We start from the raw sequence: 115,343 nt of genomic DNA, 5'->3' as shown, positions 1-115,343 counted from the left end.
TTTATCTTCAGATATCAATATAAAAAATAAAAAAGCTTCTTTTGAATATCACTTACTAGACAAGTACATAGCAGGAATTCGGCTATTGGGAACAGAAATAAAATCCATCCGCGAGGGCAAGGCAAATATTAACGATAGTTTCTGCAGTTTTTTTGAAGACGGACTCTATATTCGTAACATGCACATTGCCGAATACTCCATGGGTTCTTTCTATAATCATGAGGCAAAACGGGACCGTCAGCTGCTATTGACAAAAAGAGAATTAAAAAAATTGAAAGAGAAGGGGGAAGAACGTGGTTTTACCATTGTCCCTTTACGCATTTTTATCAGTCCGCGTGGTTTTGCTAAAGTCGAAATTGCGTTGGCACAAGGTAAAAAGGATTTTGACAAACGGGAAAACATTAAAGAAAGAGATGTCAAGCGTGAACTTGACCGTGTAATGAAATTTTAGGTTAACGCGCCAGGATATATGCACCTGGCGTAATGCCTACTCTGCTTTTAAAAAGCCGAACAAAGTAGTTAACATCATTAAACCCGGCACCATAGCAAGACTCCTTAACATTGCGGGTTTGCAAAAGCATCTTTTTCGCTACCTCAATACGCTGTTGGATCACATACTCCATAGGACTAAGTCCTAACTCACGGTTAAACATCCGCGTAAGGCTTGCCTTACTCATGTGAGCAGTCCGTTCGAGCAGTGCCATTGTGATTTTCTCCGTAATATGCTTCTGAATAAACTCTTGCAAATGTAGCAGAATCTTGTTGGGCGATTTACCAATTTTCAATGCAATCGATGACTGAGACTGCAATAACCGAATTGTAAGCTCTTTAAAAGCGAGATCGGCGAGCACATCTTTTAACGGATTTTCGCTGATAATGATCTGAAATAACTTGTTCACCAAGTCCGCGAGCTCCGTAGAATTATAGAGATGAAAAAGGTCGGGATCAATACGCCACTGATTGACCTGCTCTTTGGGATAAAATTCATTTAAATAGTCCAAAACTGCTGCTATCTTCTCTTTATGAATTGTCAAAGCAGTACACTGCGTAGGCTTTTCCAAAGTTGCTTCAGGAAAATCGATGTGCATGCCAACAAGGGCGGGCAATACCATCATCTGCCCCGGCAGATAATCAAAAGACTTTATATTATCCAAATGCATGATCTTCTTCCCTTGGATCATATTAATCATAACGAGATCATCGAAACACAAGGGTACATGTTGCGAAACACGATACGTTTCGTAGATATTAAGCTCCAGGCTATCTAACGTGAATGCACGTCGGTTTTCCACTAATGTACTCAACTCCCGAGCCTGAGAAAATGGCAATGTATGAATTAACGTCCTGTCTCCCATGATGTACCAATTAAGTAAAATGGCTTTATATCAAATATAACAAAAAAAATGGAACGTCGGTTTTCATCCATTTGAAACAATCGTGCTATGTTTTGGATCGATACTGCTACGGGATTGAATAATTGCTGGCTAACTTTGATAAGAAGGGAATAAAAATAATTAAAAATAAACCATATGAGCGCAATTAAAAGGCCATCGTTCAAAGAACGATATGACAACTACATTGGTGGTAAATTCGTCGCACCAGTACAAGGAAAATATTTTGATAACATCTCACCAGTAGACGGAAAGGTATTTACACAAGTTGCCCATTCCACAAAAGAAGATCTGGATCTAGCTGTTGATACTGCTGCTAAAGCCTTTGAAACTTGGGGAAAGACTTCAGCTACTGAACGGAGCATCATCCTAAATAAAATCGCCGACCGCATTGAAGCGAATCTAGAATATATCGCCGCCGTTGAAACCATAGACAACGGTAAGGCGGTACGCGAAACGCTAAATGCTGACATCCCATTAGCAATTGATCATTTTCGATATTTTGCGGGTGTAATCCGTGCTGAGGAAGGTTCCATAAGTGAACTGGACAGTAACACCGTATCCTTGATTGTACACGAGCCAATCGGGGTAGTTGCACAGATTATTCCATGGAATTTTCCGATTCTAATGGCGGTATGGAAACTAGCTCCAGCGCTTGCAGCAGGGAATACCGTTGTACTAAAACCCGCTGAAAGTACACCGGCATCTATTCTTATCCTGATGGAAATAATTGGTGATTTGATTCCCGCCGGAGTGGTTAATATCATCAATGGTTTCGGTGCGGAACTTGGTCGGTCCTTAGTCACCAATCCAAAAGTTTCCAAAGCAGCATTCACGGGATCCACAGCAACAGGCCGTTTGGTGATGCAGTATGCCACTGAAAATATCATTCCAGTAACACTCGAACTCGGCGGAAAATCGCCCAATATTTTCTTCAGTTCGGTGATGGATGCCGATGATGCATTTTTGGACAAAGCGATAGAGGGCGCGGTGCTATTTGCACTCAACCAAGGAGAGATTTGTACGTGTCCTTCACGTTTATTGGTACAGGAAGATATCTACGATAGATTTATAGCGAAAGTCGTTGATCGGGTCAATAAGATCAAAGTCGGAGACCCATTAGATCCATCAACCATGATGGGCGCTCAGGCATCAAAAATCCAAAAAGACAAGATCATGTCCTATATCAAACTAGGCAAAGAAGAAGGAGCAGAAGTCTTGACCGGTGGCGATGAAAACAATGTTGGCGAGGGCTTTGAAGACGGCTACTACATTAAGCCTACCCTATTCAAAGGCAATAATAAAATGCGGATTTTCCAGGAAGAAATCTTTGGACCAGTACTGGCGGTCACTACTTTCAAAGATGAGGAGGAAGCAATTGCCATCGCCAACGATACGATGTATGGACTAGGAGCTGGTGTATGGACCCGAGATGCGCATCAGCTTTATCAGGTTCCACGTGCTATTCAGGCGGGCCGTGTTTGGGTAAATCAGTATCATTCCTACCCTGCTGGAGCTCCATTCGGTGGATACAAACAGTCTGGTATCGGACGGGAAAATCATAAAATGATGCTCGCACACTATAGACAGGCTAAAAACATGCTGATTTCCTACAGCAAAGAAAAACTTGGTTTCTTCTAACAGAAGTTTAAGAGTAAGCTAACGCCGTACCAGGTGGTATCGTCAAACGCCATGCTGCCTGGTACGCTTTAAACACGCAATCGATCTTTCGCGCTAAATTTGATGGGGGCTAATTTTAAAAAAACATGATCCAATTTTATGATGATAAATAGACTAGACGTTACGGATAAAGCAAAAGATCTTATTCATGAACTTGAAGCAAAACATGGTAAATTAATGTTCTACCAAGCAGGAGGCTGCTGTGAGGGGACTCAACCGCAGTGCTTTGAAGAAGGAGGCTACTTCCCCCGTACAAATGACGCCATGATTGGACTAGCGGAAGGCTATGAATTCTGGGTTGATCGCGATCTCTTTGAATACTGGAAACATGCACATTTTACATTAGATGTACTGGATGGCTTTGGCCCGGGGGGCTTCTCGCTGGAAACGCCATTGGGTAAAACCTTCAAAGTTCACTACAGACTGTTTACATCAGAAGAGCTCAATAATTTAAGCCCCGTCAAGAGAAACGAATAGAAAAAAACGTAAATCCATAGAATCACAACCCTATCGGAGACGACGATCAAAATTCTTAGATCGATCTCTCCACAAAAAAAGGACCTTAATTACGGTCCTTTTTCCATGTTATAAATTTTCAGAATTTTCGTCTCGTACCCTAAAAAGAGACATCGAATTCTATTCAATATCCAAACCTTCAAGCACAGGAATCGGCTGCTTGCTTTCATCCAGAGCAACAAATGTAAAAACACCTTCTATTGCCAGCTCTCTGCCCTCCTTGTACATATGTTCCAAAAATATCTCGACCTTCACCTTTAAGCTGGTCCGGCCTACATGTTGAACTCTTGCGATAGCTTCTATAATACTTCCAGAGGGAATAGCTTTATTAAAGTCTATACGATCTGTTGATACAGTGACCAACGTTTTGCGACAAAATCGTGTTGCAGCCATAAACGACACTTCATCCATAATGGACATGGCCTTGCCGCCGAATAAAGTATCGTGATGATTTGTCAAAAACGGAAAAACAGTTGTACAAACATGTGTTTCAGACAAATCAATACGTTCTTGTAAAGTCATTTATTGTTTTATTTAGTGGATTTAAGAGGGGACAAATGTAAATTAATCTCATTTCAGTTGAGTCATTTCTATTCCATATTTTCATTGATATCCACACCGATACCCTTCAATAAGAGCGACGCATTGAATATCTTGCACTCGCCAATCTTCAGCTTATAATCAAACAGCATCTGACCTTCATCAACACGAATATCAAAATGATAATTTTTGATATCTCGAGGAAATTCCTCCTGTAAACTAGACAGCTGTAAGTCGTGTGTTGCCACCATACCTTTACCATTTAACCGCACCAATTTCTTTATGATCGCCCGCGAACCGAGGTATTTATCCACCGAATTTGTACCCCTTAACATCTCATCAATCAGAAAAAAGCTATCGCTGTGTAGAGACACCGTATCTAATATGAATTTCATCCGATTCAGTTCCGCCTTAAAGGTCGACGTACTTTCATTCAGATTATCTTTGATCCGCATATAGGATATCAGTTTGTAAATCGGCAGCTGAAAAGATGTTGCTGCAACAGCCGCCCCAGCATAGGCCAAAATGGCATTTATGCCCACAGTACGCAGAAAGGTACTTTTACCAGCCATGTTGGATCCAGTTACCAAAGCAATACGATGATCCATACTGTTATAATCATTGGCAACTACCTGATCGATCGGGATCAAGGGATGATATAATCCTTGCGCATTAATCTTATCTTGCAATGGGTTATCCAAAATTATCGGATCAATATAGGTCGGATGATTTCGCTTCCAAATAGCCAGACTCGTTACCGCCTCTACCTTTGCCAAAGTATCGAATGAATTTAAAATTTCATGCTCATATTTATTCTTCCAGTCAACAATTGCCAATACCTGCCTAAAATCCCAAAGAAGAAATAAATTTAAAAAAATACCAACAAAGACATTATTGCGGGCATCCAGATTGTTAATTAGACCTGCAAGCTTTTTAAATGCAAGGGAAATGGAATCAGCACCTTGATGCTGTTTAAGTTCCCCGGCGATCCCCAGCATGGAAGAGGACTTCCACTCCTTGCTTTCAATCGATTGAATCGCTTCGGCATAAGAGCCTAGGACAGCACCAATCTTGTCTATTCGAGAGGAAAACAGCCCCACACTTCCCGCTTTGGCTAATGCCCAAAGGATATGGAACAAGCCCAATAATGTTGCAATTCCAGCCAACTTTGGAACAAAAAAACTTCCGGCTAAAGCAAGTAAAAAGAGAATGGGACCTGCTTTGATATAGAAACGCATAAAACCGTTGCCGAATTGAAAATTACGATTCTGAAAGTAATTTGTCAGGAAAGCCTTGATGTCCAGCTTATGGTTCAGGTTCGCCAACAGTTTAGCCTGAAAATCCCAAATCCATTCCGATTCGTTTTCCAGTTCCTGAGTCGCTTCCTGATTATGCAGAATCTGATATTTTTGAAGCGGTTTATCAAGCCATGAAGCCAAAAGATCGATTCCCTGCTTTGTAGTTGCACGATTTATCTGGGCAAATAAAGCATAGGTTCCAAAGACATCCATATCAGCGCTATACGGATGAGCCCCATCCTCAAAATGCTGGCCATGATCATACATATTTAATTTTCCTTCTGCCATCGCCTGCTCATTTGCCAAAACCTTAAGATAAGCTTCAAAATAATTTTTCTGAAGCTCCAGCTTGCTCTGCTTCCGCACGAGATAAGCGAACAAAAATAACAATGAAAAAAAACAGAAAAAGACCAAAGGCAGACTTTCGAGCTGAAAGGTATAAAATAATAACGCTCCCCCTCCCAGGATTACAAATAGACGCGACAAACTCAATGTGTTGACTTGCTTATTTAACTTGAGCACGGTTGAAGCTATTTCTTGATGCTTCTGATCATATAATATTGATGTTGGAGTCATAACGTGAATATTTAGTCTTTCACTTCATTTTAATTTAATTGAGGATCTTATCAGTTTTTTTACAAAAGGAGGGGCCATAGGCGCTTGAGACCTTGGAGATGCACATCGAAGCCGCTTAAATGGCTTTACCAAGCTTGGTCTCCCACCAAAGGAACAAAACGAAAAGTATCCAGTTCGATACGGTCAAAATCATTTTCACCTACCCGGATAATGGTGACCATTTTTTGCGACTTTTCATCTCCGACAGGGATCACAAAAATTCCGCCCATTTTCAATTGCTTTAACATCACCTCTGGCACAAATGGTGCGCCCGCAGTCACGATAATCTTGTCATAAGGAGCGTGCTCTTCCATTCCCTTAGAGCCATCACCCAAAAAGAAATTAGGTTTATAGCCCATGTAGGGCAGTACCTGAATGGTGCGATGGTACAGATTTTCTTGGCGCTCGATGGTATACACTTCAGCACCAAGTTCCATTAGAATGCAGGTTTGGTATCCAGATCCGGTCCCGATTTCCAAGACTTTATCCCCTTTTTTTACGTGGAGTAATTCGGACTGATAAGCCACCGTATAAGGCTGTGAAATTGTCTGCCCATCACCAATTGGAAATGCAATATCCCGATAAGCCTGATTCCAGAAAGTTTCATCAAAGAAAAAATGACGTGGTACTTTTCCAATGGCATCTAAAACTTTTTGGTCTGCAATACCTCGGCTTTTTAGATGTTCCACCAATTTCTTACGGGCACCTTTCTCCCGATAATTATCAATAAACTTGTAGGCCATGATGATTCAAATTTACCTTTTAAAAGGCACATTCAGCAGAACTAATCACAATTAACTCAATACCAATACAGTACACATTTATAATTCAATTTACTTTATTTTGCAAATCACCAGACCTTATAGCCAGTGTACGTTGACCGTTCGAATTGGACATCAAACAAAACGATAGGCGCATGTGGTTTAACTTAGCCCATAACGCAAGTCTTTAAATCCTATAGGGGTAATAGCTGGCGCTAATAGGGATCCACATCGACCTGAACGCGCACGCCTGTATTGCTTTTATCTATTTCAAAATCCAGAAGAACCGAACGGATCAGTTCCTTAACCTTTGCAATACTGATATTTGTACGTTCTATCTTCAAGGTGATAGTCTGAATAAAATTATTGCGCACGCGGGAAACCAAAGGCGGCTCTGGCCCCAACACCCTTGCCCCCAGCTGTTGGCGCAATGCTACGGCAAAACGATTGGCCGAATCATAGCATTTCTGAAAATCAGCATGCTTAATATCAATTCGGATGAGGCGGTAAAAAGGGGGATAAAGGTAATTTTTTCGTTCTGTAATTTCAGTCATAAACATATCCTCATAATCGTTGTTGACTACCTGTTCAAGCACTCTGTGCTTGGTCGTATAACTTTGGATAATCACCCTTCCGCCAGCTTCACGACGACCAGCCCGGCCTGCAACTTGTGAAAACAGTGAAAAAGCACGTTCATAGGAACGAAAATCAGGAAAGTTGATAATGGTATCCGCGTTAATAACACCAATCAGACTTACCCTTCCAAAATCGAGCCCTTTAGCTACCATTTGCGTTCCAATAAGCACGTCGAATTCATGCTCATCAAATGCTGTGATAATTTTATCAAATCCATATTTGCCTTTTGTAGAATCCAAATCCAACCGGCCGATGCGAATTTCCGGCATCAGAAGCTCCAGCTCCTCCTCTACCCGTTCTGTACCGAATCCTTTACTTTCGATATGCGGCATCCCGCAGGCTGGACAAACCCGCAACGGAGGTTCGACATGACCGCAATAATGACAGTGCATCATATTGGAGCTCTTATGATAGGTTAAGCTCACATCGCAGTTGACACATTTTGCGACAAATCCACAGGTATTACATTGGATCATGGTCGTATGTCCACGTCTATTTTGAAACAAAATAACCTGCTCCTTATTTTTTACAGCTTCTTCAATGGCCTTTAGCAAGGTACCTGAAAAATAGGAAAACATATTTTCCTTTCTTCCCTCTTCGGCAATATTCACCAGCTCAATACTTGGCAACTGCGCATTCCCGTATCGTTCTAGCAGTTGTACAAAACCGTACTTCTTGGCTTTGGCATTATAATAACTTTCCAAAGAAGGTGTGGCTGATCCTAAAAGTACCTTAGTCTGATGGAGAAAGCCGAGATAAATGGCGGTATCCCGAGCATGGTAGCGGGGAGCCGGATCGAATTGCTTATAGGAATTTTCGTGTTCCTCATCAACAATGATAATGCCCAGGTCCTGAAAGGGCAAAAAGACGGATGAACGCGCGCCAATCACCACCTTGAACTCATTTTTCATTACTTTATGCCATACCTCGGCACGTTCATTATCATTAAATTTGGAGTGATAAACGCCAAGTTTATCTCCAAAATGCAACTTTAAGCGAGCGGTAATCTGCGCTGTAAGCGCAATCTCGGGCAATAGATACAAGGCTGATTTTCCGGCAGCTATCGCCTGTTCTATCAGCCGGATATAAAGCTGTGTTTTCCCTGAAGCGGTGACACCATGCAATAAAGTAACTTCCTTATCCTCAAAGGACTTCTTGATTTCATCATAGGCGCGTTGCTGATTTTCATTAAATTGGAAATTAGCATCCAATTCGATATCTTCTCGCTGAAACCGAGAGACAACCTTCTCTTTGATTTCAAAAACACCTTTGTCAATCAAAGCTGTAATAGCGCCGTTACCGCAGCCCGAGGCCTCGGTTAACATCGGCCGTGTAATCTCCTCCGTTTTTTTAACAAGTTGCATAAACGCCAATACGGCATCTTGCTGCTTTGGCGCTCGGTTTAAACTATCCAACAGCTCTCTTTTAGCATCTTCATTTTTAAAATCAGGAGCAAAACGTAAAAATGCTTTGGTCTTAGGTTTATAGCGCTCGGTAATCTCTTCAGAAATCAATACTATTCCCTTGTCAAATAATTGCTTTAAAATAGGGAAAACAGTTTTTTGCCCCAGCAACTTCACAATATCATTCACCTTAAGTTCGCCAGCCACCTCCAGTGCTTCAATGATAAGATACTCTTTATCGGAGAGTGTAGAACGATCAAACTCATCAGCAATCGAAGGAACCACTTTGGTCTCACTGGCCAGCTTCAATGCTGCGGGGAGCGCCGCCTGCATCACCTCACCCAAGCTACACATATAATAATCGGCAAGCCAATCCCAAAGTTTAAACTGCGCCAAATTGACGATCGGATTTTCATCGATAATGTCCAAAATATATTTTGCTTCATAGTGCTTTGGTGCTTCCCGGCTAATTGACTTAACAAGCGCTGAGTAGATCTTATTCCTTCCAAATTGCACAATGACCCGTACTCCTAGCTGCACACGATCGTTCCAGTCGGCCGGAATACGATAGGTATATGTTCTTGCTAACGCTAGTGGTAAGACCACATCAACAAACAGCGTATCTCTTTCACTAAAAATCGTAGATTGTGGATTGGACATAAATTCAAATTATGGTATAAAAGTACAAAAAAACCTTCACGAAAAGAGATCAAACGACTCTAGCGATTATCAAAACCTACATCTCTTGACACTGTTGTATAAGCGAAATCACAACCAAAAAACAATACATTCACCGTGTAACTATAACCTAAAAGAGCCTTCCTGAAATCTATCCGGGAAGGCTCCTATATTTTAGATACACGTATCGATCTGTATCGAGTGATGCAATTAGCAAATGAAATTACGACTTGTTCTTCAGTGCCGCAATAAATAACGCTACCCAACCGATGATAAACGAAAGACCGCCTAAAGGTGTAATAGGGCCCAAAATAGACGGATTACCAAAACCTGTTATTTCTCGTACGCTTAAAATATACAAGGATCCCGAAAAAAATAGAATACCAATGAGAAAAGCAATAAAGGATACTTTAATCGAATACGTCTTGGCTCGGGAAAAAGTAGATAAAAATAACAAAGCAAAGGTATGATAGAAATGATACTGATTGGCCGTTTTCCAAGTTTCAATATGATATGTACTTACCTTTCCTTCTAGACCATGAGCACCAAAGGCACCTAATATTACAGCTAATGCTCCCAACAAAGAAGCGGCTAAAATGATTTTCTTATTCATTATGTTGATTGAATGCTGAAAATGAGTTTCTAGCGATAAATGTATTAAAAACCGATCAAAATAAGGAATTTTTTGTTAAATTTATGTGATAAAGAGGTATTATTGGAACGATTTCTGTCTCTTCCCATATATTTTTATTAGGTTTGTTTCTACGTATGGGTCTTCATGAGCTTCATGCTGCTCACCGAGTTATTGAAAGACGTACAATGATTTTATCTCCATGAGAAACATTGGCTTCATGAATACTTCATCGCCATCAAAAATTCGAATTTAATGTACTCTCTTGTTTGCGAAAATAGAGTACTTCAAACATATTTGTTCTGATGAAATTTGCATTAATCGTATCAACGGGCAAGTTAGTAACGATATAAGTCAAATTTATCAGCCAATGAAAAAAATAAAAAGGATGAAAAAAACAATCATCATCACTGTGATATTATTCATCGCGGTCATCGCGGCCACGATCTACCTTTTCGGAGATTTTAATAAAAATAACAAACAAGATTCTAAAGCCTTACAATACCTTCCCGAAAATACATTAGCGATTGCTTCCTTTACAAATGATCAAACGGTGGATACGATCTTTAACGACTATGAACTCTTTAAAGCAATTATTGGCCAGCAAAATTTCAGCCACCTCAAGCGTCTGAAAGAAGATTTATTACAAAACGATCAGCTTGCACCACTAGTAGATGGACAGCAGATACTGCTCTCTTTTCACCAGGAAAAAGAGCAGATTACACCTTTGTATAGTGTCCAGGTGGGGCAAAGTCTAGATAACAAGGCCTTGGCAACATTACTTGGCAACGTCGGGAAAAATTATAAAATACAGTCCTTTGATACCTTAGGGCACCGATTTTATGGACTTAACCAAGGCACTAAAGACAGCACACTTTATTGCTCCTATTTTCACGAAATTATTTTTGCCAGCTATTCCAAAAAAGTACTCGCTCAGATCTTTGACAAAAATGTAAAGAAAATAAATACAAAACAGATTGAGTTCTTTGTCAACCACAACAATAAAAACACTCCCCTAAGTCTCTATTTTTTCAATGAACAGCTATCTCAGTTTGCCCGAATATTGATGAAATCCAAGTTCGGCAATTATCTAGGCCTAATAGATTCGCTGAAAGGACAAACCTCCTGGAACATGAATTTTAAAAAGGATGCATTTATCTTTAAAGGCGAAACTGCGCTTACGGACAGCAAAAACAGCTACCTACAGTTATTTGCTACGCAGACAGCTCAGGTGCAGGCCTTGGGTAATTATCTTCCTAAAAATGCAGCATCTTATATCGACTTTAGTATTTCAGATCCTCATAGTTTTCGTAGTGGTTTGAAAGCTTTGTTCGTACAACAGAAAGAAGATGGCCGATTGGCAAAGAGCATAAAAAACTTTGAAGAGGACAGTCAAGTATCCTTTGACAGTATCATCGCACCAATATTCAACGATGAATTTGCTCTTGCAGAGCTGGACAACCAGGATGCTATCGGTTTGATCAGCATTTCAGATTCGACAAAATTTGCAGATAACCTCAAAAAATTCAGTACTGCTGTTGGCGATTCGATCTATCAATTTAAATATTCGAATCTTTTATATGCACTCTTTGGCGAACCGTTCAAGAATTTTAACCGCCCCTATTTTACCGTTGTCGACAATATTATGGTGATAGCCAGCCGAACCGGGATCTTGAGCGACTATCGGGAATCTTTCCGGGAAAAGCAATTTCTGTCGGGAACGGCGATTTTCAAAAATCATGCAGCATTACAGAACAGTCGTAGTAATGTGACATTTTATTTAGAACCTAAAGCCAGTAAGAGCACTATTTTGAATAACTTAAAAGCGGAGTTTGCAAAGAATTTTAGAGATGAGGATGAATATGGCTTTCAGAATTTTTATTCGTGGTCCTATCAGCTCAGCGGCAATCAAGGCTCATTTTCCTCCAGTTTATACGCCCTCTATAAAAGCGATACGCGATTGGGGGGCAAACCTGAGTGGACGGTGCAGCTCGAAAGCCGGATTATTAATAAGCCTTGGATCTTCGACCAAGATGGAAAGAACAAGTTTATCCTGATTCAAGAACAAGATCATACCGTACACGCCTTCTCTCCGGATGGAAAAGAACTTTGGCAAAACCTCTTTCAAGGTGAAATTTTGGGCGAGCCTATACAGTTACAGGATCTCAGTATTATCGCCGTAACAAAAAACCGATTGTACCGCTTTATGCCCGACGGGAAAAATATGACCGGTTTTTCGGTTGAACTACCGTCGAAGGCAACCTACGGAGCGACACTCGCTAACTTCAATAAAGAACAACGTATTTACATTCCAGCGACAGATCGAATCTTGGCTTATACCTTAGCTGGCAAAAAAGTAGATGGCTTTGAAAATAATTCTGTGGATGGTCGAATTATATTTGATTTAAAAACCACCACCTTGGGGCAGACAAATTACATTATTGCAGGTACAAGCACAGCTTCGGTTTATTTCTTTGATCAGAACGGTAAAATTATCCATAAAAAGACATTGGATACGGATGGGGAAAGTGTTAAAAATCCAATTGGTTTAATGGCTGCATCTGACGAAAAAAATTCTTTCATTTATTTGGCAGACAATAAAGGCAGCATTTACAAAGTACCATTTGAGGGTGATGCAAAAAAAATTAAATTAGGCGATTGGAGCAGAGATGCTTTCTTTAATTTCGAAGATATTAGCGGTGGTGCTGACAGAGACTTTGTCATACTGTCCAAAAACAAACTGAATGCATATAGCGCAAGAGACTCTTCTTCCTACTTTGAATATAAATTTATCGAAGATGCCAGCAACAGACCCTTGTTTTTTAAACGAATAGGAAAATCTGATATCATAGGGGTTGGTACTGACAACCGCATGATTTATGTTTTTGGGTCCGATGGTCTGGTCCAGGAGGGATTCCCGGTAGAAGGCTTCTCGAAGTTCTATTATGGACCAATTAACTATGGCGACAATGCCAATTATTTAATCTGTATGAAGCGCGATTTCAAAGTCTATGTATATAAGTTTTAAAACGCTGGAAATCAATTTTTTAAAATAACCCTCAAATGCAATAAGGTGTGAAAAGATCTTTATAAAAAATTTGTCTAATCTAATTTTTTTATAGTAGGTTTGCAGACTTAATATGACTATGCTGAAATCAGAAGAATTAAAAGAATTATTGGCCAAACCAAAACGCATTGTAATTACAACGCACTACAAACCAGATGGAGACGCATTAGGCTCATCGTTAGGTTTATATTTTTGGTTGGTCGCAAAAGGACACCACGTAAATCTGATTGTGCCTTCAGACTTTCCTGCCTTTTTGGATTGGTTGCCAGGCTTAGAAAATGTACAAATTTATACGCAGAATATGGATCTGCACAATCAACAGATTGATGCGGCTGAATTCATTTTCTGCTTAGATTTTAATGGCCTTGCGCGGATTCACGACATGGCCGAACCCATTCGCCAAGCGAAAGGAATCAAATGCATGATTGATCATCATTTAGATCCGGAAGGATTTGAAGACTACGCCTTTTGGGATCCATCTGCAGCAGCGACAGCACAATTGATCTACCGCTTCTTAACGTATGAGATGCAAGATTCGGAACATATCAGTGCAGACATGGCGACCTGCCTTTATACGGGTATCATGACCGACACCGGTTCATTCCGCTTTCGTTCTACAACAGCCGAAATCCACCGTATTATAGCAACCCTCATCGATTGTGGTGCGCAAAACTGGGCGATCCACGAAGAGATTTACAATAGTTCCTCTGAAGGCCGTCTTAAATTCTTAGGGTTTTGCTTACTTAATCGATTGGAAGTCATTCATGAATATAATACGGCTATTATCCATGTGACAAAAGCGGATCTCACGCAGTTTGAAGTTATCACCGGTGATACGGAAGGATTGGTCAACTATGCACTCTCTATTAAAGGAATTCGATTGGCAGCGTTAATTATTGATAGAAATGAACAAATTAAACTATCTTTGCGTTCGATTGGAGAAGTTCCTTGCAATGAGATCTGTAAATTGTATTTCAATGGGGGTGGGCATCTTAATGCTTCAGGGGGCAATTCGAAAGAAAGCTTAGAAGCGGTAGTGTCCAAATTCAGATCGGTTTTACCAAATTATAAAGAAATATTAACAAAATAAGATATAGTAACATACATTAGAAAATGAAGAAAGCAATTCTATTTTTCGCGGCTGCCGGTCTTTTGATGACGTCATGCCAAAAATTCAAAAAGGCTGAAGGTGGTCTTGAGTATAAAATCGTGGATGATAATGCAAAAGAAAAAGCGGTATCTGGCGATTTATTAGCACTTGACATGGTTGTGAAAACGGACAGAGATTCTACAATGCAAAGTACGTATGACATGGGAGTCCCTCAGATCGTTCAATTATATCCAGATAGTATTATTGCAAAAAACCCAGGTGACCCTACAGGTTTATTCAAATACGTAGGTGAAGGCGATAGCTTGGTATTCAAAATCAATTTGGATTCTATGGCGGCTAAAACTCATCAACCAAAACCAGAATTCGCGGATAAATTCATCATTTACTCCATAAAGGTCAAAAAACATTTCAAAAAAGGAAAGTTGACTGATCAACAATTGGGTGAACAAGTTCAGAAATACTTTGAAGAAGAATTGAACAAGCATAAAGCTGCTGAACCTGCAAAATTGGAGAAATACATCAAGGATAAAAACTTGAAAACAACAAAAACAGCTTCAGGTCTTCAATATGTAATTACGAAACCCGGAACAGGACCAAATGCTAAAGTAGGTGATTCTGTCCACGTAAACTACGTAGGTTCATTGACCACTGGAAAAGTATTTGATACAAACCTTCCTGATGTAGCTAAAAAAGAGAAAATATTCAATGCACAACGTCCTTACGAAGCATTAAAATTCCAATTAGGTGTTGACGGCGTGATCCCAGGTTGGACTGAAGCTTTTCAATTGTTTAACAAAGGAACGAAAGCAACTTTAGTTATCCCTTCATCTTTGGCTTACGGCGATCGCCCTTCTGGTATAATTCCTCCATACGCTCCTTTAGTATTTGAAGTAGAAGTATTGGATATCAAACCTGGAAAAGTTCCAGCACCTACAGCGACAACTCCTGGTATGGTAGCACCTACAGGAACGACTGCTCCAGTGACAACAGCTCCAGCAACGAAAAAGTAATTTAACGGTATATTTTAGTAGAACAGAAAAGCGGTTTCATTAAGTTGAAACCGCTTTTTTGTTGTACCAGTATTTTTTATGATTTAATCGTCTTTTTAATCTTCCTTATTTTCATCCACAGGATAACTACAGCCAACGTAAAGCTAACGACCATAATGATGGTCAATGAAACAAGTGCTTTATTGGTGTGGTAATTTTCAGCATGCTGAATAAATAGCAACCTAAAAATCCGGAGATAATGCGTAGATGGAATAACATTGGCAATCGCCTGCACCCATTCTGGCATCAGGCTGGATGGCCAGGTAAATCCGCTCAGGATAAAAGCGGGTGTTGCAATCACCATAAGGACTTCTGTCGATTTTAGCTGCGAAGGCAGTAGTATACTAACCAGTACACCAATAAAACAGACAGCAAGCAAAAATACACATGTACACAGTACAAATCGGCCGAAATCAGCTTGCAAAGGCATACGGTAGTACTGACCAAAACCCCAATATAAAATCAAAATGCCTACAGACATCAAGATATAAGGTAAAATCTTTACAAGGATAAGTCCGATAGGATTACCGATTTTACGCACAAGATCCGGAAACGTGTTACCTTCAAACTCTGACGAAAAAGACAACGCCAAGCCAAGGAGCAATACCTGTTGCAAGACCGTAATTAAAACCCCCGGCAGCATAAAATAAAGGTAGTTGCCGCTTCGAATATTTTGCTTCACAAAGGTTGTTTTAAAAGGTTCATATTGTTGAGCAGCGATCTTCGCGGGAACACCTCGTTTCATCTGCGCCTGAATTTGGATTCCAGCTTTAAGTGTTGACGCACAAACATTCACCGCCATCATTGCAGTATTGGAGGTCAATGTATTGGCTCCATCAACAAAAACAGTCATTTCGGGCAACCTGCCTTGTTGTACTCCAGAAGCAAAGCCTTTGGGAATATGTACAATCGTTGTTGCTTCGTATTGCATGGCAATATCTTTGGAATCAAAAAGGGAAGGCAATACACGGGCAACGTCAATACTCTCATTATCTGAAAGCATATCTATGAAGGAACTGCTTAAGGGACTATTATCTTCATCGACAACAATGATCGGCATCTCCGTCACTTTGCCCTGTTGATAGACATGCCCCACCAAGATGCCGTACAAAACAGGCGCACCGAGAAAAAGCATTAGCAAGACTTTGTTATTGAAGAAAAGTTTAAACTCCCGTTGGATTAATTCGATAAATTTTTTCACATTCAAACCCTTTAATTCGCATGGAGAACCACAAGCGTTTTGGTTAATAAATCTTTAGCACCAGCACTATCCTCAGGAACAACCTTCAGCTCAAACACAGCCTGTTGCGGATCAAAATCGGGATAGGCAGAGGCTATGCTCGCATAAGAATTTAACGCCTTAATACTGATCACTTTCGCTTTAACTTTTTTGTGGTTCAAATAAGGAATGTCCACTTCTACAGCAGCACCTTTTTGAAATCTTCCAATTTGGTTTTCAGGCAATGTGAACCTAAAATAGGTTGATCGATCAAGAAAGCCATTAATAATCGGATAACCCGCCATCGCCAGTTCACCAACTTTCAGATTAATGGTCTCCACGCTCATATCTTGTGGGGCAATGATATATTTTTCCCCCGCAGCAACCTTCACTTCAGACACCGCTCCGAGCGCACGTTCCTTCTGTCCCAAAGCCATAAGCTGCTGTTCTTGTCTAGCTCCCCCTTTAGCTTCGGCTAATTCAGCCTGAGCAGCGAGATACTGATTTTTAGCCCCTTGATATTTTGCATAGGTTTCGTCATATTTTTGTTGTGGAATCAGGCTATCCTGCAAAAGTGCATCTAATCGACCTATCGACTTCCTTGCAAACTCATATTGTTCCCTCAAACCATCTACTTTTGCCTGAAGTTGTGTCAATTGCCCTTTTGTAGCCCCTTTGAGTGCCATGTTATATTGCGCATCGGCAGATTGCAGTGCACCTTTTGCCTGTTCCTCTTTCGCATCTACCTCGGGGATACTCAAAATGGCCAACGTATCCCCTGTATGGACAAAATCCCCCTCTTCAACCAGTAGCTTTGCAATTTTTCCTGGAGCCTTAGTCACAACTGTTACCTGCTCACGCTCCACTTTCCCTTCAATAGGCTTCGTTTTTTCTTGGTTTGCACAAGAAACTAGGATAAACAGCAATAATATTCCATATAAATTCTTCATCTTACTCATGTATGGTTTGTAATAATTTTCCTGATGTATGTAATAACTCCACCGCTGCAGTACGTTGCTGCAACACATTATTAAAATAGCCTAAATTGACCTTATACCAATCGTTTTCGGCAGCCAATAATGCTGTAACATCTATCAATCCAGCTTGATATTGCTTCACAGCCATAGAAAGGTTATTTTCAGCTACTTTTAATTGCTGTTCGCCAACCTTCAGCTTTTGATTACCCGTTGTGTAGTTGACGGTACTCTTACTCAATAATAAATTTAACTTTTCCTGTGTATCTTCCCGTTTGGTCGTATTGATATGTTGATCGAGTTTAACTTGTCTAATCTTATTCAGATGCTCGCCACCCGTGTAGAGATCCCATTTAACGCCCACTCCAACTATTAAGTTGGGACTACCCTTAATGGAATTGAGCGGCAAATTGACAGTACCCAATAGGGGCTGGTCTTTAACAGTTAGCTTGGAATTGAATACATTCAGATAGTTTGCAGAGCCAAAGGCAAAGACCGCCGGAAGCGCCCCCCCTTTTTCTTTTTTGTACAAGTACTCATAGGCTTTGGACGAAGCATCCAGTGCTTTGAGCTCAGATCGCTGCTCAACATCACCAGGGAGCTCCGACAAAAATATAGGTTTGAGTCCATAATGAATCGCACCAACTTTCTGAAAAGAGATCCCGGTTTCTTGTTCAAGCTTTTGACACAACAGGTCGCGGTTGCCCGAAAGCACCACTTTTTTTTCTTCCAGCTCCAGCAATGCCAATTTCAGCTTGTCGCGATCGTAAGGTATTGCAAGTCCATTTTGAATGGCTTTAGTCACCTTCTGTTGCTCTTTCTTTAATCGCTTTTCGGAATCCACGATCAATTTATCAACTTCATCCAACAACATCAGCTGATCGAAAGAAGCAATAATATCTTTTGAAAGTGTTTCCCGGCTCGCTGATTCCAGGTACTGCTGGGCAACAGCTTTCTCCTGCAATGCTTTTATTCCATTCGGAATCTGCAACCCCGAGAAAATAATCTGCTTGACAGACACGCCTGCATAAGCAGCTTGGCCATGTAGGCTAAATCCCGTTGCTCCTTCAAATAAGCCTAAGTTTAGTAATGGAATATTAACGGTCGGAATATCAACGCTCCCATTGCTATGAACATAACCGTATAATCCGAGTGCAGAGACATGGGGCAGCCGATTTGCTTTTACACCCTCGGCTTCCAAACGTGCTTTATCAACTTCGTAGGCCTTCAATTTCAATTCTTTATTGGTCTGAAAAGCTTTTTGAATAATATCTTTTACCGACGGATCAATCAATGATTGCGCATGTAGTTTGTTTAAAAACAGAACCGATGCCAAAGTCAATAAACCCAGGCTTAACTTCTTATTCATCATATGACTCATTAATTCTTATAAAAATAGGACAATAACCGCCTCGCTTATCTGTTTAACAGTAAATCTTACGGTATGTTTGACTGCTAACTCTTTTTATTCAACATTCTTTTCAACGCGAATAACATGCAACAATAGGACATTCATGCAGCAGTAACTGCCCATCAACAAATCGCTTTTTCGAAGAAGCAAAAAATGGAATCCAGTCCTTCAGCAGTAATCCGCTATTATTTTTCATTTTTGCTAATTAATAAGTTATCTTTGGAGATCGAATTGAAATTTTGGTAATTAAGCACACCACTTTATTCGATAATAATAAAAACAACTTTTTACCCTAACCGCTGCGTCCACGCAGAAAACTATGTTGCTTACAGATACACATACACACATTTATTACCATGCAGGAACGACAAAACTGCAAGAAAATCTTCAGCGTTGCTTTGATAATGATATCCAACGGCTTTTTTTGCCAAATGTAAATAGCGCTTCCATAAAACCCGTATTTGACACCGTAGCAGCTTATCCAGATCACTGTTTTCCCATGCTTGGATTACATCCCTGCGATGTCAAGGAAAACTATCTAGAAGAGTTAAAAATCATCCGAAAAAGCTTGGAAACTTACAAAGTCTATGCCATAGGTGAGATCGGACTGGATCTTTACTGGGATAAAAGCACGCTTGAAATTCAAAAAAATGCTTTTAGGACGCAGGTTCAATGGGCTAAGGAATTAAATCTGCCGATCGATATCCACTGCCGTGAAGCCTTTACAGAATTGTTCGAATTACTGGAAGAACTCCACGACGACAAATTGTTTGGCGTCCTGCACTGCTTTACAGGATCCCTTGAACAGGCCAATCGGGCCATCGAGTTAGGTTTCGCTCTGGGTATTGGCGGAGTCGTCACCTTTAAAAAAGCAGGCTTAGATCAGGTGGTCAAAGAAATCGATTTAAAACACCTTGTCTTAGAGACAGATGCGCCCTATTTGGCTCCCGTACCGTTCCGAGGTAAAGAAAATGAAAGCAGCTATTTGATCTACATTGCACAGAAAGTAGCTGACCTTCACCAGATTTCCATCGAAAAGGTAGCCGAAATCACAACAGAAAATTCAAAACGTATATTTGGTATATAATTTCAACACTCAATGCATAATATCTTTATTATCTACACAGGTGGGACCATTGGCATGGTTAAAGATGAGACAGGAACATTCGTTCCTTTCGACTTTGAATTGATCAAACGTAATCTCCCTGATTTAAGTCGCTTAGACTATAAACTCACCGTGCACTCTTTCGAACCCATTATCGATTCATCCAACATGAAGCCCGAAATATGGATTGAAATGGCACAAATTATTAAGGATAACTATGCAGATTACGATGGTTTTGTGATCTTACATGGTTCCGATACCATGGCGTTTACGGCATCGGTATTGAGCTTTATGCTGGAAGGACTCCAAAAACCGGTTATATTATCAGGCTCCCAGCTGCCTATTGGCGAAATTCGAACGGATGCCCGAGAAAATATGATGACCGCCCTTGAAATAGCATCGGCAAAACAAGATGGTGTGTCTATTATACAGGAAGTTTGTATTCTTTTCGACAATAAATTATTCCGCGGTAATCGTTCTTTTAAATATAACTCCGCCAAGTTTGAGGCTTTTAGATCCCCAAATTATCCCGTATTGGTAGAAGCTGGCATTCACCTCAAATACAATACAGATGCTTTATTGAACAATATTAATAAAGAATTTATCTTGCATACAAAATTGGATAATCGGGTGGCAGTATTGAAACTATTCCCCGGAATCTCTGCGCAAACAATCAAAGCGGTATTAAACTCCGATGTCCGTTCAATTGTGATGGAAACATTCGGTTCAGGAAATACCACCACTGACACGTGGTTTCTGGATTTACTAAAGGAAGCGATTGAGCAGGGTAAAAACATCCTCAATATTTCTCAATGTAAAGTTGGATCGGTCGAATTGGGGCGCTATGAAACCTCACAAGGTCTTAAATCCATCGGCGTGCTCAATGGCTATGACCTCACATTTGAGGCTGCAGTAACCAAATTAATGTATCTTCAGGGCGAACTAGAAGATCAAAGAGAAGTTGCTTATTGGATTGAAAAGGATATCCGCGGTGAATTGACTGTAAATGACTAAGTATAAATGACAATAGATCACAAAAGACTTATCAATAGATAAGTCTTTTGTGATCAATGTATTTCCAAGGCATAGATCTCGCTACAATGTCAATTCTTATTGTTCAGTGGACAGGCCAGCAAGCACTTCCGCAACAACAAAATTACTTCCACCAACAAAAATAAGATTGCCCTGCTGATAAGCATTTTTTGCTGCATCAAATGCGGCCGCGACACTCGGAAAGTCCAACCCTTTTAATCCAAATCCAAGAGCTTCTTTACGCAATTCACTGGCTAGCAGCGCACGCGGCATATCCGGAGCAGAGAAATAATAAATTGCGTCTTTGGGCAAATGGGGGAGCATATGTGTTAAGTCCTTATCGCGCATCGCCCCGATGACAAAGTGAAGCTGATCATAGTTTGTAGTCGCCAGGTTTTTCAACACTTCATGAATTCCGTCTTCGTTGTGTCCCGTATCACAGATAACAAAAGGTTCTTTAGACAACTGTTGCCAACGGCCTTGGATCCCTGTGGTCGTTTGTACTTTCATCAAGGCTTCATGAACGTGATGATCACTGATCTCAAAGCCCTGCTTACGCAATTCATCAACAGCACACAAGACACCAGCAAGATTCTTCACCTGGTAAGAACCTTTCAGATCCAGCTGATATGATGATGAATGGCCAGAAGAATCGATAGTTTGCACTGTCAGATAGTCTTGATCTACCCCCAACATTTTTGTCCGATATGTGTCGGAAGCAAATTGTATGGGAGCCTCCTCAAGTGCTGCTTTTTTCAAAAATACAGCAGCTGTCTCTTCGGCATACTCCGAAATGATCACGGGCGTATCTCTTTTGATAATACCTGCTTTTTCGCCTGCAATTTCCGCCAGCGTATTACCGAGGAGATTCATGTGATCAAACCCAATATTGGTAATCACCGACAATAACGGGTGAATAATATTGGTGCTATCCAAACGTCCGCCAAGGCCAACTTCAATAACGGCGATATCAACTTTCTTTTTCTCAAAATAATCGAAAGCCATCGCTACAGTAATTTCAAAAAAAGAAGGCGCTACTTGTTCGATCATCTTGCGATGCGCATGAACAAAATCAACAACAAATTCTTTGTCACATAACTGGCCATTGACGCGGATACGTTCACGAAAATCCAGTAAATGAGGAGAAGTATAGAGGCCCGTCTTATAACCTGCTTCTGCTAAGATAGCGGCTAGCATATGGGAGGTAGATCCCTTTCCATTTGTTCCGGCAATATGCAATGTTTTGAATTTTTGCTGTGGATTAGCTAACGCAGCGCAAAGTTTGATGGTATTGTCAAGGTCTTTTTTGAAGGCTGAGGCGCCATCCCTTGTAAACATAGGCAATCGAGTATACAGATACTCGATTGCCTCATTATAAGCATTCATGTGAATGATTTTTATCTTAATCTAAAATTGAATACAATCCGTCCTGTCTGCGAGTCTGGGGCATTCGGCAATTGATTCAACCGAGCACCTCTAACAGCACGCTCACATTTTTCCAATAGGGAAGGATCAGTAATTGTAGTTCCCTTCACACCAGCACGCGCATAGGTTATAATTCCCTGCTTGTTGACTCTGAACTCTACAGCGACCTTTCCCGCCTGCTGTCCATTGTCGTCGATACTTGGTCTTTGGGTGAAGCTGCGGTTTTCAATGGATAACATCATATTACCGTTTCCAGATCCCCCTTCGCCATAATTACTTGCCAAGGGATCTCCTAATTTGGAACCTTGATTACCCGGTGTTGTTCCTGTGCCGTCACCTGCTCCAGTACCGTTGTTTTTATTGCCTTTAAAAAGTGCTTTAGCATTCGCCTGTGGTGCTACCTCTTTGACTTCTTTGGTTGTTTCTGGTGCTTTTGACACCACTTTCTTCTCTGTCTTTGTAACCGCAGGAGCATCTTCCAGATCTTGAGTGACGACAGCCTTCTCAGCAACCTGTTGCGTTGGGGTCGGCGTCGGCGTTTCCACAGGATCGATACGGTCAGGACGCTCATTATTGGCATTCGGATCTACAGAAGGCTCTTCGACACTCATATAGTCATCCCCCATACCTTCTGGAGAAGTACCATAGTTGACAATAAGTCCTCCCATACCTATCATAGGAGGTTCTTCCGCCTTAAACACCACAAAAAAACCAATCAAGAGCAACGATGCCATGACCAGAGTCGATATCCCCAATGCCTTGGGGAAATTATTTTCTTCATGTTGAAGATGATATCTCATCGCATTAATCTCCTATATTAATAGCTGACCATTAAACTCAAAAAAAGTTTAATGGTGGTTACTTATCTTTTTTTGGCTCAGTTGCCAACACGACCTTCACTTTTAAGCGATTGGCTACATCCATCACTGAAATAACATTTTGGATAGGAACCGTATTATCGACGTAAAGCATAATTGTCAACTCCTCGCCGGCAGCCATTTGTGATTGAATTGCAGCTTCCAACCCTTCGATAGGAACTGGAGTTTTGTCAATAAAATAACCTAAATCTTTGGTAATCGAAACCGTAACGGTCTTTTTAGCAACAGATTGCTCTCCTGCGCTGGACTTTGGCAACAAGAGCTTAACGACCTGAGGATTAGACACTGCTGAGGCCAACAGGAAGAACAACATCAAGAAAAACATGATATCATTCAACGCTGAAGTATGAACCTCTGCAGATGGTTTATTTTTTCTACTTCGTAAATTCATTATCTTCCTGGTTCATCCAATAAATCAATAAATTCAACTGCATCAGTTTCCATACGCAAAATTAAACGCTCGACCATCATATTTAAAATATGGTAACCCAAGTAAGCTAAGATACCAACGGCAAGACCGGATGCAGATGACACCATTTTCACATATAAACCTCCTGACACAGAAGCGATATCAATACCACCTGCTAATTCAACCTCATGGAAAATCTTAATTACCCCAAAAATCGTACCCACGAAGCCCAGCATTGGAGCAATACCGGCAATGATACCCAGGATATTAATATTTTTCTCTAATTTGGCAACTTCCAGCTTACCTACATTTTCGATGGCACCTTCAATATCTTTGATAGGTCTACCTACACGCAATAAACCTTTTTGCAACATACGTCCCAATGCAGAGTTACTTGAGCGACACACCGCTAAGGCAGAATCCAGATTTCCCGACAGTACATTCGCTTTCACCTGCGACATTAAGCTATTATCGTATTTTGCGGCACGACGGATGGTTAGATAACGTTCAAAAAAGATTACCAATCCAATAAAAAACAACAATAGGATCGGAATCATAATCCATCCCCCTTTGATCATCATATCGATCAAACTCATGTTTTCTGTACTTGCAGCGGCAGGTAACGGTTGTTGCGCAGCTTGATTAAATGAATCCACAGCAGCTGTTGCTGTATCCTGTACTAATGACATAATTATTAATAGTTTTATATAGTTTCTATAATGTTTCTACCCAAGCCCCCTCAATCTTTTTCTCTACAGATTTCTTCGCGAGGTCTGCCTCGGATTTAGTCATGTAGGTATTTAAGATGATTTTCTTTCTATTTCTTTTAAATTTTCCCTCTACAGCGCGTGCTGTTTTGTAGCCCATTGCTCGCAGACGCTTGGCCTCCTGCTCCGCTTGCGCCATTGTCTTTGCGGAGCCTATAACCAATTGATATCTCGGCTGCGCCACGGGGATAGATTCTTTGATCACCGGGTTCGCGTCCAAAGCCGTCGGTTTGGCCGCTCCATTACTCGATGGTACAGTTGCTGTATTTTTAACAGAATCTTTCAAAGCGGTTGTAGCCAATGAATCGACTTTCTTTAAACTATCGGCTTGCAACGTATTGGACACTGTATCGGCAGGTATGATCGGTTTCGGTTGAATAAGCGTATCTGCCGTTTTTACAACAGGCTTGGTCGACCCGAATAACGAATCCTTCAACGCAGGATTGGTATAAACCACCGCAACAGCAACCATTGCCAGTACGATAATTCCAGTCATCCAATACCAAATCGCATTTGAATTACGTGGCTCCTCTTCATAGCTATTTGGTGCATATGTTGAGCTGGCATTAGCGGTCGCTATAGCACCGATTTCCTTGTTTGAATCTGTTTCTGCTTTTGGAGTAATAGATTGACTGTTATCAGCCACCATAGGTGCATCCACAAGTTCAGACTGCTGATCTTTGTCCTCCGTTACCGGAGATCCTTCAGTTTCGACATCGGTGCGATTGCTTGTTAATCCAGTCTCCTGCGCAGGCTCATCAACAACCGTACTCTTTACCGCTTCCAGTTCATCTGCCGCTTCAGCTTCCTCTTCGCTAACTTCTTCAACCACCACCGTTTCAGCTTCATCAGGCCTGTCTGGAATAGACTCCTCAACAAGCTCCTCTTGATGAGTGACTTCTACAATAGGCTCGTCTTCCAAAGCTGGTTCCGCAGGCTCGTCTTCACCTTCCAAAGGAGAAACAACTGTTTCAATCTCCGGTGCAACAAGGTTCGTTACCGGTTGGAAGTCGAACCCCGATAGATCCAACGGTTTGAATACTAAACTTGAACCGTAACTAATCAATAGGCCAAGATCATCCAGTTTAGCCTGTCCAAACTGACCCAAATCAGCTCGCAGACTATCAACAGCATCCGATAAAATCTGCTGCGCCTGACTTAGTCCCAAATTCTCCTGTTGCTGGATATAATGAACGATATTAAATCCATGCTGCGCAGAATAGTCAAGTTCGACATAGGAGATTGGCGGCAAAAATACATTATGCTGTTTATCGAACTGAGCCGGAGAATGAATTCGTTTGAACACACCTATTCCCGGCACGTATACTTCCGCATAACGTTTTAATAAACTATTGATGTTTTTGCCTAGATTCATTGCGCACTATTTTAAGATGCAAATTTATAATCTTAATTCGTTAAAACGAATAATTAAGACCACCAATTACATTAAAGCCCAATCGTGGGTAATACATATAACGTTCGTATTCTTTTCCAAAGATATTATTTGCTTTGACGAAAATACCAAATTGCTTTTTGACCCGATATTCTGCGCCTGCATTAAGATCAGCGAACGAAGCTATTGTTGCCTTATGACCACTGTCGGTAATCCGGCTGCCATCTGTATTATAATCATAGATATATGCATACGTGTTACCCTGAGTAGAAAGTTCAGCATCTACGAAAAGCTTATCAGAGATATTGAAACGCGCATTGGCCTGCATCCGGAATTTTGGCAATCCCCAAGCTTCCTCTTGATCGCTCAAATTATAATCGTCGATATACACCCTACCTCCTAGATTAACCAGTTGTGAAAGGCGCACATTAATTTCACCTTCAAATCCCATATGCTTCGCCTTATTGATCACGCCATCATAAACGACATCAAATGCCCAAGGAACATAACCATTTTGGGTATCACCAAATGCACTATTTTTAAATAAAGGCAGGCCCTCAATCTGTTTGTAGAATACCTTTACTTTATAACCAAAAGTTGCTCCGGCATTCCCTTTTAATCCCGCATAAATGTTCATTTTCTCGATCGAATTAATCATTTTAGCGTTCGGGGCCAAATAAGGATTTTCTTTCGCAAAGCTGCGGAAAGAAGCTTGCTTTACTCCCCCATTAATTCCGGCAAACAAAGAGATATATTCAGGTGCCAAAGCAAAATCAGCTTCTACTGAAGGAAAAATATTGAACCGTGAGCTATCACCAAATTCGGAAGTTAAATTTGCCCCCAAGGTAACGTTATAATTATCGCCTTTAAAACGAATATACGGATTGACTACGGCCAAATGATTCTTTACTTCAGCGCTATCTTTCACGTTGTTCATCGTCACGCTCACATTAGCACCGACATTAAATGCACTTAAACGCTTGTTCAGATAACCGGATAATGCAATTGAGTTTTCTTTGGCTTTGTAGGCATCTTTAAATAAATAGCCATCAACTTTCGCCGAGTAGCTGATCGCCTGTTCATTTTTGGGATCTACATTACTCGATAGTTCACCATTTAAATAGATATCAGTAAATGTCTGTTTATCTGGACTTGTATTTAACAATGTTGTTCCCGATTGATCAAAGGTCTGACCATAGAAATTTGTACCATAGCGATTGTAACCAAGCGTCCCCTTTACTGTTACCGCATCCAACACCCGGCGGCCAAAAATACCAATATCTTGTGTACTGAATTTCTGTACGTCAATATTACCCTTTTGGCTCAGATGCTTTGCAAATAAGCCGAATCGTGTATTTTCATACTGTTCAGAAGCTAAATAAGCCTCGCCCAATATACTGTTATAGTTACCGATACCCAACTTGACATAGTTGCTACTATGCTCAAAAGGTTGTGCAAAAGGAATCTCCTGCACATTTAACTGTTTCAACCCAGTATTGATATCCAATTTCTTATCCAAAATATTGTTGTAGGACAACTTGGGCTGGTATTCCCTTTTATTGGTCATATCCGGACTGCGGCGAATTTTCACAGCATCCGCAAGAATGGGTTTATAATCACGAACAACATCAAAAGAATCGATAGTGACCGGTTTTTCAGGATCATTCTTCTTGCCTGTTTCCTGTGCAAAAGAATTCAATCCCACGCCCATCAAAAGCGCTGCTAAAGTATATTTCTTCACGTTTCTATTTTGCAACTTCTTCATTATATCCTATTTCTTTTTGTTGTTCAATTTATTTAGACGTTCTTTTGCTGCAGGCAAAATATCGTCTTTCGCATCATAGTTATCCACAATTGATTCAAGCGTAGCTTTGGCCTGGAAGGTATCTCCTTTACCCGCATAAGCATCAGCCATCGTAATAAAGCTTTTCGCAACCCAATATTCGTACGAAGAGAAATTATCAGATAGATCCATTGCCGTTTTAATACAAGCATCATATTGTTTATTTTCCAATTGCAGCAGAGCAACATTGTATTTTGCTTCTGCCCCATAAACCGTACGGCTCTTCAATGCAGCTAAACTAAATTCTTTCATTGCTTCAGCTTTCTTATTTTGCTTCACGTAACATTTACCGGCATATAAGTAGGCATTTGCGATCTCCTCTTCCGAAGACTTTTCGTAATTTTTAACCGCATTGGTATAATTTAATGCTTCTTTATAATCTCCAATTTGATAATAAGAAACCATCAGGTTGTTGATTGCAAAACCATAGTTGGATTTGTATTCAGAAGTAAGCTCGAGCTTTTTCAATAACTGCGTAGCCTCATTATATTTCTTTTGTTTCAAATACAAATTAGACACAGAAATCAGCGTGCGCTCTGTATAAGGGGAAGTCCAGTCATTCAAAATAATATTGTAATCATGTAACGCATCCTCGGTATTTCCTATGGCCGCATTACTTTCGGCACGGATAAAACGCGCATATTTCTCTTGATTTGGTTTAGGGAATTTATCAAAGTACGCATTTACAGCTTCTACAGCGCCTTTGTAATTTCCTCTTGAAAATAAAGTTGTCGCGGTGGCGAATGAACGGGAATCTTGCTCTGATTTCGAAACATCACCAAGGTTGGTACCTGTTGCATATTTGATATAACCAGTCGCGTCGCCCTTGTCCAAATAGATATTTTCAATGGAGCGCATAGCCTGTCTGGCTTCGTCCGTCGAAGCATACTGATCGACCACACGTTGGAATGTTGCCAACGCAGCATCATTGTTATCTTGATTATACTGAACCAAACCAATCGTCACCAAAGCACGTGGTACATAACTGCTGCGCGGATATTTTTCCACCATAGTTTGGAGTCCGGCGATGGCCTGATCACTTTCTCCCATTAAGAAACGTGTATAAGGAATCTCAAAGGCAATATCGTCGGCATAATTAGAATTCGGAAATTGCGCAATAACAGCATTCAACGTAGCAATTTTACCGTTATTATCCCCTTGCAATCCTTGGATAATACCTCTTTGGAACAATGCGTAATCCTGACTAGGTGCTTTAGAAGAGATTAATTTATTATATTCTGTTAAAGCTCGGCCGTAATTTTTGGAAGAGAAGTACGAGTCACCCAAACGTGCGATGGCATCGTTACGTGTATTCATCTCTATACCCTTTGAGCCACCCGAGGCGAGAAAACGCTCGAAATAATTAGCGGCAGTATTATAATTACCATTACGGAAAGCAGCGTAGGCTAAAGCATAATTAGCATAACCATACACATCGGTTTTACTAGCTCCAGGCAAACGTAGAAATTTATTGAAATTGGTTACGGCTTCACCGTATTTACGAACTTCATACATCGCTTCTGCTTTCCAATACGTTGCTAAAGCATAAATTTCTTCATCATAACGAAACTGCTCAGAACGCATGAATAAGGAGATTGCATTTTCAAAAGCACGTTCGTTATAATATTCCAAACCCCTATAATAGGTTACTTTTTGATAGGCGGCGTTAGCCTCTTTCCCACGCTTAGGAATAGACTCCAAAATATCTACTGCCTCGCGGTAATTCTTTGTACTCAACAACACTTCAGCAAGGAGGGTTTTCGCTTCCTCCAAACGTTTCGATTTTGGATACGTTTTCAGATATTCCTGTGTCGAAGCCAATGCGACCTGGTGAAATTCTAATTCATATGAAAGCTTCGCATAGTTGAACAAGCCCTCTTCTTGCATCGCTGGATCAAAATCCAGTTTCGAAGCACGGAAAAATGCGTTACGCGCAGATTGCTTATTGCCTTTCTTCAAAAAGGCATCCCCCAGGGTAATCATCGCAGACTGATAATATGCATCTGGATCAGTCATCTTTTCCAATTCAGTGATCGCCTTATCATAATCTTTCAATTTATAAGCGATATAACCGATTTGGTAGCTATCCTGATTATTCTGTGTTTTACCTTGGTCTTGTGCCTGGAATTTATCGTAATACTCTTTGGACGTTTTTAAGTCGCCTTTGATAAAGTAGGTCGCCGCAACAATACGGAACATCTCTGTTTCATTTTCTTGCTTTGTACGCGACAAAATCGGCAATGCGTAATCCAGCACATCGTCGTAGCGTTTATCCAAGAAATATAAAGCAGTGATATAATAAGGGTAGCTATTTTCGAACTGCTTAGATCCATTGAGACGTTCAAATTCATTCAACGCCGTTTTATATTCGGCATCTAGGTAGGAAAGATAAGCGTAATAATAAATAGATGCCTCCTGAAATTCCGTTTTCTGATCTTTTAAACTTTCAAATAAAGGTTTTGCGGCCTTATAATCTTTCGTCATAAAGGAAGCATAACCATATTTAAAACGGTATTCTACATTCTCTTTACCCGCAAGATTTTTGCTGTCAATCTTGTTAAACCACTCTAGCGCTTTAACGTAGTCTTTTTTAGCATAGTAAGATTTACCGATCTGAAAGTAAGCTGCTTTGGCATTTGCACTCACAGGGAAATCTTTAATGTATTTCAAAAAACGATTTTCGGCATCAGACTCTCCCAATTCCAAGGCGCAAACAGCTTGATAATACCGGACATTTTCTTTCAATAAAGAAAGTTCTTCTGTCTCATCCAATTGCAAATTGGATTTTGTCCGCAAAGCTTCAACACGATCAAATTGCACTGAAGCGGCACTAAATTTTCCGCGTTCAAACAACTCCATCCCCGTTTTATACGCCTTGTTGATTTGTTGCCATTCTGTCTGTTGCGCTAATGCTGGCGTCGCCATAACGGTTAATGCAACTCCCACCTGGTAAATCTTCTTATACATAATATGTGAAACCTTAATATGTTATTTATCTGCAAATGTAAATGAATCTCCTCCCAAACCCTGATAAAATTGCCCTGAAACGCGAGTATAATGAACAATCCTTCCCTATTATAGGTTCCTAAGATCGCTTCAAATTTATCGAAATTCAATTCAAATCTCCACTGCTAAAGAGATAGTTTTATTCATTTTACTAAATTATACTTTAATTGAGCTATTTTACACAAAAGTTATTAACATCTGTGAATAATACTGTATTATAACGGAAATTTTGCACAAAAAATATGCCTGACAAAAAATAAAGTCAGGCATAATATTGTTAAAGCCGATTCCGACTATCCGCGTTGTCCTGCCAATAAGTACAACACAGCCATACGTACAGCAACACCATTTTCAACCTGATCCAAAATAATGGAATGTTCACTATCCGCAACGTCCGATGTGATTTCGACCCCACGGTTGATCGGTCCGGGGTGCATAATCGTGATAGGCTTGTCCAAAGAATCCAAAATCTCTTTATTCAGCCCATAAAGCATGGAGTATTCTCTTAATGAAGGGAAATAAGCGATATCTTGGCGTTCAAGCTGAATTCTTAACATATTTGCAACATCACACCAATTCAGCGCCTTCCTCAAGTCGTGCTCCACCTTTACACCCAGTGAAGCGATATGCTTCGGAATTAATGTCGTAGGTCCACAGACCATCACTTCCGCACCCTGCTTTTGAAGACATAAGATATTAGACAGCGCAACCCGTGAGTGGGTGATATCACCTACTATAGCAACTTTACGACCAGCCACATCGCCATAACGCTCGCGGATTGAAAAAGAGTCAAGTAGAGCTTGAGTAGGATGTTCATGAGCTCCGTCACCTGCATTGACAATCTGCGCATCAACATGCTTACTTAGAAATACCCCTGCTCCAGCATAAGGATGTCGCATCACAATCATATCAACCTTCATCGCAAGAATATTGTTGACGGTATCTATAAGCGTCTCTCCTTTACTTACTGAGGACGAAGATGCTGCAAAATTAACGATATCGGCAGAGAGTCTCTTTTCAGCAAGTTCAAAAGATAGGCGTGTTCGCGTAGAGTTTTCAAAAAAAACGTTGGCGATTGTAATATCCCGTAAGGAAGGAACCTTTTTAATCGGCCTGTTTAATACTTCTTTAAAATTACTTGCTGTATCCAGGATCAATTGGATGTCGTTTTCATTTAGATCTTTGATCCCCAATAAATGGCGGGTACTTAGTTGTTCTGCTGCAGATGACATTTTAGAGTATTCAAATATTTACTAATCATTTTCTATTGAAAGTGCTCGTTTCCGAAGGGCAAAAATAGCCCTTAGGACTTTGATACACTTCTATTAATCGCCAGCTGACGTCTTTTTTTCTGTAATCAGAATAATGCTATCCTGATCATCCGACTCTTTCCAGTTAACAATTACTTTTTGCGAATCAATTGAGTCGACCTGTATGCCGATATAATCAGGTTGAATAGGGATCTGTCTCGAGAATCTACGATCGACCAAAACAAGCAATTCTATTCTTTTTGCACGGCCAAAGGCCTGTACAGCATCCATTGCGGCACGAATAGTACGTCCTGTCCATAAGACGTCATCTATAAAAATGACCTCCTTACCTTCTACAATAAAATTGATATTTGTGCTATTTGCTAAGAGTGGACCAGCATTTCCTTTTGTGCGGAAGTCATCGCGGTAAAAGGTAATGTCCAAATCGCCAACTAAAATCTCTTTCCCGATCATTTGTTCGAGCTCTTTAACAATACGTCTCGCTAAGAAAGTTCCTCGGGGTTGAATACCTATGACGACAGCATTTGAAAAATCACCGTGATTCTCAATCAATTGACGACATAGTCTTTGAATTGTGATTTGAAATTTTGGTCCGTCTAATAAAATCGACTGTTTCATTATGGGAATGTTTGAGCAAAGCTACACTTTTTTTATAAAAATAACGCCATGAACGGCAATTAATTTCACTATTTGCATCCAACTGGGACACTACTAAAAAAGTGATTTAAACAAAGAATATCTTTCTTTCAGGAAAATATACAAGCCTATTACTCCAGCCTATCAACAGATTTTAGCGATCGAACATAACACTCACTAGCAACTATTTATGGAAAACCCCATAGCATAGACAGGTTATCTACGAAGATTATTCCTCTCGCTCGACAGGTTTATTGTTCCGTGCAAAAAAATACACAGGCAAACCGATCAATACAAGTATAAATCCAGGCCAGGTATATTGCGGTTTATAAATAATCAGTAACACACAAAAAACCGTACCTATCAAAAGATACAAGACTGGTGTAACCGGGAATAGGAAAGTCTTATAGGAGCGCTCTAAATCGGGTCTTCTAACACGCTGAATAATGACACCGAGTACCGTGATCATATAGAATATGACAATTACAAAGGATATCATATCCAGCAAATTCCCATACTGGCCACTTAAACAGAGTAATGAAGCCCAAATTCCCTGTAGCCACAATGATCTTGCCGGCACATCGTACTTGTTGTTGGGAATTGCCTGTTTCAAAAACAAACCATCTCTGGCCATGGTCTGAAAAACACGCGCTCCTGACAATGCAAGTCCGTTGACACAACCAAAGGTCGAGATCATAACTAAAATCGCCATCGCTATTGTACCACTATGGCCTAATATTTTCTCAGCGGCCGCAATCGCTACCCGATCATTAGCGGCAAAAGCGATCTCCTCTCTACTCAAAGCCGCCAGGTAGATGTAATTACAACTGATGTAGAGCAGCATGACCAAGCTTGTACCGATCACCAAGGCGCGTACGACATTACGCTGTGGGTTGACAATTTCGCCCGAAACAAAGGTTACATTTTCCCAGGCTACACTACTGAATACCGAACCGACCATCGCAGCAGCCAATGCTCCCATCAAAGCGCCGCCAGAGATCTGCGACCAGCCTGCGCCCTTTAAATTCTGGAAAGAATGCCAGCCGTAAGACATGTTTTCCGAAAAATGATTTTCTTTAATCAAAAACAAACCACCTAAAATCAACAAAATCAAAGCAATGATTTTTGCAGAAGTAAAAAAAGATTGAACAGTTTTTCCACTCTTAATTCCCCTCGTATTGATAAAGGTAAGCAGCATAATCACGCCCATTGCGAGAATCTGGATCCAGGTAATCCTAAATTCCCCACGCTGGAACAGTGGTGGAGCGTCATTCAACTGCGGGATAAGATAGGCTGTAAACTTACCAAAGGCCACAGCTACCGCTGCTATCGTCCCCGTCTGAATGACTGTAAATAAGCTCCAACCGTATAAAAAGCCGATAGGCTTCCCAAATATTGCTGTCAGATAGGTGTATTGCCCACCAGCCTTTGGATACATCGATGACAATTCGCCATAGCAGATTGCCGCTGCGACCGTTGCCAATGCCGTCAACAGCCACACGACCGCCAACCAATACCCAGATCCCAGCTGCCGCATCATATCGCTCGATACAATGAAAATACCACTCCCGATCATCGACCCCATGACCAGCATCACTGCATCCCACAATTTTAATTGACGTTTCATATACTATTTGTTAAGTATGATTTTCATTGGCAAAAGAACACCTTACATCCGGCATTCCGAATTACTTGCTTCATCATCGAGCACTCGACACCTTCTTAGATGACTACAAAGACAAGGCAATAGCTCCCAGGCTAGCCACATCTGTATGAGATGCTCTTCAAAGGGGGATATCCCCCTCATTCGGGCTGGTTTATGAGCCCTTAAGCTATGAAAAAATAATCAAAAAAAGCTGCCCTTTGCGACAATTTTCTATTTTGAATATCTGTAGCAAAGGGCAGCCCTTATCTTAAAATGGTATCGCTAACAATTACTCAACACCATATTGTTGTTTATATGATTTCTCCAAATCGGTCACCTGCTGTAGCAACTGTTTTTCCGATGTGGTAGCCAAAATGCTCTTATAGGCACCCAAGGCGCGTAAAGCTGTACCAATATTAGAATATTCCAGCTCAGGCTTTGTCTGCGCAATATCCTGATACCACCGCATATTTTGTGTCATAAATTTCAGGTTACGGTTTACGATCTCATTTGCACGTTTCGTTTCACCTGTTTCATACAACACATTGATAATTGGAATATACCCCAAAATATCACGCATCAGATAAACACGCTTCGGCATCTTTTCATAAGTTTCGACGGCAACTTTACGCGCCTCATCCTTATGTCCCTCCATCAATAACTGTGTTGCTGTACCCCCCATTACTGTATTTGTAATCATGGTAATCATACGGTAAGACTCTGGATCCAAGTAAGAAGCATGTGCCATATTACCCCATTGATATTTTGTGGTAATGTCTCTATAAGCAGACTGAGTATCGACCAATGTACCTTCTGCTCCTGCAGGAGTTGCAATCGGCATTAAGCGCAATGCAAAGCCCTCTTGCACCAAATACTTATCTAAACCAAGGTAATTATCATTTGGAACTGTCGCCGCAAAATAAATTGGACGTTTCCAATCGTTATTTAACAATACGTTTAAGATTGACAGCTCCGCTCTAGAAATATAATTTCTATTGTAAGTCCAGCTCATGGTATCCACAATCGATTCTTGCCATGCTTTAGGAACTACGTTATTTTTCAGAACGGATTCTTTGTTTACCGGAAGGCTAAAGTTTTTGGTCGGCAGGAAGTTTTCAAACTTACCACCTCTCAATTCCAATTTGTTCTTTTGATCGTCCGATAATAAAATTTGCATAATCAAATCCAGATCAACATGTCCCGGTACTTTCATATCCTGATAGTAAAGTACCTCACGCACGCCTTTTTTGAACTTTTCATCATCAATATTGATTGGCAAACCGTCGGCCTGATTCACTTTTTGCTTCATCTGACGCATGTACCAGTCCGAACTCAATAAACTTAAGTTCACCACGCGTACATCCGGACGATAATTTTCAACTTCCTGAACATACCACAACGGATAAGTATCGTTGTCACCATAGGTAAACAAGATTGCATTTGGCGCGCAAGAAGCCAGGTAGTTTTTCGCTAAATCGCGGGCAGTCGTCTTCTCCGAGCGGTCGTGATCATCCCAGTTCTGGAAGCCCAACAATACCGGAGCACCCAACAAACAAGCAACTGTAGCTGCACCAGCAGCAATTTTACCATCCATTTTTTTGCTTAAATAATCGGCAATAGCGAAAACCCCTAGCCCGATCCAGATGGCAAAAGCATAGAATGAACCTGCATAGGCATAGTCACGCTCACGAGGCTGAAGTGGGCTCTGATTTAAATACAATACAATGGCTAGCCCAGTAAAGAAAAACAATAAACCGACGATTCCCGCATCACGTTGCCGCTTCCCAAAATGCCAGAATGCGCCAATTAAACCAATAATCAAAGGCAAGAAGTAATATTTATTATTCGATGGATCAGTCTTTAATGAATCCGGAATAGCATTTTGTCCACCATTATGCATTTGATCAATCGGCTTGATACCCGCCTGCCAATTACCCTCTGTAAATGACCCTTGACCTTGTTGGTCATTTTGCCGGCCGGCAAAATTCCACAAGAAATAACGGCCATACATATGTCCGATCTGATAACTGAAAAAGAACTTGAGGTTATCGGCGAAAGTCGGAGACTGCCCATCTGGAATTTTCAAATAATCACGGTAATATTCGATATGTCCTTGATCGCGTGAGCTGTAGACACGTGGGAAAAACATGGTCTTATCGTATTTATAGTCCATACCGTTTTCCACCTTCGTATACTTGTCTTTATCTTTTCTGTAGGTATAGGTCGGCTCAGCATCAACGACCTGCGCATCAAATGTAGGTCCATTTAAAAGAGGTTCACTAGCATATTGCTCGCGTCCCAAATAGCTTACAAAAGAAAACGCATTATCTGGATCACTGTTATTTAAGGTAGGATTCGCCTTGGCACGCACCATGATCATGGCAAAGGAGCTATAACCAAAAATGATAAATGCAGTACTGATCAAGATCAGATTCAACATGGGTTTAACCTTCTTGATCGAATACCAAATACCATAGACAAATAAAGCGACAGCTAAAATCATGAACAGATTAAATCCAGTCCCAAAGCCCATGCCCAAGCTATTTACAAAAAATAGATCAAAATAGGCTGCAGCTTTGACCGTATATTGGATAATTCCCCATAAAATCAGGCCCAAAACAACCACACCTGTTAAAAATGCTTTTATTGCTCCCGAGGAGGTTATTGTTTTTGAACGCTTAAAATAAATCACCAAAGCAATTGCAGGAATTACCAATAAGTTGAGCAAATGTACCCCGATAGAAAGTCCCATCACATAAGCGATAAAGATCAACCAGCGGTCCGCACCAGCCTCATCGGCATGATTTTCCCATTTTAAAATCCCCCAAAATACTACTGCAGTACATAAAGAAGACATCGCATACACCTCAGACTCTACGGCCGAAAACCAAAATGTATCTGTAAAAGCATAGGCTAATGCACCTACTGCCCCCGAACCAAATATTTTAATTAAATCGGTCGACGTATACGATCCATCAACACCCTTTACAACGATTTTCTTTGCTAAGGCTGTAATTGTCCAAAACAAAAACAAAATGGTCAGACCACTACATACCGCCGATCCGACATTCATCCAGAACGCAATTCGTGTAACATCTCCACCAGCAAGGTTGGAGAATATATTCTGAATCATTAAGAATAAAGGTGCTCCCGGCTGGTGCACAATTTGGAGCTTGAAGGCTGAAGCGATAAACTCACCACAATCCCACCAACTCGTCGATCGTTCGGCAGTCATGACATATGCTACTGTTGCAATTAGCGCACATATCCATCCTAAAAGATTGTTGATTTTAGTATAGTTCATAAAATGATAACTGTAAAAAGTATTATTAATACGGCTCGAAAATAAGGATAAGTTAATAAGAAATGAACTTTATTCTGATTTTTTAACACATATTGATTGAAACAATTTCATTATGTGAACCAATATTGGCTGTAAAGAAAGGATATAAAACTGTACGCATATACTTTTATAGACCGACAGCACCACTGAAAAATGGTCGATGTAAAGATTTTTCGGCATCAAAGAAAAATTATTTATTTGAAAATCAGCCGAAATGCACTTTACAGGACATTTTTATTTGCAGAAATAAGAATAGTCCGTATATTTGCATCATCAAATGTGAACGACATCATCACGATCGAAAGCACTTTTGAATTGTTTGTCCGATAGTATAAGGGTAGTACGACAGTTTTTGGTTCTGTTTGTCTTGGTTCGAATCCAGGTCGGACAACAAACAATAGAAAAGGCTTGCATTTGCAAGCCTTTTCTGCGTTATATGCAAGGCTTATATTTATAAAAGGGTTCAGATTTTTTTAAATTGCATTTTGATTTTTAAAACAAATCTCTATCTTTGCGTCGTCAAAAAGAAAAAGACGGAAACGTTGACTTTTTAGAGACATTGTCCGATAGTATAAGGGTAGTACGACAGTTTTTGGTTCTGTTTGTCTTGGTTCGAATCCAGGTCGGACAACTTTTAAAGTTAAGCATATATGGATTGTGAAAACAATCCATTTTTTTTAATGTTTAACTTTAAAAAATAGTCAGGGAATAAAAATATTGAATAAACGACAATACAACAACCCAACATAAATATACAAAACCATGCCTTTGCAATTCAACACGGTTAAACTATTTGCAGGTTCTGGCACTACAGAACTAGCCGAAAAAATCGCACAATCTTACGGGAAACCACTAGGAGACAAAACATTATCACGTTTTAGCGACGGTGAGATTCAACCATTCTACAATGAATCTGTTCGCGGAAGCGATGTTTTCATTATCCAGTCAACCAACCAACCTACCGACAATCTTTTTGAATTATTATTGATGACAGATGCAGCGAAGAGAGCTTCAGCGCATTACATCACAGCGGTAGTCCCTTACTTTGGTTTCGCAAGACAAGATCGAAAAGACAAACCAAGAGTTGCTATCGGCGCTAAAATGATTGCTAATCTGTTGACAGCTGCTGGTATCCACCGCATCATGACGATGGATCTTCACGCAGCTCAAATCCAAGGGTTTTTCGATATCCCTGTTGATCATTTGGATGGCTCTATTATCTTTGTTCCTTATATCAAATCACTAAAACTTCCGAATTTAACGATTGCTTCTCCAGATATGGGCGGTTCGTACCGAGCACGTACTTTTGCTAAATTTTTCAATGCAGAAGTTATTATCTGTGATAAACGCCGTAAGCGTGCGAATGAAATCGAATCGATGTCGATCATCGGCGACGTTACAGGTCAAGATGTTGTTTTGATCGATGATATCTGTGATACGGCCGGTACACTTTCAAAAGCAGCGGCATTGATTATGGAAAACGGTGCAAAATCTGTCAGAGCAGTTTGTACGCATGCTGTGCTATCAGGAAAAGCTTATGAAACCATTGAAAATTCTGTATTGTCAGAAATGATCGTGACGGATACGATTCAATTGGATCCAGAAAAAGCAAAACAATCGACCAAAATCAAAGTGTTATCCACAGCTGATTTATTCGCGAAAGCCATAAAAAGCGTCAATCAACACTCTTCTATTTCTGACTTATTTGAAGTAGAATAAGCGTTGCGTTTTAGCTATTAAATATTGGACTCTGGTGCGTGAAGCCTTTAGCGAAACGACCAGAGTCTTTTTTTTGTATGGCACCATCCCCCCTTTTCTAAAAGCAACAACTATTTAAAAATACTATTTCGCGTGGTTCCTCTTTTTAGCCCTAGGCGAATAGCTTTCTAGTTCATACATAAGTGAACAATACTTGATTTATATCAATTCCTACATTACCGAGGGGACAACAGGGGTAAAACCCCTATTAACCCCCTGTTATTTCCCTACTAAAAGAGTCCTATTTCGGTTTTAATATAGGAAATGGTATCTATTTGTTCTTAAATTGAGCTAAGCAACAAATTTGAATAGGTATAATCATGAGAATGGAAAAGTTCATAATCTTGAATAAGTGCCTGTTTTCGAGGTAATATCAGTCGTATTTTTTGATAATACCAGAAATTAGATTATCTTTGCACCTCAAATTTATAAAAAATTAAAAGATGAAACCGAGATGTAAATAGCATTGTCAGAAAAACAATTGTTATTTACTCGAGCTCTCATCAACCATTAAAAAAAAATTAAAAGATGAAATCAATTGCTATTAGCGGTTCTGTAAGACAGAACGTAGGGAAAAGAGATGCAAAAGAATTGCGTTACCAAGGCTTAGTACCAGCAGTACTTTACGGTGGTACAGAGCAAACAGCTCTTTCTGTGTCCGCAGCTGATTTGAAACCAGTTCTTTACACTGCTGACGTAATCATTGTTGAATTAAACATTGAAGGTCAAACTAAAAGAGCTATCGTTCAAGACGCACAATTCCACCCATTAACTGATTTAGTTACTCACGTTGACTTTTTAGAGTTATTCGATGACAAAGAAGTATCATTGAATATCCCTATCAAATTGACAGGAACTTCTCCAGGTGTTAAAATGGGGGGTAAATTAGTTCAAAAATTACGTAATTTACGCGTAAAAGCTTTACCTGCAAACTTACCGCAAGAAATTGAAGTACCAATGGAATCTTTAGAGGTTGGTAAATCAGTTCGTGTGGGTCAAATTCAATTAGAAAACGCAAAAGTATTGAACAATGCTGATGATACAATCGTATCAGTAATCATGTCTCGTGCATTGCGTCAAGCTGAACAAGAAGCTGCTAAAGCAACTAAAGGTGGTAAAAAATAATCTGAACAAGATTTTAAGATACTGCAGAAAGCACCGGAATTCGGTGCTTTTTTTGTTTACTAAAATTTTTATTTTTGCATCATGAATTATCTTATCGTTGGATTAGGCAATATTGGCAGTGAATATGCCGACACAAGGCATAATATCGGTTTTATGGTTGCCGATGAGCTTGTTAAACAGGCCAGTGCTAGCTTCTCCTTGCTGAAATTAGCCTATTATAGTGAATTTAAGCAACGAGGGCATAATGTCACCGTCATTAAACCTACGACTTACATGAACTTAAGTGGAAAAGCTGTTAATTATTATATGCAACAATGTAAAGTCCCAATTGAGCATGTATTGGTAATTGTGGATGATTTGGCGATCCCTTTCGGCTCACTACGCATGAAGCCCAAAGGAAGTAGCGCTGGTCACAACGGACTAAAATCCATTGAACAGCTTTGCGGTGGACAAGCATATCCCCGTTTACGTTTCGGCATTGGAGACAACTACCCAAAAGGTAGACAGGTAGATTATGTACTTGGCCCTTTTGATAAAGATGAACAAGCAGAGTTACCGGCTCTGATAGACCATTCCGTTAAAATGATCCAGAGTTTTGTTAATATAGGCATCGAGCTAACCATGACTAATCTGAATACAAAATAAGTCACTTGTTGTTGTAATGCCCCAGTGCTTGGATCACAACGACAGCAGTCTCATCTTCAAAAATTTCATAAATAAGGCGATCTTTCTTATTGATCGCCCTACTCCAAATTTCGCCGTCAAAATATTTTAATTGTTCGGTCAATTCTTGTCCTATCAGATTTACGTCCAGATTTTTTTATCATTTGCAAATCTCTAATCGCTTTTTTTGAATATTGGATTAAATACTTTCCCATATATTCTTGCTATCCAATTGGACTAATTCACCTCTTTCTTTCTCAGCTCTAGCTTCTTTCACGCGGTCATTTAATTTCGACGATCTATCTTCAGACTCAACTTTTATTTTTGTCCCACCGAGTGCCTTTAGCACCGCTTTAATCTTTTCTACTTCAGAAGAATCTATTTGAAATGATAATATTGCCATAACCCTTTCGTTTTTACAAAAAAAAACAACTCCACAAACGGAAAAGCCAAATATATCGGCTTTTTCTTATCGAATGGATAATTGCCCCCTTTCTTTTTTAACCGCTTCTCCTTTTTCTTTCTCTAACTCAGTCTTAGTTACTTTGTTCCCTTTCCCAGAAAGACCGTCTTCTACATCAGAAGATGCTGCCTTAGGATGTTCCTCTGCATATGCCTTGGTGGTCACAATGATAACGCCATTCTCCGCCTGATCACCATATAGTGCCGTAGCAGGATTATTTTTCAAAACCGATATGTTATCGATTGTATTCGGGTCTAACCCACTTAACTGAGCGTCTTCGACAATTTTCCCGTCGACCACAAATAGAGGATTATCCTTAGCTCCATGAACTCCACGAAACTTAATACTGCTGACAGCAACTTTCCTCGATCCATCATTTGATAACCCAATGCTATTTCCAGAGATTCCCTCCGCTCGGCCTTTAAGCTCTGGTTCAGTCGTATTTACAGATTTATACCCCGCCACAACAACTTTCGTAGGATTTCCATTTACCTTAATCTTAGGATTACCTGCATTGTCCTTTTTATCATTAGTAAAAGTAAGGGTCTGATTCGTTACCATAGGTAAACCATTTTTCTTCAACGTAACAAGGACAACGCCGTTCTTGCCTTTTTCACCATATATTGCCTTACCATTATCCTTTATTACATTGATCGATTCGATTTCCGACGATGGAATAGCAGACATAATGGTTGAATAGAGCGGCTCCTTTTCAGACTTCATATTTGTCCGAAAATGAATCGTATCTCTAACACCTTTTGGCTTCAAGGTATCCTTTGTCATTTGCCTGGTAAGCAAATCTTCCGCTAAAGGCTTACTTACCTTGCTACTTATCGTTGCAGGCAAAGCAACATCAACTTGTAAGTCCTTGTCCAACTGAATAACAGCCGTCTTATTTACCTGCTCCACTACCCCTTCTATACTCCCCTCGGCTTTACTTACTGTAAATGCGGCTCCCGTCAATAAAAATACCGGTAAAAGAAAGGCATATTTACTCAGCTCTATTTTCGATGATCGCTTCTTGTTCATCATCATAATACGACGTTTTAAAAGTTTAAAATTAAATTGATTGCTCAATCCCACCGAGCCCCCCTTTTTGGACACGTTCAATAAGCTGTACTGGTAGGTTTGCTTGTCCACTCCTTTATCAAGGACCTGTTGATCAGTCAAGAACTCCAAATTTTGGCGAATGGCCCTGCGCATGAGCCAAACGAAAGGATTGTACCAACAACACACCAATATCATTTCAAACAATAAAATATCTAGACTGTGAAGGCCTTTCACATGAATATCCTCATGCTTAAAAATATCTTTCAGTTCAGCCTCCTGATGCTGCCCCTTATTGACATATATTTTATTCAAAAACGAAAATGGAACAACCGGAATAAGCACATTCCGGAATAAATACGTCCGCCATTGATCGGACTTCGAATTCAGATGAATCCGCAATAAACTCAATAACTGAAATACAAATTTCAATAACAATAAAACGGCACCGGTCACAAACAGGATTTCCACCAGCCTTCCTAAAGATAGCTGTTGTTGGACCTCCGGCTCCGTCATATATAGTGAAATCTGCTCGCCTACTCCCCCCAGATTCAGCCCGCGCTGTACGAACAAAGACTTTAAATCCAAAAATGGATACATAAAAGCAAAAAGTCCACCCACTAGGAAGTATACCCGATTTAGCACATAGAATGTCAGCCCTTTCAATAGTCCAATATATCCCAAATAGATAATACCCAACAACAGATTAACTTGTATAATATAGGTGAGTAAGGTTTCCATGCTATCAAGATTTATTATGCTTAATCATGTCCATAATTTCCTTTAATTCATCAGCTGTTAGTTTCTCTTCCTGCACAAAGAAAGATACCATCTCCTTATAGGAATTTTTAAAATAATCACCGACAAAGGAATTCATAAATTTCGCTTTATAATCTTCCTCACTCACCATCGGTTCATAGCGCTTAGCGTTGGCATAACGCACTGCTTTCACAAAATCTTTACGTTCCAGATTCTTTACTGTTGAAGCCAAGGTGGTATAAGGCATCTTTTCACCTTTGATATTATCTAAGATCTCCTTTATAAATCCTCCATTGAGACTCCAAATCGACTGCATTGCCTGTTCTTCCTGTGCTGTTAATTTTTCCATGCCTGTATCTACTTTATCTAATCTTTCACTAATCTACGAACAATTCGTAAATATAAAAAATCTTTTTATACTGAGTTATATAATCGACAGTAAATAGCATCAGTCCTATTAGATCAAAAAAGAAATCGCTCATTTTCTGCGTTTTTAAACTCAAATCCCACGAATATAAGTTAGCTGGCAGAAAATTTGTTATAGGATTATTTTAATTCTAAATTCACTATAAATCGTGTCCTGCATTGGAAAGAAAAAAAATCAATTGGATAAATTCACTGCAATCCGATCGATTGGAAGCATGAAAAGTAATAAGATGATTCAAGATAAATACAATTAAGATCAATGGCTAAAAATATTAAAGCGATCAAATGTCCGCATTGTGGGAGTATAAAAGTTACCACACTACGTCCGGATTATTATAAATGTGACAGCTGCGGAACAGAATTTTTTCTCGATAGCGACGATATCAATATCAATCACAACTATAACTATCCGCGCAACAATACAGATCAATATAAGGCCCTTCGGATTGTCCTATTCGCCGTTGTGGGATTTATCGCGGTCATGTTTATCATCGGGGCTATAAGTGCTATTTTTTCCAAGAAACCTGAGCCGAGTTATTCCACTTATAGTGGTTCCAACTCAGCGAACGAGAAAGAAGAAGTAGAACCGCTTGAATGGAACTATGCGAGTAATACGTTATTCATGGACAAAAATAATACGCCGCATGTTGTGGTCGTTGGTAATGTAGGAACTTTTAGGAAAAGAATGGATTCAACCAAAGACAACAAGGTATACATTGGGCTTTTTGACCCTAAAACAGGTAAAAAAGAATGGGTAAAAGCATTGATGGAGACTCCCGTTGAATTATCGAGCAGCGACGTTAAACTTCAGGTATTTGAAGATCAAAACCTTTACATCATCGTCAAGTCCAAATACATCTATCAACTTGACAAAAACACGCTCACGTATAAGAGTGTTTTGGAAAATTATGTTAAAGATGCTCCATCTTTAAGTACTGGCATAGCCAAAGTTGAATTTAAGTATGAAGACTATGGTTCCGCTTATCAAATTATCAACAATGAAGGTCAAAATCTGGCCTATTACCCGTTAATAAATAAGGCGATACCGGATAAAGTGCTTTACGAGGAAAGAAGAAAAAAACTTCCCAATCCGACGACAAAAACGGAGTTTACTTTTTCAAGTAAGTCCAGCTATTATCCAGAGGAAAAAATTCAGTTAATCCAGTATACTTACCATTATCAATATGGATATCCTAAAGATACCCCACGGTTTTCTTGGGATAAGGATTATGGTGGATCGGGTATTTTTACCGACCGAGATCCCTATAAAAAAGTATTGATCAATCCGTGGCAATTTAAAGGAGCGCGTTTGATTAACTTTAAAGACTTTACACCAGGCAGACTTTACTTTCAGCCTATAGTCATCGCCCAGAATGACAAAACGCTCCTTATCGCCTATAAGCCAACACCAGCTGAAGACGATCCTTTCCAGATCCAACTGCTGGATATCACAACTGGGGCTATACAAAAAACCTTTACTACTGACCTCAAGTCCATCTATGGAAATGGGAGCCTGTTAAAAGACGGCTTTATTGTAAGAGGCTCGAGTGACTATTATTATTTTGATAATAATGGAAAACAAATCAACAAATTTGAAGGGTATAATCCCAAATTCGACACACTAAATTAATAACTATGGGACTATTTAATCTTTTTAACAACCAACTTTCTGAAGTTATCGAGTGGAAAAACCAAGACCCTCGATTATTATGGTATAAATTTCCATCCGAAAGGAATGAGATCAAAAATTCCAGCAAACTAATCCTCGCCCCAGGGCAGGGATGCATTCTTGTGTATGAAGGTAAAGGCGAAAATCTGCTAACCGAACCTGGAACGTATAACCTCAAAACGGATAATCATCCATTTTTTACTACGTTAGCACGACTACGGCAAAATTTTGAATCAGAGCACAAACTGTATATCTACTTTTTTCGCACGGCTGCTATCGTCAATCAATCCTGGGGAACAGGTTCTCCGATCAAATATATCGACCCACAATACAATTTACCTATAGAAATCGGTTTGAATGGTACATTTTCCTACCTGATCAATGAACCGGTCCATTTCTATAAAAACATTGTCGCCAATCAAAATACAGTCACTACAGCAGTCATCCAAGACATACTCAATAATCGCATTCCCCAACAAATTACCGCACAGATTGCACAAAAGAAGCTAGGCTATAATGAGATTGATAGCCAACTAGCATTACTATCTAACGATATCAAGACTGCAGTGGAACAAGATTTTAAAGATCTCGGGCTCGATATTACAGATTTTAAAATCCTAGGAACCCAATTTGATGCCAATACCAAAAGGAGGATTGGAGAAATCGCCGATCTAACCACGCAAAATCAAGCCGCACAGCAAGCAGGTTTAAGCTATGTTGAATTAGAAAAGTTACGCGCGCTGCGTGATGCCGCTAAAAATGAAGGTGGGATTGCGGGAGTGGGTGCACAACTTGGCGTCGGTATGGAACTTGGTAAGCAGTTTGATCTTCAAAAAGAGGAAATCAAAGGTCATATTCAGCAAGAAGGCGACTTCGTGGAGAAGCTCCAAAAGATGCAACTGCTACTTCGTGAAAATATCATTACCCAGGAAGAATTCGACGCATTAAAAAAACAGATTCTCAACAAAATATAACCCATTATGAAATATATATTCGGTATACTATTTACCTTGGTGATTCTCTTCGTTGCTACCTATTTCCTTTTGGGAATGTGGGGCATTCAGCTGTTAGCTGCCGAAAATTTCAGTAAAATTCTATGGACAACTGGAATACTGACCGCAACTTCTATTATTCTTGTGTGTTTTGTTATACTTCCTTTCTTTGGATCAGGTAAACATGGGAATTATGAAGATAAAGGAAAGGTTGCTCAGCGAAAAATAGATTAGCGCTTTGTACAATAAGGTAATGTTAAATTTGGATAAATGATTTGCTTATTTAAGTAAATTGTTAGTAGATATTATCCAATATGACGTAGTCATGTCATTTTAATTCCACAAGAACTTTCAATTTTAAATATCAAATAGTTAAATTTGTGAGATTAGCATAACAAATCAGATATAAGATAATATATAAACATGTCAGATAAAGCATCTATAAATTTAGACGGAACTTCTTATGACCTTCCGGTCGTTGTCGGTACTGAGAATGAAAAAGCAGTTGATATTTCCAAATTAAGAGATCTAAGCGGATTTATTACATTAGACCCAGGATATAAAAATACGGGTGCTACGAAGAGTGCGATTACTTTCCTTGACGGTGAAAAAGGCATATTGAGATATAGAGGATATCCCATTGAACAATTGGCAGAGAAATCGACTTTCTTGGAAGTTGCTTATTTGTTGATTTATGGAGAGCTTCCCAAAAAAGAGGTATTGGAAAAATTCAGAGCTGACATCAAAAAGCAAATGATGATCCACGAGGACATGAAAAATTTCTTCGCTGGATTTCCTTCCAAGTCACACCCAATGGGGCAACTTTCCTGTTTAGTTGGTGCATTATCGGCATTTTACCCAGAATCTTTAAATCCAAACTTAACAGATGAAGAAGAGGATCAAACGATCATCAATCTTTTGGCAAAAATGCCTACAATCGTTTCTTGGATCCAAAAGAAATCATTAGGACACCCTGTTGTATACCCTAAAAATAACCTTGGCTACATCGACAACTTCCTGAATATGTTGTTCGGAGAAGTTAACGACGAAAAAACATTCGATCCGGTTGTCATTGATGCTATGCACAAGTTGCTGATTTTGCATGCTGATCACGAGCAAAACTGTTCGACATCTACCGTTCGCATTGTAGGTTCGTCAAATGCAAACCTCTATGCATCTGTTGCTTCAGGTATTAATGCATTATGGGGGCCATTGCATGGAGGTGCAAACCAAGCGGTAATTGAAATGTTAGAAGCTATTAAAAATGATGGTGGTGATGCCGAAAAATATCTTGCCAAAGCGAAAGACAAAAACGATCCTTTCCGTTTAATGGGATTCGGTCACCGCGTTTATAAAAACTTTGACCCACGTGCTAAAATCATCAAAAAAGCATGTGACGATATTTTGGAAAAATTAGGTGTGCAAGACCCTGTATTGGATATCGCTAAGAAATTAGAAGAAGCTGCATTGAATGACCAATACTTCATCGACAGAAAACTTTATCCAAATGTTGATTTTTACTCTGGTATTATTTACCGTGCACTAGGTTTCAAAGCAGATATGTTTACGGTATTATTTGCCTTAGGCCGTCTCCCGGGATGGATTGCACAATGGAAAGAAATGCGTGAAAACAAAGAGCCTATCGGCCGTCCTAGACAGGTGTATGTTGGCCACACAGAACGTGATTACGTTGAATTCTCAAATCGTTAATTCGGTTTTGATTTATATCCGAAAAAGCATCCTTACAGGATGCTTTTTTCTTTTTATTGCAACTCCTGTGAATCCTTTGCAAGCACGAATGACCTATTCGATCAAACAATAAATAGCTGCTCGCCGCTACGCTATTGTCACGATAATCTACTTGTTAAGTATATTTTAATTTTTCCTTATCTAAATTCCCTGTTTTTCGTTAAGTTTGCGTATTGATTCGTCTCTTATTAAAAATCATTATAAATAAGACTTGCTAGAAAATGTACTACATATCTTGGTTCCTATTGCTATTTTCACCTTTATAGCAGCATTTACCTTATTTGCAGTATACGCCGAGCGAAAGATTGCTGGATTTGTCCAAGATCGGCTAGGTCCAATGGAAACCGGAAAATATGGTAGTCTTCAAACCATCGCTGATATTCTTAAATTACTCCAAAAAGAACTGATCACCCCTTCATCGGCAGATAAGATTCTCTTTAGGATTGCTCCTATCATTATTTTTGTTGCCGTCTTTACAGGGTTTGCCGTTATTCCTTGGGCAAAGGATTTTATTCCAGCCGATACGCATACCGGTTTATTTTTCATTATGGCGATAATTTCCATTGATGCTTTGGGCATTTTAATGGCTGGTTGGGGTTCCAACAATAAATATTCTTTGTTAGGCTCCATGCGTGCCATTGCACAGATGGTATCCTATGAAATACCGGTCGGCCTTTCGCTGATTACAGTTGTCATGCTTACACAAACCCTAAACCTGAATGAAATCGCTATTGGGCAGGGAATCCTCACCAATGGGAGCATTAAATTCTTGGGTATTTGGGAAGTTAATGAGATTGGCGGTCTCTTCGCCTGGAATATTTTTCAGGCTCCGCATTTGATTATCACCTACATCATATTCTTTATCGCTACTCTTGCCGAGTGTAATCGTGCTCCTTTTGATATTCCGGAAGCCGAATCTGAACTGGTCGGTGGTTTCCATACGGAATATGGTGGAATACAATTTGCCTTTATCTTTCTGGCCGAGTACGCTATGATGTTTTTGGTATCGATGTTGGGCGTTGTCCTCTTTTTAGGCGGCTGGAACACACCATTACCAAACATTGGGGCTGTACGCCTCGCAGATTGGACGACTGGTTTAGCTTGGGGAATATTTTGGACCTTAGCCAAATCATTCCTTATTGTAGGCATCCAAATGTGGATCCGATGGACATTACCGCGGTTACGTGCAGACCAATTGATGAGTTTATGTTGGAAAGTATTGACACCGCTGGCTTTTCTGTGTATGGCCATCTCTGCCATTTGGCGAATTTTAGTTATAGCATAGGATATTATGATATTTAAAACGGCTTCGCATGCATTTCGTACGGCAATCAAAGGTTTATCTTTGACTGTCAAACACCTGTTTGGTGCACGTCGCTCACGGACGGAATTAAATATCAAAAAAGAAAACTACTTTAATCAACAGGAAGGTATTGTGACGGTGCAGTATCCGCGTGAAAAAATGCCTATCCCGGAAGTCGCGCGTTACCAATTGCAGGTTGATATCGACGACTGTATTGTATGTGATCTTTGCGCTAAGGCATGTCCTGTGGACTGTATCGAAATTGAAGCGATCAAATCGCCAGAAGCGATCGGAAAGACTTCTGACGGTAGCGTCAAACGGTTATATCCCGCAAAATTCAATATTGATATGGCTAAATGCATGTATTGCGGCCTGTGCACGGTGGTATGTCCGACAGAATGTATTACCATGACCAATGCATATGACCGCAGCTCGCAAAAGCTGACCGATCTTATTTACGGGTTTTCAGACATGACTGACGAGCAGGTAGCTCAACGCAAAGCTGAATGGACACAGTTTCAAGCTGAAAAGGAGGCAGCAAAGCAAAAATAGAAAATGGAAAGTATTTTGTTCTACACTTTCGCTATCCTAGCAATCGGTTCGGCCCTTTTACTGGTCAATCTTAAAAATATCGCGCGCGCATTATTCCTGTTTTTTATTGTTTTATTTGCAATGGCAGGACTATACCTATTTGCTTTAGCTGATTTCGTGGCCATCACACAAATCATGGTCTATGTCGGAGGCGTACTCATTCTTATGCTGTTTGCCTTTATGCTGTCCAATAAAGAACTCCTAAAAGATCTTCAAGACAACAGCGGTTCCTTCTTAAGCATGCCCAAATGGCAAGCTATTCCAGTGGTACTTGGTTTTCTGTTACTGATGCTTTATGGCATCTTTGAATGGCAACAGGCACCATCAACGTGGATCATTCAGTCCATAGAAAATGGAAATAATATTACTGCGACTGATAACAATATTCATCAAATCGGATTACGTTTTATGACTTTTTACGTATTGCCTTTTGAAATTATATCGATATTTCTGATGATGGCTTTAATTGGAGCATCTCATTTATCCAGAAAGGAGCGTACACTATGATCACGCTGACCCATTTCTTGGTGGTGAGTGCGTGTATCTTTAGCATTGGACTCTACACCGTTCTTTCCAAGAAAAATGCGATTATGATTTTGGTTGGTATTGAATTAATGATCAATGCAGCTATCCTGAATTTTGTTGCCTTTGGGAAATATGATAAAGTGAGTTATGGTGGGCAAATTTTTGCGTTGTTTGCGATTGTTCTAGCAGCGGCAGCTGTAGCCGTTGGATTGGCTATTGTATTAAATGTTTATAGACATTACAACACCATTAATCCGGATGAGGTAAACCAATTAAAAGACAAATAAACATTGGATCAAGTTGTTCACATATCGCCCCTTTTGACCGCGCTAGTTACCGTAGTGTCCCCATTAGTAGCGTTCTTATATCAATCTTTATTAGGCAAACGTGACCAGTCAGGTATTGTCTCCCTCCTAGCCATCGCCCTCAGTTTTACCGGTGGTGGGCTCACCTGGTTCACCATATGGAATAATGCCCCCGTAACGGTTCAGGCGGATTGGTTCACTATTGGCGAAACCTCATTTAAAGTTGGTATCCTGTTAAATAATTTAAGCACCTTAATGCTTTTCTTGGTACCTACTGTAGCATTGCCGGTGCATGTTTATTCCCGGGCATATATGAAAGGTGATCCTGGCATTCATCGCTATTGGATGTATCTAAGCCTGTTTTGTTTCGCCATGTTGGGATTGGTCATTATGGACAGTCTTTTACTGATGTATGTCTTTTGGGAGTTGGTTGGGTTTGCGTCCTATCTCCTTATCGGATTTTGGTTTACGCGCGAAGCAGCTGTACAAGCCAATAAAAAGGCATTTTTGGTTAATCGCATCGGTGACCTCGGCTTTCTAATCGGCCTTGCGATCGTATTTACGCAGTTCAAGACACTTAATTTGGTCGATTTATTTGGTGATAATGGACTGCTCTATCAATCCGCAATCGTCGATGGACTATGGGTATCTCCAGTCAATAGTTTACCTCAGATCTGGTTTACCCTAGGAGGACTAGCCTTTTTCTTGGCTGCTATGGCCAAATCAGCACAATTCCCACTACATGTATGGCTTCCGGATGCCATGGAAGGTCCTACATCCGTATCGTCCTTGATCCATGCGGCAACCATGGTAGCAGCCGGCGTATTCCTATTGGCTACTGTATTTCCATTATTCAGCGAATCGGCATTACTATTTATCGCTATTATCGGTACCATCACAGCAGCTTCGGCAGCATACTTCGCCTTGGGCCAATATGACATCAAGCGTATTCTTGCCTTTTCGACCATATCGCAACTGGGCTTTATGATGGTTGGGATCGGTATTGGAACATGGGATGCCGCTTTGTTTCATCTTACGACGCATGCTTTCTTTAAGTGCCTTCTATTTCTTTCGGCCGGCGCAGTTATTCATGAGATGGCCCATCTGAAAACACATAGTCAACTAGACTTTGATCCGCAGGACTTACGGAACATGGGTGGATTACGTCACTATATGCCCAAGACCTTTGTGCTCATGAGTATTGCTTCACTAGCACTTGCCGGATTCCCACTGACTTCAGGTTTTCTATCCAAAGACAGTATCGTTATATCTTCTTTTGAATGGGCTCTTTCAAAAGGGAACTTATACCTGATCATCCCATTAAGCTTGATCATTGTAAGTATTTTAACCGCTTTCTATATTGGTAGACTGCTGTTTAAAGCTTTTTTTGGAGAGTTTAGGCTTACAAACCAACTGCATGGCAAATTACATGATCATCCGCTACATGAAGCGCCAAAAACCATGTTGATGCCCATGTTTGTTTTGGGTGTATTCTGCTTATTTCCACTATTTTCGTTCAATCCATTTTCGTACCACGATTCCTGGTTGATGGACGGACTCTTATCGGATGAATATGCCTTTGCTCCAAGCCACATTGCCCACCTGATTATCCCTGCAATACTCTTCCTTGGTTCAGTTATTGGCTGGATCATCGGCTGGAAATGGTATGTGCAGCATAGATACCCGTTCAATCCGGCCAATCCGGCACTGAAGGTTTCTTTAAATCAGGGCTATATCAATCAGTTTTACGATGTTGTATTTGTCAAGGGCATATTAAAATTGGCTCAATTCTGTTATTGGTTTGACCGACATGTTGTTGATGCCTTTGTTTCTTTGATTCAGTCAATCGTGCTATCGATTTCACAATTAAGTGTTTGGATAGACAAATATATTATAGACGGCTTAGTCAACACGGTTGCTTCGGTAACCTATTGGACCGGTCATCAAGTCCGCCTGGTACAAAACGGGAAGATACAGACCGCTTTATACTCCGTCTTTTTAATAGTTTTACTTGGTTTAATTTATCTTTTATTCTTTTAGGAAATGCCTATTTTATCCTTATTGATATTTTTACCGCTATTGGCTACGGCGCTTATTCTCGCCTTGCCAACACGATATAAATTGAGTTACAAATATATTGCGTTAGCATTTACCGCAATACAATTTGTACTGGCTGGATTGTGTTACGCACATTTTGATGCAAGCAAAACAGGTATTCAAGATCTGGGGGGCTATCAGTTTGTTGAGCAGGTTTCCTGGATTCGTTTAGATCTAGGATCAATAGGTAAGCTAGAAATTGATTATCTCATTGGTATTGATGGGATATCAATGCCCTTATTATTGCTGAGCGCTTTTGTGATATTGATGGCTATCGGAGCCTCCTGGAATATACAGAAAAGTCCGAAGGGATACTTCGCTTTACTCATGGTGCTTAATATGGCTGTTATGGGGATTTTCTGTGCACTGGATTTCTTCCTGTTCTACCTTTTCTATGAAGTGATGTTACTTCCACTATATTTCCTGATCGGCATCTGGGGTGGTGCAAGACGCGAATACGCAGCCATCAAGTTCTTTTTATACACGCTATTTGGTTCTGTATTTATGCTATTGATCATCGTAGGACTATACTTTTCAGTGATCAACCCGATGACTGGAGCGCATACGTTCAATATGATCCATATGATGAACCCACAGAATTACCTTGAAGGATCTATTTTTGAGTGGGGTGGTTATCAGGAAATCTTGGGTATTTCGGCCAGACTGCTTGGCTTCATTGTGCTCTTTTTTGCCTTTGCCATTAAAGTGCCCATCGTGCCATTGCATACCTGGTTACCCGATGCCCACGTCGAAGCACCGACTCCAGTATCCATTATTTTAGCAGGTATTCTTTTGAAAATCGGAGGTTATGGTATCATCCGTATCTGTTATAGCATCTTTCCCGACATGGCCGCCTTATCCAATTGGTGGCTTGGACTAATAGGCGTTGTTTCCATTATCTACGGAGCCTTGAACGCCTTATCACAAAAAGACCTCAAACGAATGATTGCGTATTCATCCGTTTCCCACATGGGCTTTGTCTTATTAGGTATTGCTTCATTAACTGCAGAAGGAATTTCTGGAGCGATGTTTCAGATGATCTCCCATGGTTTTTTATCCGCGGCCCTCTTCTTTCTTGTCGGTGTAGTTTATGACCGCGTGCATGATAGAAATATCTATAGTTTTCGAGGTTTAGCTCAAATTATGCCCAAATATACAGGGTATGTTGCTGTTGCATTTTTTGCTTCCTTAGGTTTACCTGGCTTTTCAGCTTTTATTGGTGAAGCATTTGTCATTATCGGTTCATTCAATTCTGAAAGTGTTGGCACAGGTTTGCCGCGTTGGATGGCACTTGCAGGTTCTATAGGTATCTTATTAAGTGCAGCCTACCTACTTTGGACATTGCAACGGATGTTCTTTGGACAGATTCGTTTAAAAGGCGGTGAATCTTGGAGCAATGCACTGATAGATGTCAATTCGCGCGAGCAGGTGATCTTATTTCCAACGTTAGCGTTGGCCTTATTACTTGGCATTATGCCTGCATTAGTTTTTAACAATTTAAACGCAAGTGTCCTGAATCTTGTAAGCTTTATTCAACAATTTATTTAAATCAGCATGCTCGCATTCAGTCCATATATCAGTTCATTTCTCGATCAGATTATCGTCAGTGTACCGTATTTTAAACCCGAACTGACATTGATCATCACTTTTATTGGTACTATTCTCGCTAGTCTTTTTGCCGACAAGCACTGGAAGCATACGTCTTTTATGCTTACGATCATCGGATTATTGTTGAGTGGCTGTTACCTTGTTGGGCAAGGACTCAGTAAGGTAGAGATGGCTGGCTTTTTTGATATGATCCAGGTTGATGCCTTTGCAACCTCTGCACGATTGATTATCCTGTTGTCGACATTCCTTGTTTGTATTTTTATTCAACAAGGTCATGGTAGATATGGCCGACCGTTAGGAGATCTATATGCTGTTTTACTGACGGCAACGTTGGGACTGAACCTATTGACCATGTCGAGTAACTGGCTGATGATTTTTATAGCCGTTGAAACCGTTTCCATCAGTTCCTATATCATGGTGGGGTACTTTTCAGCTACTAAAGTTCAGTCGGAGGCGGCTTTAAAATATGTACTCTTTGGATCGATTTGTGCGGCAGTGATGCTTTACGGTTTGTCTTTACTCTACGGTTTCACGGGGAACTTGAATTTTGATTCCCAGAGCCACATTGCTGGCCTAATGGAAGCCCCAAAGGTCATGATCAGCATTGCGCTATTATTTTTGTTGACAGGCATTGGCTTTAAACTGAGTTTTTTTCCTTTTCATGTCTGGAGTCCAGATGTTTATCAAGGTGCTCCCACAGTAATTACCGCGTACCTGGCTACAGTACCAAAAATTGCAGTCGTCGTCCTATTATCCAAGCTCCTCGCCGCATGGCTTAATGTTTCCTTTTACTTTAGCGATTTCCTAACGTATGTGATTATTGGGGTAGCTATTGCAACCATGCTGATCGGTAATTTAGCGGCTTTACGTCAACAGGATGCCAAACGGATGATGGCCTATTCATCGATTGGACATACAGGTATACTCCTGATGGCTGTATTGATTTATCAGAATAATGAGTCGAATGTATTGTTGTTTTACCTTTCCATATACGCTTTGATGAATATTGCTGTATTTATATTTATTGATGCCTTGGAAGTTAGTCTGGGCAATACATCCATCGATTCCTATCGTGGCTTAGGAAAGCAGTCCCCCCTTTTGTTTACTTCATTTTCAATGGTTTTAATCGCTTTAGTGGGGCTCCCTCCCACTGCGGGATTCGTCGGAAAGCTTTTGGTCTTTTCCAAAGTGTTCGAACAGTATCAAAACTTTCAATCCTTCGGTTTATTGGCATTGCTTATTGTAGGTGCACTGACTTCGGTTATCTCTTTATTTTATTATTTTAAAATACCACTGAACGCATTTTTAAGGGACAATGCCGCATCTTCAACAATAAAAGTCAATGCTGTACTTCTCTTTATTGGCATCCTTTGTACCTTGGCTGTGTTGTGCTTAGGAATCTTTCCGGATCTTTTGCTTTCGGCCTTTTAGAAAAACAGAGGAGCCCCTTTCATTCTTAACAAATCTACGATCCTCATCAATCACGCTATGTGCGGGTTGAATAGTAAGGATAAACTCCATAATATATTTTATATTTCCTCAATAAAAGTATTATATATGGTTGAGGAGAGACCGACAAATTGTTTTTTATGCAAAGCGCAATTAAATTGCATATAAAAAGCAATTTATCTAAGTTTGTACCATGATTAGTGCAATAGCAAATCCAATTTTTCAACGTGCTATCCAGGATTACCACGTATACGACCAGATTGAGCATCCAATCCAAAATCCGTATGACAAACAATCCCTAGAACATCTCCTCTATTTAAAATGCTGGATTGACACCGTACAATGGCATATGGAAGATGTCGTGCGTAATCCCGCTATTGACCCGAAAGAAGGCTTACATTGGAAAAGACGAATTGATGAGTCCAATCAATATCGCACGGATACCGTAGAGTATATTGACAGCTATTTTCTACAAAAGTTTCAAGATATACAGGTTAGGCCTACAGCAACGATCAATACGGAGAGCCCGGCGTGGGCTATTGATAGGCTTTCCATTCTGGCTTTAAAAATCTACCATATGGAACAGGAAACATTACGCGCAGATGCTTCCGAGGCACACATTAATACCTGCCAAGAAAAGCTTAACGTTTTATTGGAACAAAGAAAAGATTTATCTCAAAGTATTGATGAATTGATGGATGCCATAGCATCGGGCGATAAATACATGAAAGTCTATAAACAGATGAAAATGTATAACGATCCTTCATTGAACCCTGTCTTATATTCATCAGGAAAGTAAAAACATGTCCTTACCGCAACGGATCATAGTCACGCGATTTTCAGCTATGGGCGATGTTGCCATGGTTGCCTCAGTATTGAAAGAGTTTTGTATACGCTATCCTGATGTAGAAATCATTATGGTCAGCAGACCATTCTTTTCGCCATTCTTTGATGGAATAAAAAACCTCAGGTTCCATGTGATTGAACCCAAAACCATTCATAAAGGTTTTTGGGGCCTGTTCAGGCTAAAAAAAGAGCTTGCCCAGTATGGTTCAGATGCCGTAGCTGACTTACATTTCAATTTGCGTTCGCGTGTGCTTGATCTTTTTTTTTCCTTATCGGGCGTAAAAGTAAAGCAGCTTGACAAGGGGCGGGAAGAAAAAAAAGCGCTTACCAGGGAAAAAAACAAAATCAAAGTTCCACTGAGGCTAACGGTAGAACGCTATGCAGATGTATTTCGCGCATTAGGTTTTAAATTTGAGCTCAGCCATAAATTGGTTCCTAATTTGCAGGATGTACCCAAAGCTGCTTTTAGCATGTTCGCGAATTTCGATCGAAAAAAAATTGGCATTGCCTCATTTGCACAACATCGTTATAAAATTCTTTCCTTGGTAAAAATGGGGCAGATCATTGATCATTTGACACACCATGGATATGACGTATTGCTTTTTGGAGGTGGTCAAGAAGAGTTTCAAGTCGCTCAAAACTGGACCGAAAGTTTTCCGAATACTTACAATACCATTGGAAAATTTACGTTGAGAGAAGAACTGGATTTAATTTCGAATCTGGATCTGATGGTTAGCATGGACTCTTCAGGACTTCATATGGCCTCGTTAATGGGAGTAAGATGCCTTTCGTTATGGGGAGCAACACACCCTTACGCTGGATTTACGGGCTACGGTCAAGAGTTAGCAGATTGTATCCAAGTCGAACATCCCCATAGACCAAGTTCAGTGTATGGCAACAAGTCCTGCATCTGTGACGGAGTAGAAGCAATTGATTTAATTACACCAGAAATGGTGATTGAACGAATAAACGGAATAAGATGAGGATAGGATTTGATGCAAAACGTTATTTCTTAAACAATACCGGTTTGGGGAATTACAGCCGCGACTTAATTCGTATACTCGAAAAGTATGCTCCGGAAAATGAGTATCTAAAATACACGCCGAAAACTGGCCATCAATATATCCATCAACAGACAGCTCAAAATAATATTCGTTTACCACAAGGGCTGATCAACACCACATGGCCCAACCTCTGGCGCAACCAACGTATTGTGGATGATTTAAAGAAAGATAAAGTTGACATTTTCCATGGACTATCGGGTGAAATCCCATTAGGTTTAGCAAAGGCTCATATTAAATCTATCGTTACCATTCACGATTTAATTTTTCTGAGACACCCTGAACTTTATCATCCAATTGACCGTTGGATTTATAAAAAGAAATTCAAACATGCATGCGAGACTTCCGATCGTATCGTTGCCATAAGTCAATGTACTAAAAACGACATTGTCGACCTCTTTCATATACCGGAAGAAAAAATTGATGTCGTTTACCAGGGCTGTCACGAAGCATTCAAGAGCACTAAAACATCAGAACAGAAGGCTGATCTAAGAAATAAATTAAAATTACCACAGGAGTTCTTACTAAATGTTGGAACCATTGAGGCGCGTAAAAATATATTATCGGTGGTGAAGGCCATAAAAGACCTTGATATTCCTCTTGTTATTGTGGGTAAACCAACACGTTACCATCAAGAGATCCTCGCCTATATTCAGCAAAACAATATGGAGCACAGGATACACTTTTTGCAAGGCTTAGCGATGGAAGAATTGGCTATTCTCTATGCATCGGCAACGGTCTTCATTTATCCGTCAATTTATGAAGGCTTTGGCATTCCTATAATAGAGGCGCTTTACTCAGGTACTCCGGTTATCACCAGTAATATGGGCGTCTTCCCAGAAGCGGGGGGACCGGCATCTTGCTATATTGACCCTACCAATATTTCACAGATACAGCATGCCATAAAATCATTACTTAGTGATTCTTCCAAGCGAGATGAAATGATCAAAAAAGGACTAGAATTTGTTAAAAAGTTTAATGATGACAACCTCGCTGCACAATGGAAGAAGCAATATTTAACACTTTAGTCCTCCGATTTCACAACAGTTATTACTTTCTGTAGTTTTTTCCAGTGTTGTGACCTATCTCCATAGATCAATAATTTACCGAGCTTGTATTTAAATTTCATTATCCCCTGGTAGTCATCAGGCACTATGCGATAAGGGACTGTTGGGTCTTCATGGATAACATCGTTGACGGCCCTCGTATAAACTGTTGGTCCGGTCATGCCGTGCACGTCATGTGGAAATTTATTTTGCTGAATGTTTTCAACAATATACTTTATCGTTCGTTCCAGAAAAGGATGCCCCTTTTCAAATATCAGCGCCCATTGCGCAAAAAGATTTTGGTGGTTCTTTTCACGCGTGATAACGGCATGGTCATCGTCTTGCAGGTATTTATCCAGATTAACCAGAATATCGCTATCGAGATCTAGGTATACTCCTCCATGTATGTATAAAACAGCATAACGAAAAAAATCAGCTTTTGCTGCTCCAATCTGAAGTCTGGAGTATGCTTTATAGATCTCTTCATTAAATGATTCCTTTATAAATGCATCTACGCGTTGATCGTCGTAAAACTCATACTTGTAACCTTTATTTTTTCGTCTAAAGCTCTTAATGTATAACTTTGTTAACCAAGGTATTTGGTTAGTTTTAAACGTCTGATAGATTACTTTCGGTATAGCCATTCTCTTATTTCAAAAGTTTCTTATAAAGTTCCCAATATTCACTAGCTGCTTTATCCCATGAAAACTGAGCCGCCCAAGTTTTAATTTCTGCGGTACGATCTTCGCTATAGATAATATCCATCAGATTGGATTTCCCAAATTCGATCAAATAATCTGGATCTGTGGATTCCAAAAAGAAAGCTTCAGGTCCTCCGATTTCTGGGAGACAGGTGTATGTAGATAACAGCACCTTTTTGCCGAATGACATCGCCTCAATAACAGGTAATCCAAAACCCTCTGCTATCGAAGGGAAAGCAAATAAAGCACAATTTTGTAAATAGTTATATTTCTCAGATTCTGTTATCGGCCCAGTGAGCTGTATTCGTCCGGCAACCCCAAGTTCAGTAGCTAAATCAAGTATATATTGATTATAATCAGGTTCTGCAATAATACCGCTGATTTTCAATTCCAAATCATTCCCTACCAATAAATAAAGCAACGTATGAAAATTTTTTTTACGATTTATGGTACCAATAGAATAAATGAAAGGCTTATGCTTATCACACTTGAGCGATGGATCTAACTGATCCAAATATTTCTGTTCAATATTATTTCCATTATAAATCACATGAAGTGGCTTTCCCTGTAAATTACAATAATCTTCGAGGTCATTTTTTACATAATGGGAAATTGCTACAATAACATCTGCTTTATCCAAATTATTCTGCAAGCTTTTCAGGTACTTTTTTTCCTTCTCGACCGACTTATTTTCTTTTAGGAAGTTTAGATCATGGATCGTAGAAAGAACTTTAATTTTATTGTTCCGCGGGAAATATGAACTAAGTTGAAACGTAGAATGCCAAAGATCACTATTGGAAAATCGCGGCATCCAAAATTTCTGCAGCGATTTTTGCTGGTAATAGCTAGCCCTGGAGCCAAAATCTTCGTTCGCAGGATTATTTGTATAAAATACCATTGCATAAGGATCAGCTATCTTGTGTAATAAAGCATTTCCTAATTGTTTACAAAAGTGATATAAACCTGTATGCGGATATTTCATCCGTTCGGCATCAAATATGATATTAAATTTTCTCATATCGCAAATTGAAAACGAAAATACTATTTTGGATTTCAATTATTCTAGTCTAAGACTTTTTTTACCCAATTTCTAAAGGAATATTTCTCTATAATCGAGTTATCAATCTCAACAAATGGTTTATTCAAAAAATCCCTCAATTTTAAAAGGTTGCTACCATCCCATACGAACACGTTATTGGGGTGATAGAAATCATAATTTTTAATCAATAAATTATTTGTAATGATCTTCTTTCTATAAAACAAAGCTTCAAAAATACGGAATGAAAGGCCATAATGAATAGCTGCATTATCAAAATCTAATAAAGCTTCATAATGTTGAACATGACGCAACATCTCTGTGTAAGTTAACGGGTCAGAAATAAATTCGATTCCGGAGTCTTTGTATTTGTCAATAGTTTTATCTTTGGTACAAAGCAGTTTTACATTTACATCAAAATTTTCCTGTATTAAGAATTCAATTAATTCTGTAATGAAAGGCATTCTATTCTCAAGATAACTACCAACAAAACATAAACTCTGAGGTTTCACAACCACGTCCTTATCGGGAGGTATTTCTAAATAAAAATTAGTAGTAAAACAAATATTAGTATAACTATCTTTATATTTTAAATAGTCATTATCATCAAAAACGAAAAACTTATCAAACAAATCAATACGGTCAAATACAGACGGGAAACGATTAAGTCCATCCCATTGATATGCGACCATTTTGTTCACCTTACTTTTAATAGTTCGTAAAGTTGCTATCCCTAATAAATCTGATCGAATGATTAAGGCGTAATCGATCTTCCTTTCAATTTTCTCTAATTGTGTTAGTAGATTCTTGTTCTCTCGTCCAAAAATCAATTGTTTTTTGAAATTATGTTGCAATAGTAAGTTTTTATGAATAAAACTGCGCGCCCTTTCAACAAAATTTGTATACTTAAAAGGTTTATCTGTAATAAATAGAAAAATCACCTCAAAGCCAACATTTTGCAATGAAGATATTAATTCACGGTAGAATTGAAAATGTAACGGAATAATTAATATTATACTTTTTTTATTTACCATGCCTTAATCAATATTTCAAAAAATATGCCATTTACTCTGTATAACGTTTCATCTTCTACATACGCTACTTCACAGCCCTTTTTAGATAATAAAATAGTTTTTTATACCAAATATTATAATACTTCTTCTTATATCTCTCTTCGGAAGAGACTCGACCTATTAATTTTTCTATCCCATAACCAAACTTTTTGAATAAGGGATAGTGTTTATTATAAATGTAAAGCAGTGCTTCATCAGAAATATTCGCTTTCCAATTTTGATCCGTCATCGAATCATTGGAATAACGTTTCCGATAATAAAATAATGGTTTATTAATTTTATATACATTATCAAAATGCTGTGTCATTCTAATCCACATCTCCCAATCTTCAGCGAATTTTAAATTTGTGTCATATAAACCGATCAATTTAAAATTATGGCTTTTCATCATAGCTGTTGCCGTGAAACAATTTGTTCTAAGTATTGTTTGTTTAGAGTATGCTGCTAAATCAAAGATACCTGTTTCCCGTTCAAAAAATTGAGTTTGCGTATACACAATATCCAATTTATTATTTTTGCGGAATTGTTCTATACATGAGCTAACATAGGTTATATCTAATTTATCATCGGCATCCAAAAAAAGAAGATATTCGCCTGAAACAAATTGAAATCCATAATTTCTGGTCGCAGGCAGTCCTTCATTATTCTTTGAAAACACTTTCATATTTGAATATTCTCTAGCAAATTCGCTAATAATGTCAAATGTAGCATCTGTTGATCCGTCATCCACGACAATGACTTCTAGGCTTTTATAGATTTGGTTGACGACGGATTCTAAGGTCTCTTTCACTGTTTTCTCTACATTATATGCAGGGATGATTATACTAACTAAATCTTTTTGAAACATTAATCTTATATTCTATTTTAAACTGCAATATCTTTAACATGTTGCATGAACAAAGCTAAGATTTTTTTGTGCTAATTATTCTATAATTAACTGCATTTCTTATACTAGACAGACTAAATCATGTGGCTTCAATATATGTTATCCTCCTTTTTACGAAATTCTTTTGTAATTTGCGAATTGATAAGTTATCTTCAATCACTTGATATGAAAAAGGTCAAAAACTGGCTCCAGACAGTTAAATCAATAGTGAAATATCCATCTATCCTAATGAACTTAAATAGATCAGATAGTTCGATTTACTTCTTTTTTCCGTTTTATCATACGGGGGGAGCAGAACGAGTACATTTGGATATTTTGAATTCTGTAAAAGATCTAAAACCAACCTGTTTCATTACAGACAGATCGGTAAACAATGATTTTAAGGAGGATTACATAAAAAATTCCAAATTGATTGAATTGTTTCGTTGGGGTAAGAAAAAAAGCTTTAGAAAACACATCGCAAAAAAAATTGCGTTGAAGATAAACCAAACCCCCAACGCAGTGATATTCGGCTGCAATAGTAGTCTATTTTATGATGTACTCCCCTTATTGAACAAAAACACAAAAAAAATTGATATGATCCACGCATTTATCGGGGATAATTCATTTGAGCAGTTGTCATTACCTTTGATTCCCTTAATAGATTACAGAATCATCTTGGGACCTAGACATCTCTCAAAATTAAAATCATATTATCTTAAAAACAATATCGATTTAGAATATTTAAAGAAGATAAATATTATCCCTAATCAAGTTGAAGTTCCGCTAAATGTATTAGAAAAAAACTTCAGTCAAAACTTGCGGATACTGTTTATTGCGAGAGATTCACCTGAAAAACGCATCCATCTTTTTTTAAAAATAGCACAGAAAAGCGAGGAATTAAATCTTCCTTTTGAATTTACAATGATTGGTGATTTAGAAAACTATCAACCTCATTTGAGCAAAAATATCAAATTCGTCTCTAGAATAAGATCCAAATCATTATTGAACTTCCAATATGCCCAGGCTCATTTCATCATGCTAACCTCTAGCTATGAAGGTTTTCCTATGGTTTTATTAGAAGGAATGGCTTTAGGCACTATTCCAATAATAACCGATGTAGGAGAAGTCTCCACCTTGATAAATGAAAATAGAAACACAGGATTTATTATAGAAAATAGTACAGATCAAGAGATCATTTCGGCCTTTGTAGAAAAATTAATGTTTATTACAAATCATAGGGAACTTTTACCAACGATTTCACAAAATGTAATAGAAACAATCAAGAAATTCTTTAATAAAGAATTATTCAAAAAGAACTATAGAGACTTGCTGATGCCTAAAAATAACTTTAATAATGATTGAAGTAACTGTATTAATGACAACCTATAATGGTTCCCTTTATATTAAACCAGCAATTGACAGTATTTTAAATCAAACTTTTAAAAATTTTGAACTACTCATCGTAAATGATGGTTCGACCGATAATACTATTGAGATCATTCAATCTTATGACGACTCTAGGATTAGATTGATCAACAATGAGTCGAATAAGGGCTTATTATTCAGTCGAAATATTGCTTTAACAGAAGCGAGAGGCAAATATCTAGCTATACTTGATAGTGACGATATAGCGATCTCTAACAGACTACAAATCCAGTGGACAACATTTGAAAATCGACCTTCATTAGCTCTACTGGGAGGACAAGGTTTAGTAATAAACAAAAAAGGAGAGAAAACTGGAGAAGTTTTAACACAATTAACAGGTGCAGACGCCGTAAAAGTAAAATTATTTTTCAGTAATAGTTATATACATTCCACAGTGATGATTAGAATGGAGGTATTTTGTAAACTAGGAGGCTATCAAAATTTCCCCCTAGCGGAAGACTATGCGCTATTCTCAAGACTATCACATGATTATGAAGTTGACAACTTATCGGACATATTGGTCGAATATAGAATTCATGGGGAAAATATTAGTATTAAACGAGCGAATGAATTATTTAGCTTACATCTTCCAATTTTACAGAATAGGATTCTACAATTTGGGATATCTGCCAGCCAAGATCAAATTAGATGGTTATTACACCCGAATCTTGTACAAGCCAAAGATATCAAAGCATTTAAGTTATTTCTAATACTCTTAATCCGAACTAATAGAAAAAACAATTTTCTAAAAAAGAAAATATTCGAAAAAAAAATTTTAGATATCTGGTATCAAACTATAATGAATAAAGTTAGATGGGCCTCTTTTTACCATATATTAACTTTCCCCGCCTTCACATTATTAGAAAGCAAGCAAATTAGAAGAAGTTTTAAAAATTCCATAAAAGGTATATTTATTAAAAATGAAAATCGTTAAATTTTTGGGAGGGCTTGGTAATCAGTTATTCCAATATGCATTTCTTTTAGGATTACAACAAAAATTCAAAATAGTAAAAGTAGATTTAAGTGACTTTAAAGACTATAAGCTACATAATGGTTTCGAATTAGAAGCAGTATTCAACATCACGCTTACACAACTCAGTGCTTTTGAAAAGAATATTTATACTAGAAACAATAATAAATGGCTATGGCGAAAATTAAGACGATTATACAACACAAAACACGTCTTTCTTGAAGAACCTTCGCCTTTTTCCTTTTCGAAAAAAATTTTTGAAGATAAAAAAAGTCGATATTATTGGGGGTACTGGCAACATATTGATTACATTAACCAAGTCGCTCCAATTCTTCGCAAACGCCTTCAATTTCCCCCTTTCGAAGACGTTAAAAACATACATATACAACATTTAATCCAACATCAAAACGCAGTTTCTTTACACGTCCGGCGGGGAGATTATTTACAAGAACCCTTATTTACAGATATCTGTACTGAGGAATATTATGAAAAGAGCATACAGTACATGCTTAAAACATTAAAATCCCCACTATTTATAGTATTTTCCAATGATATTAGCTGGTGTAAAACGCAGTTTAAGGATCTAAATGCGATTTTTGTAGAGCACAATTTAGGTTCCAATAGCTTTAGAGATCTACAATTAATGTCGTTGTGTAAGCACCATATTATTGCAAATAGCAGCTTTAGCTGGTGGGGTGCTTGGTTAAACGATGATCCAGAAAAAGTTGTGGTATCGCCAAAAAAATGGATTAATGATGCCACTATAGATACCACGGGATTGATTTTACCTACTTTTGTTACATTTTAACTCCTTTAGATTCCCCAGTGATGCGATCATGTGCAAATAAATCAAACTACGATATTGTCATCTGCGTTGGCCCCCAGCACGTCGAAATTGCAAAGATCGTGATCAATCAGGTCAGGCATTTTTTTTAAGGCGCAACAAATCTATGTCGTAACAAACCCTTCTCATTTCGAAAAGTTTCAGGTGCTCAGTCCAACCAACTTGGTTCTTGTTAATGAAAATGAATTGTTCGATCGGTTCAATTTTCAATCTATAATCACCTTTCTAAAACAAAAAATAGATAATGCTGATCGTGCAGGTTGGTATTTTCAACAGTTTTTAAAAATGGAAATTTCCAAAATTATTCAAAGTGACCATTATCTGATATGGGACGCAGATACAATACCATTAAAAACCGATCCATTTCTTTGACCAAGATAACCGGGTTTTAATTCACAAGAGTGAAGAAAATCACCAGCCATATTTTGAAACATTAGAACATATACTCGGTCTGAAAAAAACGGTCAACTACTCGTTTATATCTGAACATTTTATGGTCCAAACAAGGCTGATGCAAAACATGTTACTTGAGATCTGCAAAAAAGCAGGAGATCAGGCTTGGCCATATTATATCCTTGAAAATATAGCCACAAAAGACATGGCACTTTAGGGTTTCTCGGAATATGAAACCTACGGTAATTTTCTCGAATCAACCCACCCCGAGCATTTTCGTTTACGTACCTCGCCCTCGGAATTATTAATTACAACCAGAAATGGCAGTATGATTTTGGGCACTCTACCAAATACAAAAGACCTCAAGTTTTTGGATCTCTTAGGTTTACATTATGCGACATTCGAAATCTGGCAAGGCATTAATCCTAAAAAGATTAAAGCCAACAAAAGACGTATTGCCTTATTTTTTCTCTTGGAAAAATTCCACTGATAAGATCTCTGAATAAATTAATCGAAAAAAACTTTAAGAGAACTTATTCATTACCTCAACCACCTTACTAATATCCTCTTCCGTGTGTCCATAGGAAATCGGAAGACTAAGTATTGTTCGGTGAATTTCTTCTGAGATTGGATAGCTTTTGCCAAATAAAATCCCATTCATCGCTTTTTGTTGGTGTGGCGCAATAGGATAATGAATTTCTGTTCCAATACCATTATCCAATAAATACCGTTTTAACCGATCCCGTTCAGGATGACGTATCGCAAAAATATGAAAAACATCATCAAAACCAACCTGTAAAGTTGGAAGTGTAAAATCAGTTTTTAATTCATTTCGGTAAATTGCAGCTAGCTTTTGCTTATGAGTAGTAATGTCGTCTAAATATTTCAACTTTACAGATAGGAAAGACGCCTGTAACTCATCAAGCCGGGAGTTGTAACCCACTTCATCAAAGACATATTTAGCTGAAGAGCCGTAATTCCGTAATGTACGAATCGAGCTATTGATTTTTTCATCTTTACATGTTATTGCCCCTGCATCGCCCAATGCTCCTAGATTCTTTGTTGGATAAAAGCTGAATGCTCCAAAATCGCCAAATGAACCTGCCTTTTGGCCGTTATAAATAGCCCCATGCGCTTGTGCACAATCCTCGACAACTTTTAAACCATACTTTTCCGCTAGCAGTAAAATGGGATCCATGTCACACATCTTTCCATAAAGATGCACAACAAGAATAGCCTTCGTCCGTGCTGTAATAGCAGATTCAATGCTTTCGGGATCAATGTTGTAAGTATTTATATCGGGTTCTACCAAAACTGGCTTTAGGCCAACCTGCATAATAGCGAGTATCGATGCAATATAGGTATTTGCCGGAACAATGACTTCGTCGCCCGGATTAAAACCAAAATAACGTAGCGACAAAACCAGCGCGTCCAACCCAGATGCTACTCCGATACAGTGTTCAACACCACAATAGTTCGCAAATGATTGCTCAAATTGTGTAACCTGTTTTCCCAAGATATACCAGCCACCATGCAATACGTTCTGGAAAGCATTGGTATATTCCTCCATAAATCCCCTATTGACTTGCTGCAAGCTCTCGTAAGCGATCATATATAAAATAAGGTTCGTAAATATAGTCTGTTGAATCAAAATATTCGGAAGCAAGTACCATAAGAATCGCATCTTCTGAAAAGTCAAACATCTGATGCCAATCTTTGGGTTCCAAAATCAGGCATTGATCTGGTGAATTCAATTCAAAAACGCGCTCATGAATTCCATCCTGGTTATAAATAGCACAACTTCCTTTTAGACAAATCGCTGCCTGTATCGTTTGATGATGACGATGTCCACCGCGGATGGAACTATCTACGCCATAGATATAAAATATACGTTTCACATCGAAAGGAATTACTTTTTCGATCACCGTTAGATGCCCACGGTCATCGGTGAATGTTTTTAGATCAATCTGATAAGCCATTATCTTAAAAAGTAAGATTGGTGATAGTACTCTCTAAATTTGCCGAGAACATATAAATTGAACATGCGACGCAGGGAAGTTCTGATACGTGGAATTTCATTGATTTCATGCGGAACAACAACACGTGACAACGATTTTATTTCCCTTCCAGCACTGATTAATGTTCTTATGTAAGGTTTGTAAAGTAATTCTATGTCATTATCGGTCATTACATAAGTCCCTGCGGGTACAAAGGAATTTTTTTCAGCATATTTTAAGGCATGAAAGTGATAGAATATAACTGGGAATAAATGTTGACCAGCAAGTTCTTTACCCCAGACCTGACCTATTTTATGTTCAAAATCATATTGTTGGACATTCCAAGGGGCTATACCTCCACCTAGATGCTCCAAAACATGCACACCTGTGAACATTGTCGTCCATATATCCAGATATTTTTGATCACCAAATCTTCCCGGCTCTCTACGATCGTAGCACCAATCGATACAAGCTGCACGCCACCACTCCAGTACGGCAATACCCTCAGGTGAGTTTTTAAAGTAAACAAACTGTACACAATAAGTTCCGCCCGATTCACTATCTTCATACATGGGACTATACCGATGTGGTGTAATAATTACTGATGCCCCTTTAGCCTCCTCTATTAAAACGGTAGGATCAGCATAGAAAAATAAATCGGCATCCAGATAGGTACAATTGGATAAACCAAACTTTCGAATGCTATATAAAATAATTGAAGGCGTACAGGTCCAGCAATATTCGCCTGCTGTACGGGTCGGTTTTATGGCCAATAATTGCTCATCTTCAAAATCCGACAGTGGAATAATAGTTGCTTTGGCGAGTTGTAATCTTGTCAATATACTGTAGCACTCATCATCAAATGCAAAAATATAAAGATGAAAGTTCCTCGCACATTTTTCAAGCGAACGGTACATGGCCAATCCCCTTGAAAGATACAGTGAGTTAAATAGGGTGCAAAAATTATTCATATATTATGTACTTTTTCAAAACTTCGTTTATTATTATTTGTCTTCATATGCAATGACCGCTCTTTTATCAAACACAATGAAATGCAGAACAAAAGCGTTAATAGTATTGAATCAAAAATTTTAATCATGGACAACAGTAAAAAACTTTATATCATTCGACATGCCAAAGCCGAAACCATTCCCGGAATAAATGACTTTGATCGCGCATTGACATCCGAGGGCATACTACATGCAAAACAGGTAGCAGAAAAGCTAACAGCTCGGCTGACACTTAATGAAAATAGTATGGTGATCAGTTCTCCTGCCAATAGAGCCTTGCAAACTGCCCGCGTCTTTCTAGACGTCATGGGATCTCCATCATTTGATATTCAAATTGAAGAATCCATCTATGAATGCACCTACAAGCACTTACTTTCAGTCATCAATACCATCCCCGATCACATCGACCATGTTTTACTTTTTGGACACAATCCAACATTGACCGACATAGTTGAATTTCTAACCAGAAAGTCAGCTTACCTACGCACGTCGTCATACGCGGAGATTAAACTTGATGCAGGCTTTACTTTTCAAATGCTCAGCGGCAATTGTGCAGATCTTGTACAGATCGTTGATTAAAATTCCATTCAAAAAACAAATAAGCTTTAAGGGATAATCGTCTTATCTCTTCACTGTAGCTCCGAGAAGTTGATAAGACGCCCCATATTCCCCAATTTCCCTTCACTATTTCAATAATGACATCATTTTGTGGAAATAGTCCCAATACTTTTTTAGAAATTTTTATTTTTTAATCGGCCGTAATTTTCGTATCAACAGCTTCAAACAGGGCATCGAGGCTATTCAAATAATTAAATAATGGATAAGGTCAAAGTGATTTCAGCAGAAGTGTGGTCTTCCGCGGTGAAAGTATTATCACCAAGGTAAAAGATAATAATTCAGGCTACCTACTGTTTCTAATATCTTTCATCGAGATTGTCTTTTGAGTTCCATCCATGACATAAAAAAATCCCAGTGTATTACCCGAAATGTTTCCTTCCACATTAGCAGGAACCGCTGATAATAGACCTTTCCATTCTGTCTCCTGAAATAGATTGTAAAGAAACCGGGCATAACGTGTTGATACAGAAAATTTAAACACCATCAGACTATCCTTCTTTGATACCTCATAATTATAGGTACGCCCCAGCAATGTATTGAGTACGTTGGGAGCTCCCAAACGGTAGCTATAGCTAAACGGTAAACGGAAGGTAGAAATATCTTCGTCGGAAAATTTTTTTTGCGGCATAATCAACCATTTATTGGAAGATTTCATACCAAACACATGCTTACTTACCTTGACTTCCCAGTTGTTATTTAAATTGCTCTTTTCAACCGGTAAGAAAGCCTTTTCAATAGGTACAGCCGGTATTAATTGGTCCTGGGCTTGATACAGCTTACCCTTTAATGTGACCTGAAGTTCGAAAACACTTCCGACCGTGTCCTTTAAGTCAAATAGTTTGCCCATATAAAGTCCCTCTCCCAATTCTTCGAAATCGATGGTATTGGATCCATTAATAACCCGTACAGTAGCTCCCGTAATACCCACTGTCATCCCATTGGAATGCAGTCCATCCAGTTTTTTTAATTGGATATACTGTTCCTTATACATGGTATTAATTCCACCTTCAACGATCATATCATACGATTGACCTTCATCCACTATGGACTTATTACAGGCAAACAGCAGACAACAAACGATAAAAAACAAAGACACTCTCATATTAAAATCTTATGGCATAACTGATTGAAGGTACCCGTCCCGAGAACGAGTTCTTTTGGATAGCTAAGTTCCCATTGCTATCTTCCGAAAAACTATAATAAAGTGGGTTGCTTTGATCAAAGACATTATAAAAACCACAATTCAACGTATGTCGTATCCCCCCTTGCCGCTGTTTCCTACTTTCCAAGTCTACTGAGCAATTTAGGTCTAATCGACTAAATGTAGGCATTCGTTGTGAATTACGACTCGAATAAACCGGCACGTAGATTCCCTCATATTCCATAAAACCCATTGGATAAGTTAGTGGCCGCCCTGTTTGGATCGTATAGAAGCCACTGAAATGAATACTACGACCCAAATCGTAGGACAGGCTGCTTTTGAGCACATGGGGAATGTCAAAATTGGCTACATATTCCTTTCCTTTATTGATACCATTAATCTTCCTGAAAGACCTCGACCAGCTATAGAGCAGGCTACCGGACAAATTCCCAATACGTTGGTTTATGGACAATTCCACCCCATAAGCCCGCCCCTTTCCCTGCCGCAATTGCGTTTCAATAAAAGGATTGAGAATTAACTGCGCATGGTCAATCAACTCCACTTGATTTTCCATTTTTTTCCAATAGCCCTCCAATCCGATATTGCCTTTATATAACAACCTATTAACACGAAAAGAAAGCACATCTACATACTGCGGTTTTATATTTGGCCCAGCCGGCACCCATGCTTCCAAGGAAGAGAATGCAAGTTCATCATTTTGTAAGAGTTGTAAGTACTGATAGTTTCTATTGTACCCCAGACGAACGGCATAATTTGCACCTAACTTATATTGCAAAGAAAGCCGTGGCTCTACCCCATAATATGCTTTCCTCTTCTCCGCGTCATTTGCCAATGGTTTGGACTGTCCAGTACCAAGGAGATAATAACGGCCAAACGAAGTATTAAAGAAAGCATTTATCCGCGTACCAGCAATAATCCGGAATGCCGAATCCACTTTCCAGTTGAACGAGATATAGCCAGCGTAGTCAAAGGCCTTTGCCCGAAAAATATTGTCCTCGTTATTATTATTTATAGGAGATATCTCTCCTGGCTTAAAACGATGCAATATGCCCTGCAGACCAAAATCCAAGGTATGGTCCAAACCAATAAAATAACTAAAATCCGATTTCAGGCTGAAATCACGTATTCGAGTCAGCCAAATTTGATTATCAGGTGATTCAGGTTTGCTGATATCCAATTTGTTATGATAATCACTGAATATCGCAGAGAGGTTCATAAATAATCGGGCACTATGTACGTGGTTCCAACGCAAGGTGGAGGTCCAATTTCCCCAGCGATTGGTATTTTTTCGGGGGGAAACAACCTTATCCTGACCATAATACCCCGATAAATAGATACGATTTCTATTGTCAAGCGTATAATTCAACTTGATGTTATAATCGCTATAGTCCCCTTTTACATTAAACAAGCGATAATCCGTATTCAACGCGTTTGATAGACTCGTTCGTGCAGTGGCAACAAAAGCTCCTTTGCCTTTTTTAACGAAAGGTCCCTCAGCGCCTATTCGCCCGATGAGCAAACTTGCGCCACCAAAAACATGGAAGTTATTCGCATCGCCGTCTCTTGTGCTCATATCCATAATAGCAGAAAGCCGTCCACCTAAATTTGCAGGAAGTGCATCCTTATATACCTGGGTATTTTTTAAGATATCCGAATTGAAAACAGATGTCAAACCGAATAGATGCGATGGATTATAGACCACCGCCTCATCAAGCAGTATCAAGTTCTGATCTTTACCGCTACCTCTTACAAATAAATTACTCCCGCCTTCAGTCAGTCCATTAATACCGTTTTGCATCTGCAAAACCTTCATAATATCTGCCTCCCCCTTATAAAAGGCATTTCTACGCGCGCGGGGCCAATTGACTTTATCCGTAAAATGACCTGTATGTTGAACCTGCGTGGATGAATCTATATCCACTATAACCTCTTTTAAGTTCAAATCCGCAGCGGCAAGTTTAACGAGTAAATAACCATCCTCCAATTGAGAACTTAACCGAATAGATCGGGGCTTATATCCCAAATAACTGACAAAACAGCTATAATCATCCTGAGGAAGAGTAAGCGAATAAAATCCATATTTGTTACTTAAACTGCTTTTGTTCTTTTCGGGGATTATTAAAGTGGCACCAATCAGACTTTCTCCGGTCAAACTGTCCACAACCCTTCCTTTGATGGTGAAAGTTTTATCTTCAGGATAAAAAATCAATGCCCTATTGATCACTGTAAAACCAATTTTCGAGCCCTTCAGCAAATAGTCAAGGACATCTTCCAGACTAGATTTGTTGAAGTTCCTACCATAAATAATATTCCTGTTAAAGATCTGCTCGTCATAAGACATGGACACCTCATAATCTTTATGAATTTCCGTCAAAATCTGAATAATCTCCTTATTTTTAGTATCAATGGAAACCTTTATATCCGAAAGACTGCTTTGGCTAAATGATTTTAAACACGTGAAAATAAGTAGCCCGAAAAAAAAGAGAAAACGAAATAGAACTACACCCTTCATTGCAATAATCCCAAGCTCCTATTCGTAGATATTGTATCCTTTTTTACTCGATTTCCATTTCACATTTAAAGTCTTGGAAAGGATCTGCACAATTTCACTTAGTGATTGACCATCGAAATACATGCTGAGCTTCCGCGCTTTCAAATTATCACCAACCACAACAATATTAGTTTGAAAACGCTTTTCAAGATCCGAACAGATACTGTCCAGGCGCTCGTTGGAGTAACTGAGTTTCTGTGCTACTTTATAGACTTTGTCTAACTCATCGACGTTAACTTTTGATAGTGCAGCGGTCTCTTTTTTAAAGAAGCCCTTCTCGTTCTTTTGCAGGATAAGTTCTTTTGCTGCATCTCCTTTTCCATTACTCAAAGCCACAGTACCTTCTTTCACCAGCACCTCTACACCCCCTGCTAATAAATTAATTTCAAAAGATGTACCGATATCACGCACATAATTATTTGCCAGTTCGACCACGAAAGAAGAAGTTCGCACATGCTTTACGTCAAAAAGTGCCTTCCCCTTCTTTAATGCAACAACCCGCTGCCGATTAAATGTGCGTTTATTAAACGAAGCCTCTGCCCCTGCATGCAATACCATTACGGAACTGTCGGGCAGCAATATATGCTCCTGTCCGGCTATCCCATATAATTGGATCTCATATCCCATCCAGCGGTCAAAGTTCAGATAGCAGACAAAACCAACTATCAACAATACGGCTGCAACCACAAATTTCATCCAGGGTTGCAATATCGTACCGATTGGTATAGAGATCTCTTGGTCCTGGACAATGGCTTCTTTATCCAGTTGTAGTTTAAACTTATTCCATTGACTATTGGTATCTACATTTTTATAGAGTTCCAATGCAATAAAGTCATCGGATATCGTTCTGATTTCATCATATAATCGATGGTTCTCCGTATCTTCAGAAATCCAACGTTCAAGTAACACCCCTTCCCTTTTGGAAATAGTCCCATCCATCTCTTTCTGAATCAAGTCATAAGGAATAAATCTTGAAGTATTGTTTTCTTCCATATCTATAAGATAATAAACTGAACAAAAAGTCCCAATGAAAAAAAGAAAGAGCCGATTAGCAGCAACAGAAATGTATTTTGCTTGGCCAAAGCCACCCGAATTTTATCGTAAGCAATCGTCAGATGATTTTTTACGGTTTTAATGGAAATTCCCAATTGATCCGCGATTTCCTGTTGTTTCATCTTATCATACTTACTCATCAGAACGATTTTTCGACACTGTGGAGGTAAACTCTCCAGAATACTTTCAATCATCAGCAGTTTAGATTCATATAGCGTAGCGAGATCGGCCTGATCTTCATCGTCTGTCAGATCCAAATCTTTGATATAATCATTATTTCGATCCAGTAAGCGCTGGTTCTTTTTGAGTTGAGTAAGTGAAAGGTTGATCACACTACGTGACAGGTAGGCTCCTAATGATTGATTAATAGTTAGCTTGCTGGCATTTTCCCATAACGTCATAAATACATCATTGGCCAATTCCTCGGCGATTGTTTCATCTCTCACGTACCGAAAAGATAAGATATATAATTTACGGAAATAGGCTTTATAAATAGCCTCAAAAGCATCTTTATCTTTCTGAACTATCTTCTTAAGCTGGTCAACGTCGTTTGACATAGGACTTCGGTAACGCTAATAATAATCGTGTGTAAAAGTAATCAATTTCATGAAATTCAGCTATTCTTATGGAAATGAAAAAATAAAAGTTCCTTACCCTTCAATCGAAGTATAGCTCAAGGCAACACTCTAACTAACAAGAAGATTTCTTCTTCCTAACACTCCTTCCTTAGACGGAAAAACAGAAAGCTATGCTACAACAACCATCTTTACTCCATTTTCACTATCTTCGTCTTATGGCGAATCAATTGCAATTTGAACATTCACCGTACCTTAAGCAGCACGCACACAATCCGGTAGATTGGATGCCCTGGGGGCCGGAAGCTTTAAAAAAAGCAAAAGACGAAAATAAACTGATTATCGTAAGCATTGGCTACTCCGCTTGCCATTGGTGCCATGTGATGGAGCGCGAAAGTTTCGAAAACTCTGCCATCGCCCAGACCATGAATAAATTCTTTGTCTCGATCAAAATCGATCGTGAAGAACGCCCCGACATTGACCAAGTTTATATGTTAGCTGTCCAATTGATGACGAATGCGGGCGGATGGCCTTTGAACTGTATCTGTTTACCAGATGGTCGCCCGATTTATGGCGGCACCTATTTTAAACCGCACGACTGGCAAAACATCCTGTTACAAATTGCTCAAATGTGGGAAGAGAAACCCGAAGTCGCGTTCGAGTATGCCGAAAAGTTAAACAACGGTATTCAAAGGGCTGAAAAACTACCTATCCACTCCATTCCAGATCAGTATAGTAGGGAAGACTTACTGGAAATTGTAACACCATGGACCGAAACTTTCGATAAAAAAGAAGGCGGTTATCAAAGAGCACCAAAATTTCCACTACCAAACAATTGGCTGTTTTTTCTAAAATATGGGGTGCTCTCAGATGATAAAGAGATCTTGAACCACGTGCATTTTACATTGAAAAAAATCGGATCTGGCGGTATATATGACCAGATTGGCGGTGGCTTTGCACGGTACTCAGTCGATCACTACTGGCATATCCCCCATTTTGAAAAAATGCTCTATGACAACGGGCAATTGCTATCCTTATATGCGGAAGCTTATCAGCAAAACCGCGATCCATTCTATAAACGAATTATCGAAGAAACGATTGCTTGGGCCGAACGGGAGATGCTTGCCTCCAATCATGGTTTCTACAGCGCACTTGATGCCGACAGTGAAGGTGTTGAAGGAAAATACTATGCATTTTCCAAAGCTGAATTTGATAGCGTACTGGGCAAAGACGCTGGCTTATTTAGTCAATACTTTAATATTACAGAATCGGGAAACTGGGAGGAAGAGCAAACGAATATTCCTATTTGCGCCATAAATGCAGATCAGTTAGCTGCAAAGGTCAATATGTCAGCTGACGAATGGGCAGAGTTTCTAAAAGATTCAAAGAAAAAATTATACGACTTTCGCGAAAAAAGAGTACGCCCGGGACTGGACCATAAACAATTGACTTCTTGGAATGCCTTATTCTTAAAAGGACTCGTAGATGCCTACACCAGTCTGGACAACATACATTTTCTGGAACTAGCTTTGAATAATGCACAATTTATATGTAATGAACTTATCCAAAACAATGGGCAATTATTGCATCAGCCAAAAGATAAAAATAGAGCGATTGCAGGCTTCCTCGATGATTATGCATTCACGGTTGAAGCGTTCATAGTATTGTATGAGGCTACATTTGACTTCAATTGGTTAACCAAAGCAAGACAGCTTGCTGACAAAGCTATTGTCTTATTTTACGATGGATCGCAAAAAACTTTTTATTATACATCGTCGGAAGCGGAGCAACTCATCGCGCGAAAAAGCGAAATCATGGATAATGTAATCCCATCTTCTTTATCAACCATGACCCGTCAACTGAAACGTCTAGGTCTGCTTTTTGATGATGAAAATTATATCGCCATATCAGACCAATTGTTGGCGAATGTATTCCCTCAAATCAAGACTTATGGTTCAGCCTATTCAAATTGGGCAATATTATTGCTAGAAGAAAGGTATGGAATCAATGAAATTGCATTGACGGGTAATCAAGCGATGGCTTTTAAACATGAGCTCGATCAATATTATATTCCAAATAAAATTGTTCTTGGCGGTACAGAAGAAAATCTTCCACTTCTAAAACATAGGGTTGGAAAGGAGACAAAAGCTTATCTTTGTAAAAATAGGACCTGCAGTCTGCCTCAGGATTCAATAAAAGCGTTAATAAATTATATTTAATAAACGGTAGCCTCGGCTTCCAAAAATCAAAATCAGATGGCTATAAAAGCAAACGACGTCGTAGCATTGACGTACAGACTTCACACAGTAGAAAACGGTGAAAAAGTTTTCGTTGAAGAAACAACTGCAGAACAACCTTTAGATTTCTTATATGGTGTAGGTATGATGTTGCCTAAATTTGAAGAAAACATCGCAGATTTAAACATTGGTGATAAAATTTCATTTGAATTGGCACCTGATGATGCTTACGGTCAAAAAGACGAAAGAGCATTTGCACAGTTGCCAGTAGATATGTTCAAAGAAACAGGATTACCTCCAGTGGGAGAAGTATTACCTTTGCAAGACAACCAAGGAAACCAATTCCGCGCTGTGGTAGCTGAAGTTACTCCAGAAATTGTTGTTGCTGACTTAAACCACCCAATGGCTGGTAAAACATTAAATTTCGATATCGAAATCTTAACTGTACGTCCTGCTACTGAAGAAGAATTGTCTCATGGACACTCACATGGTGTAGACGGTACACAAGGTCACTAATCGTGGCCTTGATAAATGCATAAAATAGGGCGCCAAAATGGCGCCCTATTTTATTTATAACTTTTTAAAAATTATCCTGTCTCCAAACACAATCGATATGCTGACATTTGCGGAAAAAGTAGTTTTATTTAATAAACAACTTCATTATAAGGGAAACCTACCTTCAGGGTTCAATGTCATTAATCCCTACCTCGATAATCCCGAGACATTGGTGGTGATGGAACAGTTTTACCAAAAATTTTACCAGGATAACTTACAAAGAAAATTCATTATAGGCATTAATCCGAGCAGACATGGCGCAGGAGTAACGGGTGTTCCTTTTACCGACACGAAAAGATTAGCTAGCGCATGTGGAATAAAAATGCATTCAGCACATACCCATGAAATATCCTCTGTTTTCATATACGATATGATCGAAGCCTATGGAGGACCAAGTATTTTCTACAAACAGTTTTATATCAATTCACCTTTTCCACTGGCAATTGTCCGTGAGACAAATCCCAACAACTGGATCAATGCAAACTACTATGACGATAAGCAGCTTTTTGAAATGGTGAAGCCATTTATGGTTGAATCCCTAAAACAACATATCGCTATGGGGCTCGAAACAGAGGAAGTATTTGTCCTTGGAAAGAAAAACGCAACCTTCCTCGCAAAAATCAACAAAGAAGAGAAATTATTTGGAGAGATGATTATTCTGGATCATCCCCGCTATATCCAACAATATAAATCAAAGGACAAACAACACTATATTGACAATTATATCCGATTATTAAGTGGACTATAAAATATGGATAAACATGTTAATTAACTGATAAACAAAATCTGTTGTGTTAATAAGTAGTATCAGCTTTTAAGAAGATATTTGCTTTTATATAATCTCCATTGTAAATTCATATCAATAGGTAACCTATATACTGTTTTACCGTTATTATTTTTAATCAGAGAGTCCGTGTTCTATACGCTATTTCATTCTCCTTCGACAATTATTCGAGGCCTCTTCGGGCCTTATTCGTACTTGCTAGCACATAAGAGTGTTTTCCAACAGCCTTGCTACCGCCTTATCTCCGAGTCTAACTCGGACTCACCACGGACTCATGTCGCGCTCACCACAGATTCATCTCGACTAGGGGGTGGAGTGGTATCGAAGCAGATACGATGCTGCATCGAACCTCCATTGAACCTCCATTGAAGCAGCAGTTTTAAACCCATACCAAATTCGAAAAAGATCCTTACCCGTGTCACTAATAAAAATAGCCAATGCAATTTTCATAATAGGCTTTTACTAGCTATTATGAATTTAATAATTGTTGGCAAAAGCCAATTTCAAATCTCCCAAAAATAAACAATTATTTGGCTTTCAGTATTTTAATTTGCAAATTCAAAATATGGCTATACTAGAGAACGGAAATCTAAAAGGCTTGGTTGGAAACCTTGTCTTTCGAAAATCAAATGAAAAAACTATTGTGCAGACTGCCCCAGGACGTAAAACAAAACAAACGAAGGGCACAAAATCAGCTGCTACAGATTTTGGTCATGCGAGTACTGCAGGATCCCGCATACGACATGTAATGGGAGAAGTTCACCTCAAATTGCACGATAGCAATATGCACAATCGCCTCATCAATCAGTTGAAAAGAGTCACCCGCCCAAATAGAGCGCCTCTGGGTGAAAAGACGATTCGAGGCGGAAATATCGATCGGATAGTAAACTTTCAATTCAACGACAAATGCCATATGCATGACTACATGCATTTTGATCCAGAAATAAAATTGTTGGATAAAAAACAAATTGCCATAAAGTTCCCAAAATTTGACATGCAAAACGATATTCATCGTCCAAAATACTGTAATCTCATGAAGATAAATCTGATGATTGTCGTATTTAATTTCGAAAAACAGATCTATGTCCGTAGCCACAAACACCAAATTCCGTTGAGCTTACAGGCAGATCCTAGAACTGTTGAATTGGAAGAATTACGATTTGATGTGAACGATCGAGATGCTGAGACCGTACTTATTGGAATGAATATCGAATACTATGAAAGATTTCGCGAAGATTATGCCCTGCTAAATAGTAAAGATCTGCATCCTGCGGCAATTGTCGGTGCATTTATTATTGAATTTTAAAAGCAAAATATAGACATAGGCACTATAGAGAAAGAAATACCTTAATTGTTTATTATTGATATCACCAAAGAGGCGATTCGATTAAACACGCTATTACAATTTCTCAATCTCCTCAATTGACAATCCTATAATATCAGCTATGACCTTGGAATCAAAACCGCTCTTCAACATCTTTAAGGCTGAGATTCGCTTCTCAGCTTCAGCCTTCGCTCGTTCCTCTTGCCGACCTTTTTCTATTCCCTTTTCCATGCCTTTTTTAATGCCTTTTTCCATGCCTATACGTTCCGCTGTAAGGCGAATGCTTTCCGCATCTCTTTTATCCTTAAGGCTCAATTCATATGCTTTCATATCTTCTGAATTTAGATTTGACACCTCTCCTATGTCAAAGATAAGACCAAAGACACGCTTATCCAAAAATTTCGGTATTTCATTGAGTTTAGACATATCTTTGAAAAGATAAAGCCACATGTCCATAAAACTTTTTATCTCAACCTCCTCTTTGCGAAAATTAGGCAAACAAAGAAGTTTAAAGCCTAACTTATCGTAAAACTGTTCACCTTTCTCACGATCACAAAGTACCACATCATAATAGTATCGATCATTATCAATGTTATCCAATGCAAAATTAAGAATACCAATGAAATAAACTTCTGGTAACTCATAGGTATTTCCGCTATGTCCGCGTGGAACTAATGTATGTATAAGACGCGAGCTGTAATAAACCATACGATCACGGAAAAAATCTTGGGGAAGTTGTTGCATTTCGATAATGAAATGACTATTGTCATCACTGGTACAATAGAGGTCAAAAATGACTTTACGATTGTGTTCCTGTTCACCACTACGCTCTGTGGGACGATATTCCAGATCGCGAATAACTTTTTCCCCAGCAAATAGGCCGTTAAAGGAAATGGATCAGATTTTCTTTACCACTTCTTGGGCCAAAGTACAGTTTCATGCCAAAATCGGTACACATATCCACATATTTGCCCAATGAAAGGCGACTATGCAGGCTTCTAGCAACTTCAATAGATGCTCATAAGTTTTTAGCGGAGTATCATCTACGGTCCATTCATATAAACTTTCATTTCTCGCTATACATTCTTTGTAATCATCAAAAAGATTCAGCCAAGACGATAAATCCATTTGCAAAAAAAAATTCTGAAAGGCACCGTGAAGTTTTGCACCTCTTCTCGGTTTAACTGGGTAAAGTTATAATCGAAATGTGCCAAATGATGATTGAGCTTTTCGTCATCCTGATGCCGATATTTTTTCAAACAGCGATAAGGGTTTTTTAGCCATTTAATATCTATCCATTCTTCTTCATAGTTCAACCGCTTTTTATGGTGTAAAAAATAGTGACATCCCTTAACGAGCAGAATAAGTTTATCTAAAGTCGTCGTTAATTGACGCTGCTCTTCATCCGTTTTTTGAGATCTGGATGTTAGTTCTTGGAATAAATTCCATAGTCTTTCGCGAAACGACTCAAAGCTTTCAAACTCAAAAGCCTCTACTATTCCGCCCTCTAAGAAGAACCACTGGGGCTCTAATTCACATTCCGGATTTTTGAGATATAAATTGTCCATAATATTACATTTTATTTTCTACCTTATCAGCGATATTGATTTGTTTTAGTGTTTCCGCTTAGCCTTTAGTTAACCAAACATTTGATTGATCTGCTTTTTGGAATACATAGGCAGTCCATATTCGCAAGCAAGAAAAAATTTATTAGCAGCCTCCGTTGTTTAGCAGTAGCTGAGTTATGATGGGAATAGCTTAACATCCACATAAAGTCGTTTAACAGTTTTTCTACTTTAACATGGAGTATCGCACATAACATTCTGAGATTACTTGGAATATCCAATTTGAGGTCTCTAACCTTTGAACCATACATTTCGTCGATTTCGGCATACTTATGATACATGTCTACCGTTACCTTTCTTCTTCATATCAAGTCTATTTTGATTTGCACAAATAAACACATCTCTATCTACGTACCGAACCAAAACCACTTGTAAAATACCTAGCATAGTTTGTATCACACTAGGATTTCTTGTTTTGTACCATCTAAAGATATTTCGTATCTTAAACACTTAATATTTGCTAACTTTGGATTTATGAGTACAACCAGCACCACAAACCATATAGGAAGAAAAATCTGTCGTATCCGCGAACTTAGGGGAATGAAACAAGAAGCTTTAGCATTCGAATTAGGTGTAAGTCAACAAGCTGTATCCAATATGGAACGTAGTCCTGAGATAGAAGTAAGTGTATTGGCTCAGGTAGCGGCAGCATTAGGCGTTACGCCAGAAGCCATTGAGAATTTTGATGAAGAAGCAGTGTTTAATATTATAAATAACACTTTTACAAGCCACGACACATCTACACTAAATGCAATAAATATACATCCGAACTTTAATCCGCTTGATAAACTCATCGAAGCATATGAAGAAAATAAAAGGCTCTACGAACGCCTTTTAGAAGCCGAAAAAGCTAAGGTGGAGTATTTAGAAAGGCTGCTAAAGAATCAATAATCCATTATCTAAAGCGATTTGATATGGAATGTTATCAGACGGAATTAATGATATAAATCCACGAAGTTTATGAAAAGCGGAGAATAAGCAGTTTATTCTCCGCTTTTTTGCGATAAATAACCCACATATTTACCGCATATACTTTAGAGATCGATGAAAATTAATTGCTAAACAATTTCAGCCTGATTAAAAAGTTTAGAAATAAATATTATTTCAGACTCTCCAATCTACTATAGACCATTGCCTTAAAAGTTCGTTGATGGCTCGACCACGCGTCTGGCTTGAACAATATCTTAATGACATCGCTTTCATAATTATCGGTTATCTTGAGAATCAGTTGTTCAAGTGCGGATGGATCCGTACGATAATCAATCTGTACATTAGCTGCGATAGCACGCAAGAATCTTAGCTTATCGTGGGCATAAAGATATTTCCAAAATTTCAGCAGTACAGAAGGACGAACACGATAATCTATCACCTCAAGCATTTTTTTATAATTCTTTTCATATTCCAATATCCTGAAATACAGCTCATCATACCCTGCATATTCCATATTATTGCGAAGCATACTCAATGTCCTCGTCCTAAATTTCTTATTGAGCTCTTCATCGTTGGAATGATCCATGATAAAAACGTAATCAACAATATTCGGAGCACTTGAAAATTTTTCCATTTTAATAGAGGCAAGCTTGCTAAAATCTCCACTATTCGCGTATATGTCCTCTAAAATCTCCAAAAAAGGATCATTATAAGTTGAATTTACATTGCCAGCGATCACCCTGTTGCAATAATCAATCGCTTTGTTGGGATCATGACCTCTTATTGCTTCTATTAATTTCAAATTATACTTAGCTTCCCATTGGCGGGGTACAAAATAATCAGCACTGTCGTCAAACATATTATTCTCAAGCAATACATCTAAAAAGAAGCTATCAACCGCTACGGACATGTGATAGCGCCCTTCTAACAGGGAGATGATCAGATCTTTTATTTTGTCGGCCAGTAAACGTTTCCGTTCTATGGAAGAACTTTCATAGATCTGTATAAACAACTCCAACATACCCCCCTGTGCGTTTTCCGCCGCCCACATTTTATCCCAATACGCATTGGTCAATGCGACCCACTGTATGTCAGAATCAACATGAGCAATGATTCCAGCGATTTTCAAATTTCCGGTTTCAATAAACTTTCTAAAACGCGTACCGGTATAGAAAACGCTATATTCAAGATCTAAAACAGTATTGTAGACTGCCGACAACAGATGGATGATCTTTTCATTTCCTATATTCAAGGCTAAATACTCCCAAAAAGGCTCAAGTGCCTTTTCCCATAATTGTACTATTTTTTTAACTTCTGACGCTTCTATCTTCTTCCGCTTGCCTACTACTGAAACAACAGTATCTTTTAAAATCTTAGCGACATCTGTCTCTTTATATTCCTGCTTATTTTTCCCGAATTTCATCAGAAACTGTAATTCAATATCTTTATTGGATTTGAAAAGCTCCAACAGCCAGGAGGCTAACACTTCCTGTTCTAACATGAGTAGTAGTTGTTCACTTTCCTTCACCTTCTTTCCCTTGGCTGGCTTACTGCTTTTTTTCGTAGCTGAAGGGCTCTCCTTTTCTGACGAGAGCATCAGAAGTATGGCGATCTGATGTATACAATAACTATCCCTACGCCCACAGTCGCAAGAATGACCGACAACAACTTCTTTATCCAACTGGACATTAATATCATAAGATTCCTCCCCCTCATCTACATAAGCCACAAAATTTCCTTTTACCTCAACTTCTTCCAATTCACGAACGATGAGTTTTTTAGCTTGTGTAAGCTTAGTTTCACTCTGTTTAGCTAAGATCTGTGCTATTCTCATTTTGATTTTTATTTCTACCCAACTAGTTATTGCTATCACCTGTCACCGACATACCATCGCTCATTCCAACCGTCTTAGTGCGCGCATACTAATTTATATTCTCTTTCTCCCATAGACATATAGGACAGTAAGCTTCTTAAAGTTTTGTCGCCCGTAACATTTCCCTTTTTCCAGGTGCGCCGGGAGCCTTCTCAATAGAAAAGCCCAAAGATTTCATACTACGTTTAAGATTACCCGTAATCGCATAAGTCACAAAGACTCCCCCCGGTTTAACAAATTGCGCGACATGTGCTAATGCCGCATCGTTCCACATTTCGGGCTGATGTATGGCAGCAAAAGCATCAAAATACACGACGTCAAATTGTTTTTCTGTTTGAAAATCCATCAATAAAGTATGAGCAATAGTGAGTCGTAAACGTTCATGAACTTGCACCTCCTGCTGCAATGCTACTTCATAGCAATTCAGGTAAGCTGACCACACAGTTGGATTCACGGTCTCGTTATATCCTGTCTCGGCAATGGTCGTAAGTGGCAAAGGGAAACCTTCAATTCCTACATAGTCTATCTGAAATGGCCTGTCCCGAATGAAATCGGCTGTCTGAAGAAAGTTAAGTCCGGTACCAAATCCTACTTCCAGGATAGCAACATCCGAAGCCCCTGTCTTTTGCACATAGTGATCCAAACCTGTTTTGATAAAAACATGCTTACTTTCCTGTACGGCCCCATGCGTTGAATGATAACATTCGCCGATCTCGGCATTGTACAATGTCTTCGAGCCATCTCCGGTCGTTACAAAATTCATTTTTCTCATACTCATTATTAAAAATCTAATAACCTTATCTCCCTCCCCCAACAAGACATCAATAAGGTCTTCATGAATCTTCGGACACACTCGACACAAAACGCCTCCATATTCCACCTTTCTCCCTGCAACCGCGACGGTATGCTATCAGAAGATTCGTTCAAAGATAAAAAGCCAGTTCGAATAAACTCCAATTAATCTTTATCAAAGCGTAAAATGAAAATAATGGATAAAAAGATTATTTTAGCGCCGTAAACACGAAACAATCACTGAACCTAATGGCATACTCGGCAAAAACTTTTATACAGAACTACGGCAGCATCTTACTGCTGCTTCTTGGCATCAGTATCGGAAGTTTAATTGGCATCTTTTTCCCACATTTTGTGGATAACCTTAAGCCAATTGGGGATATCTTTCTAAACCTGCTCTTCGTCAGTGTTATACCCTTGGTCTTTTTCGCAATAGCTTCATCTGTCGCCAATATTGAAGGTGACAGTGTGTTGGGCAGAATTATTGGCATGATGTCATTCGTATTTGTTCTCGGTATTGTCGTTGCAGGAGTATCGACCATATTCTTCCTCTACCTATTTCCCGTAGACGCTCCGCTCGCCATCGAACAGGCAAACAATATCATGGATACAGCCATTCATGATTCCTGGGGTGAAAAAATGGTTCGATTCCTGACTGTTAGTGAATTTTCCAGTCTCTTATCCCGGCAGAATATGCTTGCCTTTGTGATATTCTCATTTTTAGTAGGCATCGCCACACGCAGATCTGGCGCTTCCGCTGATATATTCCGAAAATTCATCAACTCCGGAAATGCCGTCATGGGCAATTTACTGGTCATGGTCATGAAACTGGCTCCGATAGGTCTCGGCGCTTACTTTGCCTATCAAGTCGGTACCCTTGGCCCACAGCTGTTTGGCTTCTATGCCAAACCCATTGGCCTCTATTATATCTTTGGGGTACTCTACTTCTTCATAGTATTTAGTGTTTTTGCCTTTCTTGCATCTGGGCTCAAAGGTGTCAAACGCTATTGGAAAAACAATATTTTACCTTCGCTGACTGCCCTCAGCAGCTGCAGCAGTCTTGCGACCATGCCGGCCAACTTACTGGCAGCAAAACAAATTGGCATACCCGATACGGTAGCCAGCGTCGTCATCCCTTTGGGCACGACCTTACATAAACATGGTTCCGCCATCGCCTGTATCTTTAAAATTTACATTGCGCTGCTGTTGAGTGGACAAGAGTTCTTTGAACCAAGCAATATGATCATGGCGGTGGGGATCACTTTGTTGGTCAGCATCGTTGCCGGCGGTATTCCAAACGGGGGATATATCGGTGAGATGCTCATCATATCGGTTTATCAAATGCCGACTGAGGTCATTCCTTCAATTATGATCATTGCGACATTGGTAGATCCGTTGGCGACGATGCTCAACGCGACCGGCGATACGGTCGCGGCAATGCTTACTACTCGGCTAATCGGACAAAAATTGGCAGATCCTGTAGTAGCAAATCAGGTTTAAAACCTGAAAATACAAGTTATTCAGCCCAAGGTCAGTCCATGGGTTAATATCAGTGGAAATGGTCTTTGCCAAATGCACTAAAAGCGGTAGGCAAAGAATAACTGTCCGTATTGATGTCGATGGAATACAGACTTAAGCTCCTTGGAATTGAAAATATAATTAATGCCGTAATTAACCTTATGGTCAGACCAGTTGAATCCGACGCGATGACTGAGCATCCAAGGTTCAATCTGATATAATCCACCAATCGGATCATCTTTCCCCATTCCCCCTTGTATAGTGGAATTATAAAAAACCCGCGTCAAACTAGGCTGATAGACAAAATACCATTCCTTTTCGTTGTTACTTCTGGCCTGCGTCAGATGTCCACGGGTAAAGGTCGAAGCATGGTACGATTTGAGTTTACCTGCACGTATCGGAATTCCTGCCTCGATATTGGTGTTGTTCATGCCCAGCACACCTCTTCCCATCACGCCAAGATCGAAGGACTGCGAATCATTCCGGTAAATTCCTTTAAGATATTTAGCCTGCATATCCACACCAAATGCATTGCGCAACTCCGTTTCCCAACCTGTGGCCTCATACAGTCCAAAAAGATGATGAATAAACTTCTGTGCTTCTTCACCATACGATCTGGAGCCGATTTGCCCAAATTCCACCTTTACTTCTATAACTTGATCCGCCTTTAGAAACCGCGTTGCACCTGCGCTTAAATAAAGGTAACCTGCAAAAGGCCGGTCATATGTCCTATTTTGCCGACGATAGTCCAGCATGCTAACACCGTTATAGATTCGTTGTCCAAGTTCAAAGTCCAATACAGTATTGGAGATCTCCGCGTTGCTCCCATTCCGTATTGCCACGCGATAATTGACATTGATACCATTCGTATAATACCTATCCTGCCCCACCAAGAGGTAAACATCATTATCGTTTTGAATGGAAAGTTCCTGATTACGGAATTTCACCTGCCCAAACACAAGAAAACACGAAGATAAAAGGGGCAACAGGAGCCCTAAGGATCGCAAACCAACACTCATATTAACAGGCAATTGTAAAATTCACGCGAAATCATTGGAACCAAAAAAGCAAATCATACATCAAATTATTGAAAAGCATTGGTATACGTCATATTTTTCAAACTAATTTAAACTATTTAGAATAGATATAAATAATATGGAAAAGTTGCATTATTCCTTTCTTAGCGAATCTATTTGTAATTTTGCATTCGATTAGGTGTCAAATGTAAGAAATTCGGGATTTTTATAAGAAGTAATCTAAATATTTTACCCAGTTAACATCGTCACCAAGAACAACGAAACCGAGTGAAACGATTTATGTTTTCGATGGAATCAAACACTTATAAATAAGTAAATACAATGAAAAAAAGTTCAATTATTCTAATCGCTATCATCGCTGTCGCCATTGCCATGATACTTGTTATCTACACCGATTCAAGTACGTATTCGACATTTACCGAAGCTAAGGAAAAGAAAACCGAACTGTACGTGGTAGGTCAATTAAATAAGGAAAAAGCGCTTCATTATGACCCTAAGACCGACGCCAACAGATTCTCGTTTTTCATGTACGACAATGATGGTACAGAGTGTGAAGTGATTTTTAAGGGTGCCAAACCTCAGGATATTGAACGTTCAGAGCAAATTGTATTGACCGGTAAAATGGATGGAAATGTGTTTAGGGCAAGTAAGATCTTAATGAAATGTCCGTCAAAATATAACGATAAATCGGTCGTTACCGAGATCAATGCGACTGCTTTCAATAATTAATTCGTAAAATCAATTTTCAATGGACGTTAATTACGTTGGTGAGCACCTGCTACCCGGGCAGATCGGACAGTTCTTTATTGTTCTTTCTTTTGGTGCCGCACTTTTATCTTGTATCGCTTATTTTTTCGCGACTAAAACTCCTGAAGAAACTTCATGGAAAAAAATTGCTCGCATCGCATTCTGGGTTAATGCTGTCTCAGTCGTAGCTGTCGGCGCAACTTTATTTTATATTATTTACAATCACTATTTTGAATATAATTACGCTTTTGCACACTCTTCGAGAGACTTACCGACTTATTATATCATTTCCAGTTTCTGGGAAGGGCAGGAAGGAAGCTTTTGGCTATGGACATTCTGGCAAACCGTATTAGGCGCAGTATTACTATTTAAAGCCAAAAGCTGGGAAACGTCCGTCATGACCTTCGTGATGTTGTGTCAGGCATTTTTAGCCTCGATGATTATAGGGATTGAGTTACTGGGTTTACGCATCGGAAGCTCTCCATTTATCCTCCTGCGCGATGCAATGGATTTCCCTATCCTAAAGGAAGCAAACTATTTGTCCCTACTTAAAGACGGTAATGGTCTAAACCCTTTGTTGCAGAACTACTGGATGGTAATTCACCCGCCTACACTGTTCCTTGGCTTTGCTTCTATGATTGTTCCTTTTGCTTATGCAACGGGCGCCCTTTGGACCAAACGTTACAAGGAATGGATCAATGCTGCACTTCCCTGGGCACTATTTGCTGTGATGATTTTAGGAGCTGGTATTATCATGGGTTCATTCTGGGCTTACGAAGCACTTAACTTCGGCGGCTTCTGGGCTTGGGATCCCGTAGAAAATGCATCCATTATTCCATGGTTTACGTTGATTGCAGCGGTACACGTCATGGTCGCTTACAAAAATTCTGGCCATTCTTACTTCACCGCTACTTTTTTAGCGATGATCAGCTTTGTACTGGTGATTTATGCCTCTTACCTCACGCGAAGTGGTGTTCTCGGAGAAACTTCAGTACACTCTTTTACCGATTTGGGAATGAGTGGACAACTGATTTTGTTCAATGTCGTATTTTTAGTTATCATGGTGGTATTTCTGACAGTTAAAAAGAAAGAAATGCCGATAACAGAAAAGGATGAGGATATCTATTCAAGAGAATTCTGGATGTTTATCGGCGCTTTGGTATTAACTGTTGCTTGTGCACAGATCATCGCTTCAACATCAATTCCGGTATTTAACAAGATCTTTGGAACCAAAGTAGCCCCGCCTTTAGATCCGATACAACATTATAACAAATGGCAATCAGGCTTTGCTGTTATCGTTATGATCCTAACCGGATTTACGCAATTTTTAAAATATAAACGTACCGACAGCCGCAAGTTTTTGGCGTCTACTGTGGCATCATTGGTCGTGTCTCTTATATTAACCGCTGGTGTAGTTTATTTGACGAAGACCTATACCAACCTGATCTATATTTTAATCACCTTCGCAAGTATTTTCTGTATTTTGGCTAATATCCGCGTATTGGGAGATGCTGTCAAAGGTAAATGGAAGCTTGCGGGCTCTTCCGTAGCGCATATTGGTTTCGGACTTTTGCTGATCGGTGCCATGATCGCTGCAGCAACCAACGAGGTCATTTCTGTTAACAATACAGGATACATCGCTGTATCAGGGTTTGACAAAGTTGAGAAACCCGGCGAAAATTTATTCTTGACCGAGGGTGAACCGGTACAGATGGGCGAATACAAAATCACCTATATCGGCGACAGCATCGTTGCTCCAAATACGTTTTATAAAATAAAATATGAACGAATCGACGAAGAAACGGGAAAAGTAAAGGAGCAATTCGTTCTGCAACCTTTTGCTCAAAACAATGCAAAAATGGGTGGTTTGATTGGCACGCCAGCGACCAAACATTATATTACACATGATGTTTATACACTGATTACTGCTGCGGCAGCTGAAAGTCAGGCTACACATGCGAAAGTTTCGGCAGAAGAGAAAACTGGTTTCGAAGACTACGAGGAGCCAGCGACATATCAGGTAAATATCGGCGATACGCTACGCTATCGTAATGGCTATTATGTCATTGAAGGCCTAAATAAAGAAGCTCACCTAGAGAAAATTCCAAAGGGTCCCAATGATGTCATGGTTGGATTGAAAATAAAAGTATTTTCCGCCGATAACAAACAATATGAGGTACAACCTATCTACCTTATTAAAGATGGCGGGGTTTATGACTTCAATAAAGATGTCAATGAACAAGGACTTAAATTCAGATTTACGGGTATTAAGCCCGACAAAGATAAACTGGAAATTATGGTTTATCAAAAACCCCTTCCAGAAAAAAAATGGGTCGTATTTAAAGCCATTAAATTCCCTTACATAAACTTTTTCTGGTGTGGCACAATTGTCATGACAATTGGCTTTATCATGTCCATTGTGAGAAGAAATAAAGAGGAAAAACGAAAAGCATTGAAATAATGAACATTGTGATCTTAGGAAGCGGAAATGCAGCCACACACTTCGCACGACAGTTTCAAAAAATAGGACAGCATATCGTTCAGATCTATAGTAAAACAAAGGCCAATGCAGACGCATTGGCCTTTGATCTTCATTGCGCGGCAATTGACCAGCTGTCTGAACTTGACTTAAATGCCAACCTTTACCTCATTGCGGTTGCGGATAATGCTATCATACCGGTAGTAGAAGCGCTACCTGAAAATTTAAAAGGAATTGTTATCCACTGTTCAGGCGCAACAGATCTGGCCGTACTCAATAGATTTGAGAACGCCGGTGTCATCTATCCACCACAGTCTTTATCTAAAGATAAAGCAGTCGATTTTTCCACCGTTCCGCTTTGTGTTGAAGGTAATACGGATGACAATAGCGCAATGATACTCCAGCTCGCACGCAACTTAAGCCCGCACAGCTTATATTGTACTTCACACCAGCGTTTAGCTATTCATCTTGCTTCGGTCATGGTCAATAATTTTTCGAACATCCTCTATCAGATGGCGTATGAGCTCCTCAACGAAAATAACTTATCCTTTGATCTGATCAAGCCAATCATCCGGGAGACGGCAGAAAAAGCTCAAAATCATATTCCGATAACAGTTCAGACAGGACCAGCCATCCGGCAAGACAGCACAACAATGCAAAAACATTTGCAATTTATTAGCAATAAACCAGATTTACAGCAAATCTATCAACTTTTATCGCAGGAGATTACTAAAAGAAAATAGTTTGTTAGAAACGGTTATAAACTTATCAAAACTTACTCCAAACGGGTGAATATAGCTATTTACTTAGGGAACTTTAGTACATTTGCTTCGTCCAAAAGCGCGTTTTGGAATGCTAATTGAGTACTATAATAATCAGTTGGGCTAAAATTAAAAATAGCGAATCAAAAATAAATAATCGTATTTTCTATGGAAGTTAGAAAACTCATTCTTTCAATAATGATAGTGATTAATTTGATCATCTTATCATTTGGATTTATATTTACATCAAGCTGGTTTTGGCTGCTCATCATACCATTTCCGCTGCTATTGATAGCACTATATCATAGTTTCCAAACCAAACATGCCATCTTGCGCAATTATCCTTTGGTTGGATATTTCCGTTATGTTTTTGAATCTATTCGTCCTGAATTGAGACAGTATTTTTGGGAATCAGACATGGATGGACGTCCATTTAACAGAAGACAGCGTTCGATCGTATACCAGCGTGCAAAAAACCAACGCGAAACTGTCGCATTTGGTATGCAGACTGATCCGCAGGCTGTCGGGAACGAATGGGCAGCGCACTCTGTTTTCCCTTGTCATATCGAGAACCACGACCTCCGCACTACGGTTGGAAACTCGGCTTGTAAAAAGCCTTATAGTTTAAGTGTGTTCAACATTTCAGCAATGAGTTACGGTGCTTTAAGCAAAACCGCGATAACGGCCTTAAACAAAGGCGCTGCACTTCAAAATTTTGCTCACAACACCGGTGAAGGGGGCATCAGTGACTATCATAATAATGGCGGTGATTTAATTTGGCAGGTTGGTACAGGTTATTTTGGGTGCCGTAATAAAGAAGGAAAATTTGATGCCGAACTTTTCAAGGAGAAATCAAACCGTGAAAACGTGAAGATGATTGAGTTGAAACTTTCACAAGGTGCTAAACCAGGTCATGGAGGTATCCTTCCAGCTGCAAAAAATACACCTGAGGTTGCTGCCATTCGTCACGTTATTCCCGGAACAGACGTCATGTCACCTCCAGCGCATAGTGCATTCGCTTCGCCAACAGAAATGATGCACTTCATACAGCATATGCGTGAATTGTCTGGTGGAAAACCTATCGGTTTTAAGATCTGTATCGGAGATAAACATGAGTTTATGGATATCTGTCATGCGATGCAAAATACACAGATTTTTCCAGATTTTATCTCTGTAGATGGATCGGAAGGTGGTACCGGAGCAGCGCCACTTGAGTTTACGGACAATTTAGGTATGCCGCTCTATGATGCACTGGCGTTTGTCACAAAAACCTTAATTTCCTTTGGTCTAAAAAAACATATCAAAGTGATCGTATCCAGCCGTATCGTCACTGGGTTCGACATTCTAAAAGTTATCGCCCTAGGAGCAGATGCATGTTATAGCGCGCGCGGTATGATGTTCGCTTTGGGTTGCATCCAGGCACTGAAATGTAATGAAGACGTTTGCCCAGTTGGCGTGGCGACACAACAACCACATCTCTACAAAGGACTAGACGTGAACGATAAATATGTGCGTGTCGCTCAGTTCCATCGTAACACCTTACGTGCTACTGTCGAAATTATGGAAGCTTGCGGATTCAAAACACTGTCTGATGTATCGGCAGATAAATTTTATCGTAAAGTGGATGCGATACGGACACTAAGCTTTCAGGAAATTTATTTCGGAAATGAAGGTAAATTGGTCAACAGCCGCACAGATTTCGAAAGTAAGCTGTTCGAAGATTAAGCGATATTGTTTAAATAAAACAGAAAGTCTCCTATGTAAAATCAGCATAGGGGACTTTTTTATGGCTTGCTTATTCAGGAGCCGAACATAAAAACTATTCTAGATTAAAGAGTACACGATGTAAAATCATATTTGAGACAGCAATCTGATCATCGTTCAACCCCTCTAAGGCCTGTTCAATTGTATTTCTAGCTTGCTTCATGCCCTCATCCTTCATCTTTCTTCCCGTTTTTGTCAAATAGATCAGATTAGAACGTCTATCGTTTTTATCATTCACGCGAATAACCAGATTGACCCGTTCCAAATTATTTATTAGCCGAGTCACGCTCGGCTTGTCTCGAAATGTACGAATAGCTAACTCTTGCTGGGTAAGCCCTTCCTCTACCCAAAGGTTATACATGATACTCCATTGTTCAGAAGTAATGCTTAAACCGGCCTCCCGGAGATTACGCTGTAACCTTCGCATAACTGCAATGGAATATTTACCCGTTAGGAAATTATAAAAATACTCTTGTGATACTAAATCTTGGTGCAACATATAATAATGGTTATGGTTGTTTACGCAACTTATTATAGCAATAAAATGCTGTCTTTCATATGATGTAAAAAAAAGCTAAACGTATTGTGGCTAATAGTTAGCCTAAATTACGCTTTAGTATAGCTTCTTCAAACAAAATTTATCAACATGTCATCAGTAGATGTTGATAAATCATCAAAATTTGATTTATGCCAGATTGAATTTAGCAAATAAAAAGTATACGACCAAAATTATTGCTTGCAATTATACCTAATTAAAAGGGAGTTAGCTGATAGTAAACGAATCAGAGTCTTTCAAGAAAGGGAATTTCTCACGAGCTTCCAGTAAATCATTCGGATTTAAGGTAAATGTATATAAGTCTTCATCTTCCGGTTTGTAATACACTACATCCCCTAAAGGAGATATACACATCGAACCGCCAGAATAATAAACATCATTACCGTCATGCCCAACGCGGTTTACACCAACAACATAGGCTTGATTTTCTATCGCACGTGCTGGAATAAGGGCTCTCCAATGCGCAGATCGCTTGTCAGGCCAGCTGGCCGTATATACTAAAATATCATATGCACCATTTTGATTTTTAGACCAAACAGGGAATCTAAGATCATAACAGATCATTGGACAAATTTTCCAGCCTTTGATATCTACTAAAATGCGTTCATTGCCCGGTTCGAAGTATTCATTTTCTTTCGATAATCCAAAGAGATGGCGTTTGTCATATTTTACATATTTGCCATCCGGAAACATCCACACAAAACGATTATAATATTTCCCACCATCTTCAATGATTAAAGAACCTGCGACAACACAATTAAGCGAACTAGCCATCTCAAATAGCCATCTTGTGGTAGGTCCGTTTGCGGGTTCGGCGCATTTCTTAACATTATTTGTGAAGCCTGTATTAAACATCTCAGGAAGAATAATAACATCCGTTTTTTCGCGCAATGCGGAAAGCCTCAACGCGAGATTATTTAGATTCTTCTCTATATTTTCCCAGAATAGGTATGCTTGAAATACGGTGATCTTTAAAGGCTCCATGAACGTAATCTAAAAATTTACTTAATTATTTTATAATAAAATAACCATTTAACGGCAAGATACAAATTTTAAAAGAATTAATACTTATTGCTGCCGCACCAAAAGGTTATTTGCTAAAACTAATAACGGTTCCTTGCGATGATTTGGTACATTTAAAGCTTCCATTTTTTCAAAAGCCCGCTGTGTATAGCTATCCTTAAGTTTATCAGCAGCTGCTTTAATTTCATATTTCCCATACAACGCAAGCATATCCTTTATTTTTGATGGAGTATCCTCAGCAGGAGCTTCCAACAAATTCTTCAAAATGGGTTTATCTTCTTGCGAAATCACGGCCATCAGCTTCACCAATAAAAACGTCTTTTTATTGATCAGAATATCACCACCAACGATCTTTCCAAAGGTTTCCGGATCGCCGTAAGCATCCAAAATATCATCTTGTAACTGGAATGCTAAACCCACATTCTCACCAAAATCGTAAATCAGTTGCTGTTGCTGTTCATCTGCTCCTGACAGAATAGCACCTAATTGCAATGCTCCACCCAATAACACGGAAGTTTTCAGGCGGATCATCTCCAAATATTCAGCCATCGATAGCGAACTCCGACTTTCATAATCCATATCCAATTGTTGGCCCTCACATACTTCCATGGCAACTTTACTTAAAATTTTCAACGTTGCAGGTAGATAAACGGGATTACATTTTGAGATTTCCTCATAGGCTTTAACCAACAATCCATCTCCAGATAATATGGCAATATTAGCATCCCATTTCTCGTGAACTGTCGTTTTACCTCTTCTTAAGGGAGCCTTATCCATTAGGTCATCGTGGATTAGCGAAAAGTTGTGAAAAAACTCCACTGCTTTGGCGGCAGGTATAATATCGGCCATGTCCCGCATACCGAATAATTCGGCCGCCATCAAGGTCAGTACAGGTCGAACCCGCTTTCCGCCCAAAGTCAAAATATACCGTATTGGATCATATAAATTGGATGGTGTCTCAGGAAATTTACTTGTCTCTATCGCCTCCATCACGAGTTGTTGTAAATGTTGCATATATCTTTACGATCGAATCTTGCGAATATAGCAATAATCGGATAGAAATGGCAATTTTGTCCCTTTAAAGGAAGTCGCCCCAAAATTGTACATTTGTACAAGTATTTTATTATGCGCATACTGATTATCCATACATTTTACCAAGATCCTGGTGGTGAAGACACTGTGTTTCAGCAGGAAGCTTCCCTCCTTGCTCAGGATCATGAAGTCCTCACGGTCACTTTCCAGAATAAAAAGGGATGGAGGGGAGCCCTACAGACAGTGGGATCCTTTTGGAATATTTTCGCTGCGCAACGTGTCAAGGAAAAAATAAATACCTTTAAACCAGATATCGTTCACATACATAATACACATTATGCAGCTGGTCCAGTTATCGTGCGTACCATCGCCAAACTCGGAATCCCACAGGTCATGACGCTCCATAACTTCCGGCTGTTATGCCCATCGGCCACGCTGTATCACCACAATCACCTTTTTTTGGACTCAATCCATGAGAACTTCCCTTGGACTGCTGTGCGACAAAAAGCATTCAATAACTCTACGGTAAAAACATTTATCCTAGCTTTGAATTATTGGGTTCACCGTAAAATTGGGACTTGGAAAAAAGTAAATCGCTACATCAATTTAAGCTCCTTTGCAAAAGAAATATTTGTTAAATCTACGCTGAACCTTTCACCTCACTTATTCGTTGTTAAACCAAACTTTGTCTTCCCTACTACAATAGTGCCCAACGTTACCCCTCCCTACTTCATCTACGTCGGTCGTCTTTCAGAAGAAAAGGGCATATTAAATCTGATAGATGCTTTTATCGGGACAGATTTTAAACTACAGATCATTGGCGGGGGACCGCTCGAAGCGGTAGTAAACCGACGCATCAAGGGTCAACCTAATATTTCCTACCTTGGCTTTAAAAAGAGGGATGAAATCTTGCCCTTGGTAGCAAATGCACAAGCATTGCTCGTTCCTTCCATTTGTTTCGAGGGCATGCCAATTACAATTCTTGAAGCTTACTCTGTAGGCACAGCCGTACTCTGCTCCAATATTGGGCCGCTTCCCGAATTGATTGCTCCCGGCAAAACAGGGCTGACCTTCGATCCTCACAATAAAAATGACATCATCCGCTCTTTGACCGCATGGAGTACAAAAATGAAAGATGAAAAAGATGAGATAAGAAAGACCTGCAGTACTTACTATTTTAGTAATTTTACACCTGAAATAAATAAAAGAAAATTATTGGCGATCTATCAGGACGCTATTCACGATAAAAAACGGAATAAATGAGTATCATCGTATTAGATAAACTAGGTTTAGCGCCGCAGATACAGACTGTACTGGAATCGATTTATGATCCTGAACTCAAACCTGCAAATATTGTAGATTTGGGACTTGTATATGAAATCATTACGAAGGAAGAAGGTATTGCAAAGATTGTGATGACACTCACTGCTCCAGGCTGTCCGGTGGCAGGCGAAATCATGAATGAAGTTCAGGAAAAAGTTGCTGCCATCGAAGGCATCAAAGAAGCATTGGTAGAATTGACATTTGATCCGCCTTGGACCAAAGACATGATGTCGGAAGAAGCAAAACTAGAATTAGGATTTTTGTAACTCTAAAGCTTCTGATTATTTTCCAGATCGCTCAGCTTCTTTAAGGGCTTAGCACTATTGGGATCCGCTCCAAAAAGTGTTTTCCACAGCTTTCGCGACTCTTTAGTTAATAGGGGCGATACAATTGAAAGAATAAGGACATAAACAACCACGAAGGATTGGATCACTGGTAATAAAGCCCCCGCTTTACCAATATTTGCCATGATAATAGAAAACTCGCCCCGCGCAGATAAGGTAAAGCCGATATCAAAAGAAGTTTTAGGCTTCATGCCCGAAAATTTAGCCGCAAAATATCCCGAAGCAAGATTACCCATCATGGTTACCAACGCTGCGATCGAAGCCCAAAAAACGGCACCTCCTAACGACATAATATCAATGGATAATCCGAAACTAAAGAAAAACATGGCCCCAAAAAAATCTTTATAGGGCAGTACCATGGATTCAATTTTTTTAATGTATTGAGAATCTGCAAGCACCAATCCAGCCATCAATGCACCAATAGCCTCTGCAACGTGTATCGTTTCGGAAAATCCCGCTACAATAAAAAGCAGCGCAAAGATGATCAATATAAATAATTCAGAGGTTTTCTCCTTCAATAAACGATCAATTGCAGGCACCAGTTTTCTGCCTAAAATCAAAAATGCCAATATAAAACCCAAGGCCAGTAAAGAAGTTCCAGCCACCGTCCAAAAAGAGCTGCTCCCCGTAAGAATCAAGCCTGAAAGAAAGGAGATATGCATCGCTATAAACAAATCATCGAACATAATCATGCCCATGATGACCTCTGTCTCGGGGTTGGCAGTACGTTTGAGATCAGTCAGAACTTTTGCAACAATAGCTGTCGAGGAACTCGTCATAATACCGCACAGCACCATCATTTCCTTAAATGGCATGTCCATCAACCAACCGATCAATAGTCCTGAAGTAAAGTTCAATAAAACATAAATGGTTCCCCCTGTCACAATGGCTTTACCAGACTTAATAAGCCGATTGACTGAAAACTCAAGACCAAGATAGAACAGTAGGAATAAAACCCCCAAACGGCCCATGAAATCGATAAAGGGCTTGCTTTCTGTAAATGTTAAATCCACCATGCCAACCTGTGGGGCGTGCTGTCCCAAAACCATTCCTATAATGATGAAAAAAGGAATAACAGAAAACTTAAGCTTATTGGCAATTAGGCCAACAATGGCAACAAGTCCTACAGCGATTCCAATTTCCAGAATTAAGGTATGTGATAGCATAAATTACAGTAAAATTTCCTTTAAAAGTTTAATATTATTCTTTTTCCCCGCGATAACCAGTGTCGTACCTGGGCTAATCAAATAAGATGGTCCTGGATTAATAACCGTATCATCATCCCGTATACCAGCAATAATCGATGCACCAGTGCGCTGACGAACTTCCAACTCCCCGATTGTCTTTCCTGCACCTTCATTTTTGCCCTCTACTTTATACCATTCAATGCGCAAATCGTCCAGAGCAACTTCAATCGTCTCCAAAGCCTTCGGCTTGTAAGATAATCCACCGATGATTCCCGCAATCTGACGGGACTCATCGTCATTAAGTGTCATCACGCAACGTGACTCATGCTCCTCGTCATCATAGCGATAAAGTTCCCGTCTGCCATCGTCATGGATAACAACAACCATGTTATCTCCCGCATCGGTTTCAATTTGAAATTTTTTACCAATTCCAATCAGATCGGACTCTCTTACAATAGACATAATCTTCTTTTTAAAATATATACCAATAATAAAAAAACCTTCATAATTTTTATAAACGAACTTTATGAAAGCAAACTGAAGATGCTTTCCAGCCAATAAAACAAAGACTTACAGAAAAAAACAGCATCCTTACTTAGCTACTAAAACACAAATCTACCCAAAAAATAAATCTTAAACGAATCGTTCAATATCTAACAGGATGTCTTCACAAGGCGCAAATTACCCTAAAGTAGCAAAAAAGAACACAGGAAACAAACATTCTTACCTATGGCACGGTATCCGTGAACCCAATAGATCCGCCTTTTTTATTCCCGCAAGGCAGCATCAATCAGCCTATAAGTACCATCTTCCCGGAGCTGACTGCGCCCGATCGTGATATTTTTTGAATGGTAAAATAAAAAGACCCAGCCTGCCGGGGCACCCTCTGCCCAGTACGCCTGACGTAACGCTTTAGAGCGCCGGCCGTCAAAATCATATTTTGCCACATAGTTGTGGAAAATCTCTTCGGGCTCAGGCAATACATCTCCGCCAAAGAAATAATGCTGGTCATCCGTTTGAATATGAAATGCCTGGTGATGTGCGGTATGTCCACCATTAAGCGCATAGCTGATTTCATCATTTATTTTCCCCTCACCTTCCACCAGTACCAAATTTCCGCTGCGTTGAATCACATCAAAAATCTCGGTCCGGTATGAAGTGGAAATTCCCGAGTAGGCATCTTCCCATTCACCTCGTTGCACAATGTATTCGGCCTCCGGAAATGCAGTCCGACCTGTTCCACTTTCAAATGTCACCATGCCACCGGCATGATCTTTATGCAAATGGGACATCAATACATATTTTACATCATCAGGCCGGTATCCTAATTTATGTAAGTTATCATACAGCTGTAACCGCCCATTTTTATCCGTATAACCAAGCCCAGTATCACAGAGTACGAGTCCGGCATTGGTTTGGATCAAGAAAGGATGAACATCAATAAACATAGCGCCCGGACGGTCCTGAGGGTCATCTAGTGACGGATCAAAGGGAACAAATTTTCTGCTTTTATCTACCGAAAAAGAACCTTCGTATAAAGAATAAGCCTGTACCATATTTAAAACATTGGGAATATGCACGTTAAGCAACAGCGAATCAATACCCGGTTTAGGAATTAGGTAAGTCCAGCCTTAAAACGTATATTTACACTTAAAATATTGTGCAAAGATATGCAAAAAAGATGGGTACTAAAATCTAAAACTGATGTCAAAATAACCAATAAACTGCGCGAGGAATTAAACATAAACCCTGTATTGGCAGAGTTGCTCGCGAGCAGAGGGATTGAGACTTTTGACGAATCTAAACAGTTTTTTAGACCTCAATTATCGGATTTGCACGATCCATTTTTGATGCGTGACATGGAAAAAGCCATTACACGTATTATTCAGGCTATTGGTAATAAAGAAAAAATTCTGATCTATGGTGACTATGACGTGGATGGTACAACCGCTGTAGCCGTTGTTTATAGTTTTTTCAGGGAATTCCATAGCCAGCTGGAGTTTTACATTCCAGACCGCTATGCCGAAGGCTATGGCATCTCGACGCAAGGAATCGACTACGCCGCAGCAAACGGTTTCAGCTTAATTATCGCATTAGACTGCGGTATCAAGGCAATCGATAAAATAGACTACGCAAACAGCAAGGGGATTGATTTCATTATCGGAGACCATCACCTTCCGGGGGAAGAGCTTCCTCAAGCTTATGCTGTATTAGATCCCAAGCGTGTAGACTGTGAATATCCCTATAAAGAACTTTCAGGTTGTGGAATCGGCTTTAAGATTATTCAGGCTTTTATATTGACAAACGGCATGGATATCAATGCCTGCTATCAGTTTTTGGATCTCGTCGCTGTAAGTATCGCTTCGGACATTGTTCCTATTACCGGTGAAAACAGGATACTCAGCCACTTTGGCCTCATTAAACTTAATACGAATCCCTGTGTTGGATTGAAGGCGCTGATTGACTTATCGAATAACCGAACGAAGATTTTTACCGTTAATGACATCGTGTTCCAGATTGGCCCCCGAATAAATGCCGCGGGCAGAATAGATCATGCCAAGGACGCCGTCAAACTTTTGATTTCCAAATCACTGCAAGAAGCAAAAGACTTCAGTTCGAGCATTGATGATCAAAACAATGTGCGGAAAGACTTCGATCTCAGAATCACAGAAGAAGCGTTGGCTCTCATTGAAGATAACGCTCTACTTAAAAGCCGCAAATCCACCGTACTGTATAAAGCCGACTGGCACAAAGGCGTCATTGGGATTGTCGCTTCCCGTCTGACCGAAAAATATTACCGACCGACAATTATATTGACCGAAACAAATGGTCATATCGCCGGTTCCTGCCGTTCGGTATTGGGTTTTGATTTATATGAAGCGTTAAGCGAATGCGCCGATCTATTGGAACAATTTGGCGGACATAAATATGCTGCCGGACTAACCATGTCCTTAGATAATGTCACCCTCTTCCAAGATCGTTTTGAAGAAGTGGTATCACGACGTATCAGTCCAGAAATGCTGACGCAAGAAATTTTGATCGATGCCAAGTTAGCACTGAAAGATATCGACGCTAAGTTTTTCCGTATTCTTCAGCAATTTGAACCATTCGGTCCCCAAAATGAATCCCCTATTTTCCTCAGTAAAAAGGTAAATGCAGTAGGACAAGCCTTTATAGTAGGTACCAATCATCTTAAGATGACCGTTGTGCAGGAAGACTCTCCGGCATTTGACTGCATTGGTTTTGGATTGGCAGAACATATCACGCATATCAATTCTGGACAAAGTTTCGACATCTGCTACAGCATCGAAGAGAATGTGTGGCGCAACAAAAAGAACTTACAGCTAAACATCAAAGGGATTAAGTATTAGTATTGCAAGAGTAAGAAGATATTAAATATATTTACACAACAATAGATATTCCACGAAGATGATTTTAAAGGCAGAACATCTTATCAAAAAGTATAAACAGCGCACCGTTGTCAACGATGTTTCTTTCTTTGTAGAGCAGGGAGAGATCGTCGGGTTATTGGGCCCGAACGGAGCTGGAAAAACGACCTCTTTCTATATGATCGTTGGTCTTATTAAGCCCAATGAAGGGAAGGTATTTCTCGACGATCAGGAAATTACGCAAGATGCGATGTACCAACGCGCTCAACGAGGGATAGGTTATCTCGCTCAGGAAGCATCGGTCTTCCGGAAGCTTTCTGTGGAAAACAACATCCTGGCTGTATTAGAAATACACTATCCGAATAAAGAAGAACGTTTGGCAAAACTGGAAGAACTACTCACAGAATTCAGCCTACACCGTGTCCGTAAAAACAGAGGTGATTTGTTATCTGGTGGCGAACGTCGACGTACCGAAATTGCGCGGGCATTAGCTGCAAATCCATCCTTTATTCTTTTGGATGAACCTTTTGCAGGGGTCGACCCAATCGCCGTGGAAGAAATTCAGACGATTGTGGCCAAACTCAAAACCCGTAATATCGGCATCTTAATTACCGATCACAACGTGCAGGAAACATTATCAATCACCGATAGGGCCTATCTGCTAACCGAAGGAAAGATTATGCTGACGGGTACACCTGAGGAGATTGCGGATAATGAGCTTGCCCGTAAATTTTATCTCGGTCGACATTTTGAGTTAAGAAGGAAAAAATTTTAAAAATTAAAGACAAACCTCCCCTATGGCCTTATTAAATTCCATTTTTACTTGGTTCATGAAAAAAAGAATTCACCAGATTGAACTTTTCATGAAATATCCGCATGATGTTCAAGAAGAATGGTTTCAAAGTTTAATTGCCACTGCGGAAGCAACAGAATGGGGAAAAAAATACGATTACACAAGTATATTAACGCCTGAAATTTTCAAAGAACGTGTCCCTATACAGGACTACGACGATATTAAGGGTTATGTTGATCGTATGATTAAAGGTGAGCAAAATATTCTGTGGCCATCGGATATCAAATGGTTTGCGAAGTCTTCGGGCACTACCTCAGATCGAAGCAAATTTATTCCAGTCAGTGAAGAAGCACTCGAAGAATGCCACTTCCAGGGGGGGAAGGATATGTTGACAATCTATTGCCATAATAGGCCCGAAAACCGTGTATTTACAGGGAAATCGGTGGTTATCGGTGGTTCTTCACAAATAAACAATTTTAGTCCAGATTCCTATTATGGTGATCTTTCGTCGATTCTCATTCGGAATCTGCCTTTTTGGGCCGAATTTAAACGGACACCAAATATGGAAGTAACATTAAACCCAAACTTTGAAGAAAAAATTGAGCAAATTGCTCAAATCACGCTTAAAGAAAACGTAACGAGCCTAGCGGGTGTACCCACTTGGAATATCGTTATGGCCAAACGTATACTTGAAATTACAGGTAAAGACAACTTACTGGAGATATGGCCAAATCTCGAATTTTATGGACACGGGGGCGTGAGCTTCAAACCTTACCGTGAACAATTCCAAAAATTGATCCCGTCAGACAACATGTATTATTTGGAGAATTATAATGCTTCAGAAGGCTATTTTGGTTTACAGGACCAATCTGATTCGGAAGATCTCCTACTCATGTTGGATTATGGTATTTATTACGAGTTTTTACCTACAGAGCGAATGCAGGAAGAAAATCCGTCAACGCTACGCTTGGATCAGGTTGAACTAGGTAAAAATTATGCATTGATCATCTCGACCAACGCAGGTCTTTGGCGTTATAAAATCGGGGATACCATAAAATTTACATCATTATCCCCTTATCGTTTTCAGATCTCCGGACGCACCAAACAATACATTAATACTTTTGGGGAAGAAGTTATCGTCGACAATGCCGAACAGGCACTGGCCGAAGCGAGCAAACTGACTCAAGCTCGAATAAAAGATTATACGGCAGGACCGGTATATTTTAAAGATGCCCAAGCTGGCGCACATGAATGGGTGATCGAATTTGAACAACAACCCAATGATTTTAAGCGTTTCTGTGAAATATTAGACGCGAAGCTCCGTGAAATCAATTCGGATTATGACGCCAAGCGTTTTAAAGATATGGCTCTCCGCCAGCCCATCGTTCATAATGCACCCGAAGATACATTTTACAAATGGATGAAATCACGCGGTAAGCTCGGGGGGCAAAATAAGGTTCCTAGATTGAGTAATAATCGCGAATATATCGACCCGCTCTTAAAACTACTCGCTAGCTAAATGATACATTAAGTATGATTACTTCATGATACAACATGAAACATGATGAAGCATACGGCCGAAATAATAGCCTAGCCTCCGGCTGGAGATTAGCCAAAATTTCCTGGACTTTTTATTTTGGCTAATCTCATGGTATCCAATCGTTGTTGAAAAAACTACTGCGAGTTCATTTGATGTGATAAGCCCAAAAGCTTACACAATTGTGGAGGTTTGTTAGGGTTTAATTGCTGTTTTATATAAAAACACAAAAAAACCGAGGATAAAATTCATCGAAATACCTTTCTTCTGAACTTCAACGTCACGCGGTAACAATGTGTGTACATCGCCAGATGTTACTTCATTACCTTTGTCAAGACTGTGAGTCAATTCCATACTTAGTTTATTTTATGATAAGTGATTTTATAGCGTTACTGCAAACCACAAAGCCCATCAAAATGGTTGCATCCTTTACAGCCAAACTTTATGCCATACTATTGAAACCCGACATTAATTAATAAAAAATTAACACTATTAATTATGAATACTTATGCGCATTAAAAAATGCATCGAAATTCTTCCATTTCAAAAAAAAGTGTAGTAAAATGGGGAACAACTGTCCGAAATAAAAGGCATATCCATACCTGCAAATTATCCAGCTATACGTGCGACTTATATTTCATTTTTTTCCTAACTTAGCCTATGTAATTAAAAAATAAGATGAACGCGACAGAGAACTATTCAATTCGCGTAGAGCCAACTCAAAATTCAAGACTCTCGCAAGTAGATTTCGACAATCTAAAATTCGGAAAGATTTTATCCGACCACATGCTGGTCGCAAACTATGATGACGGTGAATGGAAAGATGTCAGCATCGTTCCTTATGGAGATATCAGTATTAGCCCTTCAATGTCCGCTTTACATTATGGTCAAGCGATCTTCGAAGGAATCAAAGCTTATAAATTTGCCGATGGAACAGTAAGCATTTTCCGTCCGGACAGGAACTGGGAAAGATTCAACAAATCTGCAGCTCGTTTACAAATGCCCGAGGTACCTGAAGAGATTTTTATGGATGGCTTAAGCAAGCTATTGGACATCGACCGCAATTGGATTCCAGCAAAAGAAGGCTCATCCTTGTATATACGCCCTTTTATGTTCGCAACAGAAGCAGCATTAGGTGTGCACCCTTCTAAATCATACAAATTTATTGTTATCACAGGTCCAGTTGGCGCATATTACAGCAAAGCAATTAGTTTAAAAGTAGAAACTTACTACACACGCGCTGCTGAAGGTGGTGTCGGTTTTTCTAAGAATGCCGGTAACTATGCGCTATCACTTTATCCAACACAATTGGCAAATGATGAAGGTTATGACCAAATTATGTGGACTGATGCTTCCGAGCACAAATACATTGAAGAAGCCGGTACAGCGAATCTTATTTTCCGCATTGGAGATACGATCATCACTCCACATGGCGACACAATCCTACATGGTGTTACGCGTCGGACAATCATGGAATTGGCAGAAAAATGGGGCTATAAAACGGAGCAGAGAAAGGTATCTGTACAAGAACTAATTGATGGTATAAAAGCAGGTATCGTGACAGAAGCTTTCGCAGCGGGCACTGCAGCCACCATTACAGATATCAGCCGTATCGGTTTTGAAGGACAGGATTATAATTTGCCGCCAGTCGAAGGCCGCGAATTTTCAAATCGTGTTTTGAATTACCTTAATGATTTACGCTACGGCAAAGTAGAAGATCCATATGGATGGAACTATCTAGTAAAATAGTCCTCCAGGAAAAATAAAAAAGCCTTGGTTATTCATAACCAAGGCTTTTTTATTTCCTATTCGTATAACTTTTACAAAACCCTACCTCACCGCATCCCTATGGATGTGCCCAGCCAGTTCCTTTTGGATAAATTCAATAATAGCTGCAGTCTCATGGGCTAGAAACCAATGTGTACGACCATATTTTTTAAACCAGGTGATCTGTCTTTTGGCGTAACGCCTAGAGTTCTGCTTGATTTTCGCTATTGCTTCCTCCAAAGACTGCTTACCATCAAGATAATCAAACAATTCCGCATAACCTACTGTAAGCAGAGCAGGTTTCGTCTTGAAAGGAAATAAAGCTTTCACTTCATCCAGTAAGCCTTTGGTCATCATCAGATCTATACGCGAATTGATCCTTTCGTACAACTTCGCCCGGTCCATATTCAGCCCTATCGTAAGGACATCAAAAGGCCTTCTCTCAACATCTTTCTTGTGGTAGAAAGACATCGGTTTACCGGTTGCCTCAAAAACTTCAAGAGCCCGCACGACACGTTGCGGATTATCCATATCGGCCGTTTCAAAATATATCGGGTCGATGCTCTTCAATCGATCTTTTAAGACTTCCAGTCCTAAAACTGCAAGTTCATGATTAAGCCTCTCGCGGACATCATCCCCTGCCTTAGGCAAATCGTCCAATCCTTCGCAAAGCGCCCGCACAAATAAGCCGGAGCCGCCTACCATAATCACGACGTCATGTAATTGAAATAGTTCTTCTAACTTCAGCAACGCCTCACGCTCAAAATCTCCTGCAGAATAATCCTGTGTAATCGTATGCGAATCAATAAAATAGTGGGGAGCAGCAGCTAATTCCTCTGGATCTGGCTTTGCAGTACCAATGGACATTTCTCGGTAAAACTGACGAGAATCTGCAGAAATTATTGCTGTTTTAAAATATTGTGCCAATGAAATAGCCATTGCAGTTTTACCAACAGCTGTTGGCCCCACAATGGCTATCAATGTTTTTCTATTTGCCATATTTTAACACTTTAAAAGCTGAAACAACCTCTAAAGTCTTCTTAATTAATATTCGTCTTCGTAGCCAGTGGATTCTTCACGCTCTTCACCTTCTTCCCCCTCTTCCTCATCGTCACCATCACTATCGAAGCCATCCAATTCATCTTCATCATCCACACCATATTGCGTATCATCTTCCTCTACAAATTCATCCTCTTCAACAGCATCTGCTACCGGGAAATTAGCCGCAGTCATCGTCTTAGGAACCTGTCCAATAGATTTAAATAAAGCAGGATAAACCTTTCCGTCCTCTTCTTTCAAAATCTTGATCAATTCAACCTGAAAGTCATAAGGGCGATCAAAATTGTAAACGTAGTAAAATTTCTGATGTGGGTCATCAATAAACTTGCTTAAACGGATATTCTCCATCAACAATACCTCAGCATCTTTTTTACGTTGAGTAGGCTTGAATGCAATTTCAGTTCCCTTTTTCCATTGATCATTACTTACATAAAAAGAGGAAGATGCATCTGCATTATATCCTGTCGATTTATGGATTTCCTCATGTAGGTCTATAAATGTACTTTTAGAAGGCATGTCAATCTCACGGTACACATCTTCATAATCTTCAAAAGTAACTCTAAATCTATAAATTGCCATCTCTACTATTTTCTTCTTTTAACCTTTTTAAAAATAATACTATATTTTAAGAATTGGAAATTTCCAATGGGATTTCTTGTTTGATTGTCAAGTTCATTTCCACTGCTTTTTGAACCAGAAATTGATAGGCTTCTATTCGGGAGTTTGGAATCTCGCCCTCCAGAATAGCTTCACGAATCAAATTTTTAAGCTGTCCAACGGTACGTCCTGGTGCCAAGCCGAATAAGAGCATAATATCCTCCCCACTGATTGGCGGCTGCCAATTTCGCACCTTGTCCCGCTCTTCGACATCCTTCAGTTTTTGTTTGACAAGTTCAAAATTCTGTCGATATTTTTTCTTTTTAAACTCATTCTTTGTTGTCACATCCGCATGGCACAGCATCATCAGGGCTTCAATGTCGTCACCAGCCTCAAATAACAAACGGCGTACGGCCGAATCTGTTACAATATCTTGTGCCAATACAATCGGCCGAAGATGCAATTGTACCAGCTTCTGAACAAATTTCATTTTCTCGTGGAGCGGAAGCTTCAATTCAGCAAATAGCTTGGGAACCATCCGGGCACCGCGATCTTCATGGCCATGAAAGGTCCAGCCGAGCTTTTTATCGAAACGTTTCGTTGCTGGTTTAGCAATATCATGCATAATCGCCGCCCAACGTAACCAGAGATCATCCGATAATTCGCATACATTATCAAGGACTTCCAACGTATGATAGAAATTATCTTTATGCCCCTTGCCATCAATAATATCCACACCATGTAGATTATACATCGCCGGAAATATCAATTCCAATAGACCGGTATCAAACAAGTATTTGAATCCTACCGAAGGTTTTGGGGAAAGAATAATCTTATTGATTTCATCAATAATCCGCTCTTTGGAAATAATTTGTATCCGCTCTTTGGTATCGGTAATTGCTGTAATTGCTTCGATAGCAATTTTAAAATTCAACTGCGTGGCGAATCGAATGGCGCGCATCATACGCAATGGGTCGTCCGAAAACGTTTCTATCGGATCCAAGGGGGTTCTAATGATCCGCTGTTCAAGATCTTGTACACCTCCGAACGGATCGACTAAAGTACCATAGTCAGCTTTATTCAGTGAAAAGGCCATTGCATTGATCGTAAAATCACGCCTATTTTGATCATCGGATAGGGAGCCATCTTCTACGATAGGCTTGCGCGAATTAGCGCGGTAGGATTCCCTTCGAGCACCGACAAATTCCACATTGAGGCCCTCATACACAAGCATTGCTGTGCCGAAATTCTTATATACGGCCACTTTAGTATGTAGCTTTTCACCCAGTAAAGTCGCAAATTCAATTCCACTCCCGACAACAACAATATCCACATCATTCTTAAAAGGACGCTTCATGATATAGTCGCGGACATACCCACCAATGACATAACATTCGGTATGTGTTGTCTCGGCGAGTTCCTTAATGATGGTAAAGATTGGATGTTGTAAATTATCGTACATAGTCAAAACAGCAGGTAAAAACCAAACAGTTTGCAAAAGTAACAATTTTTTCCCTAATCCCTATCTTTGGATAATTTACGGAAAGCAAGTGGATTTTTAAGCAATTCAGCTTGTTCACGGCGACGCTTTACAATATGCAATGCAGAAAAAATAGCTTCTACAAAAGAACTTTCGGAAGCTAGATTTTTTCCGGCAATATCATATCCTGTGCCATGATCTGGCGAGGTTCTTACGATAGGTAGACCAGCGGTATAATTTACACCGGCACCTTTAGCGATATGTTTAAAAGGAATCAACCCTTGGTCATGGTACATCGCCAACACTGCATCAAATTTCTCATATGCCCCTTTCGCGAAAAATCCATCGGCCGGATAAGGACCAAAACAGAAGATCCCCAGTTCGTTGGCCTTTTCTACGGTAGGCCTGATGATCTGATCATCTTCGGTACCAATAATGCCATGATCTCCCGCATGTGGATTGAGCCCTAAAACAGCTATTTTAGGCTTTTCTACCCAAAAATCTTTCTTCAGCGAATCATTCATCAGCGCAAGTTTTTTAAGAATGGCCTCTTCGGTAATTTGAGCAGCAACCTCATGTAAAGGAATATGACCGGTCACCACGCCGATACGCAGTTCATCACATACCATAAACATCAATACATCATCGGCTCCAACTTTGGCTTGCAGATATTCGGTATGCCCCGGAAATTGAAACCCTTCCTGCTGGATGTTGTGCTTATTAATTGGAGCCGTCACCAAAGCATCGATTTTACCCGCTTTTAAATCTTCAACGGCTTTCTCTAAGGACAAGAAAGCATATTTACCGCCAATTTCGTTTTCTTCACCCAGCGAAATCTTGACGTCTTCCTGCCAGCAATTGATCATATTTGCTCTTTTGGAATGCGCCTGCTCAGCATCACTAATAACATTAAAGCTAAAATCATTTACGCCGATCGCTTTACGATGAAAAGAAGCAACCTTTGTGTTTCCATAAACCACTGGTGTAAAGAAGTCACACAAACGTTGATCCACCAAAGATTTAATGATTACTTCAAGTCCAATGCCGTTAATATCGCCTACGGTAATTCCGATTTTTAATTTATCGCTCATTCTGTTTAAATGCTTTGATTCAAAAATAGGGATTTTTTTTTAGTATTAGGTATTGTCCTTTATCCTTGTTCTTTGCCCGTTGCTCTTTTTTAACGCTTAGCTTTTCACTGCTGACTTCTAATTTCTGACTTTTAATTTTTAATTTTCATTACTTTTGCAACATGAGTACAGTAAGAGCAAAGAAACATTTAGGACAGCATTTCTTAAACGATAAAAATGCTGCACAAAAGATTGTGGAAGCATTGGATCCTAAATTGGGTTTTAGCCAAGTGCTTGAAGTCGGTCCAGGGATGGGGGTACTTTCGGATTTTCTGTTGCAGAAAGAGGAATACGAAACCTATTTAATCGATGTGGATGATGAATCCATCGCTTATTTGGATGACAAATATCCCCAATTGGGCAAAAGGTTAATCCATGGGGATTTCCTAAACCTTGATTTTTCACAATACTTCGGCGAGAAAATGGCCGTTATTGGCAATTTTCCCTACAACATATCTTCTCAAATTCTCTTTAAAATTTTGGATGAACGTCAACGTGTCGTTCAGATGACAGGTATGTTCCAAAAAGAAGTGGCTGAACGCTGTACGGCTAAAGCGGGCAGTAAGGAATATGGCATATTAAGTGTCTTTTTACAGGCTTACTATAAGGTAGAATACCTATTTACCGTCAAGGCGGGAGCATTTAATCCGCCTCCAAAAGTACTATCAGGGGTCATTCGCATGACCCGCAATGAACGGGATCAATTGGCCTGCGATGAGAAACTGTTTTGGCGCGTTGTGAAAGCAGGTTTCAACCAACGTCGTAAAACCCTCCGGAATTCACTCTCAGGCGTTGTTCCCAAAGATAAAATGTCCGATAATCCACTCTACGAACTACGAGCAGAACGACTGACGGTAGATGATTTTGTGGGCTTAACAAATGAAATAGCAAATAGTCTTTAATATGCGGGCGGCAGACAGCACATTTATTATCGTTGGTGGAGGTATCGCGGGATTATGTGCTGCAATCGGGCTTGCAAAGCTGGGCATTGAAGCACAGGTATATGAAAGTGCTGCTGAGCTTAAAGGCATAGGTGCTGGATTTGGCCTTGCAGCCAATGCCATGCAGGCTTTAGCGTATTTGGGATTGAAAGATGAAATCGTTCCGATAGGACATTATCTTGCATCCTACAATGTCTTGGATCAAAAGGGAAATATATTGGTTGAACCAGATACCAGATCAATCAGCCGAAAATATCAACAGGACAACTTCGCTATCCATCGGGCAGACCTGCATCAATTTCTATTATCCAAAATCCCAACCACACAGATCCACCTGGGCAAACGCGCTGTTTCCTTCGAACGAGAGGGTGAAGAGATTCGAGTTTATTTCGCCGATGGAAGCCATACAAACGGACATGCCCTTTTAATTGCTGATGGTGTACACTCCCCCCTACGGCAGCAACTTATACCCGGTTCGGCACCACGTTATTCGGGTTACACCTGCTGGCGGGCCACCATTGACAATAGCAGCATACAACTCAACAAAGGGACGGAAACCTGGGGTGCAAAAGGACGTTTTGGTATGACACCACTAGTCAATAACCGCATTTATTGGTACGCTTGTATCAATACAACTGCACGGAACCCAATCTTAAAAAGGTGGCGCACAAAAGAACTTCTTGACAATTTTAAGAGTTATCATGCACCTATTCCAACAATTCTCTCTGAGACCAAGGATAGCGAACTGATTACAAACGATATTATCGATATTGCACCGCTTGATCGTCTTGCATTTGACAACATACTCTTGCTCGGAGACGCTGGACATGCAACAACTCCTAACCTCGGCCAGGGAGCCTGTCAGGCTATTGAAGATGTGGCTGTACTGATGGACGAGCTTCAAACCGATGTATCCATCAATGTAGCTTTTCAACGATTCGAAAAGAGAAGATTGGAGCGAGTAAATTACATCTGTAATACCTCTTGGAGGATAGGCAAAATTGCACAATGGGAAAATCCACTCCTAATTGGAATACGAAATTTTCTCATGAAGACTATGCCGAACCGTATGAAACAACAGCAGCTAAACAAATTACTTTCTGTGGATTTTATGCAGATTAACCGTAATCATGCCCCTGGGCACAAAATCAATACGAAATAGAAGCACTATTTATTTATCGTTTCCACATAAAAAAATAATTGGATGAAAACTACTATTCTGATCGTCGACGACATTCATGAGATCATGCTGAAAAAATTTGATCAGGCAGGTATCCATTACGATTATCAGCCCGATATCAGCCGAGAAGAAGCCGAGAAAATTATTTCTAACTATTCTGGCATGGTCATCCGTTCTAAATTTCAGGTCGATAAAGCATTTTTTGACCTCGCGCCCAACCTCCGCTTTATTGCCCGCGCCGGAGCCGGTATGGACAATATCGACGATGCCATTGCTGCACAAAGAGCTGTGCAGTTAATTCCGGCAAATGAAGGCAATCGGGACGCTGTCGGTGAGCATATGATCGGGATGTTGCTTAGTCTGATGAACAATCTGAATCGTAGCGACCAACAAATACGATCTGGCCAGTGGTTGCGTGAAGCCAATCGTGGATACGAACTTAAGGGGCGTACTGTAGGGTTGATCGGCTATGGGCACAATGGTATGGCCACGGCAAAAAAACTATCGGGCTTTGATGTAAAGGTGCTTGCTTATGATAAATATCGAATCGACTATACCGATCAATATGCAACAGAAGCAGACATGGAAAAAATCTACAAAGAAGCTGATGTACTCAGTTTTCACATTCCCTTAACGGATGAAACAAAAGGGATGATTGATGTGGATTATCTAGCAAAATTTGAAAAGCCTATTTTCTTTTTACTCGGGGCCCGGGGCGGTATTGTACAAGTACCTGCAGTGCTTAGTGGCCTTGATTCAGGCTCCATTCTGGGAGCAGCATTTGATGTATTGCCTGTAGAAAAGTTCCCAAAACTCGCTGAACAGAACTGGTATGCGGATCTTATCCGTCGAGACAATGTGATCTTATCTCCCCATGTTGCAGGATGGACATTTGAAAGTTATTATAAGTTATCAGAAATCGCCGCCGATAAGATTATTGCATTTGTGGCTTCTTGAGTTTTACACGGCCCCAATGGCCAAAATCTCTGGTGCAGCAGTCAGCTACAATACATGAAGTTCGAGTAATCTATTTTTGCTGTCCTAGTAAAAACTCATACTGCTGGACTAAAGATGACTAGTAGAACAACAATCAAAAACTGTAATACCAAACTACCGTCGAGTAGATAAGCATAGTGATAATGGTCTTTTGTTTTAAAAACTGCCAGTTTTAGCAAAGCAAATATGAGCAGGTTTGTCAAAATCAATCCAATTTTTATAGGTACAGTATAAGGTACTGTCAAGATCAGAACACAATGCAGGCCCAGCAGCAAATAGGTTAAATTCTTTGCTTTTTGTTCGCCCAGCATATTCGGCAAAGTCCGTAGGTGATAATAGGAATCCTGTTGGATATCCCGAATATCAAACGGCAATGTACAGATAACCAAAAATATGAACTTCAATCCGCAGAGCGCAATAAAAACCCACTGATCTATTTTGACACCGACGTTGGCCAGTTCCACATAAGGAAGCACCACGCTGCTGCAGACCCACACTAAGGCAATATGAAAAATTTTGGCACCAGGAATCTGTCGAAGTCCCACTTTACGATCATGGAACTTAAATAGTGGCATCCCGTATAATAGGCTTAGGATTCCAATAAATCCTAAAAAAAGGAAAGAGTAAATGTGTATAAACCACAAACAATACCCCAGCACAAGCAACGCTATACCATTATTTAACCACATGACCCATTCATGATTAAAGATCCAGCGTGTCCGGGGAAATTTTGATTCTTTTGGATTCTTGGGCTTGGACCACCATAGGCTAAAATTATACAGTAATAGTGTCGCTGTTCCCTCCACCAGCACAATATACCAATTGATGGATCGTTCAAAAATAATGTAAGTCAGTGCACATTGTGCCATGGCTGCCATAGCGATCAGAAGATTCGTATAAATTGTAATATAGAATAGCTTTCTCAGAAAAGACATCTTGGTAAATCTTGATGCAAGATAACAATCTTGATAGACAAAAGTAGTTTAACATTATATTAAACATCATTTTTTTGATAAAATGGGCAAAAACCGCTAAATTGTACACCGAAATCGAAATACCAAAAACAATTTCGCAACGATAACAATATAAATT

Annotated in this window: 102 protein-coding genes (1 of these 102 running past the window's edge); 49 read left to right on the top strand and 53 right to left on the bottom strand. The window is 39.5% G+C overall.

The window, feature by feature from the left end; genetic code table 11:
• Positions 1-451, top strand: the 3' portion of a protein-coding gene (smpB, locus tag B3139_RS13295; protein ID WP_209580610.1) for an SsrA-binding protein SmpB. Its footprint begins 5 nt before the window's first position; 451 of the gene's 456 nt are visible here — the last part of the coding sequence; the start codon falls outside the window, past its left edge; its stop codon occupies positions 449-451.
• Between the two features lies 1 nt (position 452).
• On the opposite strand, the gene B3139_RS13290 is transcribed toward smpB, so the two are convergent.
• Entirely contained in the window at positions 453-1,355 is a 903-nt protein-coding gene (locus B3139_RS13290) for an AraC family transcriptional regulator (RefSeq protein WP_293883852.1), read from the bottom strand.
• 174 nt (positions 1,356-1,529) lie between these two features.
• Here B3139_RS13290 and B3139_RS13285 point away from each other — a divergent pair, with 174 nt between their 5' ends.
• Both B3139_RS13285 and B3139_RS13280 read left to right on the top strand, forming a co-directional pair.
• A complete protein-coding gene (locus tag B3139_RS13285) occupies positions 1,530-3,032 on the top strand; it encodes an aldehyde dehydrogenase family protein (protein ID WP_293883850.1) in 1,503 nt (500 codons plus the stop codon).
• Between the two features lie 138 nt (positions 3,033-3,170).
• A complete protein-coding gene (locus B3139_RS13280; protein ID WP_293883848.1) occupies positions 3,171-3,548 on the top strand; it encodes a DUF779 domain-containing protein in 378 nt (125 codons plus the stop codon).
• A 159-nt stretch (positions 3,549-3,707) separates the two neighbouring features.
• On the opposite strand, the gene B3139_RS13275 is transcribed toward B3139_RS13280, so the two are convergent.
• The 5 genes from B3139_RS13275 to B3139_RS13255 all read right to left on the bottom strand — a co-directional run bounded on the left by B3139_RS13275 (position 3,708) and on the right by B3139_RS13255 (position 10,131).
• Entirely contained in the window at positions 3,708-4,109 is a 402-nt protein-coding gene (locus B3139_RS13275) for an acyl-CoA thioesterase (protein WP_209580604.1), read from the bottom strand.
• 68 nt (positions 4,110-4,177) lie between these two features.
• Positions 4,178-6,001, bottom strand: coding sequence for a MutS-related protein (locus tag B3139_RS13270; RefSeq protein WP_293883846.1), 1,824 nt, complete (start codon positions 5,999-6,001; stop codon positions 4,178-4,180).
• 125 nt (positions 6,002-6,126) lie between these two features.
• A complete protein-coding gene (locus B3139_RS13265) occupies positions 6,127-6,783 on the bottom strand; it encodes a protein-L-isoaspartate(D-aspartate) O-methyltransferase (RefSeq protein WP_209580600.1) in 657 nt (218 codons plus the stop codon).
• 233 nt (positions 6,784-7,016) lie between these two features.
• A complete protein-coding gene (priA, locus tag B3139_RS13260) occupies positions 7,017-9,500 on the bottom strand; it encodes a replication restart helicase PriA (RefSeq protein ID WP_293883843.1) in 2,484 nt (827 codons plus the stop codon).
• 241 nt (positions 9,501-9,741) lie between these two features.
• On the bottom strand, positions 9,742-10,131 hold the full coding sequence (locus tag B3139_RS13255; protein WP_293883841.1) for a DUF423 domain-containing protein: 390 nt from the start codon (positions 10,129-10,131) through the stop codon (positions 9,742-9,744).
• A 406-nt stretch (positions 10,132-10,537) separates the two neighbouring features.
• Between B3139_RS13255 and B3139_RS13250 the strand changes: the two genes are divergently transcribed.
• The 3 genes from B3139_RS13250 to B3139_RS13240 all read left to right on the top strand — a co-directional run bounded on the left by B3139_RS13250 (position 10,538) and on the right by B3139_RS13240 (position 15,337).
• Complete coding sequence (locus tag B3139_RS13250) at positions 10,538-13,177, top strand: hypothetical protein (protein ID WP_293883839.1); 2,640 nt, start codon at positions 10,538-10,540, stop codon at positions 13,175-13,177.
• A gap of 118 nt (positions 13,178-13,295) precedes the next feature.
• The gene (locus B3139_RS13245) at positions 13,296-14,306 is read left to right on the top strand and encodes a DHH family phosphoesterase (RefSeq protein WP_293883837.1); all 1,011 of its coding nucleotides are present in this window, start codon (positions 13,296-13,298) and stop codon (positions 14,304-14,306) included.
• A gap of 23 nt (positions 14,307-14,329) precedes the next feature.
• On the top strand, positions 14,330-15,337 hold the full coding sequence (locus B3139_RS13240) for an FKBP-type peptidyl-prolyl cis-trans isomerase (RefSeq protein WP_293883835.1): 1,008 nt from the start codon (positions 14,330-14,332) through the stop codon (positions 15,335-15,337).
• A 76-nt stretch (positions 15,338-15,413) separates the two neighbouring features.
• On the opposite strand, the gene B3139_RS13235 is transcribed toward B3139_RS13240, so the two are convergent.
• The 4 genes from B3139_RS13235 to B3139_RS13220 form a co-directional block, all read right to left on the bottom strand.
• Positions 15,414-16,577: an ABC transporter permease gene (locus B3139_RS13235; RefSeq protein ID WP_293883833.1), complete on the bottom strand. Its 1,164-nt coding sequence runs from the start codon at positions 16,575-16,577 to the stop codon at positions 15,414-15,416.
• 11 nt (positions 16,578-16,588) lie between these two features.
• Positions 16,589-17,545 carry an HlyD family secretion protein gene (locus B3139_RS13230; protein WP_293883831.1) on the bottom strand — a complete coding sequence of 319 codons (957 nt, stop codon included), beginning with the start codon at positions 17,543-17,545 and terminating at the stop codon, positions 16,589-16,591.
• Position 17,546: 1 nt separating this feature from the next.
• Complete coding sequence (locus B3139_RS13225; RefSeq protein ID WP_293883829.1) at positions 17,547-18,941, bottom strand: TolC family protein; 1,395 nt, start codon at positions 18,939-18,941, stop codon at positions 17,547-17,549.
• A 109-nt stretch (positions 18,942-19,050) separates the two neighbouring features.
• Complete coding sequence (locus tag B3139_RS13220; protein WP_293883827.1) at positions 19,051-19,176, bottom strand: hypothetical protein; 126 nt, start codon at positions 19,174-19,176, stop codon at positions 19,051-19,053.
• 123 nt (positions 19,177-19,299) lie between these two features.
• On the opposite strand from B3139_RS13220, the gene B3139_RS13215 reads away from it, so the two are divergent.
• Both B3139_RS13215 and B3139_RS13210 read left to right on the top strand, forming a co-directional pair.
• The gene (locus tag B3139_RS13215) at positions 19,300-20,067 is read left to right on the top strand and encodes a TatD family hydrolase (protein WP_293883825.1); all 768 of its coding nucleotides are present in this window, start codon (positions 19,300-19,302) and stop codon (positions 20,065-20,067) included.
• Positions 20,068-20,079: 12 nt separating this feature from the next.
• Positions 20,080-21,099 carry an asparaginase gene (locus tag B3139_RS13210; RefSeq protein WP_209580582.1) on the top strand — a complete coding sequence of 340 codons (1,020 nt, stop codon included), beginning with the start codon at positions 20,080-20,082 and terminating at the stop codon, positions 21,097-21,099.
• 96 nt (positions 21,100-21,195) lie between these two features.
• Here B3139_RS13210 and B3139_RS13205 read toward each other — a convergent pair whose 3' ends face one another.
• From B3139_RS13205 to B3139_RS13155, 11 genes are all read right to left on the bottom strand, one after another.
• Positions 21,196-22,503 (bottom strand): bifunctional folylpolyglutamate synthase/dihydrofolate synthase, encoded by a 1,308-nt coding sequence (locus B3139_RS13205; RefSeq protein ID WP_293883823.1) that lies wholly within the window; start codon positions 22,501-22,503, stop codon positions 21,196-21,198.
• Positions 22,504-22,514: 11 nt separating this feature from the next.
• Entirely contained in the window at positions 22,515-23,342 is an 828-nt protein-coding gene (locus B3139_RS13200) for an energy transducer TonB (RefSeq protein ID WP_209580580.1), read from the bottom strand.
• Positions 23,343-23,400: 58 nt separating this feature from the next.
• Positions 23,401-23,811, bottom strand: coding sequence for an ExbD/TolR family protein (locus tag B3139_RS13195; RefSeq protein WP_209580579.1), 411 nt, complete (start codon positions 23,809-23,811; stop codon positions 23,401-23,403).
• Positions 23,811-24,518, bottom strand: a complete 708-nt coding sequence (locus tag B3139_RS13190) for a MotA/TolQ/ExbB proton channel family protein (RefSeq protein ID WP_209580578.1) — start codon at positions 24,516-24,518, stop codon at positions 23,811-23,813. Before B3139_RS13190 ends, B3139_RS13195 begins: the two co-directional genes overlap by 1 nt.
• Before the next feature lie 25 nt (positions 24,519-24,543).
• On the bottom strand, positions 24,544-25,971 hold the full coding sequence (locus B3139_RS13185) for an SPOR domain-containing protein (protein ID WP_293883817.1): 1,428 nt from the start codon (positions 25,969-25,971) through the stop codon (positions 24,544-24,546).
• A 40-nt stretch (positions 25,972-26,011) separates the two neighbouring features.
• The gene (locus B3139_RS13180; RefSeq protein ID WP_293883815.1) at positions 26,012-27,754 is read right to left on the bottom strand and encodes a TonB-dependent receptor; all 1,743 of its coding nucleotides are present in this window, start codon (positions 27,752-27,754) and stop codon (positions 26,012-26,014) included.
• A 6-nt stretch (positions 27,755-27,760) separates the two neighbouring features.
• A complete protein-coding gene (locus B3139_RS13175) occupies positions 27,761-30,799 on the bottom strand; it encodes a tetratricopeptide repeat protein (protein ID WP_293883813.1) in 3,039 nt (1,012 codons plus the stop codon).
• Positions 30,800-31,131: 332 nt separating this feature from the next.
• Positions 31,132-32,070, bottom strand: a complete 939-nt coding sequence (locus B3139_RS13170; RefSeq protein ID WP_293883811.1) for an aspartate carbamoyltransferase catalytic subunit — start codon at positions 32,068-32,070, stop codon at positions 31,132-31,134.
• A 93-nt stretch (positions 32,071-32,163) separates the two neighbouring features.
• The gene (gene pyrR, locus B3139_RS13165; protein ID WP_209580570.1) at positions 32,164-32,727 is read right to left on the bottom strand and encodes a bifunctional pyr operon transcriptional regulator/uracil phosphoribosyltransferase PyrR; all 564 of its coding nucleotides are present in this window, start codon (positions 32,725-32,727) and stop codon (positions 32,164-32,166) included.
• 247 nt (positions 32,728-32,974) lie between these two features.
• Positions 32,975-34,372 carry an APC family permease gene (locus tag B3139_RS13160; RefSeq protein WP_293883809.1) on the bottom strand — a complete coding sequence of 466 codons (1,398 nt, stop codon included), beginning with the start codon at positions 34,370-34,372 and terminating at the stop codon, positions 32,975-32,977.
• Between the two features lie 307 nt (positions 34,373-34,679).
• Entirely contained in the window at positions 34,680-37,694 is a 3,015-nt protein-coding gene (locus B3139_RS13155; RefSeq protein ID WP_293883807.1) for a DUF2723 domain-containing protein, read from the bottom strand.
• 801 nt (positions 37,695-38,495) lie between these two features.
• Between B3139_RS13155 and B3139_RS13150 the strand changes: the two genes are divergently transcribed.
• From B3139_RS13150 to pth, 3 genes are all read left to right on the top strand, one after another.
• Positions 38,496-39,452: a ribose-phosphate pyrophosphokinase gene (locus B3139_RS13150; protein ID WP_293883805.1), complete on the top strand. Its 957-nt coding sequence runs from the start codon at positions 38,496-38,498 to the stop codon at positions 39,450-39,452.
• Positions 39,453-40,019: 567 nt separating this feature from the next.
• Positions 40,020-40,616 (top strand): 50S ribosomal protein L25/general stress protein Ctc, encoded by a 597-nt coding sequence (locus tag B3139_RS13145; protein WP_209580563.1) that lies wholly within the window; start codon positions 40,020-40,022, stop codon positions 40,614-40,616.
• An 81-nt stretch (positions 40,617-40,697) separates the two neighbouring features.
• On the top strand, positions 40,698-41,261 hold the full coding sequence (gene pth / locus B3139_RS13140) for an aminoacyl-tRNA hydrolase (protein WP_209580561.1): 564 nt from the start codon (positions 40,698-40,700) through the stop codon (positions 41,259-41,261).
• 1 nt (position 41,262) lies between these two features.
• Here pth and B3139_RS13135 read toward each other — a convergent pair whose 3' ends face one another.
• From B3139_RS13135 to B3139_RS13120, 4 genes are all read right to left on the bottom strand, one after another.
• Complete coding sequence (locus B3139_RS13135) at positions 41,263-41,403, bottom strand: type II toxin-antitoxin system YoeB family toxin (RefSeq protein ID WP_209580559.1); 141 nt, start codon at positions 41,401-41,403, stop codon at positions 41,263-41,265.
• 75 nt (positions 41,404-41,478) lie between these two features.
• Positions 41,479-41,682, bottom strand: a complete 204-nt coding sequence (locus B3139_RS13130; protein ID WP_209580558.1) for a hypothetical protein — start codon at positions 41,680-41,682, stop codon at positions 41,479-41,481.
• A 66-nt stretch (positions 41,683-41,748) separates the two neighbouring features.
• Entirely contained in the window at positions 41,749-43,530 is a 1,782-nt protein-coding gene (locus B3139_RS13125) for a M56 family metallopeptidase (protein ID WP_293883799.1), read from the bottom strand.
• Positions 43,531-43,534: 4 nt separating this feature from the next.
• Positions 43,535-43,897 (bottom strand): BlaI/MecI/CopY family transcriptional regulator, encoded by a 363-nt coding sequence (locus B3139_RS13120; RefSeq protein ID WP_209580554.1) that lies wholly within the window; start codon positions 43,895-43,897, stop codon positions 43,535-43,537.
• A gap of 336 nt (positions 43,898-44,233) precedes the next feature.
• Here B3139_RS13120 and B3139_RS13115 point away from each other — a divergent pair, with 336 nt between their 5' ends.
• The 14 genes from B3139_RS13115 to B3139_RS13050 all read left to right on the top strand — a co-directional run bounded on the left by B3139_RS13115 (position 44,234) and on the right by B3139_RS13050 (position 59,197).
• The gene (locus B3139_RS13115) at positions 44,234-45,604 is read left to right on the top strand and encodes a hypothetical protein (protein ID WP_293883796.1); all 1,371 of its coding nucleotides are present in this window, start codon (positions 44,234-44,236) and stop codon (positions 45,602-45,604) included.
• A gap of 5 nt (positions 45,605-45,609) precedes the next feature.
• Positions 45,610-46,617 (top strand): SPFH domain-containing protein, encoded by a 1,008-nt coding sequence (locus B3139_RS13110; protein ID WP_209580552.1) that lies wholly within the window; start codon positions 45,610-45,612, stop codon positions 46,615-46,617.
• Between the two features lie 6 nt (positions 46,618-46,623).
• Entirely contained in the window at positions 46,624-46,869 is a 246-nt protein-coding gene (locus tag B3139_RS13105) for a hypothetical protein (protein ID WP_209580546.1), read from the top strand.
• A gap of 189 nt (positions 46,870-47,058) precedes the next feature.
• Positions 47,059-48,345, top strand: a complete 1,287-nt coding sequence (locus B3139_RS13100) for a citrate synthase (protein ID WP_209580544.1) — start codon at positions 47,059-47,061, stop codon at positions 48,343-48,345.
• Between the two features lie 250 nt (positions 48,346-48,595).
• Positions 48,596-49,669, top strand: a complete 1,074-nt coding sequence (gene nuoH, locus B3139_RS13095; RefSeq protein ID WP_209580543.1) for an NADH-quinone oxidoreductase subunit NuoH — start codon at positions 48,596-48,598, stop codon at positions 49,667-49,669.
• Positions 49,670-49,675: 6 nt separating this feature from the next.
• A complete protein-coding gene (locus B3139_RS13090) occupies positions 49,676-50,239 on the top strand; it encodes a 4Fe-4S binding protein (RefSeq protein WP_293883790.1) in 564 nt (187 codons plus the stop codon).
• Positions 50,240-50,242: 3 nt separating this feature from the next.
• Positions 50,243-50,785, top strand: a complete 543-nt coding sequence (locus tag B3139_RS13085) for an NADH-quinone oxidoreductase subunit J (protein ID WP_293883788.1) — start codon at positions 50,243-50,245, stop codon at positions 50,783-50,785.
• Positions 50,782-51,090 (top strand): NADH-quinone oxidoreductase subunit NuoK, encoded by a 309-nt coding sequence (gene nuoK, locus B3139_RS13080; protein ID WP_209580538.1) that lies wholly within the window; start codon positions 50,782-50,784, stop codon positions 51,088-51,090. Before B3139_RS13085 ends, nuoK begins: the two co-directional genes overlap by 4 nt.
• Positions 51,091-51,093: 3 nt before the next feature.
• The gene (locus tag B3139_RS13075; protein ID WP_293883785.1) at positions 51,094-53,148 is read left to right on the top strand and encodes an NADH-quinone oxidoreductase subunit L; all 2,055 of its coding nucleotides are present in this window, start codon (positions 51,094-51,096) and stop codon (positions 53,146-53,148) included.
• Between the two features lie 3 nt (positions 53,149-53,151).
• The gene (locus B3139_RS13070) at positions 53,152-54,753 is read left to right on the top strand and encodes a complex I subunit 4 family protein (RefSeq protein WP_293883783.1); all 1,602 of its coding nucleotides are present in this window, start codon (positions 53,152-53,154) and stop codon (positions 54,751-54,753) included.
• A 6-nt stretch (positions 54,754-54,759) separates the two neighbouring features.
• Positions 54,760-56,244 carry an NADH-quinone oxidoreductase subunit N gene (locus tag B3139_RS13065; protein ID WP_293883781.1) on the top strand — a complete coding sequence of 495 codons (1,485 nt, stop codon included), beginning with the start codon at positions 54,760-54,762 and terminating at the stop codon, positions 56,242-56,244.
• Between the two features lie 211 nt (positions 56,245-56,455).
• Complete coding sequence (locus B3139_RS13060) at positions 56,456-57,061, top strand: DUF4254 domain-containing protein (protein ID WP_293883779.1); 606 nt, start codon at positions 56,456-56,458, stop codon at positions 57,059-57,061.
• Between the two features lie 4 nt (positions 57,062-57,065).
• Positions 57,066-58,091, top strand: a complete 1,026-nt coding sequence (locus B3139_RS13055) for a glycosyltransferase family 9 protein (protein WP_293883777.1) — start codon at positions 57,066-57,068, stop codon at positions 58,089-58,091.
• Positions 58,088-59,197, top strand: a complete 1,110-nt coding sequence (locus tag B3139_RS13050) for a glycosyltransferase family 4 protein (protein WP_293883775.1) — start codon at positions 58,088-58,090, stop codon at positions 59,195-59,197. The genes B3139_RS13055 and B3139_RS13050 overlap by 4 nt, the downstream gene beginning before the upstream one ends.
• On the opposite strand, the gene B3139_RS13045 is transcribed toward B3139_RS13050, so the two are convergent.
• From B3139_RS13045 to B3139_RS13030, 4 genes are all read right to left on the bottom strand, one after another.
• Complete coding sequence (locus B3139_RS13045) at positions 59,194-59,859, bottom strand: glycosyltransferase family 32 protein (RefSeq protein ID WP_293883773.1); 666 nt, start codon at positions 59,857-59,859, stop codon at positions 59,194-59,196. The genes B3139_RS13050 and B3139_RS13045 overlap by 4 nt on opposite strands.
• 4 nt (positions 59,860-59,863) lie before the next feature.
• Entirely contained in the window at positions 59,864-60,934 is a 1,071-nt protein-coding gene (locus tag B3139_RS13040; protein WP_293883771.1) for a glycosyltransferase family 4 protein, read from the bottom strand.
• 44 nt (positions 60,935-60,978) lie between these two features.
• Entirely contained in the window at positions 60,979-61,986 is a 1,008-nt protein-coding gene (locus B3139_RS13035) for a hypothetical protein (RefSeq protein WP_293883769.1), read from the bottom strand.
• 64 nt (positions 61,987-62,050) lie between these two features.
• Positions 62,051-62,872: a glycosyltransferase family 2 protein gene (locus tag B3139_RS13030; protein WP_293883767.1), complete on the bottom strand. Its 822-nt coding sequence runs from the start codon at positions 62,870-62,872 to the stop codon at positions 62,051-62,053.
• A gap of 204 nt (positions 62,873-63,076) precedes the next feature.
• Here B3139_RS13030 and B3139_RS13025 point away from each other — a divergent pair, with 204 nt between their 5' ends.
• The 4 genes from B3139_RS13025 (at position 63,077) to B3139_RS21565 (ending at position 66,504) form a co-directional block, all read left to right on the top strand.
• A complete protein-coding gene (locus B3139_RS13025) occupies positions 63,077-64,255 on the top strand; it encodes a glycosyltransferase family 4 protein (RefSeq protein ID WP_293883765.1) in 1,179 nt (392 codons plus the stop codon).
• Entirely contained in the window at positions 64,248-65,252 is a 1,005-nt protein-coding gene (locus tag B3139_RS13020) for a glycosyltransferase family 2 protein (RefSeq protein WP_293883763.1), read from the top strand. Before B3139_RS13025 ends, B3139_RS13020 begins: the two co-directional genes overlap by 8 nt.
• Positions 65,239-66,096 (top strand): alpha-1,2-fucosyltransferase, encoded by an 858-nt coding sequence (locus B3139_RS13015; protein ID WP_293883761.1) that lies wholly within the window; start codon positions 65,239-65,241, stop codon positions 66,094-66,096. Before B3139_RS13020 ends, B3139_RS13015 begins: the two co-directional genes overlap by 14 nt.
• Positions 66,097-66,201: 105 nt before the next feature.
• Positions 66,202-66,504, top strand: a complete 303-nt coding sequence (locus tag B3139_RS21565) for a DUF6492 family protein (RefSeq protein WP_414711830.1) — start codon at positions 66,202-66,204, stop codon at positions 66,502-66,504.
• 544 nt (positions 66,505-67,048) lie between these two features.
• Here the strand turns inward: B3139_RS21565 and B3139_RS13010 are convergent.
• From B3139_RS13010 to B3139_RS13000, 3 genes are read right to left on the bottom strand one after another with little or no spacing between them, the layout of a single operon-like run.
• Positions 67,049-68,137 carry a DegT/DnrJ/EryC1/StrS family aminotransferase gene (locus tag B3139_RS13010; protein ID WP_293883759.1) on the bottom strand — a complete coding sequence of 363 codons (1,089 nt, stop codon included), beginning with the start codon at positions 68,135-68,137 and terminating at the stop codon, positions 67,049-67,051.
• Positions 68,103-68,504 (bottom strand): sugar 3,4-ketoisomerase, encoded by a 402-nt coding sequence (locus B3139_RS13005; protein ID WP_293883757.1) that lies wholly within the window; start codon positions 68,502-68,504, stop codon positions 68,103-68,105. The genes B3139_RS13010 and B3139_RS13005 overlap by 35 nt, the downstream gene beginning before the upstream one ends.
• The gene (locus tag B3139_RS13000; protein ID WP_293883755.1) at positions 68,504-69,493 is read right to left on the bottom strand and encodes a glycosyl transferase; all 990 of its coding nucleotides are present in this window, start codon (positions 69,491-69,493) and stop codon (positions 68,504-68,506) included. The genes B3139_RS13005 and B3139_RS13000 overlap by 1 nt, the downstream gene beginning before the upstream one ends.
• Positions 69,494-69,619: 126 nt before the next feature.
• Here B3139_RS13000 and B3139_RS12995 point away from each other — a divergent pair, with 126 nt between their 5' ends.
• Positions 69,620-70,111, top strand: a complete 492-nt coding sequence (locus B3139_RS12995; protein ID WP_293883753.1) for a SixA phosphatase family protein — start codon at positions 69,620-69,622, stop codon at positions 70,109-70,111.
• Positions 70,112-70,433: 322 nt separating this feature from the next.
• Here B3139_RS12995 and B3139_RS12990 read toward each other — a convergent pair whose 3' ends face one another.
• The 4 genes from B3139_RS12990 to B3139_RS12975 form a co-directional block, all read right to left on the bottom strand.
• Positions 70,434-71,252, bottom strand: coding sequence for a hypothetical protein (locus tag B3139_RS12990; protein ID WP_293883751.1), 819 nt, complete (start codon positions 71,250-71,252; stop codon positions 70,434-70,436).
• A gap of 1 nt (position 71,253) precedes the next feature.
• Positions 71,254-73,686, bottom strand: coding sequence for a TonB-dependent receptor (locus tag B3139_RS12985; protein WP_293883749.1), 2,433 nt, complete (start codon positions 73,684-73,686; stop codon positions 71,254-71,256).
• 156 nt (positions 73,687-73,842) lie between these two features.
• A complete protein-coding gene (locus B3139_RS12980) occupies positions 73,843-74,856 on the bottom strand; it encodes a FecR family protein (RefSeq protein WP_293883747.1) in 1,014 nt (337 codons plus the stop codon).
• A gap of 2 nt (positions 74,857-74,858) precedes the next feature.
• Entirely contained in the window at positions 74,859-75,473 is a 615-nt protein-coding gene (locus B3139_RS12975; RefSeq protein WP_293883745.1) for an RNA polymerase sigma-70 factor, read from the bottom strand.
• A 236-nt stretch (positions 75,474-75,709) separates the two neighbouring features.
• Here B3139_RS12975 and B3139_RS12970 point away from each other — a divergent pair, with 236 nt between their 5' ends.
• The 4 genes from B3139_RS12970 (at position 75,710) to B3139_RS12955 (ending at position 80,373) form a co-directional block, all read left to right on the top strand.
• Positions 75,710-77,710 (top strand): thioredoxin domain-containing protein, encoded by a 2,001-nt coding sequence (locus B3139_RS12970; RefSeq protein ID WP_293883868.1) that lies wholly within the window; start codon positions 75,710-75,712, stop codon positions 77,708-77,710.
• A gap of 36 nt (positions 77,711-77,746) precedes the next feature.
• Positions 77,747-78,244, top strand: coding sequence for an FKBP-type peptidyl-prolyl cis-trans isomerase (locus B3139_RS12965; RefSeq protein ID WP_209580491.1), 498 nt, complete (start codon positions 77,747-77,749; stop codon positions 78,242-78,244).
• Positions 78,245-78,341: 97 nt separating this feature from the next.
• Positions 78,342-79,031 (top strand): SMUG2 DNA glycosylase family protein, encoded by a 690-nt coding sequence (locus tag B3139_RS12960; protein ID WP_293883743.1) that lies wholly within the window; start codon positions 78,342-78,344, stop codon positions 79,029-79,031.
• A gap of 601 nt (positions 79,032-79,632) precedes the next feature.
• On the top strand, positions 79,633-80,373 hold the full coding sequence (locus tag B3139_RS12955) for a hypothetical protein (protein ID WP_293883741.1): 741 nt from the start codon (positions 79,633-79,635) through the stop codon (positions 80,371-80,373).
• A 93-nt stretch (positions 80,374-80,466) separates the two neighbouring features.
• On the opposite strand, the gene B3139_RS12950 is transcribed toward B3139_RS12955, so the two are convergent.
• The gene (locus B3139_RS12950; protein WP_293883866.1) at positions 80,467-81,285 is read right to left on the bottom strand and encodes an Rpn family recombination-promoting nuclease/putative transposase; all 819 of its coding nucleotides are present in this window, start codon (positions 81,283-81,285) and stop codon (positions 80,467-80,469) included.
• A gap of 212 nt (positions 81,286-81,497) precedes the next feature.
• The gene (locus tag B3139_RS12945; protein ID WP_293883739.1) at positions 81,498-81,959 is read right to left on the bottom strand and encodes a hypothetical protein; all 462 of its coding nucleotides are present in this window, start codon (positions 81,957-81,959) and stop codon (positions 81,498-81,500) included.
• Positions 81,960-82,490: 531 nt separating this feature from the next.
• On the opposite strand from B3139_RS12945, the gene B3139_RS12940 reads away from it, so the two are divergent.
• On the top strand, positions 82,491-82,907 hold the full coding sequence (locus tag B3139_RS12940; protein WP_293883737.1) for a helix-turn-helix domain-containing protein: 417 nt from the start codon (positions 82,491-82,493) through the stop codon (positions 82,905-82,907).
• Between the two features lie 208 nt (positions 82,908-83,115).
• Here B3139_RS12940 and B3139_RS12935 read toward each other — a convergent pair whose 3' ends face one another.
• Both B3139_RS12935 and mnmD read right to left on the bottom strand, forming a co-directional pair.
• A complete protein-coding gene (locus tag B3139_RS12935) occupies positions 83,116-84,780 on the bottom strand; it encodes an SWIM zinc finger family protein (RefSeq protein ID WP_293883735.1) in 1,665 nt (554 codons plus the stop codon).
• Between the two features lie 136 nt (positions 84,781-84,916).
• A complete protein-coding gene (gene mnmD, locus B3139_RS12930) occupies positions 84,917-85,582 on the bottom strand; it encodes a tRNA (5-methylaminomethyl-2-thiouridine)(34)-methyltransferase MnmD (protein ID WP_293883864.1) in 666 nt (221 codons plus the stop codon).
• A gap of 278 nt (positions 85,583-85,860) precedes the next feature.
• On the opposite strand from mnmD, the gene B3139_RS12925 reads away from it, so the two are divergent.
• On the top strand, positions 85,861-87,111 hold the full coding sequence (locus tag B3139_RS12925; RefSeq protein WP_293883733.1) for a dicarboxylate/amino acid:cation symporter: 1,251 nt from the start codon (positions 85,861-85,863) through the stop codon (positions 87,109-87,111).
• Positions 87,112-87,188: 77 nt separating this feature from the next.
• Here the strand turns inward: B3139_RS12925 and B3139_RS12920 are convergent, their stop codons facing one another.
• Positions 87,189-88,148 carry a lipid A deacylase LpxR family protein gene (locus B3139_RS12920; RefSeq protein WP_293883731.1) on the bottom strand — a complete coding sequence of 320 codons (960 nt, stop codon included), beginning with the start codon at positions 88,146-88,148 and terminating at the stop codon, positions 87,189-87,191.
• Positions 88,149-88,487: 339 nt separating this feature from the next.
• Between B3139_RS12920 and B3139_RS12915 the strand changes: the two genes are divergently transcribed.
• The 4 genes from B3139_RS12915 to B3139_RS12900 all read left to right on the top strand — a co-directional run bounded on the left by B3139_RS12915 (position 88,488) and on the right by B3139_RS12900 (position 93,878).
• A complete protein-coding gene (locus tag B3139_RS12915; protein WP_209580469.1) occupies positions 88,488-88,895 on the top strand; it encodes a cytochrome c maturation protein CcmE in 408 nt (135 codons plus the stop codon).
• 19 nt (positions 88,896-88,914) lie between these two features.
• A complete protein-coding gene (locus B3139_RS12910) occupies positions 88,915-91,374 on the top strand; it encodes a heme lyase CcmF/NrfE family subunit (RefSeq protein WP_293883729.1) in 2,460 nt (819 codons plus the stop codon).
• Positions 91,374-92,135, top strand: a complete 762-nt coding sequence (locus B3139_RS12905) for a Rossmann-like and DUF2520 domain-containing protein (RefSeq protein ID WP_293883727.1) — start codon at positions 91,374-91,376, stop codon at positions 92,133-92,135. The genes B3139_RS12910 and B3139_RS12905 overlap by 1 nt, the downstream gene beginning before the upstream one ends.
• A 216-nt stretch (positions 92,136-92,351) precedes the next feature.
• Positions 92,352-93,878: an FMN-binding glutamate synthase family protein gene (locus tag B3139_RS12900; protein WP_293883725.1), complete on the top strand. Its 1,527-nt coding sequence runs from the start codon at positions 92,352-92,354 to the stop codon at positions 93,876-93,878.
• Positions 93,879-93,972: 94 nt separating this feature from the next.
• On the opposite strand, the gene B3139_RS12895 is transcribed toward B3139_RS12900, so the two are convergent.
• From B3139_RS12895 to B3139_RS12885, 3 genes are all read right to left on the bottom strand, one after another.
• Positions 93,973-94,416, bottom strand: a complete 444-nt coding sequence (locus tag B3139_RS12895) for a MarR family winged helix-turn-helix transcriptional regulator (protein WP_293883723.1) — start codon at positions 94,414-94,416, stop codon at positions 93,973-93,975.
• Between the two features lie 264 nt (positions 94,417-94,680).
• Positions 94,681-95,457, bottom strand: coding sequence for an amidohydrolase (locus tag B3139_RS12890; RefSeq protein WP_293883721.1), 777 nt, complete (start codon positions 95,455-95,457; stop codon positions 94,681-94,683).
• 84 nt (positions 95,458-95,541) lie between these two features.
• Positions 95,542-96,510: a polyprenyl synthetase family protein gene (locus B3139_RS12885; protein ID WP_293883719.1), complete on the bottom strand. Its 969-nt coding sequence runs from the start codon at positions 96,508-96,510 to the stop codon at positions 95,542-95,544.
• 111 nt (positions 96,511-96,621) lie between these two features.
• Here B3139_RS12885 and B3139_RS12880 point away from each other — a divergent pair, with 111 nt between their 5' ends.
• Both B3139_RS12880 and B3139_RS12875 read left to right on the top strand, forming a co-directional pair.
• Positions 96,622-97,791 carry a glycosyltransferase family 4 protein gene (locus tag B3139_RS12880; protein WP_293883717.1) on the top strand — a complete coding sequence of 390 codons (1,170 nt, stop codon included), beginning with the start codon at positions 96,622-96,624 and terminating at the stop codon, positions 97,789-97,791.
• On the top strand, positions 97,788-98,117 hold the full coding sequence (locus B3139_RS12875; protein WP_209580447.1) for a metal-sulfur cluster assembly factor: 330 nt from the start codon (positions 97,788-97,790) through the stop codon (positions 98,115-98,117). The genes B3139_RS12880 and B3139_RS12875 overlap by 4 nt, the downstream gene beginning before the upstream one ends.
• A gap of 2 nt (positions 98,118-98,119) precedes the next feature.
• Here B3139_RS12875 and B3139_RS12870 read toward each other — a convergent pair whose 3' ends face one another.
• From B3139_RS12870 to B3139_RS12860, 3 genes are all read right to left on the bottom strand, one after another.
• Positions 98,120-99,361, bottom strand: a complete 1,242-nt coding sequence (locus B3139_RS12870; RefSeq protein ID WP_293883714.1) for a cation:proton antiporter — start codon at positions 99,359-99,361, stop codon at positions 98,120-98,122.
• A gap of 3 nt (positions 99,362-99,364) precedes the next feature.
• Positions 99,365-99,844 carry a cation:proton antiporter regulatory subunit gene (locus B3139_RS12865; protein ID WP_046672804.1) on the bottom strand — a complete coding sequence of 160 codons (480 nt, stop codon included), beginning with the start codon at positions 99,842-99,844 and terminating at the stop codon, positions 99,365-99,367.
• 305 nt (positions 99,845-100,149) lie between these two features.
• Positions 100,150-100,938 (bottom strand): MBL fold metallo-hydrolase, encoded by a 789-nt coding sequence (locus B3139_RS12860; RefSeq protein WP_293883705.1) that lies wholly within the window; start codon positions 100,936-100,938, stop codon positions 100,150-100,152.
• Between the two features lie 114 nt (positions 100,939-101,052).
• On the opposite strand from B3139_RS12860, the gene recJ reads away from it, so the two are divergent.
• The 3 genes from recJ to B3139_RS12845 are packed head-to-tail and all read left to right on the top strand — an operon-like array spanning position 101,053 to position 105,083.
• The gene (recJ, locus tag B3139_RS12855; RefSeq protein ID WP_293883703.1) at positions 101,053-102,753 is read left to right on the top strand and encodes a single-stranded-DNA-specific exonuclease RecJ; all 1,701 of its coding nucleotides are present in this window, start codon (positions 101,053-101,055) and stop codon (positions 102,751-102,753) included.
• Positions 102,754-102,811: 58 nt separating this feature from the next.
• Positions 102,812-103,546: an LPS export ABC transporter ATP-binding protein gene (gene lptB / locus B3139_RS12850; protein WP_209580433.1), complete on the top strand. Its 735-nt coding sequence runs from the start codon at positions 102,812-102,814 to the stop codon at positions 103,544-103,546.
• A gap of 22 nt (positions 103,547-103,568) precedes the next feature.
• Positions 103,569-105,083: a GH3 auxin-responsive promoter family protein gene (locus tag B3139_RS12845; protein WP_209580431.1), complete on the top strand. Its 1,515-nt coding sequence runs from the start codon at positions 103,569-103,571 to the stop codon at positions 105,081-105,083.
• A 213-nt stretch (positions 105,084-105,296) separates the two neighbouring features.
• Here the strand turns inward: B3139_RS12845 and B3139_RS12840 are convergent, their stop codons facing one another.
• Complete coding sequence (locus B3139_RS12840) at positions 105,297-105,455, bottom strand: hypothetical protein (protein ID WP_209580429.1); 159 nt, start codon at positions 105,453-105,455, stop codon at positions 105,297-105,299.
• Between the two features lie 324 nt (positions 105,456-105,779).
• On the opposite strand from B3139_RS12840, the gene B3139_RS12835 reads away from it, so the two are divergent.
• Positions 105,780-106,850, top strand: coding sequence for a branched-chain amino acid aminotransferase (locus B3139_RS12835; protein WP_209580427.1), 1,071 nt, complete (start codon positions 105,780-105,782; stop codon positions 106,848-106,850).
• 81 nt (positions 106,851-106,931) lie between these two features.
• Here the strand turns inward: B3139_RS12835 and miaA are convergent, their stop codons facing one another.
• From miaA to pdxA, 4 genes are read right to left on the bottom strand one after another with little or no spacing between them, the layout of a single operon-like run.
• Positions 106,932-107,867, bottom strand: coding sequence for a tRNA (adenosine(37)-N6)-dimethylallyltransferase MiaA (miaA, locus tag B3139_RS12830; protein ID WP_293883696.1), 936 nt, complete (start codon positions 107,865-107,867; stop codon positions 106,932-106,934).
• Between the two features lie 45 nt (positions 107,868-107,912).
• Entirely contained in the window at positions 107,913-108,506 is a 594-nt protein-coding gene (locus tag B3139_RS12825; protein ID WP_209580423.1) for an IS1096 element passenger TnpR family protein, read from the bottom strand.
• A gap of 46 nt (positions 108,507-108,552) precedes the next feature.
• The gene (locus B3139_RS12820) at positions 108,553-109,986 is read right to left on the bottom strand and encodes a CCA tRNA nucleotidyltransferase (RefSeq protein WP_293883693.1); all 1,434 of its coding nucleotides are present in this window, start codon (positions 109,984-109,986) and stop codon (positions 108,553-108,555) included.
• Positions 109,987-110,039: 53 nt separating this feature from the next.
• On the bottom strand, positions 110,040-111,095 hold the full coding sequence (pdxA, locus tag B3139_RS12815) for a 4-hydroxythreonine-4-phosphate dehydrogenase PdxA (protein WP_293883691.1): 1,056 nt from the start codon (positions 111,093-111,095) through the stop codon (positions 110,040-110,042).
• Between the two features lie 161 nt (positions 111,096-111,256).
• On the opposite strand from pdxA, the gene rsmA reads away from it, so the two are divergent.
• The 3 genes from rsmA to B3139_RS12800 are packed head-to-tail and all read left to right on the top strand — an operon-like array spanning position 111,257 to position 114,212.
• The gene (gene rsmA / locus B3139_RS12810; RefSeq protein WP_209580418.1) at positions 111,257-112,036 is read left to right on the top strand and encodes a 16S rRNA (adenine(1518)-N(6)/adenine(1519)-N(6))-dimethyltransferase RsmA; all 780 of its coding nucleotides are present in this window, start codon (positions 111,257-111,259) and stop codon (positions 112,034-112,036) included.
• A 1-nt stretch (position 112,037) separates the two neighbouring features.
• The gene (locus B3139_RS12805; protein WP_293883687.1) at positions 112,038-113,237 is read left to right on the top strand and encodes an FAD-dependent monooxygenase; all 1,200 of its coding nucleotides are present in this window, start codon (positions 112,038-112,040) and stop codon (positions 113,235-113,237) included.
• Positions 113,238-113,279: 42 nt separating this feature from the next.
• Positions 113,280-114,212, top strand: a complete 933-nt coding sequence (locus B3139_RS12800; protein WP_293883685.1) for an NAD(P)-dependent oxidoreductase — start codon at positions 113,280-113,282, stop codon at positions 114,210-114,212.
• A 95-nt stretch (positions 114,213-114,307) separates the two neighbouring features.
• Here B3139_RS12800 and B3139_RS12795 read toward each other — a convergent pair whose 3' ends face one another.
• Complete coding sequence (locus tag B3139_RS12795) at positions 114,308-115,186, bottom strand: hypothetical protein (protein ID WP_293883683.1); 879 nt, start codon at positions 115,184-115,186, stop codon at positions 114,308-114,310.
• Between the last annotated feature and the right edge of the window lie 157 nt (positions 115,187-115,343).

It is taken from the genome of Sphingobacterium sp. UBA1498 (assembly GCF_002325125.1).
GTDB lineage: Bacteria > Bacteroidota > Bacteroidia > Sphingobacteriales > Sphingobacteriaceae > Sphingobacterium.
This window is presented reverse-complemented; position numbering and strand designations above follow the sequence as displayed.

Bases quoted from the DNA above. Each gene is read 5' to 3' on its own strand.
- B3139_RS13290 (WP_293883852.1), bottom strand. From the start codon at position 1,355: ATGGGAGACAGGACGTTAATTCATACATTGCCATTTTCTCAGGCTCGG.
- B3139_RS13285 (WP_293883850.1), top strand. From the start codon at position 1,530: ATGAGCGCAATTAAAAGGCCATCGTTCAAAGAACGATATGACAACTAC.
- B3139_RS13280 (WP_293883848.1), top strand. From the start codon at position 3,171: ATGATGATAAATAGACTAGACGTTACGGATAAAGCAAAAGATCTTATT.
- B3139_RS13275 (WP_209580604.1), bottom strand. From the start codon at position 4,109: ATGACTTTACAAGAACGTATTGATTTGTCTGAAACACATGTTTGTACA.
- B3139_RS13270 (WP_293883846.1), bottom strand. From the start codon at position 6,001: ATGACTCCAACATCAATATTATATGATCAGAAGCATCAAGAAATAGCT.
- B3139_RS13265 (WP_209580600.1), bottom strand. From the start codon at position 6,783: ATGGCCTACAAGTTTATTGATAATTATCGGGAGAAAGGTGCCCGTAAG.
- priA (WP_293883843.1), bottom strand. From the start codon at position 9,500: ATGTCCAATCCACAATCTACGATTTTTAGTGAAAGAGATACGCTGTTT.
- B3139_RS13255 (WP_293883841.1), bottom strand. From the start codon at position 10,131: ATGAATAAGAAAATCATTTTAGCCGCTTCTTTGTTGGGAGCATTAGCT.
- B3139_RS13250 (WP_293883839.1), top strand. From the start codon at position 10,538: ATGAAAAAAACAATCATCATCACTGTGATATTATTCATCGCGGTCATC.
- B3139_RS13245 (WP_293883837.1), top strand. From the start codon at position 13,296: ATGCTGAAATCAGAAGAATTAAAAGAATTATTGGCCAAACCAAAACGC.
- B3139_RS13240 (WP_293883835.1), top strand. From the start codon at position 14,330: ATGAAGAAAGCAATTCTATTTTTCGCGGCTGCCGGTCTTTTGATGACG.
- B3139_RS13230 (WP_293883831.1), bottom strand. From the start codon at position 17,545: ATGAAGAATTTATATGGAATATTATTGCTGTTTATCCTAGTTTCTTGT.
- B3139_RS13225 (WP_293883829.1), bottom strand. From the start codon at position 18,941: ATGATGAATAAGAAGTTAAGCCTGGGTTTATTGACTTTGGCATCGGTT.
- B3139_RS13220 (WP_293883827.1), bottom strand. From the start codon at position 19,176: ATGAAAAATAATAGCGGATTACTGCTGAAGGACTGGATTCCATTTTTT.
- B3139_RS13215 (WP_293883825.1), top strand. From the start codon at position 19,300: ATGTTGCTTACAGATACACATACACACATTTATTACCATGCAGGAACG.
- B3139_RS13210 (WP_209580582.1), top strand. From the start codon at position 20,080: ATGCATAATATCTTTATTATCTACACAGGTGGGACCATTGGCATGGTT.
- B3139_RS13205 (WP_293883823.1), bottom strand. From the start codon at position 22,503: ATGAATGCTTATAATGAGGCAATCGAGTATCTGTATACTCGATTGCCT.
- B3139_RS13200 (WP_209580580.1), bottom strand. From the start codon at position 23,342: ATGAGATATCATCTTCAACATGAAGAAAATAATTTCCCCAAGGCATTG.
- B3139_RS13195 (WP_209580579.1), bottom strand. From the start codon at position 23,811: ATGAATTTACGAAGTAGAAAAAATAAACCATCTGCAGAGGTTCATACT.
- B3139_RS13190 (WP_209580578.1), bottom strand. From the start codon at position 24,518: ATGTCATTAGTACAGGATACAGCAACAGCTGCTGTGGATTCATTTAAT.
- B3139_RS13185 (WP_293883817.1), bottom strand. From the start codon at position 25,971: ATGAATCTAGGCAAAAACATCAATAGTTTATTAAAACGTTATGCGGAA.
- B3139_RS13180 (WP_293883815.1), bottom strand. From the start codon at position 27,754: ATGAAGAAGTTGCAAAATAGAAACGTGAAGAAATATACTTTAGCAGCG.
- B3139_RS13175 (WP_293883813.1), bottom strand. From the start codon at position 30,799: ATGTATAAGAAGATTTACCAGGTGGGAGTTGCATTAACCGTTATGGCG.
- B3139_RS13170 (WP_293883811.1), bottom strand. From the start codon at position 32,070: ATGTCATCTGCAGCAGAACAACTAAGTACCCGCCATTTATTGGGGATC.
- pyrR (WP_209580570.1), bottom strand. From the start codon at position 32,727: ATGAAACAGTCGATTTTATTAGACGGACCAAAATTTCAAATCACAATT.
- B3139_RS13160 (WP_293883809.1), bottom strand. From the start codon at position 34,372: ATGAAACGTCAATTAAAATTGTGGGATGCAGTGATGCTGGTCATGGGG.
- B3139_RS13155 (WP_293883807.1), bottom strand. From the start codon at position 37,694: ATGAACTATACTAAAATCAACAATCTTTTAGGATGGATATGTGCGCTA.
- B3139_RS13150 (WP_293883805.1), top strand. From the start codon at position 38,496: ATGCCTTTGCAATTCAACACGGTTAAACTATTTGCAGGTTCTGGCACT.
- B3139_RS13145 (WP_209580563.1), top strand. From the start codon at position 40,020: ATGAAATCAATTGCTATTAGCGGTTCTGTAAGACAGAACGTAGGGAAA.
- pth (WP_209580561.1), top strand. From the start codon at position 40,698: ATGAATTATCTTATCGTTGGATTAGGCAATATTGGCAGTGAATATGCC.
- B3139_RS13130 (WP_209580558.1), bottom strand. From the start codon at position 41,682: ATGGCAATATTATCATTTCAAATAGATTCTTCTGAAGTAGAAAAGATT.
- B3139_RS13125 (WP_293883799.1), bottom strand. From the start codon at position 43,530: ATGGAAACCTTACTCACCTATATTATACAAGTTAATCTGTTGTTGGGT.
- B3139_RS13120 (WP_209580554.1), bottom strand. From the start codon at position 43,897: ATGGAAAAATTAACAGCACAGGAAGAACAGGCAATGCAGTCGATTTGG.
- B3139_RS13115 (WP_293883796.1), top strand. From the start codon at position 44,234: ATGGCTAAAAATATTAAAGCGATCAAATGTCCGCATTGTGGGAGTATA.
- B3139_RS13110 (WP_209580552.1), top strand. From the start codon at position 45,610: ATGGGACTATTTAATCTTTTTAACAACCAACTTTCTGAAGTTATCGAG.
- B3139_RS13105 (WP_209580546.1), top strand. From the start codon at position 46,624: ATGAAATATATATTCGGTATACTATTTACCTTGGTGATTCTCTTCGTT.
- B3139_RS13100 (WP_209580544.1), top strand. From the start codon at position 47,059: ATGTCAGATAAAGCATCTATAAATTTAGACGGAACTTCTTATGACCTT.
- B3139_RS13090 (WP_293883790.1), top strand. From the start codon at position 49,676: ATGATATTTAAAACGGCTTCGCATGCATTTCGTACGGCAATCAAAGGT.
- B3139_RS13085 (WP_293883788.1), top strand. From the start codon at position 50,243: ATGGAAAGTATTTTGTTCTACACTTTCGCTATCCTAGCAATCGGTTCG.
- nuoK (WP_209580538.1), top strand. From the start codon at position 50,782: ATGATCACGCTGACCCATTTCTTGGTGGTGAGTGCGTGTATCTTTAGC.
- B3139_RS13070 (WP_293883783.1), top strand. From the start codon at position 53,152: ATGCCTATTTTATCCTTATTGATATTTTTACCGCTATTGGCTACGGCG.
- B3139_RS13065 (WP_293883781.1), top strand. From the start codon at position 54,760: ATGCTCGCATTCAGTCCATATATCAGTTCATTTCTCGATCAGATTATC.
- B3139_RS13060 (WP_293883779.1), top strand. From the start codon at position 56,456: ATGATTAGTGCAATAGCAAATCCAATTTTTCAACGTGCTATCCAGGAT.
- B3139_RS13055 (WP_293883777.1), top strand. From the start codon at position 57,066: ATGTCCTTACCGCAACGGATCATAGTCACGCGATTTTCAGCTATGGGC.
- B3139_RS13050 (WP_293883775.1), top strand. From the start codon at position 58,088: ATGAGGATAGGATTTGATGCAAAACGTTATTTCTTAAACAATACCGGT.
- B3139_RS13045 (WP_293883773.1), bottom strand. From the start codon at position 59,859: ATGGCTATACCGAAAGTAATCTATCAGACGTTTAAAACTAACCAAATA.
- B3139_RS13040 (WP_293883771.1), bottom strand. From the start codon at position 60,934: ATGAGAAAATTTAATATCATATTTGATGCCGAACGGATGAAATATCCG.
- B3139_RS13035 (WP_293883769.1), bottom strand. From the start codon at position 61,986: ATGGTAAATAAAAAAAGTATAATATTAATTATTCCGTTACATTTTCAA.
- B3139_RS13030 (WP_293883767.1), bottom strand. From the start codon at position 62,872: ATGTTTCAAAAAGATTTAGTTAGTATAATCATCCCTGCATATAATGTA.
- B3139_RS13025 (WP_293883765.1), top strand. From the start codon at position 63,077: ATGAAAAAGGTCAAAAACTGGCTCCAGACAGTTAAATCAATAGTGAAA.
- B3139_RS13020 (WP_293883763.1), top strand. From the start codon at position 64,248: ATGATTGAAGTAACTGTATTAATGACAACCTATAATGGTTCCCTTTAT.
- B3139_RS13015 (WP_293883761.1), top strand. From the start codon at position 65,239: ATGAAAATCGTTAAATTTTTGGGAGGGCTTGGTAATCAGTTATTCCAA.
- B3139_RS13010 (WP_293883759.1), bottom strand. From the start codon at position 68,137: ATGATCGCTTACGAGAGCTTGCAGCAAGTCAATAGGGGATTTATGGAG.
- B3139_RS13005 (WP_293883757.1), bottom strand. From the start codon at position 68,504: ATGGCTTATCAGATTGATCTAAAAACATTCACCGATGACCGTGGGCAT.
- B3139_RS13000 (WP_293883755.1), bottom strand. From the start codon at position 69,493: ATGAATAATTTTTGCACCCTATTTAACTCACTGTATCTTTCAAGGGGA.
- B3139_RS12995 (WP_293883753.1), top strand. From the start codon at position 69,620: ATGGACAACAGTAAAAAACTTTATATCATTCGACATGCCAAAGCCGAA.
- B3139_RS12990 (WP_293883751.1), bottom strand. From the start codon at position 71,252: ATGAGAGTGTCTTTGTTTTTTATCGTTTGTTGTCTGCTGTTTGCCTGT.
- B3139_RS12980 (WP_293883747.1), bottom strand. From the start codon at position 74,856: ATGGAAGAAAACAATACTTCAAGATTTATTCCTTATGACTTGATTCAG.
- B3139_RS12975 (WP_293883745.1), bottom strand. From the start codon at position 75,473: ATGTCAAACGACGTTGACCAGCTTAAGAAGATAGTTCAGAAAGATAAA.
- B3139_RS12970 (WP_293883868.1), top strand. From the start codon at position 75,710: ATGGCGAATCAATTGCAATTTGAACATTCACCGTACCTTAAGCAGCAC.
- B3139_RS12965 (WP_209580491.1), top strand. From the start codon at position 77,747: ATGGCTATAAAAGCAAACGACGTCGTAGCATTGACGTACAGACTTCAC.
- B3139_RS12960 (WP_293883743.1), top strand. From the start codon at position 78,342: ATGCTGACATTTGCGGAAAAAGTAGTTTTATTTAATAAACAACTTCAT.
- B3139_RS12955 (WP_293883741.1), top strand. From the start codon at position 79,633: ATGGCTATACTAGAGAACGGAAATCTAAAAGGCTTGGTTGGAAACCTT.
- B3139_RS12945 (WP_293883739.1), bottom strand. From the start codon at position 81,959: ATGGACAATTTATATCTCAAAAATCCGGAATGTGAATTAGAGCCCCAG.
- B3139_RS12940 (WP_293883737.1), top strand. From the start codon at position 82,491: ATGAGTACAACCAGCACCACAAACCATATAGGAAGAAAAATCTGTCGT.
- B3139_RS12935 (WP_293883735.1), bottom strand. From the start codon at position 84,780: ATGAGAATAGCACAGATCTTAGCTAAACAGAGTGAAACTAAGCTTACA.
- mnmD (WP_293883864.1), bottom strand. From the start codon at position 85,582: ATGAATTTTGTAACGACCGGAGATGGCTCGAAGACATTGTACAATGCC.
- B3139_RS12925 (WP_293883733.1), top strand. From the start codon at position 85,861: ATGGCATACTCGGCAAAAACTTTTATACAGAACTACGGCAGCATCTTA.
- B3139_RS12920 (WP_293883731.1), bottom strand. From the start codon at position 88,148: ATGAGTGTTGGTTTGCGATCCTTAGGGCTCCTGTTGCCCCTTTTATCT.
- B3139_RS12915 (WP_209580469.1), top strand. From the start codon at position 88,488: ATGAAAAAAAGTTCAATTATTCTAATCGCTATCATCGCTGTCGCCATT.
- B3139_RS12910 (WP_293883729.1), top strand. From the start codon at position 88,915: ATGGACGTTAATTACGTTGGTGAGCACCTGCTACCCGGGCAGATCGGA.
- B3139_RS12905 (WP_293883727.1), top strand. From the start codon at position 91,374: ATGAACATTGTGATCTTAGGAAGCGGAAATGCAGCCACACACTTCGCA.
- B3139_RS12900 (WP_293883725.1), top strand. From the start codon at position 92,352: ATGATAGTGATTAATTTGATCATCTTATCATTTGGATTTATATTTACA.
- B3139_RS12895 (WP_293883723.1), bottom strand. From the start codon at position 94,416: ATGTTGCACCAAGATTTAGTATCACAAGAGTATTTTTATAATTTCCTA.
- B3139_RS12890 (WP_293883721.1), bottom strand. From the start codon at position 95,457: ATGGAGCCTTTAAAGATCACCGTATTTCAAGCATACCTATTCTGGGAA.
- B3139_RS12885 (WP_293883719.1), bottom strand. From the start codon at position 96,510: ATGCAACATTTACAACAACTCGTGATGGAGGCGATAGAGACAAGTAAA.
- B3139_RS12880 (WP_293883717.1), top strand. From the start codon at position 96,622: ATGCGCATACTGATTATCCATACATTTTACCAAGATCCTGGTGGTGAA.
- B3139_RS12875 (WP_209580447.1), top strand. From the start codon at position 97,788: ATGAGTATCATCGTATTAGATAAACTAGGTTTAGCGCCGCAGATACAG.
- B3139_RS12870 (WP_293883714.1), bottom strand. From the start codon at position 99,361: ATGCTATCACATACCTTAATTCTGGAAATTGGAATCGCTGTAGGACTT.
- B3139_RS12865 (WP_046672804.1), bottom strand. From the start codon at position 99,844: ATGTCTATTGTAAGAGAGTCCGATCTGATTGGAATTGGTAAAAAATTT.
- B3139_RS12860 (WP_293883705.1), bottom strand. From the start codon at position 100,938: ATGGTACAGGCTTATTCTTTATACGAAGGTTCTTTTTCGGTAGATAAA.
- recJ (WP_293883703.1), top strand. From the start codon at position 101,053: ATGCAAAAAAGATGGGTACTAAAATCTAAAACTGATGTCAAAATAACC.
- lptB (WP_209580433.1), top strand. From the start codon at position 102,812: ATGATTTTAAAGGCAGAACATCTTATCAAAAAGTATAAACAGCGCACC.
- B3139_RS12845 (WP_209580431.1), top strand. From the start codon at position 103,569: ATGGCCTTATTAAATTCCATTTTTACTTGGTTCATGAAAAAAAGAATT.
- B3139_RS12840 (WP_209580429.1), bottom strand. From the start codon at position 105,455: ATGGAATTGACTCACAGTCTTGACAAAGGTAATGAAGTAACATCTGGC.
- B3139_RS12835 (WP_209580427.1), top strand. From the start codon at position 105,780: ATGAACGCGACAGAGAACTATTCAATTCGCGTAGAGCCAACTCAAAAT.
- miaA (WP_293883696.1), bottom strand. From the start codon at position 107,867: ATGGCAAATAGAAAAACATTGATAGCCATTGTGGGGCCAACAGCTGTT.
- B3139_RS12825 (WP_209580423.1), bottom strand. From the start codon at position 108,506: ATGGCAATTTATAGATTTAGAGTTACTTTTGAAGATTATGAAGATGTG.
- B3139_RS12820 (WP_293883693.1), bottom strand. From the start codon at position 109,986: ATGTACGATAATTTACAACATCCAATCTTTACCATCATTAAGGAACTC.
- pdxA (WP_293883691.1), bottom strand. From the start codon at position 111,095: ATGAGCGATAAATTAAAAATCGGAATTACCGTAGGCGATATTAACGGC.
- rsmA (WP_209580418.1), top strand. From the start codon at position 111,257: ATGAGTACAGTAAGAGCAAAGAAACATTTAGGACAGCATTTCTTAAAC.
- B3139_RS12805 (WP_293883687.1), top strand. From the start codon at position 112,038: ATGCGGGCGGCAGACAGCACATTTATTATCGTTGGTGGAGGTATCGCG.
- B3139_RS12800 (WP_293883685.1), top strand. From the start codon at position 113,280: ATGAAAACTACTATTCTGATCGTCGACGACATTCATGAGATCATGCTG.
- B3139_RS12795 (WP_293883683.1), bottom strand. From the start codon at position 115,186: ATGTCTTTTCTGAGAAAGCTATTCTATATTACAATTTATACGAATCTT.